Below are 111,878 nucleotides of genomic sequence, written 5' to 3'. Positions count from 1 at the left end.
GGTCTTCGACATACCAGCTGTTGACCGTGTCCTTGGGCAGTGCCGCATTCAGCGCTTCGATGATGTCACGGCGATAAGGGTGCATCCGGAATCGGTCGTCGCTTGTGACTGGCTGCGGCAGTCCCTCGAGCGTGAAGGAGGCAGTCTCGGATCGGGCGTAACGCTCAACCGGCACCGGATTGCGCGCAGGCCAGCTGGGCCAGAACGGATCGCTTCCGGTCATGATCGCCGCCCGCAAAACATATCGGCCGACTTCGCCGGCGTCGCACATCATGGGTCCGTCCGCAGGAGCGCAGTAGATGCTCCGACCGTCCCAGCTCACCCGCACATCGCCGCTCGCTTTGCCACCGAGCGTTTCGGGCGATACGGCACCATAGGCCCCCATGTATTTCCACCGCTCCCCCGCGGGCGCCGCATTGCGCGACCACACGCGGATGTACCCGCCTGCCGGAAGGTTTCGCCAGCGCACCCGGTATGTCACTGGCGTGCCGATCGTGATCGTCGGCGGCCCGACATATTCGATGCAGAGCTGCGGTGCCGTACCGACACCGAAGTCGGCACACGGCGTCGATCTGACCTGTTCCCAATCGGCTTCCGCGCGCAACTCGCCCGACCTTCGCTCCTCGGCTGACTGCGCATACCACTCGCGTTCGTCGCTGTGGGGGCCGACGAGATACTCGACCAATTTTGTGGCCTTCGACCTTGCGAGTTCTGCGTCCTGACCGATGAAGCCGGGGTAGGCGGAGCGTATCTCCTTCGTGAGATAAGCGTCGACCGGAGTCGCCGCGATATGTTCTCGTTTCGTAAGGGTGACAGTCGCGGCGACGCCGATTGCGCTCAGTGCGCCAATGGCCACAAAGATTGAGCGCGCCCGCATGTGTCTTCCCTGGCTCTCGATCGATGAGCCCGATCGATAATGCCCATACAGAACGAAAGCGTTAACTGACGCGTTTTTCCTAAAGTCATTCGGACCCGATAGCCTCAGTCTTTACCACAGTCTGTCACGCTTGTGTTGGAAGGGATTGACGGTGTCGCAAACGGGGTCGTTTGCAGAATGTCGGCTGCTGGCGCGAAACCCGTCGAAGCTGTCAGGCAGGTTGCGGGCTTTCGCATCGACGCCCCTACTGACCGTTCGTGGGTGGGAAGCGGTCATTGCGAAGGGATCGTCAGCAGGCCCTTTTGGATGAGAGTGGCTCGCCGCTTTTCCATGTATAAGTCAAACCCCTCCTCAGTCAGCCACGGCGAGGTCCGTTTGAGCCTTGCGGGACGAAGCACGACGTCGCCATCCTTGTAAGACAACCGCCCACTCACCTCGAATTGGGCAACTGCCAGGTGACCAGACCAATCTTCCACTGCTGAGTAGAGCTTCGGAACGGTGCCTGGGTCTAGTTCAATGTTCACGCCGCACCGGTAGTCCGTGAAGTATATACCGCCCCCGTGAGGCGGTGCCATCACGTCAATGATCTCGCCGCGCCACGTCACCTCTACTCCCTGCCAGAAATGCCGGTTCTGGGGCATTGCACAGATAGAGGAAGGTGGAGATGAGCATCCAACGCAAAACGCCAGTAGAAAAGCAAGCAAGGCGTGTTTGCTGAAATTCCTCACATGCCGAGCCTAGCGAACTGATGAATGTCCGCAATGGGGTCGTTAGCCGAAGGGCGGCTTTCCTCATTTGCGCGCGCGGCAGCGGACTGGCGGCTTACGGCCCAGAACGCGACATCGCCATCACTTCAATGCCAGCGATCATGTATGGAAATCTAGAACGTTCAAAGTTATCGCTTGGATCACCAATCCGGCTCGACGGAGAGGCTGCCGTCGATAACGGACCATCGGTTCCTATGAACCGGTCGGGGACAACGCTTCGGAACGCGCCATCGAAAGACAATTTGTGACTTCACCTTTTCGCAAACTGTTGGAACACTATCGATCGAATGCGCGGTCGCAGCGCGAAAAGGGCACCTATTTCGAGCGGCTGACCAAGCTCTGGCTCAAGCACGCTCCGACCCAGGCCGGGCGCTACACCCGCGTTCTGACCTATGCCGACTTTGCCCGTGAGCGCGGCGAGAGCGGTACCGACACCGGCATCGATCTGGTCGCGGAGCTTGCCGAGGATCCAGGCCGCTGGTGCGCGGTCCAGTGCAAGTTCTATGCGCAAGGCTACCGGATACAGCGCGCGGACATCGACGGTTTCCTCGCAGCATCAGCGCGCGCACCATTCGCGCGGCGGCTGTTCGTCGACACGACCGGCGTCAACTGGACCGATCACGCCGAGACCACCTTTCGCGACCAAGCAATCGAGACCCAGCGGGTCGGACTGACCGAACTCGAGGACAGCGGCATCGACTGGGCGGCGTTCGCGGCCGACGGCACCGTGCGGCTGATCGAGCGCAAGCAGCCGCGGCCCGACCAGGTCGAGGCGATCGAGTGCGTTACCGAGAAGCTGGCCACCGCGAACCGCGGCAAGCTCATCATGGCGTGCGGCACCGGCAAGACCTTTACCGGCCTCAAGATCGCCGAAGCGATGGCGGGCAGGGGAGGGCGCGTGCTGTTCCTCGTGCCGAGCTTGGCGCTTATGCAGCAGACGGTGCGCGAGTGGTCGATCGACAGCGAGGCGCCGCTGCGCTCGTTCGCGGTGTGCTCGGATACCCAGGTCGGCGTCCGGCGCGGCCGCGACGACACCACCGACATCGACGCGCACGACTTGGAGATCCCGGCCACCACCAATGCGTCGGTACTCGCGGCCAAGGCAAGTGCGCCCGACGCCGCGCGTATGACGGTGATCTTCTCTACCTACCAGTCGCTGCCGACGATAGCCGTGGCGCAGGAGAAGTTCGGGCTGCCGGCCTTCGACCTGATCATCTGCGACGAGGCCCACCGCACCACCGGCGTCACGCTGTCGGGCGAGGACGAGAGCAACTTCGTGCGCGTGCATGATGCGGATTACATCCACGGCGCCAAGCGGCTCTACATGACGGCGACACCGCGCGTGTACGGCGAAGCGGTGCGCCAGGTCGCGCGCGACGAGGATGCCGCGCTCGTCTCGATGGACGACCCTGAGCTTTACGGAGAGACGCTGTTCACCCGCAGCTTCGGGTGGGCGGTCCAGAACGACCTCCTTACCGACTACAAGGTGATCGTCCTTGCCATCAACGAGGCCGACGTCGCCGCAGGCCTTCAGGCGCGCCTCGCCGACGACGACAGCGCGCTCGTGCTCGACGATGCGACCAAGCTGGTTGGCTGCTACAAGGCTTTGACCAAGGCGGATTTCGCCGGGGAGGCGAATGGCTCCCCGAGGCCGATGCGGCGGGCGATAGCATTCGCCAAGAGCATCGCAGCCTCCAAGACAGTCGCGGCCGAGTTCGGGCGGGTGGCGGCAGACTGGCGCGCTTCGCTGGAGACGGCGGCGCCCGCGCTTGCAGAGGAAATGCCGCCGCTCGAGGTTGCGGTCGAGCATGTCGACGGCGGGTTCAACGCCAAGGCGCGCGATCATCTGCTGAGCTGGCTCAAGGCCGATACGGGACGCGACGACGAGTGCCGCATCCTTACCAACGCCCGATGCCTGTCGGAGGGCGTTGACGTGCCAGCACTCGATGCGGTCCTCTTCCTTCATCCGCGCAAGAGCCAGATCGACGTCGTCCAGGCGGTCGGGCGCGTTATGCGGCGCGCTCCGGGCAAGGAGCTGGGCTACGTCATCCTGCCGGTCGGCATTCCGGCGGGTGTCGCAGCCGAGGACGCGCTCAACAGCAACGAGAAATACCGCGTCGTCTGGCAGATCCTGAACGCGCTCCGCAGCCATGACGAGCGCCTCGACGCGACGATCAACAAGATCGACCTCGGCGTCGATCCGGGCGACCGCATCGAGATCGTCGCCGTCGCGAACGAGCTGCCGGCGCGGACGCAGAACGCAGGCGGCGGCATCGGGATCGGCGGCGAGGGCGGGGCGGGGGACACCGACCCCGGCGACGAACGCCCTGCCGCGCCAGGACCAGCTCAAAGCAAGCTTGCCTTCCAGTTCGACGAGGTCAGCCGCGCGATCATGGCGCGGATCGTCAAGAAATGCGGCACCCGTACCTATTGGGAGGAGTGGGCCAGGGACGTCGCCGGCATCGCCCAGGCGCAGGTCACGCGCATCACCGCGATCGTCGCGACGCCCAAGAGCGAGGAACGCGCCGCGTTCGAGCGGTTCCTCGCCGAGATCCGCGACGATCTCAACGACAGCATCACCGAGGCCGAGGCGATCGAGATGCTGGCCCAGCACCTCATCACGCGGCCCGTGTTCGAGGCCCTGTTCGAGGGCTACGACTTTGCTGCCTCCAATCCGGTCAGTCGAGCGCTCGAAAGCGTGCTGAGCGTTCTCGATCGCCACAATCTCGACCGCGAAGCCGAAGGCCTCGAGCGGTTTTACGCGAGCGTCCGGATGCGCGCCGCCGGCATCGACAGCGCGGCCGCCAAGCAGAAGATCGTGCTCGAGCTCTACGACAAGTTCTTCAAGACCGCCTTTCCGACGCTGTCGAAGAAGCTCGGCATCGTCTACACGCCGGTCGAGATCGTCGATTTCATCATCCGCTCGGTCGACGAGGCGCTGCGGGACAGCTTCGGGCAGACGCTGGCGTCGGAAGGTGTGCACATCATCGATCCGTTCACCGGGACCGGCACCTTCGTCACCCGGCTGCTTCAGTCGGGGCTGATTCCGCCGGACCAGCTAGCGCGCAAATACGCGCGCGAGATCCACGCCAACGAGATCGTGCTGCTCGCCTACTACATCGCAGCGATCAACATCGAAGCGACGTTCCACGAACTGTCGGGCGGCGACTACCAGCCTTTCCCGGGCATCTGCCTCACCGACACCTTCCAGCTCTACGAGAAGGACGACCTCGTAGCCGAGCAATTGCGCGACAATAGCGGGCGCCGCACCCGGCAGAAGGCGCTCGATATCCGGGTCATCATCGGCAATCCGCCGTATTCGGACGGACAGGACAGCGCGAACGACAACGCCGCCAACGTCGCCTACCCGCACCTCGATGGTCGCGTCCGCGATACCTATGCGGCGCGCTCGGGCGCGCGGAACAAGAACGGGCTCTATAACAGCTACATCCGCGCGATGCGCTGGGCATCCGACCGGATCGGCGACCGCGGCATCGTCTCGTTCGTCACCAACGGGGGCTGGGTCGACGGCAACTCGGCTGACGGCATCCGCCGCTGTCTCGAGGAGGAATTCGCCGAGCTCTACATCTTCCATCTCAAGGGTGATGCACGAACCTCTGGCGAGCAGCGCCGCCGCGAAAAGGATAATGTCTTTGGTGTTGGCACGCGCACACCGATCGCGGTGTGGCTCTTCGTCAAGAACCCGGACGCCGACCACCACGGTCGCATCCATTTCCACGCCGTCGACGACTACCTCACCCGCGAGCAAAAGCTGGCAGAGGTAACGCGCCTGGGCAGCATGAACGGCATCGGTGATCGTCAGGGGTGGCGGTTGTTCGAGCCCGACGAGCACGGCGACTGGCTGAACCAGCGCGACAGCGGCTTCGCCGAGCTGATGGCGATGGGCGACAAGGGGGGCAGGGAGAAGATCAAGCTCTTTGCCAGCTATTCCGCCGGCGTGAAGACGCAGCGCGACTGGTGGGCCTACAACCCGTCGCGCGCCGCGCTTGCTGTCAATATCGGCCGTATGATTGACACCTACAATGCCGAGCTTAAGCGGTTCGACACGGCCCATTCGAAGGCGACCCGCAAGGAGCGGGAGGACGCGATCGACCGGTTCGTTGACACCGACAGCCGTAAGATCAGTTGGACCCGCGCGTTGAAGGACATGGCGGTTAAAGGGCGGCCGCTAGCCTACAACGAAGCCGCAATCACGCGATCGCTGTATCGGCCCTTTACTCCTCAGTTTCTCTATTTCGACCGCGCACTGAACGAGATGGTCTACAAGATGCCGTCGATCTTTCCGGCGGCGGACTGCGACAACCGCGCCATCATGATTAAGATGCGGTCTGACGGCTCGGGCTCTTTCGCGCTAATGGTCGACCGAGTTCCCGATCTGCAGAGCGACGGCGGTTCGCAATGCTTCCCTCTCTGGCTGTATGAGCCCGCCGCCCCGGACGCCGACCTCGCTCCAGACGAGACGTTCGGGGAAGGGGAGCGTCGTTATCGCCGCCGTCCCGGCATCACGCCGGAAGCGCTTGACGCCTACCGCACCGTGCTAGGCGATCCGGCACTCGGCCACGAGGCGGTATTCTACTACGCCTACGGCCTGCTCCACGCCCCCGACTACCGCGCCCGCTTTGCCGATACGCTGGCCAAGGAGCTGCCGCGCCTCCCGGTGCCGACAGACCGGGCCGTGTTCGATGCGTTCGAGCGCGCGGGCCGAAAGCTCGCCGACCTGCACTGTGGGTTCGAAACGGTCGAGCCGTTCCCCGTCACGCTGGCCCAAGGCGATCTGCGGCTCATCAACATTCCTGACCCCGCCACCTTCTGGCGCGTCGACAAGATGCGTTTCGGCGGCAAGCAGGGCGCCTACGATCGCAGTACCATCCATTACAATCACAATCTGACTCTGACCGGCGTACCGCTCGAGGCCTACGACTATGTCGTGAACGGCAAATCGGCGATCGAATGGGTGATGGAGTGGCAGGGCGTCCGCACCGACACGGCGTCCGGCATTACCAAGGACGCCAATGCCTATGCGCGCGAAGAAGCGGGCGACCCGCGATACCCGTTCGACCTTCTGGCCCGGGTCATCGCGATAAGCCTGCGAACGCGCGAGATTGTGAGCTCCCTTCCGACATGGCAGGCCTGAGACAAGGTAATGAGCCGCTATCGCAGCCAGGTCCGCGAGGTAATCAATCGCAATTCGTTGGTCAGCCTCGCGTTGGCGAATGGCTACAACGCCTTCCTGCCAGTTTACGACGGCGGAATCGATTTCATCCTCTACAACGAAGCGACGGGGGACACGAAGCTCATCCAGCTGAAGGGGCGCTGGATGATCGATCGCAAATACTTCGGTCGAAGCATCTGGTTGGCGTTCCATGACGACGGCTGCTGGTACGTGGCCCCGCATGATGAGATGGTGAAGCATGCCGAGGTCTACGGCTATACCAAGAGCGCGAGCTGGACCGACGGCGGTGCCTACAGCGTCAAGGCTTTGACGAAGCAGATGCGCATCGATCTCCAGACCTATCGATTTGAGCCTCTCGAAGATGTGGCGGAAGAGGCTGCGGATGCCGAAACCGATTTGGAATTGCCCTGAGAGCTTAGATATGAGAGTTTCCGTTTTGTTCTGGAAGTAGGTATGGCTGACGGTAGCGCGATCGAATGGACCGATGCCACGTGGAACCCGGTGACGGGCTGCACGCAGATCACGCGCGGTTGCGACAACTGCTATGCGCTTCGCTTCGCCGAGCGTTTTAGGGGCGTACCCGGTCACCCGTTCGAGAATGGGTTCGATCTCACGCTGAGGCATTCACGTCTCGAGCAGCCCCTGAATTGGCGCCGGCCGCGGATGATTTTCGTGAACTCGATGAGTGACCTATTTCACAAGAGCGTTCCGCGTTCGTTCGTCGATCGCGTTTTCGACACGATGGAAGCGGCCGATTGGCATGTATTCCAGCTCCTCAGCAAGCGCTCGTCGCGGATGCGCGATTATCTGCGCACCAGATATGCTGACCGTTCTGCGCCGCTACATATCTGGCATGGAGTTTCGGTCGAAGAGGCCAAGGCGCGATCGAGGATCGACCATCTGCGCGCCGCGCCTGCCGGAGTGCGCTTTCTTTCCATCGAACCGTTGATCGCTCCCGTGGGTGAGCTCAACCTGTCCGGCATACATTGGGTAATTGTCGGCGGTGAAAGCGGACCCGGCGCGCGCGCAATGGATGTCGAATGGGTTCGTGAGATCCGCGAGCAATGCCAGGGCCAGGACGTCGCATTCTTCTTCAAGCAGTGGGGCGGGATCCGGCCGAAGACTGGAGGCCGAGAGCTCGATGGCAGAGAGTGGAACGAGTTACCGATTCAGGTTGCCGCGTGATCGAAATCGACGTTCCATCCCACTATGTTGGGCGAGAACAAGCGTTCGTAAAGCACCATTTCCTGCGCTCATATCTGGAGCGGCTCGTCCACAAAATCGCGAGCGTGTACGACGAGGTGGTCTATGTAGATGGCTATTCTGGCCCCTGGAAAAGCGAGGACGAAGCTTATGCCGACACATCGTTCGGCATAGCGCTCCAAAGTCTGACCGCCGCTCGGAAATCGTGGCTTGAGATGCCGCAGCGGCGCCGTGATGTTCGGATGACAGCTCACTTGGTCGAAAAGCAGATTGGCCCGTTTCGAGAACTCAGCGGAATTGGAGGGCAATTTTCACAGGTGACGGTGCATCCGCATCGGGGAGACTTTGTCGGCCTCGCCCCCACGATCGCGAATTCGCTCCCGTCGCGCGCCTTCACGTTTTCTCTGATCGACCCTAAGGGCTTCAAGATCGACCTCGAGGCTTTGCGGCCGCTTCTGTCTCGCCCACGGAGCGAAGTTGTCTTCAATTTCATGTTCGATTTCGCCAATCGATTCACGGTCCTGCCGTCGTTATCGAACACCTACGATCGGCTTTTTCCCGGGGTTGACTGGCGAGCGCGTCTTGCAGCCGTCTCGGACGATCCCAACGCCGGTCCTGCCGAACGCAAGGCGGCATTCTTGGAATGTTTCAAGGATGCCGTTCGGGAGGTGGGCGGCTTCACCTACGTCGCTGATGTCGACATCCGATATCCGGGTAAGGACCGAACCTACTACTTCCTCGTCTACGGCACCCGCGATGCCAGAGGTATTGAGGTTTTCAGAGACTGCCAGGTTAAAGCACTGGAAGCACAATCGACGATCGCCGGGCAGATGAGCATCGCGAAGCGCGAAACAGCGGGTCAGTCTTCATTATTCGGGACGGAATGGGAAAAGCCGGCAGTTTCACATCGGCAGTTTTTAGGCGAAGAGCGCGCCGCTGCCCGATCGACGCTTCTTGAAATAGCTACGAAAAGTCCGGGCGCTGCTTGGGGTTCGGTCTGGCCAAGGCTTCTTGCTGCCCACGCGATACGCAAAACCGATGCAGGGGCGATTGCTAACAGCCTCAGAAAAGAAGCCGCTATCGAATTCCCCGGATGGCCTTCCGGAAAACGCGTTCCGTCTGACGAATATCGCGTCTTTGCGGTCTAAGGTCGGATAACCCATTGATTTAACATAAGAAATATTATCAATCTGGAATAGGTAAGCGCAACTTCGAAAAGAGACGTCTCCGCAATCTCCAAACGAGACTCGTCTCATGCTGCCGGCGTCTGATGCCATCGGTTTGTTCTTAATCTCATGCCAGGCCGACCGCTACAGGCGGTCCTTTAGTCCTTTTGCAGCCGCAAACGACACCTTTCGCGATGCCTTGATGGTCATGGCTTCGCCGGTCGCAGGATTCCGTCCCTGACGCTCGGGGCGGCTCTTGACGGTGAATTTGCCAAAACCGGGAATAGCCACGTCATCGCCCTTCGCTGCTGAAGCGGCGATAGCGTCGAAGACCGCAGCAATCATTGCCTTTGTGGCGGTTTCGGTCGCGCCGGTGGAAGAGGCAACGGTCTTGGTCAGTTCGCTCAAATTCATGTAATCGACACCTTATGTAGTTCGACAGGGTGCATATCATGACCAAATCCGAAGCCAAGATGATCCTGGATCAGGAGAACGCTACGGCTGTGAGGCTGTTGGTCGAGCGCCTGCCGGATGATCAGGTCATCGAGATCTACAGCCTCACGGGCGGCACCGGGCCGGTGGCCGATCTCGCGGCCGACCAGATGGAGCGGCGAAACCTCGACTATTGATGGGCAGAGGCTCCAGGCGCTGCCATGCTGTCGGCATCCTGTCGCGTGTAAGCAACGCCGATCCGGGTGGCCGCGGACGCGCGGCGCGCGAGCACTCTGCGAACTACGGTGATCGCCTCGGCGGCTGACGGCGCCGATAGACGCTTCGTCTGACACGGCCCCGCAATCCGGCCCCATGACAGTTCGATCAGCTGGTGCCCGAAAAGATCCTCGGTGCGCTCGATACGATAGGCTCGACGGCAGTTGCGACCTTCATCAACGGCGGTGAGCTCGATCAGAGTAGCGCCGGCGAGATCGGTCAAAGACATAGTGGATAGCACTAAGGGCGTGCGCTTTGCAGGTGAAACGGGCTTTTTGCATCACCGGGCATCTTGTGATTCATGCACTCGATCATTCCTCGCCCCGGTACCCTTCGGGAAGGGCTGCGATCATCGCCTTGGCTGCATCCGCGATCGCCGACGTCTGGTTGTTCGACAGATGCTCGGCGATGCGGCCGCAGTTCAGGATGTGCGCGGTGATCTCTTCGCGCGTCGCGGCGCCGGCGTCGATCGACGTCGCATACTGCTCGCCAAGCAGGACGCGGGTGAAAACCATTTCCTCGCGCAGCGCCTGCAGCGTCAGGCGATCGTCCATATTATCTTCGGGGGCGGTCATGCCTTCACTACGGGCAAGTCGCTTATTCGTGTCGTCCATGCCGGCGATTTCATATCGGCGCGCATCTTCCATGGCCGTTTGAACCCCTGGCTGCCGGGCACAACCGTCATGCGGCCGAACTTGCCGTTGATGTCGTCGATCGCCGCCATGAGCCGCTCGCGCTGGGCGGACTGGTCCTGGTCTTCGAATAGCGTGCGCGGCCGTGCATCGGCCGCCGCCAGCTGCTCGAGCATGATGCCCGCCTTCGTGAACTCGAAGCCGCGGCGATACGCGCGCTCGACCAAGCGCCGGGCAAGGGATATCAGCTCGAAGCTGTCGGCGGTCATGGGATGCAGCGCCCCGCCCCGCGACGCGCCATATTGCGGCCGATCCGGCTTGTGGCGATTGGTGTGGAAGAACACCGCCATACGCCCTGCCACGAGGCCGTGCTGGCGCAGCTTCTCGCCGGCGCGCATTGCGAATTGCGAGACCGCCCCCATCAGCTGTTCGAGGTCGGCGATCGGCGTGCCGAACGAGCGCGTCACCGCCATGCCCTTGCGATCGGGAGCGACGAGTTCCACCGCATCTGCCTGGACGCCGTTGAGCTCGGCCACAAGGCGCTCAAGAACGACGGTGCCAAGTCCCCTCGCCTGCCGGAGTGGCATGTCGCGGAGCTGGCCAGCGGTTCGAATGCCGAGATCACCCAGCTTGCGCGCGGTTGCGCCCCCCACCCCCCACACGTCGGCGACGTCGAACCGGTCCATCACGTAGCGTCGGATATAGTCGTCGCGCAGGTCCGAGACACCGTCGAAGATCGGGTTCTTCTTGGCGGCCGCGTTGCCGAGCTTGGCGAGCGTCTTGGTTGGCCCTAAGCCGACACAGGTCGGGATCGTGGTCCACCGCAGGATCTGCGCGCGTAGCTTCTGGCAATGGTCGACCAGATCGAGGTGTTCGAAGCCGGTCAGATCGAGAAAATTTTCGTCTATGGAGTAGATCTCGATGTCGCGCGCGAACGGTTCGGTCGCTGCCAGCACGCGCCGCTGGATGTCGGCATACAATGTGTAGTTCGAACTGCGGACCGCCACCCCGTGCGCCTTGATAAGATCGCGGATCTTGAAGATGGGATCGCCCATCTTGATGCCGAGCGCCTTGGCCTCCGCAGATCTGGCAACCGCATTGCCGTCGTTGTTCGAGGCCACGATCGCCGGAACGCCGCGAAGGGACAAATCCATGACGCGCTCAGCGGAAACGTAGAAGGAATTACAGTCGCATAAGGCGATCGGACCGCTCATCGGCGATAGCGCCTGACCAGCCCCACGACGACGCCCCAGATCTCGGTGTATTCGTCGACCTCGAGGTGCGGGTAGCCTTCAGCTTCGGGAACGAGCCAGAACCGTCCATCCAGCTTCTTGAGGCGCTTCAGGGTGCGATCGCCATGCACCACGGCCACGACGACGTCGCCGGCGATTGCCTGCTTCGCACGGCTGACCGCGACCAGGTCACCGTCATTGATCCCTGCACCGGTCATCGACCAGCCTTCGACCCGCATCAGATAGGTCGCCGCGGGTTGCTCGATCAGCCATGCGTTGAGATCGATGGGGTCGTCTTCCTCGCCCTCGGCGGGGCTGGGAAACCCTGCAGGAACGCGCACCATAGCGAGCGCGATCGAGGACCGGGTGTCGGCCCATTGGAGTTCTGTCAGTCGAATCTGATGTTGCATCTGTGCCCGCTTTCGCGGGCTCTGGTAGCGCGAAACAGAACATGTAGGGAACAGCCAACCTGTGTTGGACGTCAAAAAGCCAGTCCGGCGATCACAGAAGGTGTTGTAAACGTGCCAAAAGCTCGGGTGCTGCAAGCCAAGCGCCATGAAGCGCCGACGCCAGGCCGGCGATAGTCATCGCAGCGATCGCCGCTATCTCGCATATGAACGCCACGCGTCGCAGCCGGTATCTCCAACGATCCAAAATAATCAGCGGTCTAATGCGTTCAGTTGGGGAATGTGGGCTTCCGCACAGGTTCTCGGAGTGCGACGACAAATTGAAAGAGCAAGGGCCCGATCTTCAACGTAAAAGCTCTGCCGTCAAAATCCTCGTGGATTTCCCCATGAGAGACGTGGCGGATGTCGCAATAAAACCAGCGTTTAGGCTCGTCTAAGGCCGAATTTGTCAGGTTGTTCGTCATTCTACCTCTTGTGTGAAAACCAGCACCGAACTGTGAGATCCGCGAACCGACATATGGTGGCCATTTTTCAATTCATCGGCTCGAGGAGCGCCGTAGCTTCCGCATCATGCAGGGCGAAGTCGAGCGGGCGAGCTGCGGGATGCCGGCGGAGCGCGTCGATCGCGTAGCAAAGGTGAAGGGAGGCGTCTGTCTGGCTTTCTCGATCAAACGAGCGCAACAACCAGAAGCACCCCTCAAGCATGGCCTCGAAGGACGCTCGGCTCTCGTCCACACGAGGCGACGAATAGACGCCGTTCATTTGCTGTTAATACCGTCGCTGGGAGTCCGGCGAAGATACGCGCGGCGGACGGTTTCACGATCGGGCGCAGCCTCGAGGCGGACAAGGCGGGATTCGATGCCACCCTCGTTGCGGCCCAGCTCGCCCATGATGGCGGCGATCGGCGTCGTCTCGCTGTTGAACCAGGCAAGGACGCGAGCGTCCTCTTCGGGCGACCAGCCTTGCCCACTCCTCGGCCCGCGAGGCTTGGGTGGTTTTGCCGGAGTTGCGCGAAGCGGCGGGCTAATCTTTGTTGGTTCGTCCGTGAGGCGGGCGACCGCTTCGACAAGGGCCAGCCATCCCTCCCGCGGCATTTCGATGACCTCGCCATCGGGCGAGCAGTACGTCCCATGAGATCCGTCGAACGTGAGCGAGTGAAGCCGACCGTCAACCTCCCAGGAAAGTTGCGGTTTGCTGAGTCTGGTCGTCACGGAGGTCTCGGGTTTCATGACACCATTGTAGCGATTTTCGCTCTCCCGATCATCTGTTTCAGCACGTAAAGTCAGACAGTTGCGCCTAGACTGGACCTAACGACGATGCCCATGATCGCGACCGTCAAGGTCAAGAAGCCGAACAGGATCTTCGCCAATCCAGCGCGGCGAGCCGATGCCCCCGTGCGCATTTTTCGCGCGGTGCGATCGATCCGGGTGCGGACCGAAAGCCATCCATCGAACACGTCGGTAAGCCCGTAGGTCATAAGCGCGAAGGCGATCAGCAGGACGAAGCCTTTCACCAGAGCGGGATCCACGACCATGAGAACCATGCCGCACAGCGCGAGGACCGTCCCGAGGATCTTGGTCACATCGAGCATCGGCATGATCCGATACAAGCGAACCGATCTGCTTACTCGGACGCGGCCCAGGGGGCGGTCGCAGACCGCGCAGCGGTGGACGAGCTGCGCGTCAGCCCAACGACCCAGCGGCTTGGTGCAGTAGGGGCAATTCGCCGCCGGGACGCCGGTGAGCATGTTCATGGCTTCGGACTTTCGGTCTGCGGTGCCGTCGCAGCTGCAGGCTTGGCCGGCAAGCGTGCCTGTACGTCGGCGACGAGCTTGCGGAACGCGTCGAGGACCGCCAGCGAAGTGATCTTGCCGATATCGGTCGACCCGTAGGTGCCGCCGAGCGCGCCCACGCCAAGCCCAAGCAGCAGACCACCGCCAACGACGCCGATGTCCTTCTTTCGGGCCGAGCCGGTCGCGACCGCCTCCTGCAACCCGGTGTCGACCGACACCAGCGACAGCATGACCTGGCTCTCGAGCGTCTTCGACTTGAGGCCGACCGCGCCGCCCAGCGCGCCGCCTAAGCCGCCGCCGCTTTCGCGGCTCTTGGCATCGGAATAAAGCACCTGCGCGCTGATGAGGTAGTCCGCTTTGGTCATCGCCGCGGACGGCGTTGCCCCCGCCATCGCGCGCTCACGCTCGAGCGCGGACATTGCGGCACCGCGGTCTGCTACCCGAAAGCAGTTCGAGCGTGCGGCCATGAGTTTGATGAGCGGCAAGGGGTCGACCCTGGCCGTTCCGCCTCCTTGCTGCGCCTCTGCCATTTTGAGCAGCGCTGCCAAACCGGGAGACAGGCTGTCGCGCATGTCGGGCGCCTTCTCCTCGACCAGGGCAACGACGCCGAGCGGGGCCGCGCATCGTGGCAGCTCGGTGTTCTCGTCGACACCGGTGCCACCCTGCCCCAGCTTTTGCGCGAGCGCGGGAGTGCTGGCGAGCGCGAGGCCCGCCAGCAACCCAGCGGCGATCATTCGCCTAGCCATGCTTCACCTTGCCCTGCGCGTGCTTGGTGGGATCGCAGATGCCCGCCTTTTCCTCGGCGACCTTGCGCGCGACCTTGGCTTCGTCGCAGTCCGCGCAATCGGGGCAATCAGGGCAGTCGGGGCAATCCCCGCAGTCCTTGAGGTCGCACTCGACGTGGTGCTTCCCGGCGTGCGCGTGGTAGGCCGCCTTCTTCTTCGCCACCCGCGCGGCGACATCCGTCCCGGCGGTCGAAGCGGCGTACTCGTTCATGGCCAGGAGGACCGGGCCCGGTTCGGCAGCGTGAGCTGCCGCGGGTACGGCGACGCTCGCGGCCATCAGGCCGAGCGCGGACGCCAACATGTATCGCTTCATCATTTCCATTCACTCCTTCTTGGTTGTCTTCACCACCCCGTGCGACGGCCGTCGCGCAGGTCATTATCCCGGCGACCGCTGTCGCCGAGCGCCGAGCGGCGGATCTCCAATCGAACCCCGTCGCCTCGTCTGCTGGTGCGGATATCGCGGAGGTCCACGTCGTTGCGTTTCGCCCAGCGTTCCGCAGCGGCTTCGTCGCCGAAGTCGCCCATTTCCTGGAAATCCCAATTGCTCATGCTTCCTCCTTTCCGCGTCATCACGCTGCTGTTCGGCGCATCGCGCGCGAATCCGGTTGTGGTGCCAAAGCCTCGGCAAGCGCGCTGCGCACGCTGAGGGCGGTCTGACGGCCCGCCGAGAGCCTGACGGTCGTGTAGCCCGCCCGCGCCGTCATCTGGTCGCGCTGGGCATCCTGCCGGGCGTTGTGGGTCCGATCGTCGAGCTCGACGATCGCGATGATGTCGCCGCTGGCCCGGTCCTCGAGGAGGAAGTCGACCCGCTTGGAGGAGAAGCGGTTGCGCACCGACGTCGCGCCGCTCCGGTCGAGCCCCCGGGCCGGCTGCAGGATCGCGCCCATCGACACCTGGGCATGAACCCGCGCGCTCGGAATTGCCTGCTCGATGAACCCGCAGACGATCCGCTCGCGCTTGGTCATCAGCTCGCGCGGCCGCACCGGCAAGCGACCAATGCCCGATCCCCCGCCTAGCAAGCGCAGCAAGGCGACAGCGAGGATCGCCAGGACCAGGAAGATGATGTGCTGCTGTGTCATAGCGGATCCGGTCCGGTCAGCATCTGACGCGTCGGCAGGTTGCCATCGAACCGGCGATGCAGGTTAATGCCGTTTCCGCCTCGCGCCGGGAAATCCATCAGCTTGGCGACGGTCTCGAATTGGGTGTTGGGCCCGAAAAAGTCCTTCGGGCCGTGCCAGTTCTGGCCCTCGATGATCCGCATGCGCCACCTGCCCGCCGGGGCGGGAACGTCGACGTCGTCGTTCGCTGCCACGAAGACGGAAAGAGCGTGTGCGCCGGTGTCGGCGTCGATCAGCTGGACGACGGCATTCGCCTCGGCCGCGCTCACGCGCAGGCGGCTCTGAACGAGACCCAACGGCAAAGTGCGCGCCACCGCGACACTTCCCGATTCCGGAAAGGTGATCGCTGGCTGGAAATCCGGAAGCCACCCCCGACGCTTCGCGTCGGCCAAGATGCCGATCGCCACCGGCACCAGGCAGAGGATGGGGATCAGACCGCGCAGAGCAGGCGTCCAACCGGCGCGACCTGTACGAGTACGCCGACGGCGACCGTAGCGCATCGCTATGCGATCGTACTCGTCGAACTCGGTGTTCTTTCCGACCCAGCTCGCGCTGCCCAAGGGAACGTCGTCGCGTTCGACCCGACCCTTCTTGTCCTTCCAGACAGGGATCGACGACGCCGCACCGCGCTTTCGGTATTGGTCGCGCATATAGTCGCGGTCGGAAAGGCCCATGTCAGGATCGCGCCTTCGCCGGCATGAACCGACGCGCGGGCAGGCGGATGGTGATTTCCCCCGGCTCGCTGCTTGTCAGCGCGCGCGCCAGCGGCCGCAGCAGCAACAGAAGGAGGACCGCGATCGCCGCGAACGAGAGAGCGTCCCCGGCCCATTTCATCGCATGTTCGTGATGCGCCTTGGCGATGCAGGTCTTGAGGCTGTTGGCTTCGAGATCGCACCAGTGAACGTGCTGCAGGTGCTTCACGGAATCCCAGGTCATCACGGGCGTCATTTCGGGGTTGGTCATGGTCACAGCTCCAGTCCAATGTCTTTTTCGGGGAACGGCAGATCCTTCGCAGGCGGGCCCAGTTCTGCGCCAAGGCCGAGTGGCCTGCCGTGCAGTGACGTAAGGTCAGGCGGCAGCGTCGGGTTGAAGCTGGCCTCGCGCGGCGTAGGCCCGTGAGCCGGAGCGCTCCGAGACGGGGCGTCGACGTCGATCTTGCCCACGGTCTCGAGCGCCGAGGTCTTGTTGCCTTCGTTGCGCTCGATCGCGCTGGTCAGCCTGTCCTTGTTGTCAGTGTAGAGCGTCAGATCGTCGCGCACGCGGGTCACGGTCACGTTGAACAGCCGCTGGTTGGAGAGATTGCTCTCGGTCGAGCTCATCACCGCGATGCCTTTGTCGGCCGTGATGCCTTGCGCCATGTGCATGTTGAGCGCGTAGGCGAGGCCCATGCGCTCAAGCATCGGATCGCCGGTCTTCAGTTCGTGCAGGGTCTTGTCGGCCGCCTCTACGGTGATCCCTTTGTCCGACACCGAGACCACGCTCGCGAGAGCGGCATTGAGCAGTCCGCGATCCTTGTCGTTCTGCGTCCAGCGGATCTGGTCGTTCTCGTGGAGCTTGATGCTCTCACGCTGGCTGAGGCCGAGCGCATCCCGCTTGTCCATCGGGTCGATCTTCTGCGGATCGAAGCGCAGGGTCTTGCTGCCCGAGCGCAGTTCCACCCTGCCCTTGGCATCGACGCCGATGACCTCGTAGGTGCCGCGACGAAGTCCGAGCTCGCTGACCGCGCGCGCGACCTCGAGCGTCTGCCCGGCGGCATAGGTCTTGGCGTAGCGCAATTCCTCCCTGGTCGTGTTGACCCGTTCGATCACGCTGAACGTCCGACCCTCGCCCGCCAGGGTGCCGTTGGCCTTCAGCCCCGCCTGCACGCGCTCGTTCAGCTCGGCGCGCGACGCGCGGCCAGAAGCGAACAGCGCGGTCGCGTCGCGTTCGTCCTTGGGCAGGGACAGCCAGTGGTTGGCGGCCGCCTCGACGTGGGCCGGGCTGGCCTTCAGCTTGTCGCCCAGGACACCGAGCGCCTCGCGCACGGCTCCGCGGTTGGCGAGCGCGGCGACGCTGCGCAGCTGATCCGTGCGCTGGCGCAGGTTCTCGTCCATGCGCTCCATGGCGATTCCGCCGGCTTGCGCCAGTGCGAACGACTTGCCCGCGTCGATCGCGGAGAGCTGCTGACGGTCGCCGATCATCACGAGGCGGTCGACCCCAAGCGCATTGGCGATCCCGACCAGATGTCGCATCGGGGTGCTGCCGACCATCGAGGCTTCGTCGAGCACGAGGACCGTGCCCTTGAGTTCGTTCCGAGCCCCTTCGTAGCCCTCTCCCCGCCCCGCGAGCGCATGGCGGGCATAGGTGTTGACGAACGACGACACCGTCTGCGCCTCGATCCCCGAGCCCTCGCGCAGATCGCCGACCATCTTGTTCTGAAAGGCGAGGCCCAGCACCTTGCGACCTTCGGCTTCGGCAACCCGGGCAACGCTGGCGATCATGGTCGACTTGCCGGCGCCGGCGACGCCTTGCACGGCAACGATCCGATCGGACGAGGACAGCGCCAGCGTGGCAGCGGCCATCTGCCCGGCGTTCAGTGTCTTGTCCCCGGACGCGTCGGTCAGCCGGATCACCACCTGGTCGGGCGCGACGATCGGCTTGGCAGCCCCCTTCCCCGCGTCGATCTCGGCCAGGATCTTCGCCTCAGTCGCGAGCGCTTCGGGCGTGGTGACATGCGTCACGACCCCGTCGATCCGGTTGGACTTTCCCGGGATCAGCTTTTCTTCGCGGACGAGCTCGCTGATGCGCGCGTCAACCTTCTCGGCCGTAACGCCGGCAAGCCCGAGATCGAGCGCGGTGCGGGTGACCTCGGGCACCGAAAACGCTGCCTCACGCTGCTCGAGGATGCGGACAGCCGAGGCGACCGCGTGCTGCGCGCGATATTCAGAGGCGGTAAGTCCGAGCCGGTCGAGGCCGCGATCGACCAGCGGGTCGCGCGGACTGAATATACTGCCGACCGCTTCCCGGACACCGGTCAGAACCTCGTTGAGGCCCCGCTCAGTCCGCAAACCATGTTCTGTCGCGCCGGGGCTCGATCGTCCGATCGCTCGGGCCAGCAGAGCCTTGCCATCGAAGCCCAGCGCCGCGGCGCGTTCGCGCCAGCTGTCCCGGAGCGCCGACCGATCCTCGACGTTGAGTTTCGGGTCGCGGGTGGTTCCTGTGACCTTCCGAAGTCCCTGTGTCGTGTTGTATCCGAGCTCTTCCGCTTTGGCCAAAATTTGCGCGCGACGCTGACTAAATTCTTCGAGCACCTCCTTGGGCACGTCCTTGATCTCGAACTGCCCGTGCTTGCCGGTCAGTTCGGTCTCGTAGCCGATCTTCGCCAACTCGGATCGGAACTGCGCGTGGTAGGCAGCGCCAAGCGTGGTGTTGTTCTTCCAGAGCTGACCGTTGTGCAGCGCCTGCCAGGCACCGTTGGCCATTCGCGTCATGTTGGCGATCACGACGTGGATATGCCCTTGTGGGTCGAGCGCGCGGCTCGTGTCGTGTTGGAACATCGCATAGACCAGGTTCCCGGTCCGCACCGGTTCGCCTGATTTGGTCCGCTCGTAGGTACGCCCTTCCGCGAACTGCTTCTCCGCCCAGGCCATCGTCGTGCGGACAGCGGTCCAATGTGCCTTCAGGACGCGTTCGTCGCCGGCGACATAGGCCATAACGCTCGCCGACTTGGGCATCGAGAAGGTGAGATCGATGCCAGACTGTCGATTCTGGACCTGTCCCACCTTCTCCCCATCGGGCAATTCCCCGTTGAGGATTTTCTCGAGAGTTTCTTTTGCGACCTCGCCGGTCAGTCCGAGCGCCTTCGCCCCCTCTCCCGCCCAGCCACTGGCTTCGGTGGCGTGTTCGCCGGCGTAGTATTCGGCCGCATGATAGTCGTCTTTCGCGAAGTAGTTCGCGGCGCCGGACGCGGATTTGACGGAGGCAACGCTCAGCACGTCACATCTCCATGTCGTCATCGAGCTCCGCCTCTACGGCGGGGTCTTCGCGGTGGTGATGGTGGTGCGGATCGTGCGGGGCAGCGCCGGCGCCCTCGCGCGTCTCGCGCAGGATCTGCTCTTCGCCCCGGTCTCTCGCGTCCGGGCCATGTCGACGTTCGGTCAGCGCCTGCGTTGCCTTGGTGCGAGCCATCTCAAGCTCATCCGTCTTGGCGGTAAGCGCGCCGACACTAAAGACCGATGCGCCCCCCACCGGTTTTGCGCCCGCAGTCACCTCTCTGCCTTCCGCTACGTGGGGTGACTGGTCCTGGGCGGGGGCGGGTGCGCGCCCGATGTCGTTGACGACTGCGCCAAGATCGCCGCGCACCACCATTGCCTCGGCCGCCAGCTCGGCTTCTGAGCGCGCGTCTTGCTGCTTGGCCTCCTCGCCGGGTTCCGTGCGCTCGATTTCCTGCTCGTCCTCCGGTCCGGTGAGCGGCGTATGCTCGCGACCACCCTCCCCTCCCTCTTCCGCGCGTTTCGGCGCCGCAGGCGCCTTGGCCCTGGGCGGCACGTAGGGCGTCGGTTCCATCTTGGTGACCCGGAGAAAGCCTTCGGCGACCTTCGGATAGTCCTGCCACTGCAGTTTGATCCTTGCCGCGGGGAAGCCGTCGGGAAACTTGATGAAGCCGTGCATCGACGGCAGGTTCGTGATGTCGTCGGGAATGACGAGTGGCTCGATCATCTTGCGCGGTGTGAGGGTCGAGGCGTCGCGGGTGTTGTTGTAGCCGTAGCTGTAGGCCTCATCCATCTGCCGGACCTCGCGGTTGCCGATGAATTCCGCGCAGCGCTCGGCGGATCGATAGTCGGCCGTGGCGAGGATCAGCTTGGTGCGCGCAAGGCCAGTCAAGCTGACCGCGCCCTGCTCGCCATAGGTCTCGACCAGCTTGTCGAACGAGTGGATGCCAAGCACGAACGCGCCGCCGAAGTTGCGTGCAGTCTGCAGGCCATGCTCGATCGCCGGTAGTGCGTGCAGCGCATGCACCTCGTCGAACAGGAACCAGGTGCGCAAGTCGCGGGTGCGGGGCAGGCGCATCAGGCTGTTGACGGCAAGGTCCATCCAGAGGGTCAGGAGCGGACGGGTGAGCGTCAGGTCGGTGTGGTTCGACGTGATGAACATGATCGACCCGGGGGCCTGCTCCTCCGTCATCCAGTCGGTGATCGAGAAGCCCTGCGCACCGCCCTCGACCGGGTCGGGCAGGAACCGCAGGACGTTGCCGTTGGTGTTGAAGACCGAGCGGATCGACTCCGCCATGCGCGCCGCTTTCTCGGTCGTCAGCGGCGCAGCAACTGTGTCCTCGAGCTTGGCGTGGATTCGCTTCAGCTCGGCCGTCATGAGGTGATGCGCGATCGCGGCGTTCGAGGTCTCGCCGTCCGCTTTCAGCTTGATGCAGATTTCAACAAAGAGGGTCCGCGCCGCGAGCTGCCAGAAGGGCTCCTTGTCACCGGGATCGGAGGGGATGAGCGCGGTCGCGGCCGACAGAAAATCAGCGTAGATGTCGCAGTCGTTGAAGATGGTCCAGGGCCGACAGCGCTGGTCCATGGGGTTGAGGATGACGTCGGTTTCCGGGTTGTAGAAACTCTCGACGAACGCGCCGGTGAGATCGAAGATAACCGCGCTGTGCCCGCGCTCGCGCAGCTGCTTGACGATGCTGCGAAGCTGCGTGGTTTTGCCTGCGCCGGTCGTGCCGATCAGCATCGTGTGCGACTGCTCGAGGCGCCACGGATAGGCGATCCCGGCGATCTTGTAGGGCTGGTGAATGCCCAGCGCTCTTTTCGACGCGCGATTCAGGACGACCACGTCTTTTGGGAGCATCGGCGGAGAGAGGTTCTGACACTCGTAGGCGAACCGGTTGTTGTTGTGCGCGCGCACCTCGTTTTGGAGGATGTCGCGCGTGACAAGCATGGCCCCGCGTTCATGGCGTTCCTGCAGGATCGCCTTGCCCCGCTTGCGCGAGAAATCGACGTACCACATGGTCAGCGGCGCGGTGATAAAGGCGCTCATCACGAGCGATGCGAACAGGATGCGCATCATTGTTTGCCAGGCCGCGTCGACGAACGGATTGAAGGGCACGTAGCCGATCGGCATCGCGCGGATCGTTCGACCCGGGAGGGTCAGGTGAACGATCTTCTGCGGGTCGAACCCGAGGTATGTCCAGAGCGTCGAATAGAGACGCATCAGGATCATCTGGAATTCGAACTCGGCGAGCCCGAACAGGATGAAGACGGTGAGGCAGATGGCGAGCACCAGACCGTAGATCTTGAGGGGGATGCTGATCCCTGCAAACCACATCCAGAACTCGTGCGTGACGAGCTGCGATCCGCGGGTGAAGTTGCCCGCGTTTCGGGTCACGCGTCCGCGTGCGGAATGGTGCTCGACGGTGGCCGCTTTGCCGTTGAAACGGATGTCGTCCCTACGCATGGAATTCGGCCATGCGTTGCTCGGCAATCGTGTTCAGTTGAGGGGCTGCGTCAGCGTGTTCCCGGTGGACAATAACGTCCAGTGCAGCCTGCATGCGTTCGAGGCACATGACGAGCCGCGGGGCATTTATGCCATGCGAAGCAACGGCGAATGGGACGCCTATGCGAAGCGCGGTCCGAATGACTTCAGCGCGGGTTGTTCCCAAACTCCGCGCAGCGCTGTCGAGCGCAGCAGTTTCTTGTTCGGTCAGCCTGAGGCTGATTACCTTGGACTTGTCGATCATCACCAGTCCCTGTCTTCAGGACTGGCTGGTGGGGGTTTCGCAGTGTCCTTTTAGCGCAAGGCTGTCAGGGCGTGAAGAGTGAAACTGTATTCCGATTGTCGTTTGCCGAAAATCGCGGAATATCAGTCGCGTAGCGGCAAACTGAGGCCGCGACTACACCTGTATGACGAGATTACAGACGTAGTATCGCAGTATTATCAACGAGTTAACAAGTGCGGTCGCCGCATACGGTGTGCAAATCTATAGGGACTGCTGACGTGGTTGCTGCTCCTGGGTTACTGGTCTTTCGATAGGGGTGCCAGATTCCGGTAGGGGCTGCGCTGTGCGCAACGGCCCCGGACCGTCCAAGGGGAAAGCGAAGCGATCCCGGACCTAAGCGTGCCCTAGCCGAAGGCCAGGCACGCGCCTCCTTTCGTTCGGACATAAGAGGGTCGCCCATGCCTCTTCCGGCATGGCCAGTTCCCGGCGCTTCCATGTGCGTAGGGAGGCGGCTAAAGTTTCGCTCGGAGGCACCCAGGAACGAAGCACGAAAGAGACGAGAATGGCGGGATCACTTGAGAGCGAACGCAAGGCAATCGAGGCCGAGGAATCGAGGCTGGCCGAGCGCCGGAAAAGGCTGCAGGAGCGCGAGCAATCCGAGCGTCAGAAGCTGATCGGAAAGAGCATCCTGATGAGGGCAAGCGAGGAGCAGCTGGACACGGTCCTGAAGCGCATCAAAGCGCTTGGTCTTGACGAGACGATCAAACGCCTCGCCTGATCGACAAAGGGACAGCGCCACGACACGGACGCGAGGGGTTCGATGCCCCTCGTGTCCGTTTCGCCCAGCAAGCAAAAAGAGAGGGGCGCGTGGCCCCTCCCTTGTCGTCTCAGAACTCGTCGTGCATGCCGCCCGGGATGGTGTGGATGACCCGGCTTGCGAGATGTGCCGGGAGAGCGTTGTAGTCGCCCTCGTCGATCGCGATGAAGCTGTTGTCTCGCTCGGCGATGATGTGTTGGTTGAAGTAGCTGTGTGGAGCGCGTCGTTCGGCAATTTCGAGAGCGTCGAGGTAAGCGGAATTGTTCGTGCCGGTGTAGTGAAGTTGCAGGGTCATGTTTGCCTCCATGATTGTCGAAATTGACAGGGTCATGAGGGACGTTCGGCAGCAGGCGGGGTCAGGGACGTGCGGGCGCAGCCCGTGCGCCGCGAAGCGGGCGGTGGGGGAGCCGATTTTGTCGGTTCGGGTCCGGAGCGTAGCGTAGCGTAGCGGAGTGGCCCGGGCCGTCAAAATTGGGGGTACCGCCGATCCTTGACGCCGCCTGCCTGGCGGATGTCAGAATGGGAAGTCATGTGTGAGAGCCCTTGGTTCCTTGGAGGGCGCAGCGGTGCCGCCAGAGCCTTGAGCCTTTCGGGCAAATGAAAGGGGGCGCCGGCACTGCCGACGCCCCCGGACGCCCGATCTGGGAGGAAGCTAGGCCCAGACCAGACGTTTGCCGTTTTGCGAACGCTGCGACGCCATGGCGTCCAGCTGTCCAAGGTAGGTGTCCATGCCCTCGCGCTCGAGGTAACGCCGTGTGGCGGGATCTGTGATCGCGGACGTCAGATCTGCAAGGTCGATCTCGCCCGTCGCGTCGCGCCCTGCGCCGATCGCCGCAAGCAGTGCGTAAGCGTTGGCGTTCGACAATTGCATTTCGGTGGTGCCGTCCGGTGTGGTGGACACGCCCATCATGATCGATGCCGATTCCTCGTCCTTCCAGAAGCGCACGTTGAGCCCTTCGAACTGGGCTTCTTCGACGACGGCGATGACGGCTTCGCTGTCGCCGAAGAGCCCGGCGATCGTCGCGCAGGACCACGGGCAGACGCGGGCTTCGAAGCCGTAGGCGAGATAGTCGAAGTCATCGTCATCATAGACGCCGACGAGCTGGCCATGCTGACGTGCGAACGCGCGGAAGGCGGCCAGCTGCCGAGCGGTCACGACTGCCGGTTTGGCGCGCAATTCGGCATCGGATCGAACGGTGAAGGTGATCATCTCGGAACTCCCGAATGGTTCACTCTTCCGATCCCCCCTCACCTCTCTCCCCGGGCCGTCGCCGGAGGCGGCAGGCACCGGGGGACGCATGGGGACGTTGCGCTCTGCAGGTTCACCGGGAGCGGCGAGGCGCAGGCCCGCGCAGCCCGTCAGGGCTGCGTGCAGGCAAGCGAGCCGGGACGGTGTGAGCGATCGCAATCGTGCCGAGCAGGCACGCGGCGGGCGAAGCCGGAGACGCCCGCAGGGGCGTCCTGGCGAGCCGTGAGCGGCGTCTTTGGCGCGGACGCTGCTGGCGATGCCGAGACGGCCGCAGGGCCGTCCGGCGAGCCGTGCAGCGGGCGTAGCGTCATCCCGATCGCTGTGCGATCAGTCCCCGGTGCGACCCGGGGGTTCGATGCCCCCGGGGCGCACGTCGAGCGAGGCAAAAAAAGGGAGGAAGCTCCGGTTTCCCGGAGCCTCCTCCCGAGGGCGTCACGCTGCGGCGGCAGAGCGCTGCTGGGCGCGGCGGAAGACGTGAAGCGGAACGCCCGCGGCGCGCAGCTTCTGGGCGAAGTTCAACTGCACGCCCGATCCTTCGCAGACGATCGCTTCGACCGGCTTGAGGTTCACGATGCGGTCGTTGCGGACCCAGGCGGCTTTGGCCCCCTGGCTGCGGTCCAGCTTGAACTGCACCACCTTGATGCCGCGCGATGCTGCCCACGCGGTTGCGATGGCGTCGCAACCCTTGGCCTGTGCGGTCGTTGCTAGGATCATCGACGGGATGCGCTTGGCGATCTGGTCGAGGCGGTCCCAGAGCAGTTCGTGGTCGTGCCACTCCTGACCTCCGGAGAATGCGACGACGGGGCCTTCGGGCGCGAACTGTTCGCGGCGGGTCCGTGCGCGGCTTGCGAGGTAATCACGCGCGTCGATCATCGAAGCGCTGAGCTTGGTGGAGACCCGGCTGCCCTTCACGGTGGAGAACGGCTGACCCGTTTCGACGCGGTAGATCTCGGCGGCGTGGTCGCGCATGCACTCCATCGCGGCCCGGCATCCCTCGAGGGTCTGGCAGAGCAGCTGCGTGTCCTCGAGTTCGTTCGCGTAGATCTCCGAGGTGTCGAAGGTGCGCGCGAGTTCGCCCAGCTTGCGGGCGGCGTCATCCTCGCGTCCTTCGAGACGTTTCGCCACCATGTGGAAGCTGTTGCAGAAGCCCCACGCGAGATCCTTTGCGAATTCTTCCATCCGGGTGTCGCGCAGCACGTCGAACATCGTGCGCATCATCAGGTCGACGGCTGCTTCGACCTGGAACGGGTCGGGCATGTCCGCCTTCTCGGGTTCGGAGACGACGCTGAGCTTGGCCATCTCGGATTCTTCGATGAAGCTGCTGGCGTACTCGTTCGAGGTGTCGATGCCGTGGTCGCGAGCCTCTTCGAGGAAAGCGGCGAGAGCGGTGAAATCGGTGAACTTGTTCATGGTAGCCTCCAAGGTTGATGTCCTCATCGTCATCGATGAGGTGTCCTTGTCGGCACGCCGCTGATCAGGGGGTCAGGGACGTTAACCGGGAAGCCGGCCCTTGGGCCGGACCCCGGTTAACGCCGCGAAGCGGGCGGTGGGGGAGCCGATTTTCTCGTGGTCGGCCCGCAGGGTCGGCCGCGTGAAAATTGGGGGAACCACCGATCCTTGAGGCCCGCCAATCCGGCGTGCCATGCTTCCAAATCAGAGAGAGAGAGATAATTGTTTTATGGCGGGTGCGCCGGGTGGACCGAGCGCAGTCCGGCAGGCGCAAAGCGCCTGCTATGGACCAGCTAGGACGCCCGGCGTCGCGCAAGTCGATCGTTACCCGAAGGGCCGAGACCCGCAGGGGCTCGGTGGAGCTTGGTGAGGAGGTCCAGGCGAAGCCAGGGCACGACGAACCTAGCGCAATAGAGCGCAGTCCCGCCCCAAGGCGGGATGCGTAACCAATCTCTTACTTCGTCAGGCTATTTTGCCGATCATGCCGGCGTCGACCCAGCAACACCCCTGCCTTCTCGTGCTGAACGGGCAAGCAGCTGCTCGCGCGGAATTGCGCGCGCCCGCCGCGGAAAATCGGCCGGCGAAGCTGGCCAGTCAGTTCCTGGGCGCGCTGGGCGAGGTGCATGCCGCGAAGATCCTTGGGGCCAGCCATGTCAGTCACAAGGTCGACGAGTGCGATCTGGAGTTGAACCAGGTCGCGATCGAGGTGAAGTCGACCGCGCTAAGCCGGATCGACAACGTCAATCTGGCCGGGAAGGAATGTGACGTGGTGTGCTTTGTGCGCTTCGAGGCGTCGGGCGAGGAGCTGTGGCTGGTAGAGGTCTTCACCCGTCTGCGAGGGAATGGTAGCCGGAGAGTTACGAATAAGCACCGAACGTATTATGTGGAGCCGAAGGACCGTTATCGCGTGATCTGGTGAGCCGCGCGGCGCTTCGCAGAAGCGCGGCGCGGCTCAGCGAACGGTCGGCGCCCGCAGGAGCCCGGGGCATTGGCGGCGACTGTCGCGGGCCGAGACGCCGGCATCTGTCGGCGGCCGTGCCCGCGGCCGAGCCGCGCCCCGAGGCGGGACCGAGCGCCCGCGGGGCGAGCCAACACGCCGAGCCTCGGCTGAAGGCCGCCAGGCCGTAGGCCGAAGCGAGACCGCAGCGCCCCGCTCATTAGACGGCGCAGCGCGAAGCGCGATGCGCGCCGAGGTTACCCGTTTGATTGCAGGTTAACGCATTCCAGCATGAATCCGTTAATGATGCCTCCTGATCCGTCGGCGGCTTCGTAGCCGTAAACGGTCGCTGCGATCGGAAGGTGAGCTGCGAACAGTTGAGCCATACGGAAGATTGCCTCCTGCGAAGATCGTAGGATCGCGTAGCGGCCGTCAGGCTCGGTGCGGGAGAATGTACCCAGGAAGTTGTCGCCATCGACGCCTAACTCGTGCCCGTTTGCGAGACGGATATTGTCACCGCCCATGGATATGAACATTGGGTTTGGGACGATGTGCGCCGAGTGAATTGTGTCAGGGCGCTGCCCCTTGATTTCAAAACCAAAGACGAGGGTCGATAAGTCGCCGTTAGCGTCCAGAGAATGCTGAAGAAGAGCGGAGTCGATTATCCAGGTCTGCTGAATATGGGTCATTGTCATCGTAGTCATGGTGTCGCTGGATGATGGCGTCGATCATTGTCGTAAATCCGGAAAAAAATTCCGGTGCGGCCGCGTTCTTTGAGGCCTTGCAGCAAAAAAAGGGGACGGCGCCGAAGCGCCGCCCCCGGGCATCAGTCGGCCGTATCTTCGAAGAAGATCGTGTCGACGATTGCGTTGTCTTGTTCGGGCGTCAAGTCGAATTCGTCGACGACGGCGAACGTCTCGTTCGCGGCGGCGACGATGTGCATGTCGCTTTCCCAGGCGACAGCTTCGGCTTCGGCATGAGCAACCGCGCGATCGTATGATTTGAAGACTGACATAGGTTAACCTCCGTTGTGTCGGGATCGACAGCTCGGAGGGGCGCGCGCGGAACGCGGGTCAAGGACGCCGGCGTGCCGGCGCCGCGAAGCGGGCCGCAGGATCCTTGACGCATAGCGGGCCGCGCGTGGCACGATGGGATTTGTGGGAAGAGGCACCCCTGCCCGCCAGTCGATCGTGACCCGGCAGGGCCGAGACCCGCAGGGGCTCGGTGGAGCTTGGCGACGAAGCCGGCCCTAACGCAGCCAGGGCCGCGAGGAGCCTAGCGGAGTAGAGCGCGGTACCGCCCGCGACGCGGGCGGTAGGCGGTATCATCGCCGCTCGGCCGCAGGAGCGAGAGTACGGCTGTGTGGCAGCTCGGCCCGAGTGCGTCGAGATCTTCGCCGATCGTCCGCATTTCGGACCAGCCCCGGGTGGAGTGACGGTAAAGGGTCACCATCCAGCTGACCCGCATGGTTGTACCGTCGGTGTGGATCGTCGAGCAAACGTCAACGTGCCCGGCAGGCAGTTGGTAACGAAAGCCTGGCATACCGTCGATCTTGGCCGGAGAGAATCCGAGAAGCGTCAGCTGTTCGCGGGCGCGATCCATCAGGTCGCGCCGTTGCTGTGTGAACGGGAAACCGTTATGGGCCGGGGTCTTACGCAGGAGCGCGAGCATGCGCCCAGGATAAGTGGCGACCGGTGCGATTTGGTTGAGGGCGTGGGTTAACACGCGCCTGACGCGGGAGGCGATCATGCCGCCAGCGGGATGCTGGCGGCGATCGCGGCGCGCTGCGCCTCGAGCGTCTCGAGATGGTAGAGGTAGATCGGCCCGAAGCTGATCTGCTCCGCGAGGTGGTGATCCTCCATGCAGATTTCGCGCTGCGTTTGCGGATCGAGTGCGTCGAAGTCGAGCGCGTCGAGAAACCGATCGCGCCGTTCCGCGTGGCGCTGCAGGGCAGCGAGCTTGCGGGTCGCGCGGGCAATGTCGCGATCGTCGAAGAGGTCGGTATGCGGCATGTGCGGTGCTCCTGAAACGAAGCGGGCGGCGCCGAAGCGCCGCCCGTCGGGGGTCAGTAGAAGTCGATGCGGTCCGCGATGATCTCGCAGCCGTAGCGGTCGTTGCCGTCGGCGTCCTGCCAGCGGGTGTAGTGGAGGCGGCCTTCGACCGCGACCAGGTCGCCCTTGCTGCGGTTGTTGGCGACGGCGGTGGCGAGACCGTTGAAGCAGGTGACCTTGTGGAACTCGGTTTCCTTGGCGGTGTAGCCGCTCTCGTCCTTGTAGGTCTTGCCGTCCCGCAGCTTCGGCCGATCGGTGGCGACGAAGATGGTGGTGACGGTGGTGTTGCCGTTGCGGGTCTCGGGGTCGCGGCTCAGACGGCCGACCAGGTTGACGTTGTTCATCGGGTGCCTCCTTGGCTGTCCAGCGGGTCGTCCGCCGGGTGTCACCGATGAGCGGGGCACCGCGGGCAGCGGCACCGGAGCGAAGCGCAGGGAAACCCCTTTCGCTGGGGTGGTGCGGGCAGCCGCGAAGCGGCAACACGGCCCTGCTAAAGGGGTTGCAGCTGTTCGCGGTGGTCCGCAGGTGACAGTGAACCCGAGCGAGCGAACCCGCTGACGCCGAGGAGATCGGCACCGAATAACGGGCAGCCGACTGTCTCGGCCGCGCCGCGGCCCCGAGATCTGCATCGGCGCCAACGGGGCCGCAGCGCGCCTCGGATCGGATAATGCTGGGCGCAGACTATGGCGGAGCGGCCCGCCTGGGGGTCGGTCCACGGAGCCTGCTGGTCGCGCCCTGCTGGCGTAACCGCTTCAGGCGGCCGGCGCGGTCGAAACTGCGTCCCCGCCCGTGCGGAGCGCAGGCAATGTCAGCGTCCTGAGTTCACGTTCCGGAAGATTGCGTCGAAGTCGGGATCAACGACGTGGTGGCCGCTGGCGCTAATCGTGTTGGTCCAGTGATAGAATTTCATACGAAGCGGAAGCCAATGGTTCAGCGCAGCCTCGAGCTTGCGAGCAAATGACGCCGAAGGGGCTATTTCCTCGTACTCCCAGCGTAAGTGACGGTTGAAGCGCTCCAAGGATGGGAAGACGAGCGAGCGCCGAGCGAAGCTGATAGGGGCGTCGTCAAGTGTCGTGGTGCACAGGCACAGCCAATGCTTGGCGATCGTGGCTGCCGCAAAATGGGCCAGGATTACCGAATCGACATCGAGGAGGGTAAAGGCACCCTGATCGGGATAGCGTAGCTCAAGCAGATCCGCAGCGGGCCGGAGCATATCGATCTGGAGTGCAACGCTGTACCCATCCTCATCGCCAAAGAAGTCGTACATGGTCGCCGCCCCCTCGGTATCCCAAATGTCGAAGTTGACCTGTTCAGGGTCATACTCGTCCGATGCGCGATACCAGCGAAAATCGGGATAACGGTCAGAATTTAGTCTCTTTTCGACCTCTTTCCGATTCAAAGTCTGCCATGAAACCGCGATAGCCTGCGAATATGCGGATTGGAGGTTTTTTGTCATGTCGTGCCCCTCAATCGCGATCGACCGGGGTTGCGCCGATCAGCGCATCGATCAGGGTGTTGGTGAATCCAGGTGGCAGGCGCCCGGCGATGTAGCCGGCATCCTTCGAGAGGGGCCGGATGTCGAACCCGGGCCAGGTGAACCGGTTGAACTCGCTCACCACGATGCTGCTACCGACGGTGACGCCCGCGGCGGTTGCGACAGGCGCGGGAAGAAGAAGGGTGCCTTCCCTGCCCTCGCCCTTGGTGGTGATCGCGGCGACGCGATAGCGGCGACCGAGGACACCGCCGACGACCACGAAGCGTTCCTTCACGCCTTCGTCACGACCGCGCGCAGCCTCTTCGGCAAAGAGGTAGACGTAGCGCAGGACATGTCCGGGCTTGGGTAGCTCAGTCGTCCCACTGGTCATTTGCGAGCTCGTCGGCGGTCGGACGGGCGGCGTTGAACGCAGCGCGGTCCTCGTCGGTCATGTCGGCGGTGCGGACGGCTTCGATGCCCATGGCATCGAGCAATCGACCGGCGGCAACGTCCTCGAGGTGACGGAAATAGGCAACGTCGGTGATGACGTGTCGCTCGCGCCCATGACTGGTCAGGATGACCGGTGTGCGTGTCGACAGGTCGAGGAACTCGCCTGTGTTATTGTGGAAGCGCGTGAGCGGGATACGCTCATGCTGCTCGAGAGGGCGCGCTGCGGTCATGGCTGACTCCTTTCGAGTGAAAATAGCAATTATTCCCATAATCGCAAGGCCACTTACGCGGGGTCGATGGCAATCGCCGTCTCGAGCGTCGGCTGAAAGCCGAGCGCGAGCAGATCATCGTGATCGAGCTCACGGTGGTTCTCGCCGGCGTCCTCGATCTCCCAAGTGATCCAGGGTCGGACGAGCCGGCCACCGGTCAGACGAAGCCCGCAGATGTTGCCGCTCGGCGAATGTGCGATCGTCGCGGTAGTGGGAATGCCGATCACGTCGGTGACGCTGACGGAGTGCGAGTTGTCGACCATGGGATTGTCCTTTCGCGGGACGGCGTCATGCCGTGCGGGCAAAAAAATGGAGCCCGTCTCCGGAGGGGGAGAGACGGGCCCCGAAGGGGGTGCAGGCGGGTGGGGAGCGGTCCCGCCCACACCCGGGGGAGGTCAGCTGGCGAATTCGGCGGTGGATTCGCCGAGGCCGTCGGCGGGAGCGCCGCTGGTGTCACCGGCGTCGCCGGCGTCGTCGCCGAAGGGCGGCAGCTCGTCCGTCTTCGCGGCCAGCTGCTGCGAGACGTCGCGGCGACGGGTCGGGCGCGACCAGACCACGTTGTAGCTGCCGTCTTCCTGGCGGAAGCACGAGACCTGCAGCGGCGCAGCCAGCGACGGGTCGTCGATGCGGCCGTTGAGGAACGCTTCGCCGGTGTTGTTCGAGTGGAGCTCGAAGAGCGCGCCGACCTGCACCCAGTTGCGGTTGGGGCCGAGCGCGTGGACCTCGAAGCGCGGCGCCTTCGGGTTCGGGCTGTTCACCGGGCGGAGCGCGATCGTCATCGCCACGGCGAGCGTCGAGATGCGGCCCATGTAGATGCCGTTGTCGTTCTGCTTGATGGAACCGATGTTCATGGTAGTTCTCCTGGTTGGCGTCTCGGACACCCTGTCTTCGACACCTCTCTCAATCCCACTCCTCTCCTCGGCCTCTTCAGGCCGAGCAGGGCGCGCCTCGCGCGCCCGTCCGGCGTCCGCGCGTCTCGCGCGGCGACGTGTCCGCCTTGGGGCAGTTCAGGAGTTCTCAGGGCTGATCGAAGAGGACGAACAAAAAAGGGGGCCGAAGCCCCCTTGGATCACTTGATGATCGCGGCGGCGTAGCCCCCGATGGTTCCAGCAATGACGCTGAGTGAGATCGCGGTAACCTGCAGCCACCGAAGTGTGCCCATGTCCTTGCGCATGGATTTCAGTTCGCCGACGAGGCTGGCATTGGCTTCGCTGATCTTCACGGCGATGTGTCCTTCGAGACTTTCGACCACCTTCTGGGCTTCGTCGGCACTGATCCTAGCAGAACGCAGCGCGCGGAAGAAGTCGATTGGCATGTTCGTCATGGTAACCTCCTTGATCTGACGAGGGTTCCGGCAGGACGCGCGGGACCAGGAGGTCAGGGACGCGATCGGGCGCAGCCCGTCGCGCCGCATGGCGGACGGTGGGGGAACCGATTTTCTAAGGCGGCGGGCTCGCGAGAGATCGCGACGTGAAAATTGGGGGGACCGCCGATCCTTGACCGACGCCGGGTCCGCGCGTCACGCTGGGAGGACCGGTGAGCCCTCCCCCGCTCCTGGGCCGAAGCTGCCCTCGAGCAGTTTGTGGCGTGCCGTCTCTAGCTGGGCGATGCTGGCGATCCAGACCGACCGTGCGACATGGTCATCCGGAGCCTGCGCGAGTTTCTCCGCAAACCTGCGGGCCCGATGGTTGATCGCTTCGGCGACCAGCAGGATCTCGTCGAAGGTTAAGCTGTGCGCGAGCGCGCAATCCGATGACCGCAGCGGAAGCGTTGCGTAAGGCACGAACGGATCGGCGAGCGGCATGTAATGCCGAACGGCTTCGTCGACGGCCTTGACGACGGTGTCGATCGGTACCCCGGCGATCAGCCCGTTCTTGTCGGCCGCAGCATCGTCGAGGACGGCGAAGCTCCCGGCCTCGACAGTCACGGCAAAGGGTGTAGGCCCCGCCGTTGCCACGACGCACTCGTCTGTGACGAGAAGCACGTCTTGGGGTTCAACCTGATTGTCGCGGAGCGCGGACAGCGCCGCCGCGGAAGAAGCGAAGTGGTGGACCCGGTGCATTGCCGTATCCTTTCGATCGATATGTTGAGTCCAAACCCGGAATTGACAAGAGTCTCTGTGCACCTGCGAATAGCTTGTCTCGAAGCGAGCCAATCCAGTCGCTTGCGGCGGTTTTACTTGTCGCTTGCGAGCTATTGCATCCGTTCCGGAGCAATCTGTCGTTCCCCCTTGCCTTTCGCTTGCGTCAGTTGGGGTTGCGAATGATGAATACTCGGATCGCCGCCTGCTGGCGGTCCAGCTTCGCGGTGAGCGCTCCTATGTCCGACCGATGGGCGTGCTGCAGGCGTGCCAGGGAGTCCTGGTATGCGGCCTCATCGATCTTGCGCCATCCGCTGTCACCGCGATGCGCTGCTGGCGAATTGACCGAGTGCGCGGCATCGCGGCGAAGACGGTCCTGCAAGCCGTTAAGGCGCGCGCGGACAGCGTCGCGGGCGGTGATCATCCGGTGAAACTCTGGTTCCTTCACGACCGCGCTCCGAGGCGCTCAAGGAGCATCACGAGGATCGAGGGCTTCTTGCCCTCTTCGAGCTTGCGGCTGTCGACGACGTGGGTGCCGCCCCGGGTGATGGCAAAGCAGTCGAAGGTGGGCGATTGCCCGCCGTTCGCGTTGGAAATCGTCGAGCCGCGATCGTGGTACTGGATGTCGATGAACGCTGGCGGGCCTCCGGTCTCGTAGGGTCCGAAGTAGAAGGTGACGCGATTGCCGTCGCTCGTCTTGGTGGTCAGGGTGAATCCCCCGTCGGGAATGTCGATCACCTTGTGCGGAACGTCGTTGAACTGTGCGAAGCCGATCGCGGTGGCGTCGGCCGCCCGCATGACGGGCAGTTCGGTGATATCGGGCATGGGACTTCTCCGTGTCGAGAGGATCAGGCGGCCTTGGCGAGCATCAGCTGCTCGAAGCGGCCGCGCACGGCGCGGGCATCGCTGAAGCGATTCTCGAGGCGGTGGCGTGCCAGGATCGATGCGCGGGACGCCGCGATCCGGGCTGCCTCGTCGAGCGTTGGCAGGCGGGGTGGCCAGCCTTTGCAGAACCGCAGACCGGCGGGCATCGCAGCCTCCAGCGCGCGGCGCTCGGCCGCGTCGCGCTTCGCGCGCTCGATATCCGCCCGCAGCGTCGCCGGGAGCAAATGCGGTGCGGTGTCGGCCAGCCATCGCGCGGGCTGAAACGAAAAGGTCGAGCGTGCCTCGAGGTCGACCAGCTGCAAGAGCGCGTCGCGATTGGATGGCGCGGAAGCCGATGCCTTGGCGTCTGCCAGCGACTGCAGCACGCAGTAGCGGCATGATAGGCGCGTGGATCCGTAGCAGGTGTAGGCTTCGTGGAGCGGGATGCTGAGGGCGTCGTGCAGCGCGAAGACCTGGTCGGTCGCCCAATGGACGATCGGGTGCCACACCATCATGGCGGTGCCGTTGGCGTTCCCCGGCTTCGCGAAGCGGTCGTCGGGCTTCCATTCTGGCGCTTTGCTGCGAGCGGCGCTCTCGTCGCGTCGGATGCCGATGATCTGGACGATCGTTTCGCCGGCGAATTCGCGCGCGAGGAAGGGCCCAAGCACCTGCGCCTTCTGCTCTGACGTGCAGAATCGGAGTGAGGCCGAGGACCACGGACCGATGAGGTTGTAGATCTCGAGGTTCTCGTAACGGACCTTCCCGTTGGCGAAGCGCTGTTCCCAGCGATCGATCAGGTCGCCTCCTCGGCGGCGGCGAACGTGCAGCGGGATTTCTGCGCGCACGGCCAGCGCTTCGACTATATCAGGGGTGCTATCCCATTCGGCGCGGCCGAGGTCGGCATGGACCGCTATCCGTCGGGAGCGCGGATGCCCGATGGCATCCAGCGCCAACATGGTCGCGAACAGCGCGGCCGACGAATCCTTGCCGCCTGAGAGGTTGAATACGGCCCAGGCACTGTCTCGCAGTGCCCGCTCGATCTCCGGCGGTAGCGCGATCGGGGGGATGGCGCTGGCCGCGGGAAGGGCGATACGGCCGACGGCGGTCACGGCGACCCTGCCGGGCATGCGAGCCATTCGGGTTCGTCGTCGGCAATCGGCTTGTCGAACGCGGCGGCCTCGGGCTCTGAAAAGACGGTCGCTTCAGCCAATCGTCCGAAACCGGTTTCGTTGTTCCAGAACGACAAGCCATGCTCGGGGTCGCGCGTGGCGAGCACGAAGCCCGAACGGCCTTCCTCGGCAGGTGTGTCGTCGAGGCCGGCGCGCAGGATATCGGATGTGCTGTGGTAACGGATTCCGGCTTGGGTGATCACGACGGCCCCACCGCCGAATTCGTCGTGGCGAAGTCGATCGCAGGTGTAGGCGTACTGGAATCCGAACGGCAACGCGGACTTGGCGCACGCGAACAGCAGGTTTGCGACCTGTTCGACGCCGAACTGGTCACCGGTGAAGCTCACGATCTTGGTGTCGGCCTCGGGTCCGTCCTCGATGGTGACGTCGGCGTCGAGACAGGGAAAATCCGCGTCGGGAAAGATCGTCATGACGCCGGCGAACGGCTCGGCATCACCGCCCGGGAAAGCGGTCGCGAACTCGGGGCCGAGGTCCGCCACGAAGGCGGTGGCTTCGTCGCCTTCGACGCCGCTGTCGATGGCCTCGATCGCGCGCTGGACCGCGGCGATCAGGCGGGCTTCGGACGCGGTAACGGTGACCGCGAATGCGGCCTGAAGATAATTGTTTGCCACGGTGGGTCTCCGGTTGCCGTCAGGCCAGAATGGGGGCGACTGTGGGGTCGATCTCGAAACCGAGCTGCCGCGCGAGCTCGGCCGCACGGCGGATGGCGTCAGGCTCGACGTTCAGCGATCCGGCGACGATCTCCAGCGTGTCGCCGTCCTTGAGCGGCGCCATGCTGTGCAGATGGCCGTGCGCGGTGGTGATGGCGAACGGCCAGGTCATGGCGACCGCGACGACGCCTTCGGCGTGTACGAGCAGCGTGTCGCCGGTCTCGATCGCCTCGTCGGTCTGCGTCGCATCGTAGGCGTCGCCGGTCGTCTCGAAGGCGTGGATGCGGTGCGCGGTGAACGCGAAGCGCTCAGAGTCGGTTAGCATCGGGCTCTCCCTTCACGGTGACGGTAATGATGTCGGGGTCGAGCCCCGGCGAGCCTTGCGGATTGGCGCGGAGCATCCAGCTGGCGGGCCGTATCTCGCGGGCCCAATCGGCGAAGGAGGGGACGCGGCCGAGATCTTCGATGACGTGCTGTTCGCCGATTAGGCGGACCGGTACGACGCGGCCGTCGCCGTTGACGATCGTCTGGCCGAAGATCGTCTCGAGCATGAAGATGCCTTCGGCGTGGTGACGCAGGGCACGGTGCCGGGGGTCGGCGATGATTGCCTTGGACTGGTCGAACCAGTCGTGAAGCGCCCGATAATTCTCGACCCGTCCGCCCCAGCGGCGAACCGACGACAGGCAATGGTAGTAGCAGTGCGACATCGCTCAGCCCTCCCACTCGTGGGTGAAGCATTCGGTCTCGATGATCCGAACGCTGTGTTCGAGGACGGCCTTGCGCGCGGTGATGTCGATGGTCAGCTCGCCGAAGGCGCCCTCGCCGTCCTCCCAACCGTTGTGCTTCTGGGCCAGCATCTCGATGCCGAGATCGTCAATCGCTTGGGCGAAGGTTGTGTCGACCTCGAATGCGTCGCCGCGGAAGGGAACCGACCAGGACGTGCATGGCATTGCGGGCATCGGCAGTTCCGGTGCGGTGCCGTACTCATCCGCTGGCCCCTGCAGCACGACGCTGTGGATTTGCCCTTCGTCGCCGTATCCGTCGTAGGTTACGACGATCGTGTTGATCCCGTTCCGGACCGCGACCGCGCAGATCGCCGCCAGCATCAGTGAGGGTGCGTCGTCGCGCGGAGCGGTGCGAAGACGCGCTGTAGGCTGGGTGTCGGTCGTCATGCGGGTTCTCCGATAAGAGCGGCAAAGCGGGCGGCCTCGTCCGGGTAAGCGGCGGAGAGGTTGCGGTGGATGGCGGCGAACGCCGGCAGCGGGAAATTCCCGCGCGCATCGGGTCGCGTGGTCTGCAGGGCGCCGAGCACGACGTCCGCAATGCTCGCCTTGTGGCAGACGGCCTCGGCGTCGTCGTAAGTGACGGGCGGTGCCATTCCGGCTTCGAGCCAGGAGCCGATTCCGTCTTCGACGGCCTCGGCATACGCTCTTGCCGGACCAAGGTCGGCGTCGTCCCCGATCACGAGGGCGAGCGTGGTGTAGGTTCCGAAATCGTGATGATTGGGCTGCGCCGTTAGCGCGCAGCCTTCGGGCGGCGTGCCGAACAGGCCAATCAGGGCGACGCGGTAGGCGTCGACCTCCAAGCGGTTGATGGCGGCGAAGTCGGGTGTGTGGCCGAGCTGGGCACAGTCTTCGTTGGCGGGGGCGCCGCCAAGGTCGATCGTGATGGGCATGGGGGGTCTCCTGCGATCCTCCTCTGGATCGTCGGGACCAATCCCCCTCCCCTTCAGTCCTTCGGTTCGTTCGGCCGTGGCTGCGCAGATTCGCCGCGGATCAGGAGGCGTTTCGCTTCGGCCTGGCCGGGCGAATCCTGTTGGGCGAGCGTCTTGAGCTGGTCGGTCTCGAGCGCGGCAGCGAGGTCTGCAGGAACGTCACAGAAAGGCTCGATGAGGGCGATCGCGGAGCGGGGCGTCGGGAGTTCGCCCGGGAAAGTGCCCTGCCAAAGGAAAGCGTCTTCCTCGCCATCGGCATCAGTCTCGAATACCTGGGCGAAGTAGGTTTCGAGCGGACGGTCGTATCCGACGACGGCGCGCACGGCGCGACGCTCGCCGACTTTGATCGGGATTTCGCGGCGGCTCATCGTGGTCTGTCCTCCTGGGCGGGTGTTGTAGCTTGCGGGCGGGACGTCTGCCAGCGGCGGTGCAGCTGTCCGATGGAGACGATGGGCAACGTGCCGCTGCGCACCCTCGGCGCTTTTGAGAGCGCGCAGAATGAGGTCGAGCGTGCGGGGGGAGCCGGCCTTTCGGGCGTAGTCTCGAGCGACGCGCAGCGCGGTGATCGTCGCGGCCGCTGCGTCGGCCTCGGCTTGTGTGGCGGGGCGGAGCGGGCGCATCAGTAGTCGCTCGGAAGCATGATCGTGATGACCCGGCGCGTGATGCTAGCATCAGCCGGATCCTCGCTGCCGTATTCGAGATCGAGGTCGTAATAGTCGATCTTGAACCACACGGGCGTGTCGCGGAACGTCATCTGCCCGAAGTCGCGCTCGCCATGGGCATCGTTGATGAAATCGTGCTGACGCATGGCCTTCATCATTTCGGCCTGGGCGAGCAGCCCGCTGGGCGTGTCGTCCGAGCAGAACTCGGCGAGGCATGCCCGGGTGAAGTTGACGACTGCGGTTCGATCGAGCCCTTGGCGAGCGCGGTCGTTGAGGCGCGCGATCTGTTCGGCGCGGGTCAGTGTTTCGCTGATCATGCGGCCAGCTCCAGCTGTGCGTTGAATTGGGAGATCCAGTCCGCCAGGTGCGGGCGTTCCGGAAGCGGGATGTCGGCCGCGGCGTCCTGAAACAGCCGCAGCGCAGTCGGCGCTTCGTGCGCGATGCGATCGATCTCTCCTGCAGGGAGCAGTTGCTCCGTGCGGATGAAGTCGGTCATTCGGCCTGGGCGCTTCTTGGTCGTGGTCCGCCAGAGGCCTTCCACGGTGCGGAGCCTCGGCGCGGCCCGGGCCTCGATCAGGACGATGAGCCGCAGGCACCATGCAGGGAGGTCGCGGATCTCGTCAGGCTGCGAGCCGCAGCACATGAAGCAAGCCGATTTCGGCGGGACCGGGAGTCCTTCGGCCTCGATCCGAGCGATGCAATCGTCGCGCGTCCAGCCCCATTCCCGTAACGGGTAACGGCATTCGAAGCGGTCGTTGGGGATGGTGAGCGCATGCGCGTGACGCCGCGTGTCCGCCGGCGACGCGTCGTAGCCGATCAGGCGGATGACCTTCTGGCCGCGCGCCCATGCGTCGATGGCCGGTTGCCATGTTTCGACGAACTTGTCCTGGGGCGCGATCTTCCATTTGAGGCTGCAGCTGTGTCGGCCGAGGCTGATCGACGGCAGCGTGGCGTTGGTCAGCACGTTCTCGAGCAGGCTCATGTAGGGCGGCCAGTGCTTGAAGCGCTGCGGGACGTAGCGGCAGACCCGAAAGTCGATGCCGTGCGCGGCCATCCATGGCCGGATGACGTCGAGGTAGGCATAAGTGGCTGGCTTTTCGCTCCCCGTATCGGCGGTGAGCACCAGATCAGGCGTTCGACCTTGTGCGACGAGCTCGATGAGCATCGCGGTCGAGTCGACTCCGATACCGTAGGCGAGCACCACGGGCGGGTCGCGCAGGTCGAGCACGTCCACCGCGCGCCGCGGCCTCGTCGTGAGGAACGCCGGCGCGTTCATGCCGCGATCGGCAGCGACGCCGTCCAATCGTATTCGGGGAGCTCCGCGACGAGAGGCCCGTCGTAGTCCCACATAATCCACTGGCAGCCTTCGCGCTTGGCGACGTGGATCGCGGAGCGGATTTCCAGGGGCACAGCGTGCGCTTCGGTGATGCCGACGTCGTCGCAGACGTGCATGAACCACCCGTAGTCGCCCTTTTCGAAGCACGCCCAGGGGCATCGTGGCATCCAGTCGCGCGCGGTCGCGGGGTGCATGTGGGCCGTGCTGAGGACGAGCGAGCGCGCGATCTCGAGGCCGGTGCCGATGCCGCCGGTCACAGCGCGACTTCCTTGGTCGCAGGGGCATCGCCATCGATGCGCACAGCGCCGATCGCGTCGAACCCGTTGATCGCCGAACTGTTGTAGGCGTCCTTGTCGACGAGGCCCTGGATCGTCTCTCCGTCGGCGTAGCGGGCGAAACCGAGCGCATCGACGCCGGTCACGCGGCGGGCGACAACCCCGACCTTGCCATTCGGAACCCAGTCGGCCCAATCGCCGCTGGCGCTTGTGACGACGAATTCACCGATCAGCGCGGTGTAGGCGGCGCGCCGTTGGAGGACCGGGCTCGCGGTTTCTGGCACCGCTTCGCCGGTGAAGGCAGCGAACCGGTCGGGATGCCATGCGCGGAGGCTCGATCGCGCATTGTCAGCGAGAAGCGCTGCGCATCGACGTCCCGACGCGCGGTATTCAGCTTCGAACGCAACGAGGGCGAGGCACCAGTCGACGTCCTCTTCGTAGAACGGTTCCGCCAGTCGCAGCGCAGCGGGCATCGCGGCCTGACGCTCGTCCGACAGGACGATGCCGCCATGGCTGGTGGTGTGAACCTCCCACACTCCAGGAAGGATCTGCTCGGACTGTTGCGGGGAGCCCCACAGGGTCTCGACAGGCGCTGGAACGGATTGAAACTTGGGCATTGCTCGTCTCCTCAACCGGATCGGGCACCCCCCTCCCCCTTCCCTTTCATCCCAGGGCGTCGAGCCGAAACGCGGACTGATCGTTGTCGATCGCCAGAGCCATCGCGCCGGGTTTGACCCAGATCTCCCGGGTGCTGAGGAAGAAGGTCTCCCCCTGCTCGGCCAGGAGGATCGTCTCACCGATCGTCTCGGCCATTCCGGTGGCGGCTGCGCCGGGGACCATGTTTCCGATCCATTCGCGCTTGGTGACGTCGCTTCCGTCGATGAGGTCGAACGCCTCCCGGCAGTGCCATTCGATGCCCTGCTCGCCCTCGACTGCGGTGAAGATCTCCTCGGGGTCGAACAGCGCCTGCAGCGCGGCAAGATCGAGTGTCGTGAACGGCCGATGCCATGTGCCGTCGGTCGCGATGATCCGGCAGACGAGGCGGTCGTTGGCGGCGGGCAACTCGAAGCGCTCGGCCTCGATATCCGTCGGGCGCGGGTCCGCCACCGAATTGAAGCCGTTGTCGTGGCAGGCCGATCCGCTCACGGAGTACGAGGACTGATGCCAGTCGACGACACCGTAATGCCCGCCGGTCTGGTAGTGCTCGCGGCGTTCGTCGGCGACGCACGGTTGCCCTCCGGTGACGCTGTGGCCGCCCGCGATGGTTCCCGACGGGTCGCTGTAGGGTGTGATTCGCAGGATGTTGCGATGCCGCTGGTTTCCCCAGCTCGGGCGGGGATCGGCAACGGCAAAGGCGCCCTCGCCCGTCGAGCTCGCACCGATCACGGCGCGGCTGCTCTCCGAGAACGGCGTAACCTTGTATTTCCGGCTGCTGTAGGTCTCGCTGGTAGCGCCGCGCGGATCCGCGACAGCAATCCCGCCTGCTGCCCCGCCCGGTCCGGCAACCGCTGGTGACGGGGTGTCGAACGGCACGATGCGGAAGACGTTGTTGTACCGGGGGCGATCGCCGGTCAGACGCGGGTCGCTGACCGCATAGGGGCCGGTTCCGACGCTGACGTCGCCTTTGACGCAGGCCGCGGGCTTGTCCCACGGGCGCACGCCGAGCTGGACGCTGCGGGCATGGCCATTCACGCGAGGGTCCGCGACCGAGAGCGCTCCTCCTGCTGGGTGACGAGCACCCGTGACGGCCTTGGCCGGTTGGACGAAGTCGGCGACGGCCAGGATGTTCTGGTGGGTGCCCGCGCCGTAACCCGGTCGGGGGTCGGCAACGCTGTGCGCTCCGTTGTGCGGGCGGCTCGCGCCGGCGACGACGCGGCTGCTGTCCGCCCACGTCCGAACCCCCAGGGCCTCGTTGTGCCAGGCCTCCCCGGGGCGGGGATCCGCGACGGCAAATCGGCCCTGCCCCGGAGCACGCTGCCCGGTGATGACGGGCGCGCTGTCGGTCCAAGCGTTCACGCCAAGGGCGTTGTTCCGCAGGTGGGCTTCGGGCACGATCCCGTAATCGCGCAGCTGCCCGTCGACGACGGCGAGATCGTTGAGCGCGCGCCAATCCTTTCCTGCCGGCACGAGCGCGAGGCGCAGCCAAGTCTTCCACTGCAGCGCCGGGATGCGGTGCATCGGCCCCGCGATCGGGTCACCCGGCAGCGGGAGCTTGCCGATCACTTCGCCGACGCCGCGAAGGCGATGGTGGCGGGGCTGATAGACGAACGGCGGGATTTTCTTCGTGTGGCGGGCGATCAACAGCGCACGTTTGCGGCTCTGCGCCAGATTTCCGATGATGCCGCAGTCGTGAACGTCGATGTTGACGCTGTAACCGTAGCAGCGGAACAGCGCGGTTATCTGGTCAAGGAGCCAGCGGCCGCGATTGAGGATGCGCGGCACGTTCTCGAACAGGATGATCGGGATGGGGTCATCCTGATATGCCTCGAGCGTCAGCCAGACACCGCGCAGCGCGAGGCGGTTCAGCGCTTGGTACTTGTCCGTTTTCGACTGCTTGGCGGACAGCAGGCCGGAGAAGCCCTTGCATGGGCTGGACTGGAAGAGGACGTCGACGTTTTCGCCGAAGACTCGCCGAATGTCTGCCGGCGCGGCCTCGCGCCAGTCCGACGGGGGTTCGGCGCCGTGGAAGGCGCGATACTGCTCGCGATCGAACAGATCGAGGACGGTGCCCGGAGTGCCGGTGATCCGCTCGAAATTGCGGATGGCACCGGGGTCGACGTCGATTCCGCCGGCGCAGACGAACCGACCCTGCATCGGGCCGACGCGCACCCTCGCCTTCTGGAAGCCGATGGCCCCGCCACCGATCCCGCAGAACAGGTGGGCGTGGCGGATGTCGCGGACGATCGTCGGCGATGAAGCGAAGGGAACCATGGCTCGTCTCCTGTTGGATTCGAGCCGCTCTTCCCCCTCCCCTTTCAGCCGATGCCCAGGTTCGCCTTCAGGATGGCCTCGATGCCGTGGTCGCGAAGCGTCGCGGTGCGCGCAAAGACGGTTGGGCCCAGCTCAGCCAGCGCGGAGATCTTGCGCTGCTTGGCGTCGATGTAGTCGGGTTCGTCGTTGGAGATGACTTCGAGCGCCGCCTCGATCAGTTCGCCGGTACTGTTGTCACGGATGTCGAGGACGAGATCCGGCCTTAGCGGACCTGCCTTGGTGGTGAGATCGAAGAGAGGGCGCTTGAAGCCTATATCGATCTGCCGCCGACGCCAGCGGTACTGAAGGTCGAGAAGGCCGATGACGGCGTCACGCTCGGCCTGGTTGTGCACCGCGATGAAGCTGGATGGGCGGGCGATCGGCTGCGCATAGCCGCGGAGCGCGGCAAAGCCGTCACGCGGGTTGTGTTCGCCTACGACGACGAGGACGAGGTAAGGCGGTCCGACCCGCGCTCCGGCATATTGGACCTGCGTCTTGACCTCGAGCTCGCGGCCTTCGGCGAGTGTGATGGTCGTTCCTGAAATGTCGAGAGCGTAGAGCGCAAGGAAGGCTTGCGGTGCCAAGCCCGAAGGCCATTTCGCCGCGGCTTTGCGCAGGCGGGCGAACACCACATTCCGATCGTAGGGGTCGACATGGGTGTAGAAGTGCTTCGCGAGGGGAATACCTGGCGCGATGTCCAATCGCTCCGCAGCGCGGCGTAGGCGAGCGAATTCCTTCGCCATCGAAGTGTCCCGTCCTTGATCCGAAGGGAGGGGTTCGACGACGTTGACGTGCGCCATTTCCATGAGGAGCCACAGCAGGCGCGCGAGACGCGGTATCGCAACGCCCCGGGTTCGGTCGTCGGGCTCGCTGTCGTCCGGCATGGCCGCCAGCTTCTCCGGCGCCAAGCGGTGCGCGTTGAACAGGCCGTGCGGCTCATCGATCGTCGAAGGGATTGCGCTGCGCTTTTCGCGGAATCGCTGTGGGGCCTGCTCGCGGTAGAACGGACAGTCTGTCAGATGCTCGGGGCGCTTCTGCCGGGTGCTGGTCAGCCGCCGAAGATAGTAGGTCTCTGCCTCGGACAGGTAGGACGGCGACATCAATGGCGGCGGCGTTTCGCCGCCCAGGCAGTCGCAGGCGATCCACTGGCCGTGTGTCCGCGCTTTGACGACCATCGTGACGCTGGCCCGATGATCGGCGTCAGTGCCCTCCCCTTCGTACCAGCGCACGAGCGCGTCGCGGACGACAACAGGCACGTCCGTGCGGAGAGACAGGCCTCTCGAATGGCGAGGCACCAACCACATGTGTGACATCTACCGCATTGACCGTTGACGGTCTAGTCTGTTCACCGTATGTTCATGGACGAGGAGACCCTTGTCATGAAGCGTTCGGTATTCATCAATCGGTTCGATCTCGACATCACGCTGCGCGATGCCAGCGTCGACCTGGGCAATCGCCCGACCCGGCGCATGCTTGCGGCGGCGGCGATCGGTATGGATGTCGAGGACAGCTATTTTTCGACGGTCGAACTGCGCGAAGCGGTCGAGTGGGTTCACGAGGGTGTGGCGGGCGCCAAGCTGAAGCTGTCGATGATCCTCGGTAACGAGTGCGATGATTTCCAGCGCTGTCTCTACTACATTCTGGCGGGCCGGGGCGTCGTGCAGATGCTCGACGACCTCATGTGGCTGGAAGAGTTGCTCAAGGCGCGCGGGAAGGTCGCTGGCAAGCTGGCCAAGCGCCGCGTCGCCACGATGCCGCTGGTCAAGCCTTACGTCGCGAGTGAGCCGGACGGGCCGGTGGTAAAACCTGACCGGGATTTCCGGCAGGGTGCCTCCTGGTACCTCGATCCGACTCTGGCCGAGTAAGCGGTCAATCGATTGAGGATGGTCGGGGCGCGTTACGAGCGCACCTCGACCACCACCCTTCCCGAGGTCTCTGACGGATCGCCGACCCGAAAGGGCTGCAACGGGTTGTCGGTGTGAATGACGGCCATCGGCTTGCCGAGGACATACAGCAATCGACCCGCAATCCTCTGGGCATGGGTCCGACTGCAGAGATCCTGTCGCTTTCTGCTGAGCTGGCCGTTGGTTGATGCGGCGGGCATGATCGAACTCGCTTCCTGACGTGAGGGTGATCGTGTTAGGTAACGGTCAGAAGACCGTCCGGTGGACCTTCGTTTGCGGCACGACCGAAAAGGCCATGCGCGCCATGTTTGTGACCCGGTAGCGGGCCGAGCCATGTTCGCTGATCGCCAGCGCCGTCTTGCGCCCGCGCTTCCGGACAAAGAATTCCTGTCCTTCGTAGCCGTCGGTGAACTTGATCGGCGAAGCGAAGCGTATTCGCATGCCGTCCTCGAGTTTCGTCGTCGGCCGTGCGAGATAGCGGATGCAGCGCCGGCGCCATTGCAGGGCAGAATGGTTCTCGGTGGGCGAGAGGAGCGCCAGGATACGCTCCGGGCATTCAGCCTCGTTCGGCCCGGCGGTCTCGTCCATGTCCTTGTACGAAAAGACGTAGCCGTCCTTGGCGCGCGGGTTCCACCGCACGAGGCACACGACCGCGAACACCGGTCCATCGACGCCGTCGGTCGTCGGTGCGACTGCGGCGTAATAGACCTTGTTGCGCAAGCACGACGATGCGATGACCCGCAGGCCCTTACGGGTTGGAGGCGGACCGCCCTCCCCTTCGGCCTTGGCCGGCTCGTCGATCACGCGCTCGTAAGTCAGCTGCGCATCGAGATAGGCCTTGGGGGTCGAATGCGGGTACATGCTCGAGAGGGGCATGGATAGCCATCCCATGGTATTATCCTTTCGTCAGAGAATGACCGGCTGCACGGCAACCGGTAGGTGGAGTGTCCGGCGAAGCGTTCGCGCGAATTGACCGATATCCGCGAGAAGGCCGATCTCGCCGGTGGTTGCCGAACCCTCCCACCCTCCCCTGCGGGTCGCGGTCCTGAGCCAGCGGACTTCGCGGCCCGGCATCAACCGTTCGGGCGCGATCGTGACGCGAAAGTGATCCGCCTGGAGATCCAGGATCGGTACGGGCCCCTGATCAGAGCGTGTTCTCAGTTCGTAATCGGCTGCTCCCAGATCCAGCGCGTGCGCCACTGCGCGCAGACGATCGCGCGCGGCGCTTCGATAGACCTTCGTCAGATGAGCATCATGAGCAAAGCCGCGACGCACCAGGGGAATCAGGACATCGGTCGATCGCAACGACGCGATCCGGCTTCGGCATAGGGTTCGCAGATCCCGGTCCTCATCGTACATCGCTTCGGGGTCGTGACCAGCGGCAACTCGGCCCAAATGGCGCGCAAGGAGAAGGACGGCGGGATCGCGCTCCGGATCGAGACCCGCGTTCACCGCGTCGGCTATGGCGTCGTTGACGGCTATCGTGCAGGTTGCGACCACGCGCAGAGCGTCAGGCTGCAGAGCGCGCTCGAAGCGGAACGGCAGGTCGTATCTGGTGAAGGGTGGCACCGGCGATCTCCCAAAGCTGATCGCCTTTCCCACCCCCCTCCCCTCTCCTGGCGTTCCGGTGTTCTGCAGGCAAACGTGCAAGCAGATGTGCAAGCATTGCGATTGCGTATGCGCAGGCAATTTTGCAATCTATTGCGCAAGCCAAATCGCAAGCAATGGCGCAAGGGCTTGCAAATGCGCATGCGCAAGGTAAAGCGCATGCGCAAGGTAAAGCGCAGGCGCGATCTAAAGCAATTGCGCCTGCATGGTTGCAAGCTGAAATGCTTGCGGGATAAGGAGCGCGTATGTCGGTGATCTCGGTCAGCAACTCGAAGGGCGGTGCGGGGAAAACCACCCTGACAATGATCCTTGCCGATCAATTGGTCGAAAACGGGCTCAGCGTTGCGGTGATCGACGCCGATCCCAACGGGATCATCACGAAGTGGGCGGCGAAGCGTGCCGAAGCGGGGCGCGAAATGCCGTATTCCGTGACGTCTCAGCCAAGGGAAGCCGCGATGATCGAGACGATCGCGCAGCTCGCCAACGAAAATGACATGGTCATCATCGATCTCGAGGGTACGGCGTCTCGGATGATGTCGCGCGCGTTGATCCGATCGCACCTGGTGCTGGTTCCCTTCAATCAGTCGCCAGTCGATGCCGAACTGGCCGCTGCCGCTGTGTCCCTCATTCAGGAGGAGGAAGAGGCGGTGGAGCGCAAAATCCCGTTCCGGTTGGTACGAAGCCGCGACAGCGCCGCCTTCGCCACGAAGACGTCGAAGCGCATCACCAACGCGATCGAGCAAGCCGGTCTGCCGATGCTTCCGATCGGCGTGGTCGAGCGTGCGGCGTACCGCGACATTTATGAATTCGGTCTTCGGTTGAGCGAGCTCGATCCATCGCAAACCTCGGGTGTGCCCAAGGCCATCGAGAACGCACAGGACTTGGCGCAGGCCGTCGTCGATAGCCTGAAGGAGGACCACCGCGAATGAGCAGCTTCGGTTTCGGAAAGCCCGCGGAGAAGCCGGAAAAATCCATCGACAAGGCTGGGCTCCCTCGGGGGCCGGTCGCAGTCGATCCAATCCGTGAAAGGGACGCCGTGGCGCGCGGCGAACAGCTCGGTTATGTCGATCGCGGTCAGACCGATCCGCAGCCGAGTGCTACGGCGGGAAGGGGAGGGCGCAAGCGTCCGCCTGCGCCTCCGTCTCAGACTCTGTATATCAGGGCTCCCCAGGAATTGGCCGAGTGGTTCGAGCGTTATACGGAGCAACGCGGCCACCGCGCGTTGTGGAATTCTATCGAGGATTTCAGGAAGCTCGTGGAGCAGGCGGCGAGCGCCGATGCGGAGCGACCGGCGTCCTGACGAGTTGGCGTTAAGCCGGCTCTTCGATCTCCGCTGCGCGATGATTTTCCGCGTCGCGTGGCTCCTCCGGCAGGCGGAAGGCCTTGAGGTAGTTGAACGCCTGTTCCGCCTTCGAAGCGGCGTGGATGATCGCGCTCGCGTCGCCTTTAAGGATGCGCAGCCAGTGTTCGATATAGCTCGCATGGTTGTCGTGGAGTTCGCCCGGTAGGCCGAGGTCGGCGCAGACCAGGCACTGGCCGATCGACGCGACGAGTTCCTCGAACGCATAAGCGTTGTCGCCGAACCGCTTACCGAACTTGCGTTCGAGGCGGCCAGTCCCGCCGGACCAATGGATGGATTCGTGGGCGCGGGTGCTCGCGTAGAGATCGTCCGAATGGAAGGCGCCCCGGGGCGGCATCTGGATGTAGTCGCCAACGGGTGAGAAGAACGCCGCGTTTCCGCCGTGACGGACCTCCACGGGGATTGCGTCGAAGAACGCGTTGATAGCGTCGCGGTGAGCGCTTTCCTCACGAGGTTCGGGCGGCGCCGGGGTGGGGTAGTAATGCGCGGGAAGCCCGTCGATCTGGTCGGCGTTAAAGACGTTGTACGCCTTGAGAAAACGGATCGCGCGGTTCTGCTCCTCGCCAGTGATCCTGTTGGTGTCAGTCTTGCTGATCTGCGAATAATACACGCTCAGCGATGAGGCTTCGCCCTTGCGGACCTGACCGCCGAGTTCTTGGGCCTGGCGATAGGTCATCCAGTACCGGCTGTTATACCCGTTTGCGTCGGCCATGGCCCACAAGAACAGCGTGTTGATGCCGGTGTAGGTGGTGCCGCAATGTCGGAGCGGGCGGCCGCCGCCGCCGGTGCGGTCCCACGGCCTCGCCCACGGCAAGACGCCGGCTTCGAGCTTTGACAGAATGAGGGCCGTGATCTCGCTGGCGATGTCGCGGCGCGGGCGGGAAATGCGTGAAGGCTTGCGCATAGGAGAACCTTTCAGCGGGGAAGGGCTCGCGCTGCGCACGAGCGGATGGGAAAGCGTTAAAAAAATGGCGGCAGCCGGGGTGTCGCGGCTGCCGCCAAGTCGCCCAGGAGAGAGGCGAAGGGGCTATTCGGCGGGCTCGAGCGCGTCGTCGGGATGCTCGACGTCGAAGTCGTTGATGTCATCGCCGAAGTCGTCGGCGGGATCGTCTTCCGGATCTTCGTTGCCATCGGCATCGGGATCGAGATCCGTGTCGTCGGCCGAAATCTCGCCAATGTCGTCGGCCTCGTCGTCGTCATCCGAGAGGCCGTCGATGGTCGGACGGTCGATGTCGAAGCGCATGGCGTCGGGCACCCAGGCAAGGGCCGCTTCCTTGGTCTCGGTCTCGGTGATCGCTTCGCCGGCGAAGATCTTCTCGCAGGCGGAGGAGACCTCGCCCTTCTTGGAGGCGCTGTAGCGTGCGGCCAGGACCGTCCCGCCGACCTCGGTCAGAAGCGCGAGCAGCGTGCCCTTCGCGACGCGGTCGAAGAAGTTGGCCGACGTCGGCCGCCACCACTGCGCAACGTCGATCTCGAGGATCGTGGCGAGGCGGGCGTGGAGCGGATTGGTCGTCGCCGAATACTCGGGCTTCGCCTCGAGCGACCCTGCGACCATGACCGCGAGCCAGGCCGCCTTCGCGTCGTCGTCGAGTGCTCGGAAGGCTTCGAAACGCGCGACGACGTCGCCAGCCTCGATCCAGCTGCTGTCCAGCGCCTCGCGGGCCTGCTCGATGGCGATGCGAGCCTGCGTCGGCTCCATCTCGCCGCCGATGACCGGATCCTGCGGCCGCGACGCCTTCATGGTCGTGCCATAACGATCGTATCCGCGATTGCCGTCGATCATGGCGAACAGTGCGTAATCGAGGGCGAGGGCAGGGTTGGCGAGGATCGACGCGGCGAGAATGTCGCGCCGCTGCATGGCCAGTTCGTCCGACAGGCGGGCGCTGAGCGGCTTTCCGCCGGGTGCCACGGCCTCTGGGGCAGGTGCTGCCGCGGTCCCGCGCTGCCGGCTCGATCCGGCGTTCTCGTCGTCGCCAGTGCGGATCGGCGTCTCGCTGAAGTAGCTGGTTTCCAGCTTCATCGTGCCGTCGGGCGCGAGGGTGAGGAAGGTGCCGACCTGTGCCTTGAGGTCATCGGTCAGGATCGAAGGACGGTCCTGCAGCTCGTCGTATTCACGGTCGAGCTTCTGATACTCTTCCTCGAGGGTGGCGGCCGCAGTGTCTTCGAGCCCGCCCGCCTCGATCTGCTCGGCGATGTCGTCCATGCGCGCCGCGATCTCTTCGACGCGCGCCTCTTCGGCCTCGGTCATCGGCGTCGTCGGCAGCGTGACGCGGTGAAGGTCCGCGGTCGCGTTGTAGATGTGCGAGCTGGCGATCGGGCGGATCCAGGCCAGGCCGGATTCCGCCCCGAGCCGTTCGGCCTCGGCCTCCATGATCTTGCCGGCCAGTTCGCGCGCGATATCCGGGTCCGACCAGCGGTCACCGTCTTCGCTGAACAGCTCGCGTTCGACGGTGCCGCCCGCAGCGACGTAAGCGTCTTCGCCTACGAGGACCGCGATCGGATCGCTGGCCTTCAGGGCATCGCCGGCGATGGCGCGACGGATCTGGTCGGGCGTGGTGTAGCCGTAGCGGGCGTACTGCTCGTAGATGCGGACCTGCTTGGCCTGGTCGTCGGTTGACGCGTAGGCCTTCGCCATGTCGAGCGTCATCTCACCCTTGGCGAGCGCCTCGAACACCGGGTCAGCAAGCCCAGCGAGCCGCAGGCGACCTTCAACGAAGCGGCGGGTTACGCCGAAGCGCTTCGCGACGCCATCAACGTCGCCGTCCATGCCGAGGAAGTGCTGGAACGCGCGGCATTCGTCTGCGGGCGTCATCGCCATGCGCTGGAAATTTTCGGCCAGCGAGGTTTCGCTGAGCATGGCTTCGTCGCCTTCGAGCACCTTGCAGGCGATCTCGGTGTTGGGATCGATGCGGGCGCCCTCGACGAGCAGCTGCAGGGCGGCAAGCCGACGGCCGCCGGCAAAGACGGCGTAGTGGCCGCGCGGCTTCTTCAGCGGGGTGACTAGCAGGTTCTGCAGCACGCCGCGCGCTTCGATGTCGGCCGCAATCTGCTCGATGGAGGTGGCGCCGGACTTGCGGACATTGCTGTCCGAAAGCCGCAGCTTCGAAAGGGGGATCAGTTGGGTCATCGGTCTTCTCCTGGTGGATGGCCCGGCGAAACCTTCACCGGACACCTTTCCCGATCCCCCTCGTCTTTCCTCTTCAGGCCGCCTCCGGATTGGTGGAGGCGACCAACCGCTCGATGATCTCCGAAGCGCGTTCCGCGGGGACGAAGACCCGCGTGCGGTACGAGATGATCTCGCTGAAACACCCGAGCGACTTCAGCCAGGGGAGCTGGCTCGCCGGCGCGCCGACGATCTCGATGCGGGGCGAACCGTTCACGCGCGAGCGTTTCAACTCGCAGGGGAAGGGCCTCTGGATGGGCATCGCGCTGCCGCCGACTACCGCTGCCGTGATCTGCGCAGGCGTGAGTGACGAGGTCTGCTCGACGCCCAGCGTCGTCAGCAGCTTCGCGGCGTCCTTCGGGAACACGATGCGGCCGAGCCACGAACGACCTTCGGCGTCAACGATCCGGTTCACCTCAAGGTGGTCAGAGGGCAGGGCGGACCAGATGGGCAGGAGGAGGCCGGTCGCCAGCTGGACGGTTTCATGGTCGAGCCGTGTGGCTGCCTCCTCGGCTTCGGCGGTCCACCCCTCTTCGAAGGTCTTTCGCGAGCAGGGTTCCCACGCGGATTCGAACATATCGAACTCGCGGAGATATTCGCGCCGGGTCGGCCGCATGAGCTCGATGCGCGGGACCGATGTGCCGTCGTCGGTCATGCCCGAGCGAGCCTTGGTGCTCAAGGCGACCTTGCCCGAACGTCCATTCCTGACGAATCGCGCTGTGCTGTCGCTGTCGGCGATGCGGATCGCTCGTTCGAGGCTGACCGGATGCCGGCGCCGTGCGACTTCGATCGTCAGGAGGTGCGAGGTGGCTCCGCTCACCGGATCGGTGCGCAACACTGTGTCCTCGAGGACGGTGGCGGTTTCCACGGGCATGGTCTCGACACCCACGTCGAGCGTGCCTGCCTCGCGGGCGGCCGCCACGCGTGTTTCGACCAGGGCCAGGAACTCGTCGAAGATCAGGTTCTGCAGGCCGATGGGGAGCGCCAGCAGACGGTTGAGCCAGCGCTGGATGGGCGGCAGATCCTCCTTCAGGATGCCGTCACTGTCGGTGAGCTCCAGACCGGTCCGCTCGGTGAATTCGGCGAAGTTGATGCTGGTCAGCTTGCCCCCGACAAGGAGATGGAACCAGGTGATAAGCGCCGACTTCGCGTAATCGCTCTCGAGATTGTCTGCCGGATCGAACAGGTTCTGTCCGCCGGTCTGGCGCTGGCCGCGCGTCAGCGCACCGAGGCTGTCGAGGCGCCGCGCGATCGTCGATGTGAAGCGCAGCTCGCCCTTGCAGGACGTCGTAACGGGCCGGAACAGGGGTGAGCAGGCCTGATGTGTCCGGTGGGTCCGCCCGAGGCCCTGGATGGCCCTGTCGGCTCTCCAGCCCGGTTCCAGGAGCAGATGGACGCGCTGCTGCTGGTTCGGCACGTCGAGACTGGCGTGATAAGACCGGCCAGTGCCGCCCGCATCCGAGAAGATCAGGATGCGCTTCGTGCCCTCCATGAACGCCGCTGCGTCGGCCTGGGTCGACCGGGTGGTGCGTGTTTCCAGCTTCTGGCCGCCGTGGCCGGTGGGCACGAGACGCTTGGTCCTGCCGGTGACCTCGGCGACGTTGTCGTGACCGAACCGCTCGAGGATCGCGTCGAGCGCCGCCTTGATCGGGGGGAGGGCGCACAGATGCTCGATCAGTTCGGCGCGCTTCGCCTCCGCCTCGGGATTGACGACGGGATTGCCGGCGGCGTCGAACATTGGCCGCGAGCGGACCTCGCCCGTGTCATCCGTATAGGTTTCCATCTGGCGGGTCGGGAAGGCGCGCGTGAGGTAGTCGATGACGTATTCGATCGGGCTGAGCTCAAGCTCCGGATCGGCGCGTTCTTCCGGAGACAGTTCGTTCAAGTGCCGTGTCAGGATCGACTCCGCTGTGGTGACAAGCTGCAGGACGACCGAGGTGCCGTCGGCGATATGCTGTTCGACAGCGGCGATCACGGTCGGCAGCTTCATGGCCAGAAGCACCTGCCCGAAGAAGCGCTGCTTCGTGCTTTCGAAGCGGGAACGTGCCGCCGCCTTCGCGCCCGAGTTGAGCGTCGACTTGTCGAGTTCGTCGACCACGCCGGTCAGTTCGAGCGCCGCTTCCATGTTGCGGTGGATGATGCTCCATGCGTCGGCGTAAGTGTCGTAGATCGCGATTTGCTCCTCGGTGAGCTCGTGCCGCAGGATCTCGTACTCGACGCCGGCAAAGGACAGGGCGCGCGCCATGTAGAGGCCGGTTGCCTTCAGGTCGCGGGCAACCAGTTCCATGGCCGCGATCCCGCCCTGACGGATCGACGAGATGAACGCCTCGCGATTCGCGAAGGCCGTTTCCGGACCCCACAGTCCGAGACGGACGGCGTAGGCGAGGTTGTTGACTTCGGATGCGCCGGTGGCCGAGGCGTAAAGCACGCGCGCGGCGGGGAGTCTGTTCTGCAGGAGAACGCCGGCGATGCCCTGCTGCGAACCCTTCTTGGTTCCCATAGCACCTTCGCCGCCGGCAACACCGCCCATCTCGTGGGCTTCGTCGAAGGCGATGACGCCCTCGAAATCGTCTCCCGCCCACTGGATGATCTGCTCCAAGCGGCTCGCGTCACCGCGCATCGACCGCAGCGTCGGATAGCTGACGAACAGCACGCCCTCGTCGAGAGTGATCGGCTGATCGATCTTCCAGCGCGAGAGCGATTGCACGTCGGCCGCGATCCCGCCCAGCGCGGTCCAGTCGCGACGGGCGTCGTCGAGCAGAGGTTCGTTCTTCGAGATCCAGATCGCGCGGCGGCGACCTTGCAGCCAATTGTCGAGAACGACCGCAGCGACCTGGCGTCCCTTGCCGGCGCCGGTGCCATCGCCGAGGAAGAAGCCCTTGCGATACCGTGCGCCATTCTCGTCGAGCAGCAGCCCAACGCCTTCCTTATCGGGTCGGAAGCTGCCGGGGATCCATTGCGTCCACGCGCTCCCGGCGTACACGACGGTTTCCAGCTGGGAAGCCGACAGCAAGCGTTCGCTGACCGTCCGCTCGGGCAGGTGCGGAACGTGGTTGGGGATGGGGGCGGGGATGGAGCCCATCGCCACCGACTCGACAAGCGCCGTCGGGTGTTCGCCAGCGGCGGTGAACACGATCCGGCTCGGCCGATAGGGCAGATAGACCCCGGTCTGTTCCAACAACGCGGCGGGAGTCTCGAGCGCCTCGTAGGCGACCGGCAGGACGTTGTTGCGCACGGGTGCGCGGAAGGTGCGCGGCTCGGCAGGCTTTGCCCTGCGGGCGCTGCCGAACAAGGACACCGCCTTGGGCGCAGCGGGGGAGGGGGCTCGTTCGGGGATGAGGGCACAGCGCGGGGTCGGCTCGACAGTGTCGAGCAGCGCGGCCGTGGTCTGGCGCTGGATGGTGGACGGAAGACGATCGCCGGGGATCTTGTCCATCACGTAGAGACGGACGGCGATGCCCGTGCCGTGCTTCGTGTAGGCGCGTTCCAGTCGGAGCGACGTGCGGACCGTCATCGGTGCCAGCGTCGTCTTGAGAATGTCGCCCATTTTCGCGGAGGTGGTGAACCAGTCGGGCATGATCGCGACCAGACGGCCTCCGCCCCGCAGATGCCGGATCGCTGCGGCGAGGTGGCGGACCGCTGCAAGATGGTCGGCACCGCGCCCGAGCGAACGTGAGAACGGCGGGTTCATGAGGATGAGGGAAGGGCGCGCCGATTTTGCCAGCAGCGTCGGAATAGCAGCGCCGTCGTGCCCGGTGATGACGGTGCCCGGAAAGCTGTCGGCAAGCCGCGACCGGCGTGCGGGATCGAGCTCGTTGAGCTGCAGTTCCTTCACGCGCGGAAGATGAGCGACCAAAAGGCCGTTGCCGGCGCTCGGTTCGAGGACAATGTCGTCAGGCAGGGGCTGCGCGAGATAGACAGCCATCGCGGCGAGATCGGCGGGCGTCGAGAATTGCTGCCAGTCCAGCTGATCCTCGCTGCGAACTGTCTGGGTCGGCATGCGGGAGGCGAGGGCGATTGCCGTTTTGATCGTGGTGCGGTCGGGCGCTCCACAAGTCCGTTCGCGGAGTGCGAGCACCTGAGCGTGTTCGAGGATTTCGAAGCTGTCTCGCTGGCTCCACTTGCCGTCGGCATCGGATCCGCCGTGGGTGGACTTCATCGCATCGTTCAGCGCCGCGCGGGTGATGGCCTGGCCGGCAAGGATCAGCTCGGCCAAGGTGCGGGCGGCGGCAAGTGGCGGCGAGCGGCGCTGTTCGGCCGCGTCGAAGAGATCGGACATGGGACGGGACTCCTGGGCTGGCCCGATGCAGATCACACCAGGCTCAAGTCTCCCGTTCCCTCTCCCCTTTCACTGATCCGCCAGGACTTCGGCCCAATCGCCGTATCGTCTTGGCGGCGGCATTCGCCGGACTGTCAGGCCCTGATCGCGATATGCGCGAAATGCGATTCCGCCAGCCTTGCGGCCTTCGCGCCCGTTGTCTTCGGCGAGGATCACGCACGACACAGTCGCGGGAACGCTGAGGAGACCGAGGCGCTTGGCTCCGAGGGCGGCCCAGCAGGGAACGCCGTGCAGCTGCATGAAGGCCGACGCGTCCTCGTAGCCCTCCGCGATCGCGAGCGTGTCGGTGACCGGCATGCCGCGCCAGCTTCCCGTCCCGGTCTCGCCGATGAGCATTTTGTCGAGATAGCCGCCGCGCTCGAGGTCCAGAAAAATGCGCTGGATCGCTGTGATCCCGACGTCGTTGCGAACACCGACAAGCAGCGCGGGCAGGAAGACCGTGAGCGGCTTGGCGCCTTTCGGACACCGGGGATGATAGCGCAGGTCGGCAAAGCGTGGGTCGAGGCGCCGCCCCAGCAGATAGCGTTCGGCCGCGGTACCGGCGATCGGGCGACCTTCGCTCCACATTCGCGTGATGAGCAGTCCTGGATCGCGCAGCTCGGTGATCTCGGGGCGGGAATAGGTCTGCCCCGGTCGAACCCTGCGCAATTCGCGAAGCACATCGTCCGAGGCACAGCCGGCGAAACAGTGGACGAGGATCCCGCGGTCACCCTGTCGAAGCGATAGGCTGGCTTCCCCGTCGGCATGGCTCGGGCAGCGGCACATGGCCGTCGCGCCGTGCCACTTCCCGCCGAGCGCGCCGACAAGGTTGACCAGTTCCTGGGTGGGCGGTCGAGCAGTGATCGGCATCGTCGCCTCCTTTCGCCCGCTCAGACCCCTCTCTGTCTTTGGCCTCGGTGCGATCCTCGGACTGGGAAGGGGGGCGGAATTTTTTTCCGGATTGACCAGGAAGCCAAGAACCGGCCTTTTCTATCACGGAGGGCGGGATGATGAAGATCTCATTCGCAACTGTTCTGTTGGCGTCAGCGGTTATCGCAGCGCCGGTCAGTGCTCAGCAAGTTCAGCTCATGAACTTCGACGGGGCCGAGTCCGGAGTGGTCCTCAATGTGGGGCCCTCGTCGCGTACCGAAGTGCCACCTGCATCAGTCCAATCGCTGGAGAATGCGCTCGCGACCGATTTCGGTGCGATTGGCGCGCCGGTTCTTCAGGATACCAATTACGTCGTCGAGCCCTCGCGGATCGATGTTCCGCTGTGGATGCGGAGCGGCGTTCCGACTGGGCGCATGACGATCCCGTCGGTGGGTTCGCTTGGAAGCGTCGCGGGCAACTGCGCGCAGCCGGTCTATCGGCCGCGAGGCGATCTCGCCGCCACCACGGAGCAACGACGGGCCGCCCTGTTCCCGTTGATCGCCGCGATCGCGTGCGAGCAGAACATTCCCGTCGGTCTGTTCGACGCGTTGGTAGCCCAGGAAAGCCGGTACAATCGCACGGCGCTTTCGCCGGTCGGCGCGATGGGGCTGGCACAGCTCATGCCAGGCACGGCCCGTTATCTCGGGGTGACCAACCCCTGGGACGTCGTCCAGAACCTGCGCGGCGGTGCAAAGTACCTGCGGGAGCAGCTCGACGAATTCGGCCGCGTCGACCTCGCACTGGCTGCCTACAACGCAGGACCGGGACGTGTTCGCCAGCGGCGCGCGGTGCCGCGCATCCTTGAGACGTTGAACTACGTGGCGACCATCACTAGCGCGTGGAGCGGGGCGACCCGGCAGGTCGAACTCGTTCGTGCCGATCAACCGTCAGTCGTGCGAAACCCATTCAGGCAAGCCGCTGTCCTGGCCTACACATCGCCGAGCACCGCGAACCCTATGTGATGAGCGTATAGGCCGGCGATCAGCAGAATGACCGGAGCCCCGGTCAGGTAATTGACCTGCCATCGCCACCATAGTTTGGGTGCCGCCAAGACTCGATCGCGCCATGTCGAGAAGGGCAACTGCAACGTGCCGGTCCGGAGATCGTAACCAGTCTTTGCGACAGCACAAACGGCGCACATCGCCACGACCAAACCGACGCCCGCGTAGAGCGAAAGCCATGCCTGAGAGGTAGCTATGGGCATTGCCGTTGATGAGCCTCGCGGTTGTTGTACCGTTAACCGTCATATCGCCCAACGGTTTCTGGCTGGTTGACAGGCGGCTCACAGGCTCGAGCCCTTTTTACTCTTCACGCGATGCAAACCCAACGATTCGCGGCGGCCAAAGAGCGTGTGCCCGATGTTGAGGTCATCCTCGCGCGCGCGTTTCAGCATGCCGCGGAAGTAGATTTCGGTGGTCCGGCGGATGTCGCCTTGGACGAAATGCTGTCCCGCGATGAGGAGGCACAGGGCGGTTGCATCAGCCCCGATCGCCTTCACGGCTCGGTCGACCGTGTTGGCCTCGACGTTGATCATCGCGCCGATCGCAAAGGCGGTGCGGCGCATGTCGCGCTCTTTGATCTGCACCAGACCGTCGATGAAGGGGAAGAGGTGAGGGACTTCGGTCCATTCGAACCCGCTTCTCTTGATCCCGAACCGGTCGTCCTGTTCCGACGCTTGAGACGACGGACCACGATCGCCGCTACGCCCTTCTGCCAAGCCATCTACAGTGACTGACGTTGAGTGATCGTTTGTATAGGCGGGAACAGACTCGTCTCGTTGGACCAGACCATTTTCGTCCCGTGGCACTTTGCGATCGCCAGGGATCGCCTGTGAGAGAAGGCCGTGGAGAAGCGCTTCGGCGTGTGCGGCGGCGGCCTGAAGGCGCTCCAGACGCCCTTTGCGCGCGTTGTCGCGCTCCTTCGCGAGGTCGGCCGCCTTGCCCTCGGCTAGTACGGCATCCTCGGCGCCAATGGCGCCCGACAGGAGTATGCGCCTGATCGCCTCGAGGGCCACTGTGATCCGCTGGGGCAGCTCGCAGCGCAGTCGCAGCCGTTCGTGTTCTTCGTCGACGAGCAGCTCGATCGCATCGACCAGAAAGATGAGAGGGGCGAGGGACCAGCCCGAGGCATCGACCGTGCCGTCGAATCTGCGGCGCCAATGCCGTCGGCCGTTGCGTTTGCTGTTCCAGCGCATGACCAGGCCGTGCTTCTCCAGCTGGCGGAACATCCGGCCCGGGTTCTGCAGGCCGGTGCGTTCCTGCAGCTGCGCGTCGTCAATCCCCACGACAGGCCCGGTCGGAGACCAGAAGTCCGCATCGCAAGCTGTGAGCTTCAGGAGCGAGACGATATTGCGCCATTGGCTGCGCGTTGACGGGTGCGAGACTGTGCCATGCCGTTCGAGAAACAGCGCGGCTCGAAGGACGCGATCGCGGACGGCCTTCCCGCGCGCGGCGTCTGGGATTGCCGGGAGCATGGCAAGTCGCGCGGCGACGAGGCCCTCCCACTCAGATCTGTCGCCGCCAGTTTTCATCGGCGCCGGAAGCTCCAGCCCGAGAGGTTCACAGTCGAACATCGGGAGGATCGGCAACAGGCTCCCGATTCCCCCTGATACGCCCCTGCGGGCATCGTTTTCGGCAATACTCATCCCTTCGCTCCCTCGCGATCAAGGAGCGGCCGCAGACACAGGCCATCGCCGTGGGAATCACGGTTCGGGCTTGCCATTTTTCGGGCGGGAGCCTAGGTAGGCGATGCGTATTTCAGCTGGGGACGACCCAACCGGTCGCTCTCCCAAGCGTCACCCTCACAAAGCCCGGCCATTGGCCGGGTTTTTTTGGTCTGTGGCCGTTCCCTCCTTCCTTCGACATGCCGACCAGGTTCCGGTCGGCGGCTCATTCGGCGGTTCGCGAGCAGGCACAGCTCAGCTGTGCGCAAAATCGCTTGCGCCAAATCCGGTCTGTCTCTAAGAGGGGCGTCGACAGGACGATCCTCCAGACAGGATTTGAAAAAAGGCCCGGCGGCAACCGGGCCTTTTTTATTGCATCAAGAGCTCCAGCTGGGATGCGTCCGCCGGCAAGCGGGTGTCGCCCAGTGTGCCCTGGATCAGCCGAAGCAGAACCTCATTGCGAGATTCGGCGCCAAGCTGATCTTTGATCTCATCGATGCGCTCTACCGTCGCGCGCGGGAGCCAGACCTCAAGCTGCTTGAAACCGTTATCACGAAGGCGCCTGCGCAGTTCGTGCTTGCGATCGATAGCAGCCATAGTGGTTTCTCCGCTCCTTGGTGTCCTCCGCGCGTGTCGAATCCACACGCAGAGTCTCCTGGAGCCACACCGTGGCTAGGAACGCTGACTTTGGCAAGTAAGGATGTGTTAACCTGCGGCCTGCTGACGGGCGGGCGAGTGCAGGTGCACCGAAAACTGCTCGACGACGCTGTGCCCAGCCTCGCGCGCGACGCGCTCGATTGTCGGCTTCGAGAAGGCGGCGAATATGGCGCGCTTGTCCGCGTCCTCATCGGCGTCGAGCGTGGTCACCAGATCCTGCAGGAACACGACCGCGGCGTGCGAAGCGTTCTTGAAGGCGGGATCAAAATAAAGATCGCCGTTGCCGGCAATCTCGATCGCCAGGAACAACCGCGCGCGGTCGAGGGCGAAGAGTTCGATCAGAAGATTCGCGATTTTGGAGCAGATCGGCGCACGTCCGTTGCGGATCTTGCTGACGAGACTGGTCCCGCGCCCAATAAAGGCAGCGACCTCGGCGTTGGTGATATTCTGGCGGTGCCAAGCCTCGAGAATCACATGCTTATAGGCCTCGAGCAGCGCGACGTTGTGTGGCGAGACTAGGAAAGCGTGACCGGGCATAAAGCGACCCCCTAACGCTCTTAAAATGACGAACGGGGGGCGTGGCTGTCAACCAAAAAGGCGACGCGAATCACGATTCACGGTGCCCTTCTACGCAATACAATTGCAATAGAAAGCACGTTCTGGCTTGTCGAGGAATTTTCTTCCTAGGGGGTCGGAAACGGACTGCTCGGCCTAAGAACAAAGCTCCTCAAAGTGCGAACCCAACTGCTCTCCTTGAGAGCCAATTTCCCATGGTGGGGAAGGGGGCTGCCAAGGTGCGACGAGTCGAGTCGCCCGACCCCTCAATACGATTGAACCGCGAGAAGGTTTCCCGTTCCCTAACGACGGCTTCGCAATCCTGCGCGAGCTCAAACCTGGGGAACTGCAAATGACTGCACTCTCGATGAAGAAGGAGCTGCCGATCAACGGCATCCTCCTTGGCTTCGCCGTACTGGTGCTGGCCATGATCCTCGGCGCCGGCGCCGCTTATGCCGGTGCCGACACCACCTTCGATACCGCCCTGACGATGTTCACCGACTTCCTCGAGGGCTCCGGCGGCAAGATCATCACCGTGATGAGCCTGGCCGGCGGCATCGTCGCGCTTGCTTCGGGCCGCTTCAGCCTGGGCCAGGTCGCCGTTCCGGTGGCCGTCGGCGTCGGTGCCGGCACCGGCGTGCCGATCGTCACCTCGACCGTCACCGCGACGATCTGAGACGCAGGCGCAATCTGGAAGGCGGCTTAGCCAATGGACCGGTACACCATCCACTCGCATCTCGATGATCCGGAGCTGATCGGCTTCTGGACGCTGGATGAATTCCTCGCGATGGCGATCCCATTCGTCTGGGGCATTCTCAGCCAGCACATCATGATCGGGTTGATGGTGTCCGTTCTTGGCTGGTGGGGGTTTCGCAAGCTCAAAGCCGGCAAGGCCACGTCGTGGGTTCTCCACATGGCCTACTGGTACCTGCCAGCAAGCTTCACCGGGCTAAAGGCAACGCCGCCTTCCCACCTTCGACTGATGGTGGGCTGACATGGACTATTCTATCGGACTTGCGCAGAACCAGCGCGTCCTCAAGCAGCGCAACGCGCTCGGCATTACGGCCATCGTCCTCGCGGGCCTCGTCGTGATCCTCTTCATGGTCGGCGCGACCCGCGATCGCGAGGTGGTCCTCCAGCCCATCCTGCGCAGCCCGCTGACGATCTCGTCGACAGGCGTGAGCCCCGAATATCTGGAAATGGTGACGCGTGACACGGCGCTTATCGCGCTGAACCGGTCACCTGAAAATCTCAATTACTGGATGGAATCGCTGCTCAAGATCGCGGCGCCCGAATCCCACGGAGCGCTGAAGCGCGACCTCATGAAGGTCGTGCAGGAACAGGGCGGTTCGAGCATCAGCCAGTATTACACGATCAGCAGCATGAAGGTGGACCCCGAGCGCCTGACCTCGGAGGTTTCCGGCACGCTGCACACCGTCGTCGGCTCGAAGGCCGTCACCGCCGAAATCAAGCGCTTCCGCTTCATCTGGAAATATTCCGGCCTGTCTCTGCAGCTGCAGGGCTTCGGGATGGTGAAGCCTGCCGAGCGCAACGCGCTGGGGAGTGAGGAATGATGACCGCGATCGCCATCGGGTGCCTTGGCACGGGCACCGTCTTCGCCTCGAGGCACCTGTGCATCGCCTCGCGCGGGATCGGCGCAACGCTGATCGCGGTCGGCCTGTTTGCCCTGGCCACTCCGGCTTATGCCGACGAAACACTGCTCGCCAAGGACAACAGCGAGGTCGCGTGCACGATCTCCAAGAGCGGTCTGACGCGGGTCAGCCTCAAGGATGACCGGTTCGCCTCGGTATCGAAACTGACGACAGGGGTGGAAACCGAAGACTTCTCGGTCGTCAACGAGCCGACCCGCGGCGATATCTACATCTCGGTCCCCGAAGGCTACAACAACGCCGGGGTTTCGTTCTTCGGTACGACGGCCAAGGGCTACGTTTACAAGTTCGCGTGCCGCCTGAGCGGCGAAGGCGCCCAGCAGGTCTTCGTCGAGAACCGCGAAATTCTCGGCGAGCAGCCGACGGAGCTGGCACGCGCCGCCAGTCCGCGCGACACCTCGGCCGCGCTCGTTCAGGCGATGTATCAAAGCCAGTCGCTCGACGGGTTCGAGATCCGTCAGCCGTCGATGAACGCGGTGATGGTCGGCGACCTCAAGGTCCAGATGATCACCGAGTATCGCGGTCTCAATCTGGCCGGACGCGCGCTCAGGATCGAGAACACCGGCAAGAAGCCGGTCAAGCTCGACGAACAGGTGCTGGCACCGACCAATGCCATCGCCGTCAGCGTCGCCGAGCCCGACCTCGCCGCAGGCGCGGTCACGACCGCGTACATCGTCACCCCAACAGGACAGATCGCCGCCAGCACGACGGAAGGACGGCCATGAACCTTTCCAATCCCTTCAAGCGCAAGCCCAAGCAGCTCGATGGCGACGATACCGTCGATGTCGAGGATTTCGGAACGAACGACGAGGTCCGCAAGAAGCAGATGATGCTCATGGGCGGCGTCGGTGCGGTCGCCCTGGTTCTCGGGTCGATGTATATCTTCGACGACGGCGAGGATGACCCGGCGAAGGTCGACGAGAACGGCCAAGAGATCCAGATCGCGACCGACGACATGGTCAATCGGAACATGTCGCAGCGCGAATGGCAGGCCGCGTCGGAAGCCCAGATGCAGGGCATGCAGAACCAGCTGAAGTCGGTCGACGGGCAGGCCCGCCAGATGGATGCGCTGCAAGCGCAGATCGCCGCGCTGCAAGCCGAGAACCAAGGCATGGCGTCCGACGGCCAGCGGGTCATGGGTGCCTACGAGCAGGAGAACGCCCAGCTTCGCCAACAGCTCGCGCAGCGCCAATCCGCGCCGCCGCCCGCCGCGATGCCCTACTACGGCGTTCCGCCTCAGGCGCGTGGCGCGGCGGCTCCGCCGCAGGCGCAAAACGCAGCCGGGGCGGCCGCCGCCGCCGCAGTGTCGGCCTACAGCCCGCGCAACATCAAGATGGTGTCCTTCGAAACGGGGTCCGGCGGGAATGCGACACGGATTTCGGGCGGGAGCACCAGCTACACCGACAGCCCGAACTATCTTCCTCCGAACTCCATCGCCAAGGCGCGCGTCATCGTCGGGGTCGACGCCTCGGCGGGTGTCAATTCCCAGACGGACCCGCTGCCGGTCGTCCTGCGCATCACCGGTCCCGCGCGGTCGGTCTATCGGAACGGCAAGCTCCTGACGACGCGCATCGAAGGCTGCCTGGTCAACGGCGCGGCGCGCGGCGATCTTTCCAGCGAGAAGGTCTATGTGAAGCTTCAGCGGATGACCTGTCCGCAGGCGAACGGTCGGTTCGCGGTGTCGGACGTCAAGGGCTTCATCAGCTTCGCCGGCAAGACGGGTGTCCGGGGCAGGGTGGTGAGCCGGGAAGGCTCGCTCGCGACCCAGGCCTTCTTCGCCGGGCTTATCGGCGGCATCGGCAATGCCTTCCAGAATGCGCAACGCGTGCCCGTGTTCGGTGGCGGTGAGCCAGAGCTGCCTTCCGCGAAGAGCGTCGGTGTCAACGCGATTGCGGGTGGTGCGCAGGAGGCCGGCAAGAACGTCTCGCAATATCTGATCGAGCGCGCCGAGCAGTATCAGCCCGTCATCGAGATGCCGACCGGCATCGATGTCGAGATCGTCTTCCTCGACGGCGTCTTCATCCAGAACTGAAAGGGCCGAAACGCATGCTCAATTCAACCCAGGCCGGTCTCGCTGCCCTCTCCATGATGGTCGGCGTTACGGCTACCACATCGGCCCCCGACGTCGCCGACCTGCTGAAGGCCCGGCTTCCCAAGACGCAGGTAACTGCGGTCGATTGCAAGAAGATCGGCTCGCTCTGCGAGGTCGTCGCCGGCGACAACCTGTTCTACGTCGACCCCTCCGCACGGTATCTGGTCATCGGCCGCGTGTACGACATGCAGACGCGCCAGGATCTGACCGCGGCCCGGCTGCTCGACCTGAACCCCGACATGCTCGTCGGTGGCGCCGCCAAGGCGGCAGCGGGCGGTGCCGGCGGCGACGCGGCCAGTCTGGCTAAGGGCGGGGCGCGCCGCGAAGTCGAGGCGGGGCCGGCGCAGAAGGTCGATCTGTCCAAGCTGTCGGACAAGGGCGCGATCGTGTGGAAGCGCGGCGGTCCGACGCTGACGGTCTTCTCGGACTTTCATTGCGGCTATTGCCGCGCCCTTTCGCAGCAGCTCGAGGGCATGAACGTCACCGTCGTCGAGCGTCCGATATCGATCCTCGGCACGCGCGACGTGGCCGATCGCGTCCTGTGCGCCAAGGATCAGCCGCGCGCGGTTCGGGCGGCATACGCTCAGGAGCCGGTGCAGGGCAGCGGCCAATGCGACACGACGGGCCTCGATGAGAACGAGGCCTTCGCGAAGAAGCATGGTTTCACGGGCACGCCCGTCCTCGTCCGCGCCGACGGCGCTGTCCTCGAGGGCTACCGACCCCGCGCGGCCCTGATTGCCTGGCTCAAGGGAGACGCATCATGAGGCGCAGCGTTCGTCCGTCCGTAATCCGCCTTCCCGCCTGTCCGGTCAGCGAGTGGCGTCGTCGTCCAAGCGCGCGGGCTGTCGCCGGCCTTTGCGGCGCGATCGCCGCGTTGGCGGGCTGCACGACGCTGGGGACCAACATCAACGGCAGCTTCGCGTGCGGAGCGGTCGGACAGGAGACGTGCGCTCCGGCCACGGTGATCGACGATCGGGCCCTCGCCGAGATCACCGGCGATGCCAGCTACATACCCGCCGGCCCTTTTCGCCCGGCCCCCGAGGGCCGTCCCGCGGTCGTCGCCGCGAACGCCTCTCAGCAAGTCGCGGGCGCCGGCTCGCCGGTGCCCGTGGGCCAGAAGGTGCTTCGGATCGTGTTTCCCGGCCACGTCGATGGCGGTGGGCGCTACCACGAAACCAGCGTGGTGCGCGCAGTCGTCGACAATGGATCGTGGATGCAGGCGAGCGCGACGCACGGCGTTCCTCTCGCCAGCACGGTCAACCTGACGGTCAGCCCCGACGTCCTCGCGCAGCTCGACCAGGCGGCGTTGGACGACGCACCCAAGCAGGTGAGCGCGCTCGATCCGAACATGCCGAGCCCTGCTGCTGTCGCTGAGGCGCGGGCGCGCGGCGCGGCCAAGGGCGGACGCCCGTCCGTTGGCGGCGGCCCTGCCCCCGTTGCGGCAACCGAACCGAAGGTCGCCGAGGTCGGAGTGGTCAACCAGCCCGCGGCCTTCAATCCCAAAGTGGAGGACTGACGCATGGCCGCCAAACGAGGGTTCATCGCCCGCCTGCTTGGCGACGATCGTGCGCCCGACGAAGGAACGCCCGGCCACGGCGCACCGATGCTGGCGCAGTGGCTGCCGTATCGGAGCTACGACCGGAAGAACGAGATCTTCTACCAGACCAACTCGATCGGCTTCACGCTCGAGATCGCGCCGCTGGTCGGAGCAGACGAGCGCACCGGCGAGATCCTCGCGCAATTCTTGTCCGAGGGGCTGCCGCCGGCATCGCGCGTCCAGATCCTCGCGTTTCAGAGCCCGCGCGTCGGACAGACGATCGCCCGCTACGCGCTGCCGCGCTTCGCCGCCGGCGGCGTTCATCGCAAGATCGCCGAGCATCGCTCCAAGTTTCTCGCGGAAGCGGCATGGACCTCGCTGTCGGCCGACGGACCCTTCCACGTCCGGCAGCACCGGGTGCTCCTCTCGGTATCGTTCAAGCTCGGCAAGGGCACCCTCGAGGAGCTGATCACGGTCCGCGACAGCATCACCTCGCTCCTGCAGTCGATCGACATCTCGGTCGCGCGGTTCTCGCCAATCGAACTCATGGCACTGATCGACGATCTCACCGCGCCGGCGTTCGACGTGTCCGATCATCAGGTGGAGTATTCCGACCTCGACCCGATCGCCGACCAGTGTGTTCGCCGCGACGTCCAGACCGCCGTAGGCCCCGATCGCATCCTGGTATCGGTGGAGCCGCTGCGCGCCGTCACAACGCTCGCCGGCGATACCGAGTACGAGGAGATTCGCCCCGATACGTTCGATTACCGCTTCTTCTCGGTCCGCAATTTCCCGAAGCGGTGGGCGCCGTGGGACTCGCAGAAGCTCATTGGCGACATGTTCTCGGACAAGCTCCGTCCGGGTTGCCCGACCGTGACCAGCCTGTGCCTGCGTTACCAGGACGAAGAATCCGCTTCATCAAAAGCGGGCTACAAGTTCATGCGGACCTCGTCCCTCGCCGACAGCAAGTCGGCACGGTTGCTTCCACAGCTCAAGGACCAGAGCCGGGAATGGGAGGAAGTGACCCAGCAGCTGCGCCTCGGCCGCAAACTGGTCCAGGCCTATTACACGGTCGGCATTATGAGCCCGAAAGGGCGCGGCGACGCGAACGAGCGCACGATCAAGTCGATGTATAAGGCAGCAGGCTGGGATCTCCTCGACGAGCGCTTTCTCCAGATGATGTCGTTCATGAGCATCATGCCCATGAGCCTCGCCAATAATTTGGACGACGACCTTGGTCGCATGAAGCGCTGGCGCACCATGCTCACCACCACGGCGGCGAACATCGCGCCGTTGCAGGGCGAGTTCCTGGGCGGCAACATGCCGCATCTGATGTTCATTGGCCGCCGCGGTCAGCCGTTCTTCTGGTCGCCGTTCGAGAACAAGGCGGGCAACCACAACGTCGCGGTGTTCGGCAAGTCGGGCTCGGGCAAGTCGGTCGCGCTGCAGGAGCTGTGCGCGGCCCTCGCCGGCATCGGCGCTCGCGTCATCGTCATCGACGACGGACGTTCGTTCGAACACATGGGCAAGATGCTCGGCGGCAATTTCGTCGAGTTTCGCCTGCGCGACGGCTTCAGCCTCAATCCCTTCTCGATGATCGACGTCTCGATGATCGCCGAGGACGAGGACTATCTCGTTGATGCACTGGCGATGCTCAAGTCGATCATCGGCCAGATGGGTCGCCACATCGATCGCCTGAACGACACCGAGCGGGGCCTGATCGACAATGCCGTGAACAGGGAATGGGAACAGCACGGTCGCAACGGATCGATTGACGGCGTGATCGCCATTCTTAACGAGATCGGGACGCCCCAGGCCGAGGATCTCGCCACGGCCATGTTCCCGTTCTCGTCGCGCGGGACATACGGCCGCTTCTTCATCGGCGAGGCAACGGTCGACATGTCGGCCGCCATGACGGTCTTCGAGCTATCGGACCTGTCGAGTCGCGAGGAGCTGCGATCGGTGGTGCTGACCGCGATCATGTTCCTCTCGTCGCAGACGATGCGGCGGATCGATCGCCAGATTCCGAAAGCACTGCTGATCGACGAAGCGTGGCAAATGCTCCGCGGCGGCTCGATGGCCGATTTCGTTGAAACCTACAGCCGCACCTGCCGGAAGTACGGCGCATCGCTCATCACCGCCACACAGTCGCTGAACGACTATTACAAGTCGGAAGGGTCGCTCGCCGCGCTCGAAAACTCCGACTGGTCAGTCATTCTGCAGCAGAAGGCCGAGACGATCTCGGACTTCCAGAAGCACGACCGGTTCGACATGGATCCCTATACCGAATCGTTGCTTCGCTCGCTGAAGCGCAACGGCGTCGAGTATTCCGACATCATGATCAAGGGGCCGGACACGCTCGCTGTCGGCCGCCTCGTCCTCGATCCCTTCTCGGCCACGCTGTATTCGTCGTCGCCGGTAACCTTCGGCCAGATCGAGCAGCTGATCGAGGACGGCTTCACCATGGACGAAGCGATCGAGAGGGTCGCCTTCCCCGAAGCGCAGCATGACTACGCGCTGGAGGCGGCCGAATGAACGCCCCGGCCTTCATCCTCTCCCGCACCAACAGAGCTGCGCCGGCGCCGAGGATCCTTCCAATGGAGGAACCCCTGCCGTCGTCGCGTCCGGCCTCTCTACGCTCGCACGCGGCGGGGCTGTTGTTTGCGGACGCCTGCTACATCGCGCTGCGCATCACTGGGTGGCTGACGGTAACGTCGCTGGCGGCGATGGGGCTCTATGTCCTGTTCTTCCTCGCTCTGGGCAACATGAGCGCGGAAGGGTTCTTCGCGCAGATCGCCAATCTCGGTAACCGTTTCACGGCCGCCGACACACTTCGCCGCGACTCCTTTCTCTCGATCGTCGGAACGGTTTCGACCGTCCTGTTCCTGATCGTTGCCGCCGCGCGCTTCCGCTCGCTGTTGGCCATTTTCGTCACCCCAGCCCCGGCCCGAAAGGACAGGCCATGACCGACACGATGACCCTTTCCCGCGACACGACGATGCCGATCGCGCCCCGTCAGCCCGAGCTCGACCTGCCCTCGACGCCCGCCGCACCTGTCCTTCCTTCCGCGCCTAAGCCCCGCCGCGACAAGGGTGCCAAGGGACTGCCCCCGTCGGCGTTCGCGATCGCGGCGGCGGTCATTGTTGCCCTGCTCTGGGGTGCGTGGGTGACGAAAACGATCATGGCCCCGCCCGAAGCGGTCCCTATGGCGAGCGTCCGCTTGCAGCAGCTCGTCGGAGAGTATGTGCAGGCTCAGGCACGCAGCGCAGCGCCGCCGGAAGCCGTCACGCAGCAGACGCAGGCGTTCATGGCGGCGCTCGGTGGCGAGCTCAAGCGCCGCGGTGAGGACGGCACGACGGTCCTGGTGGGCGAGGCGGTCCTGTCGTCGAACGTGCCGGACATTACCGATCAGGTGCGCAAGGCCATCTATGCCAAGGTGCCCATGCCTGCGGCGGCCGCGATGCCGGCGCCCAGCCCGGCAGCTCCAGCCCCGATGGGCTTCGGTCAGTAAGCGGGCCAGGGGAGGGGCAAGATGGCCACCGCCGCCGTTTCCGTCGCACCTGCGGGACGCCGGGAGAAGCGCATCCGTCAGTGGGGCGCGGTCGCCTTGGCGGCTGTCCTTATGGCCAGCTACAACAGCCTGACCGCGTGGCAGGAGAGCCATGCGTTCATGGTCAACGCGAGCGAGAGCCTGCCGAATTGGGCATTCTTCGTGAGCGAGAACAAAGTCCCGGCCAAAGGCGAATATGTGTTCTTCACGCCGCCGCAGGGTGAGCTGGTCCGCCGGCATTTCGGGCCTGATCAAGGCCCCTTCGGGAAGCAGGTGATCGGGATGCCTGGCGCGGTGGTCGAGCATCGGGGCGAATGGGTCTATGTCGACGGCAAGCGCGTGGCGCACATGAAGCCACGCTCGCGGTTCGGCGAGATCCTGCACCGCGGCCCGACCGGGGTAGTCCCCGAAGGGTGCTATTACGTCGGCACGCCACACCCCGACGGGTTCGACAGCCGCTACGCCGAAATCGGCTTCGCCTGCCGCAAGGCGATCCTCGGCACTGGGACACCCATCCTGTGAGAACGGCAGCGATCCTCGCAACGGGAGTGACCTTGCTCAGCCTCTCCACCGTACCGCCATTCGTCATGAGCGCTATGGCGCGCGACCATGGCGTGATGGGGCAGACCTGGCCGGTGATCGAGCCCGACCTTCTGACCACGATCGACGCCAAGTTGAAGTCGCTCGAAGCGAGCGGCGGCATTGCGCGCATGCAAAAGGAGCTCGCGGCCAGGACAGAATATCGCGTGCGCAACCCGCAGCCGGTGGCAGGACTTGGCGCAACGCAGGAGCCGCGCGCGTGGCTGTTCGACCCGTCGATCGTCGTCGCCGACGATATCCGGGATGCGAAGGGCAACCTGATTGCGGCGCGTGGAACGAAGGTCAATCCGCTCGGGCTCGTCCAGCTGAAGACCGATCTGGTCTTTGTCGACGGTCGGGATCCGGCACAGATTGCCTGGGCGACCTCCAAATGGGAGTCGACCAAGGCAAAGATCATCTTCGTGGCCGGATCGCCGTTCGACCGCATGGGCGAATACAAGCGCCGCTTCTTCTTCGATCAGCAGGGCAAGCTGACCCAGCACTTCGGCATCTCGCATGTTCCCGCTGTGGTCAGCCAGGAGGGCGAAGCGCTCCGCATCCAAGAGCTTCTCGCTCCGAAACCGAAGGGCGGTGCCTGATGCCGCTCTGGCTTGACCTGCTTCGCACACCGATGGCCGCGCCGGAAACCCGCGTGCTGAAGTCGATGCGCATGACCATTTTGGTGGCCTGCGGGCTGCTCGTCGGCTCGATCGCGGCGCTTGCCCCCCTACGTGCCGCGATCGGGAACGTGGCTGGGGGGATGATCGCGGCCGAGCTGCTCGTCATCGCGGTGCTGGTGCCGATCTATGTCGTCACAAAGAACCGGGCCGATAATCGCTATCTCGATGAACTCGGGGAGGCTTCCGACCGCCCCGCGGAGACGGCGTCATGATCCGGCGGCTCCTGGCGTCCATTCTCGCCGCGCTCGCGCTTGCCCTGTTGCCGGCACCGGCGCAGGCCGCAGGCAATTGCGAAGGCAAGTTCGTCAACCCGGTCACCGACATCTGCTGGAGTTGCCTGTTTCCGATTTCTCTGGGCGGAGCGAAGCTGTGGCCTGGCCGTCCCGATACGAACAACCCCGACTTGCCTGTCTGTGCTTGCGGTTCGCCGGTGCCCCGCATCGGACTGGCAATCGGATTCTGGGAGCCGGCCCGGCTCGTCGACGTCACGACCAAGCCGTGGTGCTTCCCCAATCTCGGTGGAATGAAGCTCGATCCCGGTCTTGATATTGGACACGGCCAATACACCGGCCCGGAGCTCGGGGGCGGACGGACGGCGAACACCGCCAACTGGCAGGCGCACTACTACGTCTATCCGCTGCTCTACTGGATGGAGATCCTGACGGACTTCCTGTGCTTCGAGAGCGCCAGTTTCGACATCGCCTACATGACCGAGATCGATCCCCTGTGGAACGATGACACGCTCACCACTCTCATCAACCCGGAAGTCGCTCTGTTCGCCAATCCGCTCGCGGTCGCGGCCTGCGCCGGCGATTGCGCTGCGGCGACCGCCAAGCTGCCCGTCGACGAGATGTTCTGGTGCTCGGGGTGCAACGGACCGATGTTCCCGATGAATGGCAATATCGCGGCGCACAATTCGCCCGTGCAGTCCTCGCGCCTTGCGGCCGAACGCCTGCTCTTCAAGATGCACCGGCAAGGGCTGGCCTGGGGAACCGCGGGCTCGAAGGCCCTGTGCGGGAAATACATCCAGCCCATCCTCAAGAAGTCGCAATACCGCATCCAGATGACGAACCCGATCTCGACGGTCAGCGGGAAATATGCCTGCTCGTCGATCGGCGCCTCGACGCTGCCGCCTGACGCCGGACGCAGCTACCCCGTAAAGGGCGAGGACTTCGGTTACCTGCTGTGGCGCAAGCGCAACTGCTGCATGCTGTGAGGGGACGGACGATGCGCAAGGCTCTCCTGACACTGGGCATCATCGCCGCCGGCACCGGGGTCGGGGCCGCGCTCGCACAAACCGTGGACGGTCTGGATCTGGGTGCGATCCAACGCCGCGCCGACGCGCAAGCCGCCGACGCCGCCATCCTCTCGGACGAAGTCGCCCGTCGGGCGAAGGACTACCGGGAAGACGCGGAAACGATCCAGTCGGCCGCGATGGAAAAGGTGAAGGGGCTCGAGCCGGCAACCCTCGCGAAGGGCCCGAAGGGCGTGGTGGACTTCGACGAGCTGGTCGCTTCGGCCGCGAGCAACCTGAAGGACAATCGGGGTACGGCACCCCAGTTCATGGTGTTCGTCAGCCTCTCCATGCCGGAGCAGGCGCTCCGCCAGATCATCACCGAGACGTCGGCCGCCGGGGGCTTCGTCGTGTTCCGGGGCTTCCCGAACAACTCGGGCAAGCAGTTCATCGCCGCGATGTCCAAGGTGGTTGAGAAGGACGATCAGTTCGCTTCGATCGGCATCGACCCTCGCCTGTTCCGTGCGTTCAATATCACTTCGGTCCCGACCTATGTCGCCGTTTCGAGTGATTTCAGCCCCTGCGACGGGCTCGCCTGCAAGACCACGCCGCCGCCCTTCGACTCCATCTCCGGCAACGTGACGACGAGCTACGTCCTGCAGACATTCTCCGACGATAATGGGCCTGGCGCTCTCGTTGCGCGCGCTGCGCTTAAAAACCTGCGGGGGGCCAAGTGACGAAGTGGCACCGCCTTCTCGCAGCAGGGATATCGGTCGCGGCGCTGGTTCCGATCGCGACCGCTGGCGCGCAACAGAGCCAGCAGACCCAAGCCGGTGGCGGCTACTATGATCTGAAGAACTACTCGTACTTCGAGCCGCAGCAACCGCTCGAGCCTCGGCTCCCCGTCGATCCTGTGCCCGTCGATCCCGTTCCGACCGACCCGACGCCTGCGCCCACCCCGACACCGCCGCAGACGCCCACCCCGTCACCCATCCCTTCCGCGCCTTCCCCGACGCCGGCACCGGCGCCGTCGGGACCGAGCGGCGGCGGGCGCGTCCCGACCGCTCCCTACACCCCGAGCGGTCCGATGACCTTCCCGCAAGGCGACGTCGCCGCAGCGCGCGCCGAGGCGAATGCGTTCGGCAAGACGAAGCGCGGTGAAAACGGCGGGCTTGCGACGTCGACCGATCTCGCCGCGACCGTACCCGGCTATACGGGCGCCAAGCTCCCGCAGGAAAGCCTGGCGGACGATCCCGACGCGCTGACAGCGCAGGGGACGACAGCGGCCGTGTCGAGTGACACCTGGCAGACCGTCACCAACCCGGCACGAACGAAGGTGATCGTCGATCCCGACGAGCTGGTGCGCAGCAAGGCGATCGCCGCCGACCCTGACGCCTATCTGCAGGGGCAAACGCTGGGGGGCAGTACCGGAAGCTGCACCCCGCTGCCCCCCGGGGATGCGGGCACCGCCTACTACGAGGCGATGTGCGAAGAGGGCGCTCAGCCCTATGACGAGCCGCGCTCCTGCCGCATTCCGCTGGTGATCCAGACCGAGGGCTCGGTCTACTGGGAGTACCAGTGCCACACCGACAAGCTGACCCGGGGCGACGGGGCATTGCTGTGTGCTGCGCTTGATCCGGGTCTTACCAACGGCGGCTGCTCGCTCATCGACCAGACCCAGATCGGCGCGACCTGCCTGCAATGGGCCGGCACGCCCACCAACCCCTGGTGCGCGGAACCCGGCGAGCCGGTCTACCGCAACACGTATTCTTGCCCCGCACAGCTGCCCACGGGCGGCGGGATCGAGCGTAACACCCTGCGCATCGCCAGCGAGGGGAGGGACGAGAGCCAGTGCGGCATCGCGACGGCGCAGGCAAGCTGCAGCCCGAGCGCGGAAGTGTGCACAAGCGCCGAGCCGCAGACCCGGATGGTCAACGGGCTACCCGTCACGCGCCCCTGCTGGGAATGGGAGCGCACCTATCAATGCGCCGGCACGCGCGCGGCGACCGATTGCGGCGAGCTGGCCGCCAACACCCAATGCACGTATCTGCGCGAAGAGTGCCTCGACGATCCGCAGGTCGGTGCCTGCAAGGTGGCGACCAAGGTCTACCGCTGCCCGCTGCCTGAGCAAGCGCCCGCGGACCTGCCGCAGTACATCTGCGGCGACGACGTCTACTGCATCAACGGCGATTGCGAGCCGATCGAGCGCGAGGCCTCGACGGAGTTCAAGGACGCACTGGTTGGCCTCCATACGCTCGGCCAAGCCAACGCGGAGTTCGACGAGGCAACCCTGACGCTCTTCTCCGGGACGCGCGAGACGTGCCACAAGAAGGTGTTCGGTCTGTCGAACTGCTGTTCGGGTAAGGGCGTCCCGCTGCTGACCCCGTTCCTGTGCGATGCGGCGGAGCGCGAGCTCGACAAGAAGGACGATGCCGGGCTCTGCCACCGGGTCGGCTCCTACTGCTCGGACAAGGTGCTCGGGATCTGCGTCACCCGCAAGGACGCCTACTGCTGCTTTGAATCCAAGCTTAGCCGCATCCTGCAGGAGCAGGGGCGCACCCAGATCCGCAAGCCGTGGGGAGAGCCGAAGAAGGAGACCTGCAAGGGGTTCAGCATCGCCGAATTCCAGCTGCTAGACCTGTCGGTCATGGACTTCAGCGAGGTCTATGCGGAGTTCATCGACGCGGCGAAACTTCCCAACGAGCTTGAAACGACAACCCAAATACAAGAGCGCATCGAGGCGTACCTCCAAGCAAATGGGAAAAAGTGATGGCCTCGATAACCCCGCTCGCAAGCGGACACGGATTGCCCGACCTGTCGGTCGTGGAATTCGCCATAATGATTGCGCTGCTGCGCCTCGGGCCGCAGCCTGCTCCGCTGCTGCTCGGCACCCTGTCCGAATGGTTCGGTCACGATGTCACGCTCAGCGATATCCAGCCTGGGGTGCGGCGCCTCGTGCATCAGCATTTTCTGCGTTTGGAAGCGGGCGGAACACTGCGTCCGCAGGCTCGGTCGGTCTCTCCCGTCGCGACGTCGTTTTCGGCGATGATCCGCATAGTCGGGACCGAGTTCCGTCGCGCTCTGGAGAGGAGCGAAGCCCCGATCCTCGATCTCATATTGAAGCAGGTCGCGGAGGATCGACGCCGCGAGGAAGAAGCCGGCAAGCACGGCACATCACACAAGGAACCGGACAAGGATTAGGACAATGAAACAGGCTATCGGAACTCTTCTGGCGGCAACCATGGTCGCCACCTCGTTCGTCCCCGCGATCGCCACTGCACAGGAGCTGGCGACGGGCAGCGACGATGGCCTGGTGCGCGTCCAGCAGGGCGACGATTTCTATTGCCGCGAGCGCAAGCTCGGCACCTGGTTCTATTGCGAGAAGCCGAAGGAAGCGCCGGACCAGGCGAAGCCCGATGCGGCGCCGGTGGTTCCCGCCGCGGCGCAGCTGAAGGCGATAGGCGAGCACCTCGAGGAGCTGAAGGCGCGGGCCATCCTGCAGCCGACCACGGAGAACGTCTCCGAATACATCTCCTTCCAGCGGGCGCAGCTCGATCGCGCGTCCAACTTCGCAGACGTGTGGCGTCGAGCGATCTGGCAGAACCCGGAGCTCGATTATACGCTGCAGCGCCCGATCAATTCGGTCGGAAAGCGGACGTGGGAAGCGTCCCGAACCGCATCGCGTGATGCTGCGCTCGCGGCCGTCAACCAGCGGTACGGGGTGTTCTATTTCTTCTCGTCCAGCTGCGCCGCGTGCGAGGTCTTCTCGCCCATCATGAAAGGGGTCGCCGACCGCTACGGCATGACCGTGATGGCGGTTTCGGTGGATGGCGGGCCCAGCGCGGTGTTCCCGCGATACCTCGTCGATACCGGGCAGTTCCAGGCCATGGGCATGGGCGGCAAGCAGGTGCCGGCGCTGGTCCTGTACGACACCGTCACCAAGCAGCCGATGCCCATCGGGTACGGGGTCATGGCGGCCGATGAGGTCATGGACCGCATCTTCACCCTCACCAACGTCGAGCCGGGGAAGGACTTCTGATGGCTGATCCTGCATCCTTGCCCGCGCCCGGGCGCGCTTCCCGTCTCGCTCGGCGTCTCGGGCGCCGGTGCGCGACATCGATCACCGTGCTTGCGGCGATGAGCTGGGCGGCGACGCCCGCTCTCGCCGACGTCAACAGCGAGATGAACTCGTTCTTCAACTCCGCCGGCGCCGCCGCGAACGTCACAGGTCCGACCGCGTTCGATGGCCAATCCGCGGGTTACTATTCGGGAGGCAGCCTGTGGACGCGCTTCCCGACCAAGACGATCAATCCGATCAACATCCAGTTGCCCAAGGCAAGCGGCGGGTGCGGTGGTATCGACCTTTTCGGAGGATCGTTCAGCTTCATCAACACCGATGAAATCGTCGCCACCCTGAAGGCGACCGCCAACAACGCGATCGGCTTTGCCTTCCAGCTCGCGATCGATTCCATCTCCGCGCAGATCGGCGGCGTCATGAAAGACATGAGCCACAAGATCCAGCAGATGAACGAGTTCAACATGTCGAGTTGCCAGGCGGCGCAGGCCGCCGTCGGTGCGCTCTGGCCGAAGATGGACGGTGCGAGCCAGACCATCTGCCAGAACCTCGGCCGCAGTTCGGGTCTGTTTTCCGACGAAGCGAAGGCACGACACGAGTGTCAGGGTCAGAACACGCGATCGAGTGTCACGGCGTCGTCGACGGACGCGCAGGCCGAACTGCTCAAATCGAAGAACCTAACCTGGAATGCGCTCATGAGCCGCTCCACCACCGCACCCAGCGTCGAATATGCTGAGTGGCTGATGACGATGGTCGGAACGATCATACAGATCGCTCCGGCGTCCGAGGCAGAGCCGGGCAAGTTCCGTTTCATCGGTCCGGCCAGCTGGGACACCTACACAGCGCTTCTGGATGGCACAGCGTCCCACCCCGCGCAGGTCTATACCTGCGGTGGCGAAACCGGGCCCGACCAGTGCCTCAATCCGCAACCCCGCAGCCTCACCGTCACGAGCGCGATGGCCTACAAAAATCGGGTCAAGGCGATGATGGAGAGCATGACGACGAAGATCCGGACGAACGGCGTATTGTCGGGCGACGAGGTCAACCTGCTCGGTATGAGCAGCATTCCGCTCTACAAGATTCTCGTCGTCAACGAGGCGTCGCATTTCGGGCTTGGCCGCGGCGACGTCGACAGTCTCGCCGAGATCGTCGCCGTCGATGTGCTCATGGCGCAAATCGACCGGATGCTCGACGATGTGAACCGAGCCCAGGTCGGTTACGATGCGCCGGATCAGGCCAACTTCAATGCCTGGCGGGCACAGGTCGAGGACGTCCGAAAGAAGCTGTCCGACAAGAGCCAGCAGCTCGCCTCGAAACTGTCGAACACATACCGGATCGTCGAACGCACGCAGATGCTCGAGGCGACCTTGAAGAACACCATGAGCCCGCAGCTGTCGGCATCCCTCCGGTTCGGCCGTGGATTGTCGGCGCAGGGTCTGAGGTAGGCGCCGGCATAGCCGGCAGAGGGGAAGGGTAGGCCATGCTCGAGATCTTCACGGTCGGCGGCGGCGAATATCTGGTCAACACGTTCAACGCCGTTGCGGCGTGGAGCGGGGGCGGGGGCTTCCGATCCATGCTGCAGGTCGTCTTCGTGATGGGCCTTGCCTACTCGCTTTTCGTGGTCGCCTTCTCGATGGACTGGCGCGCGTGGCTGAACTGGTTCGTCCAAGCCACCGCGATCTACATGATGCTGCTGGTCCCGACCGTCACCGTGAAGGTCACCGATCGGATCGATCCCAGCCTTGCGCCCTCGGTGGTAGCCAACGTGCCACTAGGGCTCGGCGTGATGGCTTCATTCACAAGCCAGCTCGGCGACTGGATGACCGAGACGGCCGAAACGGTCTTCGTCATGCCCGCCGCGCTCAAGATGAACGCCGGCGGCATGATCTACGGTGCGCGCCTCCTCGAAAAGGCGCAGAACTCCTTCCAGATCACCGATCCCGTATTCCGCGCGAACATGGATGAGCATTTCAAACAGTGCGTCTTTTACGACGTCCTGCTCGGCTTCACGCCAATGGAGAAGCTGACGAACTCGGCGAACCTGTGGAGCGACATCGGGCCCGGAAGTGGCGCTCGAGCACAGAAGTGGCTGGAGAAGACCGCCGGCGGAACCGTCGATTCATACATCATCCGCTGCAACGACGCCTACGGTCGCATGTCCGCGCAGTGGAACGCGTTGCTCGACATCGACGCGACGAAGCTGGCGAAGGTGACCTATCCCAAGATGGTCGACTCTGCGGCTCTCGCGCGCCTCAAAGCCGATATTCCGCAGGTCGCGGCGGCGATGCACGGGACGAGCGGCGACGCATATCAGTATCTGCAGCAGGTCTCGACGATCGATGCTTTCCTTGCCGCGCGGGAGAGCTTTTCGGACGCTGGATGGGACGCCTACGCTTCGCAGCGCGCTGACGCCCAGGCCCGGAATACCTACACGTCGATCGCTCAGCAGGCGATGACGTGGGTGCCGCTGCTCGGCATCGTCCTGCAGGTCGTGTTCTACGCGATGTTCCCGGTGATCTTCCCGCTGTTCCTTTTCCCGCGGACTGGCATCTCGACGCTGAAGGGCTACGCGACAGGCTTCTTCTATCTCGCCAGCTGGGGCCCGCTCTACGTCATCCTGCACATGTTCGTGATGAACAGGGCGGCCAGCTCCTATGCGGCTATTTCGCCCACCGGACCAACGCTATTGGTGGTCGACGGCATCACGGCCGTGAACAACGATATCGCGACGGTCGCCGGGTTCCTGATGATGAGCGTGCCGTTCTTGGCCGCCGGCATGGCGCGTGGCGCGATGGCGATCGCCGGGCATGCGACGTCGATGCTGGCGCCTGCGCAGAGCGCCGCCGAGGCGGCCGCGTCGGAGCGGACCACCGGCAATTACAGCTATGGCAACATGTCCTATCAGAACCTGACGTCGAACATGCGTCAGGCGAACAAGTGGGATGAGCGGCCATACATTACTGGCGGGTTCGCGAGCAGCAGCTTCACCAATGCCGACGGCGGGGTCGAACATGGCTTCGCGAACGGGGATTACGCTTATGACACCCGGCAAGGTATCTCCAACCTTGCGTTCACCCCGACGCGGACCAGCGGCTTTGATGCGGCGGTCTCGCGGACGCTTTCGGAAGGGCAGTCGCTCGTTGACTCCCGGCGGCAAGCGGCATCCGAATCCTGGCAGGCGACGGTGCAAACCGGCACGGATCTGTTGCGGACGGCCGAGCAGCGCGCATCGAGCGGGACGGAAACGGGATCTGGCTTCAACAACAGTTTGAGCCGGATGCACGATGTGTCCCGTGGGATCTCGAGTGGGCTGCAATCTCGGTTCGGCCTTACGGAGGCCGAAGCTGATCGGATTGCTCGTACCTCTCAGGTGATCGGGGAAGGCAACGCCGCCCTATCAGGCGGTGTTGGGAAAGGGCAGCTGCCCGGTCTTAGCGCGCAAGCTACGGCCGGATTGGCCGCACGAATCGTTACGAGCACCCAAAGGGAAACGGGCCGGACAATCACCGCCGATCAAGCGCTGTCGGAAATCCAAGATTATCTGTTCCGCGAGACCAATACGAGTCAGGCGCGCACTGCGCGGGACGACTTCCAACGGGAGACCAGCAGCAGCTCCGACAGCAGCGTGCGGTCCCTGTCGGAACGGCTGTCGGCGGGCGTCACCGAGTCGCGCGGTCTCACGCGAGAGGCGGCCCAGAGCGAGGAGACGTTCAAGCGAGTGTCGGACGATCTGCGCGAGTCTTCCTCGAACGGGTACAGCCTCAATCAGAACGACACGCAGGAATTCGTCACGTACGCGCAAGAACGCCTTCGCGCCGATCCCCTCCTGTCCTCGCAGGGGTGGACGCCGGGCATGGTTATGCCTCGCACAGAGGGACAGCGCCAAGTCCGCGACATTCTGCTCAACGACTTCGTCAACAGGCAGATCAACAATGCCCGCGAAGAGATGGGGCTGCGAATTCCCGATCGGTTGGACACCGGCTTGACCGGACCGTCGATCACGTCGGCCGAGGGTGTCCGTGGCTGGGGTGGTCGGCAACAAGCCGCCGTGCGCGGACAAGGGCCCGATGTCGATGTGCGCGCCAGCTCTCGTGATCAGGAACTTGCCGATGATGTGCACGATCAGATTCTTGGTGGCTCGGCTCGCGTGATGCGCGAAGGGTTCGACCTAGACGGACGTCTGAGCGACGCACGCAGCCGCGGCGAGAATCTCAGTGCCGAGGTCGATCAGCGCAACGTCTCGTCGTTGATTGGCACGATGCCCTATGTTTCGCCGCTCATAGAAGGCGCGCGCGAGCGGATCGGCGAAGCGTCTGACTGGGTACAGGACCAGCTCGGCATCGGGGGCGGGAATGTCTCGCCAGGACCAGTCCAGACGGCCCTGCCGCGATCCGGTGCGGGGTTCAGGAGCTATTCGCCACAGAGCCAGCAGTACGGCACAGCGTCGCTCGTGGGCGAGCTGGCACAATCGTCGGCCGCATGGTCCGCTCGTGGCGGTTCGCCAGTTAACATTGGCGATATCAGCCGGCGGGGTGGGGGAGACCTTCCAGGCCATGACACGCATGAGGTCGGACGTCAGGTCGACGTTCGACCGTTCCGACACGACGGTTCGAACCAGCCCACCAACTGGCAGAGCCGGTCCTATGATCGCGAACAGACGCGCAACTACATCGAGTTCATGAAGGAGCGTAACCCTGGAATGACGGTGCTCTTCAACGACCCGGTCCTCGTCCGCGAAGGTCTGACCAAGCCGTACAGGGGACACGACAACCACCTGCACCTGAATTTCGGCAATCGAGGATAAGCAAACGGCGCGGCAACGATGCCGCGCCGTTCGTTATGGCTGGCAAGCCATCTTCAGAAAATCAGGCTGAGGGCCACCGCGCCAACAAGACCAAGAGCGACCATCAAGCCGAACTGCTTCCAAGACAGCTCTTGTTCGGGAACCGGGAGATTCGCCCCCGAAACCGGGGAGCCGTCCATCAGGTGGCGGCCCAATCCCGTAGTCAAATCGTAAGGGTTTGAAGGGTCGGAGGCGAAAGACCTGAACTCTGGCGCGGCCGATTCAAACCGACGGCTCGGAGCGTCGCCGAACGACGAGGTCGCATTTGGCCAGTTATCGAACGACGACATGGTGATATCCTTCCGGCAAAAGGATATCACATTCGGAAGCTCGAGGACAAGAGTTCTCTGTCCGTTCTTCGGATTGGCGCCGGATCGAAGCTGTGTCTATCGCCAAGGAACAACGGTGCCGGTGGCCAGCATGGCCGCACCAAGATCGCGGCCGTTGGGCAGGCGACAGGTCGCAACAACCCGCTCGTAGCTGCCGCCGGTAGCCTGACACTGCATGGCGGGCGCGCGCACGCGGACATGGCCGGTACTTAAAGTTCCTCGAGGTCCGCCCAAGAGAGCGACCATTGCGTCGCGCGCGGCCGCGCCGCTTGCCGCAGGGCAGGGGTGCCTTGGTCGGCAGGTCTCGTCCATCTCCCGCGCTGCTATATTGGCGACGCGAATTTTCGGACCCTCGGCACACCAAATTGGCCCGTCTCCGTCCCAGACCGCGATCGGGGTGCAAACAAAGGCAGCAGCGGCGGCAAGAATGGTGGCGGGCATGATCTCTTCTTCTATCATACTGCGATGACAGTTGAAGATTCCTGAAGGCTAGGAGGTGTGTATTTGTAACCTGTATCGCATGACCAAGAGCTCGACCGAGGTCGCTGGGTTGTTCAACGCCGCGCCCGCTGCAGCGAGCAACGCGCCGGGAGAGATCTATCCAGGCTACCCCGGTCTGGTTGTAGTCGATGGATCGATCCGATCGATGGTGTGGGGCTTTCCGCTGTCGCTGAAGAGCAAGAAGACGGGTCAGCCTTTGAAACCGAAACCGGTCAACAACGCTCGCACCGATAAGTTGAGCCAGTTTTTCTGGCGGGACAGCTTCGAGAAGCGACGCTGCCTTATCCCCCTTACCGAATGGGCAGAGGCCGAGGGCGCCCGAGGGTCCATGACGCGCACCTGGCTGTCGCTGCTGGACGCGGAGCTGTTTGCCGTCGCCGGCGTATGGCGGTCTTCGGATGAATGGGGTGATTGCTATTCGATGGTGATGAAGGACGGGACCGGTGCTGCGGCCGAAGTCCATTCCCGAATGCCGGTTATCTTGCGAGGCGATCAGTGTCGCGTCTGGGAAGAAGGGTCGGCGGAGGCAGCTTTGCAGTTATGCAAGCAACCATACGCAGGCGAGATCGCCATCGACCAAACGGCAACGCCGTGGGCGCGAAGACCCTAATCGTGTGAAAACGGACACCAAAACCGAGAATCAGAGACATTTCGTGAGACTGTCTCAAGCCGGAAGGTAAGTCTCGGACCGAAACAAACCCTACTACCAAAGGCTTACGCCGATAGCACGCAAAGCATCCCACAATGGTTTACTGCCCAGTTTTGCAGCTTTGACGGGGTCAGCTGACCTGCCTCGCTCAAGTATTTAGCAATCGACACTCCGCGAGGCTTCCCTCATTTCGGTGTGGCTTGTCCCAATAGTTCATAGGAGTGATCCGCTGCCGCGCGTCGGCTGCGCAAGCGCAAGCGGTGGCGGATCGTTGGGAGGTGCCTGTGAGCCCACCAAGTCAAGCCGGCTTCCGCTTTGCCAGTGTGAACCTTCTAAGCTTTACTCTACTTCGTCTGAAATTGGTAGAAAGGTGGCGCTGCCAATCTGGGCGAGGCGTCGCACATCATCCTTAGTTGCTTTTCGAATTCGCCAATCCAAATCTAATCCCCTTGCAACGCTATAAGCTTGATCGTCTCGCTGTAGTCCTGCCGGAGGAGGCACCGACTCCGCACGCGATGGCGGCGAGCTTTGACGTGACCCCCTTTTCTCCTCCAGTCATAAGTAGAGTCCGGGGTTATCATCGTGCCCTTGCGGGCGGGGTTGCACAACCCGCCTGGCAGCATCGGCGGGCGTCAGCCCGCCTATCCCGCTATGCGGCCGCACATGGTTGTAGTCGTCACGCCAGCTGCTTAGTACCGAGCGGGCATGGCTCAACGACGCGAACAGCGTCTCGTTCAGGCATTCGTCGCGCAAGCGACCATTGAAGCTCTCGACATAACCGTTTTGCTGCGGTTTGCCGGGAGCGATGTAATGCCACTCGATCTGCCGGTCCTGCGCCCAACGCAGGATCGCCAGGCTGGTCAGCTCGGTCCCATTGTCGCTCACGATCATCAGCGGCTTGCCGCGAACCGCGATGATCGCATCGAGCTCGCGCGCAACACGAGCGCCCGATAGCGACGTATCGACCACCAGCGCCAGGTTCTCCCGCGTGAAGTCATCGACAACGGCAAGGATGCGGATACGTCGGCTGCAGACCAGCGTGTCGCTGACGAAGTCCAGGCTCCAGCGCTGGTTCGGACCCTGCGGCAACGTCATCGGCGCCCGCGTGCCCATCGCTCGCTTGCGGCCCCGGCGACGCCGCACGCGCAGGTTCTCCTCGCGATACAGTCGCAGCAGCTTCTTGTGGTTCATGACGATGCCCTCACGCGCCAGCATGATCCCCAGCCGTCGGTAGCCGAACCGACGACGTTCAAGCGCGATCTCGCGAAGACGCGACCGCAGGTCGCCATCATCATCACGCCGATGCGCATAGCGCATCGACGATCGATCCACGCCAAGGATGCGACAGGCCCGACGCTCGCTGATGCCGAAGAGCTGCCGAACATCCTCGACAGCCCTCCGACGAACGGCAGGCCTCACCAGTTTTTTGAGGCAACCTCCTTCAGCACCGCATTGTCGAGCATCGCATCGGCCAGCAGCCGCTTCAGTCGTGCGTTCTCGTCCTCAAGCACCTTCAGCTTGCGCGCCTGCGACACGTCCATGCCGCCATAGGTCGCCTTCCACTTGTAGAACGTCGCACTGCTCACACCGTGCTTGCGGCACACATCCGCCGTCGATGATCCCGCTTCCTGCTCCCGCAGAATCGCTATGATCTGCTCCTCGGTAAATCTGCTGCGCTTCATCGTCGTCCTCCTTCATGAAGGACTCTAGCTCAGACTGGCAGAGTTCCCGGGGAGCACGTCACCATTGGCCCGTAACCTTGCTGCGCTGTTAGGAGCACGAAGCGCAGGACAGAGCGCGTTCACCGGACACTGCCGCTCAATCTACAACGCTTCCGATCATCACCCCCCTATAGGCCGGGACTAGGCCCGGTGCGGGCTGCCCCATAGAACGGGTCGCCCATCGGGTAGTCGCCAAACTAAGGTAGCAAAACTGCAAAATTGCTCAACTTGACAGATCAGTTTCCGTCCATTTCGCTACTCGGTGGCGAAATCAAATGACGAAATGATTGCCTCGCAACTAATTTCCTGCAAACAAAAACCTTCGATAAACAATTGAGTTCGCGGTCCTAAAGTGGATAATGATCGTATCGCTATTGGAAACCTAGCGTCGCTGTGCGTGGGGTGCATGATATCTTCACCACTGCGGGGGCGTTCCAAACGCTCAAGATAGAAAGAAACTTCCCCGATGGAATTTTCGGTCTTCACTTCCTTGCAGTCGCGGTTCGGGAGGCACGAAACCGATCCATTCTCCGACCCAATGGCGACACGAACAAGTGCGTTTCCATCAAAGAACATTATGCCGGAAGATTCAAAACCCTGTGCGGGCGCTATCGTCATTTTCCCAGGAACATTAAATGTGAGTTTTCGACCGTCAGTCAAATCTATCGACTGCCTCATCTCCATTGCATTGGCTGAACTCCGTTCATTTGCTTCGGGTTGGCCAATTGCCGTGGTCTGACAGCCTGACATAGCAAACGGGATGAGAATGATGCCAAGCTGGAAAATACCTCTCATTTAGCGAGTCCCGTATAGCCTCTGCGCGCTAGATAAATCATTAGCTGACGGTGTCAGCGGCCGCGGACCCTTGAAATTCCAACCGTTCATAACGTCCGCCGCAACTTGGTCTTGGAGCTTGTGTGCCATGCCCATTGCGTGGCCCAGCTCATGGGCGACAAGATTCTGAATGTGGATTTTATCAGAAGGTACGGCCCCTGTCCCGCAATACGCGCTGGCGATTGTCGCAGGCGCGATCATCATATCACCATCGCGAATATACCATCGGCGCCTTTCTGGATCGGTTGTCTCTTGAAAGCGACTAGGTCGTGTTGACAAAAGACTTTAGCCATAGGCGGGCGGCGGCGAGGTTGAGGAAGCTCTCGAAGGACAGGATGGTCTTGTCGTAGCGGGTGGCGATCCGGCGCTGTTGCTTGAGCTTGCCGAACATGCGCTCAACGCGGTTGCGATCCCGGTAGCGGCGATAGTCGGGATGCTCGGGCGCCTTGCGGTTCGAGCGGGGTGGGATGATCGGCAGGATGCCCCGGATCAGCAGGCTCTCGCGGAAGCGCTCACCGTCGTAGCCTTTGTCCGCCAGCAGCCCCTTGGGTGTGGCGACCGGGATCGCCATCAGCGGCTCGGCAGCGGTGTAATCGGAGGCCTCGCCGCCGGTCAGGATGAAGCCGAGAGGCAGTCCCTGATTGTCACAACGGGCGTGGATCTTGCTCGTAAAGCCGCCGCGTGATCGACCAAGAGCGTTCGCACAAGCCCCCCTTTTCCGCCCGCTGCCGAGACATGGCCGCGAACGCTGGTGCTGTCGATCATGTGCTGCCAGTCGTCGGTCAGACCAAGATCGACCAGCGTTTGCAGCAGCGCATCCCACACGCCCTGTTCGGCCCAGCGCCGGAACCGGACATAGACCGAATTCCACTTGCCGTAGCGCTCGTGCATGTCGCGCCAGGGGCAGCCGACCCTCAACACGTGGAGCATGCCGTTGAGGAAGCGTCGGTTATCGCCAGCGGGACGCGCCCAGCGACCACGCTCAGGCGGCAGCAGCGGCCCGATCAGCTCCCACTCCGCATCCGACAAGTCTCCGCGACCCATGACTGCTCCTCAAAAAGCAGTCTTGAATTAGAACACGGGGCCTTTGGGAATCCCTTTTGTCAACACGGCCTAGAATGATCTCTGAAATTGGCGCGGTACCAATCCCGAAAAAGCTTGTGGGTGTACCCATAATTGGAAAATCGTCGTCTGTGACGAACCTAGTCAGTTTAATACCGCACAAACTTGGCATTCGCCTGAATACCGGCAAACAAATCCTTGGAAGTGGCAGAGTATTTGGAGTACTTGGAAGAGCCAATGCAGTTGTCGGAGGAGCGTTGATATTGTGGGATGGCGCTAGCATAGCTATTTGCACAGCGAGGTGAAGATGTTCTTTCGAAAGCCAAAGTTATCGGTGAGTTCATCAAGTTCATCGTATGATCTGCTGCAAGATGCTTTTATGCAGTACCATATAAAGCTCCATGATGGAGAGATGAGCCGGCGGCTTTCTTCGCTTAAGATGGATGACATCGATTTTTTAGAGTCGCTTCAAATGATTGAGAAGGCAATTGGCTCAGACATAGACAAAGCGGGCATTACTCCTTCAACAACGATCAGCGAATTAATCCGGAGGATTGATCGGGCACGTGTATCTTGAGCAACTCGAATTCTTTTTTAAGCATAAACCACTACTTACCTCTTGACTCTCCTCACAGCTAGGCAGACACTTCGCTCGTCAAACAGGGGAAGACGTCATGAAAACAGCGTCCGCACTCGTTGTAACCGGCCTCGCGCTCCTGAGCCTCAGTGCTCCGCCGGCCCAAGCCAGCCAGACCACCACCTACACCTATGACGCGCGCGGCCGCCTCGTAAAGGTTGAGCGCACCGGTAATCCGAACAGCAATGCCCGAACCGAGTACCGGCACGACCGGGCACATAATCGCACGCGGGTGACCACCACCGGGGCACCGCGCTAACAGCTCAGTACCGCCTTACAGGGGAGGTGGATATGACGGGTAGTTCTCGCCGCATGGTCCGGGCCGCCATGCTGGCCTCCACCGTGCTGTGGGCGGGGCTCGCCCTGCCGGCTGCCGCCCAGCGCGCCGCCGCGCCCGCCGATGCGTTCGTTGCGACCGACGAGCACGGCGTGGACCTTGTCACAGGCCGCTTCTACCTCGACATCGTGGAAGGCTCCATCGGCCCCGCCGCGGGCGGGGTGAGCCTTATCCGCTACTACGGGCACTCGGGCCTGCAGGACAACTGGTCGGGCACGGTGGAGGTGGTCGGCACGAGCGCCAAGGTTACGCTCGGCAAGACCTCCGACAGCTTTACCCAGCAGGGCTCTGTGTGGGTGTCGCGCAAGGCCAATGGCGCGATCCTGACCGACACGGGCGTAGGCTGGCTCTACCGGGCCGCAGATGGAACGGTCATCGAGTATACCAAGCCGCGTTATCTGGCTGGCGGGTATGACGACGTGCCGACCGACTACAGCGGCCCTGGCTGCGGCGGAAATGGGGAGAACTGCGGCCTGCCGGTCAAGATCACCCGTCCCGGCGGGCTCTCCTACGATCTTGCCTGGGAGGCAAGCCTCCAATGCTTCCGCTATGGCCAGCCCTGGTTTCCTGGAGGGTGGGAGGAGGATGGCGGCAGCTGCTTCGTGCCGATCCGGCTACAATCTGTCACCAGCAATTCAAGCTACGCGATGGAGTTCGCCTATGTGACCAATCGCCCGAGCTTCAACGGCGGATGGCCGCCGCCCACCTATTGGGAGCGGGCATCGGTCACCTTCAGCGACAACTCGCGCGTGCCCGGCACCTACACGAAGCCGGTGGTCACCTATGCACGGCCTGCCGCAGGCGTGCTCGAGATCAACAATTCGGTGGCGGGCAATTGGCGGATCACCCAGAGCGGCTCTACCCTGTCGGTCAGAAAGCCCGGGCGCACGAGCGACACGCTCATCGTCCAGCGCGATGCCAATGCGCGGGTTACCTCCGTCACCGACGATGGGGAGACCAAGGCCTATAGCTGGAGCGTCGGGGCAAGCACCAGCGTCTCCATGACCGATGCCTCGGGCTCCGACGGGCAGGTTGTGACCAATCCTGCCATCGGCCGGCCGGGTACGGTGACGGACGCAAGCGGCCACACCACGGTCAACCAGTACGACACTGCCGGCCGCCTGCTGCGCACCACCTTTCCCGAAGGCGATGCGGTGGTCTACGAGCGCGACCCGCGCGGCAACATCTTCCGCGTGACGCGCATCGGCAAGGATGGAGCAAGCTTCGTCGCAGGTGAGGCGAACTTCGATGCCGCTTGCGCAGAGCCCCTCAAGTGCAACAAGCCGAACTGGACGGTGGATGCGCGCGGCCAGCGGACCGACTACGCCTACGGGCCGGCGCACGGCCTCGTGACCCAGATCCAGCGCCCCGCGCCTGCTTCCGGACAGCCGCGCCCGACCACACAATACGAGTACACGCAGCTCTACGCCCAGACCCGCCGCTATGACGGGGTGATGGTCAACCAGGGCACGCCGCAGTGGAAGCTGACCCGCATGCGCCAGTGCGCTACAGCGGCGACTTGCCCAGGCAGCGCGGCCGAGCAGGTGACCACCATCGCTTACAACAATCCCAACCTCCTGCCCACTAGCGTGACGGTGGCATCGGGCGACGGGGCGCTGAGCGCCACCACGCTCATGGCCTATGATGCGCGCGGCAACCTTATCGCCGAGGACGGCCCGCTTCCCGGCTCGGGCGATACCACCACCTATATCTACGACGCGCGTGACCGGCGGCGCGGGATCATCGGCCCCGATCCCGATGGAGCAGGTTCGCGTCCCCGCCAGGCGGTGCGCTACACCTTTGACGATGCTGGCAAGGTGTTGCGCGCGGAGATCGGCACAGCGACAGATGCCAGCGAGGCAGCGCTCAACGCCATGAGCGTTTATCAATCAGCCGAGCTCCTCTACGATACGCGCGGCAACCTCGCGGTCGAGAAGCTCGTTGCGGGCGGCCAGGTCCACCAGCTCCTCCAGCACGAGCACGACGCGCAGAACCGGCTCGCCTGCACCGCCGTGCGCATGAACCCGGCGGCTTGGGGCGCGCTGCCCGCTTCGGCCTGCGTGCAAGGAACAGCCGGCACCGCCGGACCCGACCGGATCACCCGCTACCACCACGATGCCGAGGACCGGGTCGTGCGGGTGGAGAGCGGGGTCGGCACGGACGCTGTCGCCAACGACTACCAAGCGACGTTCACCCGCAACGGGCAGCTTGCCAGTCTCACCGATGCGGAGGCAAACCGGACCGCTTACGAGTACGATCGGTTCGACCGGCTGTGGCGCACCTTCTATCCTCATCCGGTCACCAAGAACACTGCCAACGGTGCCGATTTCGAGGAGCTCGCCTACGACAACGCCGGCAATGTGACGGCGCGCCGCCTGCGCGACGGACAGCAGATCGGATACGCCTATGACCCGCTCGGCCGTCTCGCCTTCAAGGACGTGCCAAACGGCGTCATCCATGAATACGACATCACCTACAGCTACGATCTCCTGGGCCGCCTCACCCGCGCGCAGGATGCCAACGGCCACGTCTCCGCATTCGGCTACGACGGGTTTGACCGTAAGACAAGCGAGGGGAGTAACTGGACCAACCGGCAGTTCGCCTATGACACCGCCGGCAGGCGCACACGCACCACCTGGGGCGACGGGTTCTTCGTCACCTACGAGTACGACCTGACCGGCGCGATGACCGCCATGCGCGAGAACGGCGGGTTCGTGCTGGCAAGCTTTAGCTACGATGCGCTCGGCCGCCGCACTAGCTTGACCAGAGGCAACGGCACGGAAACGAGCTACAGCTACGATCCGGTCTCGCGGCTCGCTTCGCTCACCCATAACCTCGCCGGCAGCGCGCATGATGTCAGCTTGCAGTTCGGCTACAACCCTGCCGGGCAGATCGCGAGCCAGAACCTGTCGAATACTGCCTATGCGTTTGCTGATCACGTTAACACCGACCGCCCCTATAGCGCCAACGGCCTCAACCAGTACACACAGGCCGGATCGGTCGCGTTCGGCTACGACCCCCGCGGCAATCTCACGCAGTCGAGCGCGGACAGCTACACCTACACCAGCGAAAACCGCTTGGCCACACGCAGCGGCGGGCATGTGGTCGCCTGGGATCCGCTCGGCCGCCTGCACTGGGTCGGCACCGGAGGTGTAGTGAACACCTGGCTGCAATATGACGGGGCCGACCTCATCGAGGAGCGCGGCAGCGCGGGCGTGCAGCGCCGCTATGTGCACGGGCCGGGCACGGACGAAGTCTTGGTGTGGTACGAGGGCGCGGGCACAGCCGACCGCCGCTGGCTCCATGCCGACGAGCGCGGCTCGGTGGTGGCGGTCTCCAATGGCAGCGGCGCAGCGATCGCCCTCAACACCTATGACGAGTACGGCATTCCCGGCGCAGGCAATCAGGGCCGGTTCCAGTACACCGGCCAGACCTGGCTTCCCGAGCTCGGCCTCTACCACTACAAGGCCCGGATGTACTCGCCCACACTTGGCCGGTTCATGCAGACCGATCCCATCGGCTATGGCGATGGGATGAACCTGTATGGGTATGTGGGCGGGGATCCGGTCAACATGACGGATCCCACCGGTCTTTGTGGGGAAGGCGAGATCGACATTCGCAACACTGCGCAGACCAGAATACCGAATTGCGTGGCAGACCCGCGCTTGAATGGAGGAGGCGGAGGAGGAGGTGCAGGAGGCGGCAGCGGCGGCAGTGGTCACGGCGTCGTTGGGGGCAGCGGTGCTCCCGGAGGCGGCAGCGGGCTCGGTGCAGGAGCGAGCAATGGCAACGAAATAGTTGTGACTGGCTCTCGTAATCCTATTCCTCTCTCCGGATATGATGCGGGATTTCGTCTTGGGGTCATAAGTAGCCCAGGTTCAGCGCCAGGTGCTACTGACATCCTACGGGAGCTCTGGGAGGCGCTCGGCGGCCCAACGGAAGAAGAAGAACAAGCGGAAAGAGAGCGACGAGAACGTGAAAGAGCTGAACGCGAAGCAAGGGCCCGAGAGCAGTTGGCGCGCTATTGCGCGGCTAATCCACCAACTCCTGCCGATGGTGCCGAAGCTGCGGGTTCAGCAAGAGAAATAGGTGATCGCCGCGCGCCTCGGATGGGAAGAGCGGCGGCAGGGCTTGAGTTGCTGACCCAAGCGTGGCGTTGGTACACATGCAGATAGTTAAGAAAGCAAAAAAACTTGCTTTAATAACAATAATTCCGGTTTCTTTTATTGTTGTAAACTCGCTCTCCGCTGGATTTGCAGATTACCTTCTGTTCTATTATGGACTTCCACAAGCATTACTATGGGTAATTTACTTTCCAATGTCAGAAGAGGTTTTTAAGTTCTTAAGTCTGAAGGCGTTCGGACGATTCTGTTTTCCCATTATCGTGATTTTTGGTATCTTAGAGATATGCACAAAGTTGATCAACAATACTATGTTTTATTCCGACAAATTCGTCTTCGAAGTTTTGAGTGCAGACTTATTTGTATTTCTTAATGCTTTTCTTTTTCATCTTGGTAGCGCTTACGTGTATTTCTCAGCGTATCGGCTACTGTTCAGTCCGCTAGTGACTGTTATTTTTATGATTTTTGTTCACTCAACGCTGAACTTGTTATACGAAACAGATTTAAAGATTTTCCACGTTATCATCGCATCAGCTATTTGTTCCGCAGTTCCCTTTGCATATGCACACCGGATAAGATTAAAGAAAGTTGCTTTTTCTAAGTTGTTGTTAGAACCATTCAGCAGCAAGTAGATGCGTAAACGTTTAGACGAGACGAACCACTTCTTTATTCACCCACTCCGCCCCCGACAGCTACACCTACACCAGCGAAAACCGCTTGGCCACACGCAGCGGCGGGCATGTGGTCGCCTGGGATCCGCTCGGCCGCCTGCACTGGGTCGGCACCGGAGGTGTAGTGAACACCTGGCTGCAATATGACGGGGCCGACCTCATCGAGGAGCGCGGCAGCGCGGGCGTGCAGCGCCGCTATGTGCACGGGCCGGGCACGGACGAAGTCTTGGTGTGGTACGAGGGCGCGGGCACAGCCGACCGCCGCTGGCTCCATGCCGACGAGCGCGGCTCGGTGGTGGCGGTCTCCAATGGCAGCGGCGCAGCGATCGCCCTCAACACCTATGACGAGTACGGCATTCCCGGCGCAGGCAATCAGGGCCGGTTCCAGTACACCGGCCAGACCTGGCTTCCCGAGCTCGGCCTCTACCACTACAAGGCCCGGATGTACTCGCCCACACTTGGCCGGTTCATGCAGACCGATCCCATCGGCTATGGCGATGGGATGAACCTGTATGGGTATGTGGGCGGGGATCCGGTCAACATGACTGATCCGACGGGGCTATGTGGTGTTGAGCAGACGTTAGATCTTGAGACTGGGCTTTGCCAGAATAATATCACTGTTACTGGAACGAGATCCGAAATTAGTGTCTCTAATCCGAGCGGCGACATCTGGAGTATCGGAAGCTTTAATTTTGATTTGGGTTCTCTCCCCGGTGCTTATAGCTCTAACGAGATAATCGTAACAGGTACGCCGCCTCCAAAACAGGGTCCTGAACTTGAGCCGCAAAATAATCCCTGTAATCCAGGTGTAGCCGACGAGTTCTTCGAAGACGCCTTAGAGGTTACCGGGATTATCGGAGACGGACTTACCATGGCTGGGGTTCTGACCGGTAATCCCGTGCTGGCTGGGGTCGGTCTAAGTCTAAGCTATGGGAGTACGGCCCTCTCCGGGGCTTTGAACTACTCACAAGGCGATTATGCCGGACTAGCCGGTGACGTTGCAGGCGCAGGCGCGGGGCTAGTGCCTGGCGGTCGTCTCATCCGCCGAGTTGGCGGTGCGGCGGCCGACCCAGGCCGAAACGCCGCAGGTAGATTTGTTTCCAATTGGCGAGGTCGCCAAGCTGCACAGGACATTGCGACAGAGGGCCTTCAAGAGCGGACAGTTGGGGCGGCTGTTTCGAGCGTGGGATGCCCGCGATGAGCCAGGCGATACTAATACCATTGTTTGCTTTAGCTACTTGGATGCTGGCTCTGTATGCGGACAATAAGTTCCGCTACTTTTACGAAGGCAAAGATGCTGACGCTCTCGCTCGACGGACGACCGGTCTGAAACGTTTTTTGATATCCCACAACCGCGCCTTGAAATTAGTGGGTCTTGGTCTGTTATGGGCTGGATTTAGCTTAGGAACCGTTCTGGCAAACGGGACTGGCAATACGATATCCTTTTCAGCCTACGCGATCGGCATCGTTGGACTTCTAATCTATGTAGTGTCCCGAATGTGGCCGTTTCTAGCGCGTTAGAATCTTCACCTTCGCCAGAAACTGAGAAGACTTGTGGTTTAGGTACTATAAGCTTAGGAGCCGGCTTCACATTCTTTATCGGCACAAGAGGTATAACAATCAACGTCGATTTTGGAGTAGCTCATGGAAGTTCTTCCAACGGCCAGATATTCGCCAGAGGAAGTGCTGCGGGATTATCTGGGCTCGGTTTATACGGTGGCGTGGGATTAAACGGTTCGCTCGGTTACACCTCACAGCATCTGATAACTGGTTTTAGTAGCGACAAAGTACTCGCCGCCGCCGCTGCTGCGGGAACAGGAGGAGAAATAATCACTTCAACCGGCGACTCCCATGGCGGCTTTCCCCGCGATCCTTCCATTACTGGAAGTGCTGAAGGCGGTTTAGGAGGTTACATAGGCGCAGGTGAACGACAAACATTTTCATTTATATTTGCAGACGTTGGCTGCTAAAATGAGAAAGCTAAATGAAAGATACATTAAGATACTTCTAGGTATTAAAGTAGTAGCTTTTCTTATAAGTTCTTCTACCATTATATACCTATTATTTAGTTTGGCAAGCGAAGAGAAGACTATAACAGAAGATACACTTATCTTAATATTATTAGTCTTAGGTAGTTGGGGCATTTTTGGATTGGCTAAAGTATGGTTCCGCTTTCTCACGAAAATCGGGTTTTAGCTACCAACTGAAATTAGAAACATCTTGCTTTTGCTGATCATTTATGTCCTCATCCCTCCTATGACCGGCGCCCCCGCCCATGCCCGCTGACCTGCGCCAAGACACCCTCTTCGTCGGCCTCACCCGCCCGCAGATGTTCGCCGGCGTCACCTACTCCTTCTTCGTCATCAACGCCGTCATAGCCGTCGAGCTGTTCCTCCTGTTCGGCAGCTGGTGGGTGTTGCTCGTTGCGCTTGGCGTGCATGGCCTGGGCGTCCTCCTTCACCTCGAGGAGCCGCGCATCGTCGATCTGTGGCTGACCCGCGTGCGCCAGTGCCCGCGCATCAAGAACCACCGCTTGTGGCGATGCAACTCCTACCGCCCCTGACCAGCGATCCGCGCACCATCGCCCGCGAGACCTCGGCGGGCGCGCACCTGCCCTATGCCCGGCATCTTGACCCTCACACCGTGCAGCTGCGCGACGGGCGATTGTTGCAAACCATCCGTTTTGGGGGCTTCCTGTTCGAGACCGCCGACAGCGCCGAGCTCAATTACCGCACGGAGCTGCGCGACGCGATGCTGCGCGCCGTCGGCTCGCCGCGCTACGCCCTGTGGCACCACGTAGTGCGGCGCCGCGCGGAAGGCGCGCTGCCCGCAACCTTCCCCGACGACTTCTCCCACCGCCTGGACGCGCGCTGGCGGGAGCGCCTCCTGTCCAAGCAGCTGTTCGTCAACGACCTGTTCCTCACATTGGTGCGCCGCCCGCTGGAGGGCCGCATAGGCTTGGCCGACCGGCTGCGCCGCGGCTTCGCCCGCTCAGGGAGCGGCGCAGCTCATGGTGAGACCTTGGCAGGCGAACGCCGCGCGCTCGATAACGCAACAGAAGCGCTGCTCGCCGCATTGGGCGCCTATGCCCCGCGCCGCCTGTCGCTCTACGAGGAAAGCGGCGCGCTCCACTCCGAACCGGCGGAGTTCCTCGCCTGGCTCTTGAACGGCACGATGCACCCCATCGCGCTGCCGCATGGCGATCTCGGCCACCACCTGGCGGCGCGGCGCGCCTCCTTCGGCCGCAACGCGGTGGAGCTCGCGCCCGCTGGGAATGAGCCGCGTCGGTTCCAGGCGCTCGTCTCGATCAAGGATTACCCCAACCGCACCATGCCGGGCATGTTCGACGAGCTCTACCGCCTGCCCTTCGAGCTCACCGTCACCCAGTCCTTCGCGTTCGTCGAGCGCGCCCGCGCCCTATCCTCCATGAACCTCTCCCTGCGCCGCATGCGGGCGGCCGAGGACGAGGCGGTGTCCTTGCGCGACGAGCTCAGCGTCGCCAAGGACGAGGTGGCCGCGGGGCGCGCTGGCTTTGGCGAGCACCACACCACCATCGCGCTCCATGCCGAGAGCCTGGAGGCGCTCGACACTGGCACCGCCGAGGTGACAGCGCTGCTGGCAGATCTCGGCATCACGGCGGTCAGGGAAGACATCGCCTTGGAGCCGGCGTTCTGGGCGCAGTTCCCCGGCAACTTCCGCTATATCGCCAGGCGTGGGCTTGTCTCGACCACCAACTTCGCCGGGCTCGCCTCCCTGCACAACTTCCCTGTAGGACGGGCGAGCGGCAATCACTGGGGCGCGGCGGTGAGCCTCCTGGAGACCACAGCCGCCGGACCCTACTTCTTCAACTTCCACGCGCGCGATCTGGGCAACTTCACCGTTATCGGACCCTCTGGGTCGGGCAAGACGGTGATCCTGAACTTCCTCTTGGCGCAGGCGCGGCGCTTTCAACCGCGCATCGTGTTCTTCGACAAGGACCGGGGCGCCGAGCTCTTCATCCGCGCGATCGGCGGCTCGTACGACCGCTTGCGCCCCGGCAGCCCGGCAGGGCTCAACCCCTTGCAGCTGGAGGACACGCCGGCGAACCGCCAGTTCCTCCACGAGTGGCTGGGGCTGCTCGCGGGCGGGCTCGATGCGGGCGAAGCGGAGCTGGTGGCCGATGCGCTCGAGGCCAATTTCCTCAGCCCCCCGCCGCGCCGGCGCCTCCGCCACCTCGCCGAGCTCTTCCGCGGCCATGATCGGCCTAAAGCGGGCGACCTCTACCAGCGCCTCCGCCCCTGGTGGGGCTCTGGCGAGCGGGCCTGGCTGTTCGACAATGCGGAGGACACGACCGACCTTGCCGCGCAGACGGTCGGGTTCGACATGACCGCGCTGCTCGACGATCCGCAGCTCAGAACCCCGGCGCTCCTCTACTTCTTCCACCGGGTGGAGGAGCGGCTCGACGGCTCACCTGCCATCATCGTGGTCGACGAGGGCTGGAAGGCATTGGACGATCCTGTCTTCGTGCGCCGGATCAAGGACTGGGAAAAGACCATCCGCAAGAGGAACGGCATCGTCGGGTTCGCGACCCAGTCGGCGCAGGATGCGCTCGACTCGCAGATCGCCTCGGCCATCATCGAGCAGGCGGCAACCCAGATCTTTACCGTCAACTCCAAGGCGCGCGCGGAGGACTACATCAACGGCTTTGGCCTGTCGCCGCACGAGTTCGAGCTGGTCAGGACATTGCCGGACAGCGCGCACTGCTTCCTCATCCGGCACGGGAACGACTCCGTGGTCGCCCGGCTCGACCTCACCGGCGAGCGCGAGCTCCTCACCATCCTGTCGGGCCGCGAGAGCACCGTGCGCCTGTTCGACGAGCTGGTGGCGGAGACGGGCGATGCGGCGCCCGCTGCCTGGCTCGGACCCTTGCTGGAGCGCGCCGCCTGATGGCCTGTCCCGCGGTCCTTACCGGCGAGGCCTTTCTTACCCGCGTGGTGGCGAACATCGACTGCCAGGCGCGGACCGTGGGCAGCCTGGGCTGGGAAGCGCTGGCGCAGCCCGGCGCGCTTGCCACAGCCGTGCTGGCGAGCCTCCTCACCATCTTCGTGGCGCTCTTCGGCATCCGCCTCCTCTTCGGGCCGGCGCCCGGCGCGCGCGAGATCGTCACCGAGGTGCTCAAGATCGGCATTGTCTTGACACTCGCGCTCTCCTGGCCCGCGTTCCGCACGCTGCTGCACGACGTCGTGCTTGACGGTCCCGGCGAGCTCGCCACCGCGCTCAGCGCGCCGGTCACAGGCGAGGCGCGCGGCAGCCTCTTGGCGCAGCTGCAATATGCCGACGATGCCATGCTGCGGCTGACGGAGGCCGGCACCGGACGGCAGACGGGCGCGTTCGTGAACGCCGAGGATCCCGGCGGCACGTTCCGCGCCAGCGCGCTTGAAGACGAGAGCACGTTCGGCTCCGCGCGGCTCGTGTGGCTGGCCGGTATCGTCGGTTCGCTCGCGCTGCTGCGCCTCACCGGCGGGCTGCTCCTGGCGCTCGCGCCGCTCGCCGCCGGGCTCCTGCTGTTCGAGGCCACTCGCGGGCTGTTTGCAGGATGGCTCAGAGGTCTGGTGCTCGCGCTCATCGGCACGGTGGGGGTGAGCCTGGTGCTGGCGGTCGAAGCCGCCGTGCTGATCCCCTGGCTGGAGGATGCGCTGCGGGTCCGGAGCCTCGGCTATGCGACCCCGGCCGCGCCGACCGAGCTGTTCGCGCTGACGCTCGCATTCGCGCTGGCGAAGTTCGGGACGGTGGCGTGGCTTGCCCGCGTGGCGTTCACCAGGGGGTGGGTGACCGTCCCGCGGTGGGAGCGCGAGAGCCGCAGCGTCATCGACCAGCGCGGCGCGCCGAGCCCTGCGCCTGCGCAGGTGATCGAGCTGCCCACGCGGGCCGCGCGCATCGTGCAGAGCGTCGAAACTCAGCTGCGCTATGAAGAGGGCGCTGGCGGGCGCACCAGCTACGCCTATCGGCTTGGGCAGCCGAGCGGAGGCAGCAGCGGCAGCGCGCCCGGCAGCACCATGCCCGCCAGCCTTGCCGCCGGTCCCGAACCTCTGGGCCGTTCCTGGCGGCGCTCGGCGATCCGCGGCTCGCAGACCGCCAGGGCGCGGGACGCGCGGCCATGAACGCGAAGGCGGAGTTCAACGTGGCTGATTACGGGATGGAGGATGGCACTGCCATCGCCGACAGCTGGACCCGCTCGGTCACCCACGATCTCGAGCGCTCGCGCCGCATCGCCTGGATCGTCGCGAGCGTCGCGGCGGCGGTGGCGCTGCTGCTCGCGATCGCGCTGGTCATCCTGCTACCCTTGAAGGCGACCGTGCCCTACACCCTCCTGGTCGACCGGCAGACCGGCTATGTGGAAGCACTGGAGCCCTTGGAGCCGCAGGTGGTGGATGCCGACGCCGCGCTCACCCGCTCGTTCCTCGTCCAATATGTGATCGCGCGCGAGGGGTTCGACGCCGACGACCTGGCCGCCGACTACCGCAAGGTGGCGCTGTTCTCGGCCGACGAAGCGCGCACGCGCTACCTTCAGCAGATGCGCCCCAACGCGCCCGGCAATCCGTTCGCCGTGCTGGCGCCCGGCTCCACCGTCTCGGTGGAGGTGAGGAGTGTCTCCTCGCTGGCGCCGGGCCGCTCGCTGGTGCGCTACACCACCACGCGCGCCGACCGCTCCGGCGTGCCGACCCTCATTGAGAACTGGGCGGCGGTGATCGACTGGCGCTATTCGGACGCGCAGATGAGCGCGGCCGACCGGCTCCTCAATCCCCTGGGGTTCCAGGTGACCCGCTACCGCACCGATCCCGAGACGCTGCCGGAAGTGCCGGTGGCACAGGTGCCCGGCGACCCGGTGGTGGCTGCGCCTGACACATTGGGTTCTCCTGCCGCAGCGCCGCAGACGGCGGTGCCGCCGCAGGGTGCGCAGTGACCGGGCGAGCGGGCAGGGGAGGGCGCGCGCTCTGGCCAGAGGCCGCAACACCGGTGCTGCTGGCGCTTGGCTTGCTACTGGCGGGCTGCGCGGGCCGTCCGGCAGGCGGGCCAGCACAGCCAGAGCTCACCGGCTATCCCGCGCCGCAACCCGGCATGCCGCCGCTCGGGCCACCCCTGCCGCTCCCCGGCCTGCCGGGCGAGCCGCGCTGGCTCTATCGCATCGGCGGCGACCGCGCGGTGCGGCCCGCGCAAGTGACTGACAACGGCCGCCAGACCGCCATCCTGTTCCCGCCAGATCAGGCGCTCCCCGCCGTGTTCGCCATCGGCCCCACCGGCGATGAGGAGGTGGTGAACGGCTATATGCGGGGCGAGGCTTACGTGATCGACAGGGTGTACGAGCGCCTCGTGTTCCGCATCGACGAGGCGCGCGCGACCGCCCGGCGCGCCGACGAGCCGGTAGAGCCATGAGCACCGCTGCGCCGCCCGCGCCGCAGCCCGATGACGGCCTGCCGCTGGTCGCCCCGCCGCCGGGCCGCGATGTGGGGCTTTACGTCTTCCTCGCCATCCTGCTTGCCGGCGGCATCGGCCTGTTCGCGGCGCTCGCCAGCAGCCGCGAGGAGGCAAGCGTGCCGGCGACCAGCGGCATCGGCGGGGGAGGCGCGCGGATCGCCTCCCCGCCGCCGCTCCAGGTGCCGGGCGAGTTCACGGGCGCGGGCGCCCGCGGGTTTTTGCCACCGGCGCCCGCCGACCAGCGGTTCCTGCCCGCACCCGCTGCAGTGCCGGTGCGCACTGTCCCATCAGCGCCGCTCCCGCCGCAGCCGGTGCGCGATGCCGGCCCGTCAGCTCCGGCCTATGTTCCGCCCCAGGCGCGCTACGACCCGCCGCCGTTCAGGCCCGGGCTCATCGAGGAGGGGAACCGCCCGCCGCTGCCGCAGCAGCAGGCGACAGAAGCGGACGGCGAGCGCGTGCTGGCACGGCCGTTCGCCAACCCGGCGCTGACCATCCCCAAGGGCACGGTGATCCCCGCCGTGCTCGAGACCGCGATCGACAGCACGCAGGCGGGCGGGGTGCGCGCGCTGGTCCAGCGCGACGTCCATGGGTTCGACGGCAGCCGCGTGCTCTTGCCGCGCGGCTCGCGCCTCTACGGCGAATACGAAGCGATCGGCCAGGGCCAGCGCCGGGCGCTGGTCACCTGGACCCGCGCCATGCGCCCCGACGGCGTGGTGATCGCGCTCGACTCGCCTGCTTCCGATCCGCTGGGCAGGGCGGGCATCCCCGGCAGGGTAGACAGCAAGTTCCTCGCCCGGTTCGGCAACGCCATCCTCCAGTCCGCGCTCGATCTCGGCGTAGGGGTGGCGACCGCCGCGGCAACCGACGGCGTGGTGGTGCTGCCGGGCGCGGTGCGGCCCCAAGCGCCGCAGGTCGCCGACAACCAGCAGATCCAGCCTACGCTGAAAGTGCGCCACGGCACCAGCGTGTCGGTGTTCGTCGCGCGCGACCTCGACTTCTCGGCCGTGGGCGGGTGACACGCATGGAGGCGGGCTACTACCTCGACAGCTTCCTCGCGCCGCTCGCCCCCTGGCTCGGGCAGCCGAACATCACGGATCTCTGGATCAACCGCCCGGGCGAGGTGTGGGTGGAGCGGCTCGGCGGCGGCATCGAGTGCTACCAGGAGCCAAGCCTCACCGAAGCGCTGCTGGCGCGGCTCGCGCGGCAGATCGCGGCGCTGTCCGCGCAAGGCATTAGCCGCGAAGCGCCGCTGCTCGCCGCCTCCCTCCCCGATGGCGCGCGGGTGCAGGTGGTGGCGCCGCCCGCGACGAGAAGTGGCCACGCGTTCGCCATCCGCCGCCATGTGGCCTCAGAGCTGAGCCTGGCAGACTGGGAAGACAGCGACGCCTTTGCGGGGCTGGAGGCGGGCGGGCAGGGGCTGGAGGAGGAGCGCCCCCTGCGCTCACTTGGCGCACGCGAAGCGGGCGCGGCGCTGCGGGCAGCGGTCAGAGGCCGCGCCAACATCCTGGTGGCGGGCGGCACCTCGACCGGCAAGACGACGTTCCTCAACGCGCTGCTCGCCGAGATCCCGCAAGACGAGCGGCTCATCTGCATCGAGGATACCGAAGAGCTGCGCCTCCGCCATCCCAACGCGGTCGGGCTGATCGCGGCGCGGGGGCAACTCGCCGAAGCGCAGGTCACGGCCGAGGACCTGCTGATCGCAAGCCTACGGATGCGGCCCGACCGGATCATCCTGGGCGAGCTAAGGGGCCAGGAAGCGCTCACGTTCCTGCGCGCCATTAACACCGGCCATCCCGGCTCCATGACCACCGTGCATGCCGACAGCCCCGCGCGCGCCATCGAGCAGCTTGCCCTTCTCGTGTTGCAGGCGGGCTCCAGGCTCTCGCGCGAGGACGTGCGGCATTATGTGCGGCAAAGCATCGACGTGTTCGTGCAGCTGGAACGCCGCGACGGCAGGCGGCGCGTCACCCAGATGCTGGTGCGGGGCTGAGAAGGGGCAGGAGGCAAGCCCATGCGCAGCGCCCCGCCCGATACGCTGTTCGCGCCGGCAGCCGCGGCTCCGCTGCAGGAGGCTGCCTCATGGCTGGCTGCGCTGCTCACCGGGAGCCTTGCCAGCGGCCTGTGCGTGCTGGCGGTGGCGGTGGTGGGCCTGCTGCTGCTTACCGGCAGGCTGGCGGTGCGTGAAGGGATGCGGGTGGTGCTGGGCTGTTTTGTGCTGCTGGGCGCGCCGGTGATTGCGGGGGCGTTTGTGACTGCTGGCGTGGGAGTAGCGGAGCGGCCAAGCATGGCGGAGCTGCCGCGCACGCTGCCGGAGTCCAGGCAAGAGCTGCCGCCTTCGGCATTCGATCCTTACGCGGGAGCTTCGGTGCGGGACGATCGGTAAACAACTTGCAAATTCTAGTTCTATGGAATTTAATTAGCAAATATATCCTCGAACCAAATCTTTTCACCATCCTTAAGATAAAGCACGTCATCCTCGCGCATAAGCATTAGGAAATCTTGAAGAATCTTACAATTTAAACAGTATCTTTTTAACAGTGCATAAATAGACAGAAAACTTTCCAAATCTAAATTACCTTCGTTTATCTGAACTTCAATGCTTTCACCTACTCCTTTAAAGCCGGTTACAACCGGATTTTGAGCTAAGCTCCAGAAAAACATCTTTTCATCTAAATCGGAAAAGAAGGTTGGACTTGCTACTACAATATTCATCATCTTGTCCGACCGCCTGGGTAAACGTTCCGGTACCCGCCTCGTTTCCCCTGAACATCCCAGTGAGCGCCGCCATGAGCATCAGGGTATCCAGCCGGACCAGTCGGAACCCACACATTTCCATCAGCATCTATCCACCCACGCTTTCCTTTTGGTCCTTTCACAGTTCGTGGCCCACCTTTGGGAGCTTTGTAGCCATCTTCTGGTCCAGGCTGTCCTGGTGCTTTAGCTTCCGCATCCGCTTCTGAGTTGTTGAGCACGTAATCAACACACGCAGCGCCGGCTAGTGCTAAAGCATACCCTGCTAGCTTTGGTAGAGGAGCTACATCGAACGGATCAGGTGTTACAATGTCAGCCGCTAATATCCTGCCGACAACTCCCACTGCCGACAACCCCAGCGGATCAATCGCCCCTACCGGATTCCCTCCCGCATAAAGGTACAGGTTGCTCCCACCCGCCAGCCCGATGGGATCGGCCTGGATGTAGCGTCCGGTGGTAGGATCGAAGTCGCGGTGCCGATTGTGGTAGAGGTCGGAGAGCACCCGGCTTTGTCCAGGGAATCCGGGTACGAGGTATTCGAGTTCAGCCGTGAGCGAATTGCCTTGCGCATCGGTGTGCACCAGCGGCACACCTAGGTGGTTGCCGTGGGTCCAGGCGAGTTCGGTGACCCCGCTCTGTGCACCGATGGCAGCAACCGCGAGGGGCTGGTAGCCGCCAAGCCCGTCGTCCCCGCCGAACGTCCCCGCCGCGCTCACCTCCGGCAGCGTCCAGATGAACTCGGCCTTGGGATCGGCCGCGCCCGCCGGACCGTATTCGCCGATGACCCGCCCTGAGGGATCGTAGACGAACACGCTGCGCACGGTGTCGCGGGTCATGGCGACGCGGTCGTCGCGGCCATTGTAGGTGAACTGGAGGCTTGTATCGCTGCGCTGGTAGCCCGTGAGCCGGCCAAAGCCGTCATAGCTGGTCGTAACAGCAACGCCATCGGGCCGCAGCTCGCCCGCCGTGTTGCCGCGCCCGTCATAGGTTATGGTGCGGGCGCCGGCAGGTCCGACGATCTCGCTCAGCCGGTTGGTGCCGGCGTTATAGCTGTAGCTGTCGGTCGCAAGCGGCGCGGCATCGCCGGGCAGCGCGCGGCTTTCCTGGGCGAGGCGGTTGCCATTCGCGTCGTAGCGGTAGTCGACCCGGCGCACCGCGCCCAAGCCGGTGTCTAGGCGGGTGATGCGTCCTGCCTCGTCATAAGCATAAACCTGGCTGCGGGCAGGATCGAGGAGGTCGCGGATGCGGACGATGTTGTCGTCGGCATCAAAGTCGTAGGCAAGGCGCGACAGGTTGACGTTGTCGCTCGCACGGAACAGCCGCCGAACGGCGAGCCGCCCGTCATTTCCCCAATCATTGGCAACGCGCAGCCCGTTGCCAAGGCTTGCCGCGGCAAGCGGGCCGAACGGCTCGTAACGCATGTTGGAGGCAAGCGTTGTCCAGCTATCGGCTGTGCTGGCGCGGGTGAGGACGCTCTGCACCCGCCCCTTGGAGCCTGATCCGAAATTAAGTTGAGTGGTGCCAGTGGGTTAGCTTGACGCGAGCCCAAGTCGTTGATTCAGCGGTTTTGCAACGAACCAAGGGAAATCAACGATGTGGACCGACACCACTCGGGCTCAGTATGCCCGTGCCGACCTGGCTTTGCCAAGCGATTTGACCGATGCGGAATGGGCCGTGCTGGAGCCGTTTTTCCCATCACCATCGCATGTGGGGCGTCCGCGCAAATGGCCACTGCGGCGTATCGTCGAGGCGATCCTGTATCTGCTGCGCGGCGGGCTGCCCTGGCGAATGCTGCCGCCCTGCTTTCCACCTGTTTCCACGGTGCGCCGCTGGTTCTACCTGTGGCGCGACAATGGTCTTTGGCTTTCACTCAATCACGCCCTGCTGCTGATCGGCCGGGAAGCTGTCGGGCGCGAAGCTTCTCCCAGCGCTGGGGTTATCGATAGCCAGAGCGTCAGGACCACCGAGAGCGGCGGACCGCGGGGCTACGATGCGGGCAAAAAGATCAAGGGCCGCAAGCGGCACATCGTGACCGATACCGATGGCAATCTGGTTCATGCCGTGGTCCACACCGCTGACGTGCAGGATCGCGATGGCGCACCGCTCGTCCTCGCTGAGATCATCCGCCGCCATCCTTGGCTCAGGCACATCTTCGCCGATGGTGGCTATGCCGGCGACAAGCTGCGCGAGGCGCTGCGCAAGATCGGGAAATGGACGGTCGAGATCATTAAGCGGTCCGACCACGCCAAGGGCTTCGAGGTCTTGCCCAGACGCTGGGTTGTTGAGCGGACCTTTGCATGGCTCGGTCGCAACCGCCGCCTCGCCAAGGACTTCGAGGAGACTATCGCCTCGGCAACCGCCTGGCTGTTCATCGCCTCAATCCAGCTCTTCGCACGCCGCATTGCAAGAGCATGAAATCCAGCGCGATGGTTTTGAATCAGACTCTAAGCCGACATTCCCCAAGTGGCCTGCCGCTTGACTTCAAGATCGCCTGATTTTGCTCGCTGGGCAAGCGTTTTTCGCCCCGAGCGGTGTCTGTCGTCGCGCAAACGGCCGAAGTCGGGTGGATCAAGCCTCGAACCCGCAGCATTCTGGCCCGGCAGAGCCGCTTTTCCGCGCGGCAGACGGACCTGTCCTGCCGCTTTCGTTCAGCTTGGGCATGGATCGTGGTCATGCGCATGACGGAGGCGTTCGAAGACGGCGGATGGCGGCAAGGACGGCCCGCACCATCGGGCCGGTGACGGCGACCTCGGCCAACTGGAAGGTAATGGCGCGGGCGTGGCGGACGACGCGGGCGCCGATCTTGATCAGCTTGAGTTGCAGGCTGGTCAACGACCAGTCCGCCATGGCCTCGGGCAGTTCGATGCAGCGCAGGAAGGTTGCCAGGTTGTAGGCCAGCGCGTGCAGTTGCAGCCGCACCTCGTTGTGCCGGAACTTCCGGCATGACAGCCGCGTCCAGCGAAAGGCATATTTGCCTTCCTTGATGTGCTGCTCTGCGGTGCCGCGCTGGTTGTAGAACCTCACCACCCAGTCTGGCTCCATCGGCAGGTTGGTGACGATGAAGCCGACTTTGGGGAACAGCTCGCCCGGATGCCATTCGATCTTGGCGATGACGCGGCGCGGCTTGTCCCAGGACGCCGCCTGATACTCGAAGTCCTCGAAGAACCGTTTGACCTTGGTCAGCGAAGGCCGTCCCACGGGCCGTGTCAGCCGATGCGCGATCTTCTCGCGCAAGACGGCGTTGGCGGGCAGACGGATGGCGTAGAAGAACCTGGCTTCTTCCAGCCGCATATAGATCGCGGGGATCGCGTAGGCAGCGTCGGCCCGGAAGAAGCGTCCACCAAGGTCGCGGCCAGCATATCGGGCAATGACGGGATCAAGGACATCCCGCCAGCCATCGGCGCTGTGGACATTGCCGTTACGCAGGGCGCAGCGCTCCAGCATGCCAAACTGGTTGAACAAGAAGATGGGGTGATAGCAGGTGCAGTCGAAATGCCCGTTCCAGGCAGCACCTTCCTGATCGCCGTGGGTGGGGCTGACCGAGCTGTCCATGTCCAGCACGATGTATTTCAACCCGTTGCGGTCATGAAACCGGTCGATCCATTGGCCGTTCAGATCGGCCAGCGCCGCCCGGTTCGCGGCCAGAGCCAGCGTCTCGGTCTCGAACCGTCCCATCTGCGATGCCGAAGCAGCTTGCGCCTCGACGGCCCTGCCGCCAACGACCTGACGCATCACGGGATCGAGGGCCAAGCGGTCGGCATCGTTCACATCCTCGTATCCGGCCAGTCGTCCGAACACCGATTGCCGGAACAATCCGTCAAGCCGATGGAGCGTGTTCTTCCCGGTGCGGCTGTCTCGCAGCGCCTCCGACGCCAGATTGGACAGGCCGAGCACGTCATCAAGCTCGCGCATCACCAGCAGGCCACCGTCTGAACTGATCTGCGCACCACGGAACTCCAGACGCACACGGCGGTCGAAATCAACCCGATCTCCCCGCGCCAAGCCCGCACCCTCCAGGTGATCCATGAAACGCGCCCCTCGCAGCCGTTAACGCCATGATTTATATGCGAAATATCACGATTACGACAGCGAAATCAGCGACTTACTTGGAGAATGTGGGACCAAGGTGGCAACGAAGACGATGCGGGCAGTTGTCAGCCCGCTCGACCGACTGGCCTTGGCGGCACCGGATAACGAGGTGCCGAGCGGCTGAGAGCCGGTGCGCACCTCGCTCGAGGTTGCCGACGTCTTCCGTGCTGCCGGGCCTGCTTATCGGGCCGCCCATGCCGGGCACCTGAGCCTGCATCAGCTCAAGGTCATGTCGGCGATCGAGCACTGTCGCACCGCCGCGCTGGGCGGGCACGTCGAGGCCTGCACCGACTGCGGCCATTGGCGGATCGCCTACAACTCCTGCCGCAACCGCCACTGCCCCAAGTGCCAGGGCGCCGCCGCGCGGACCTGGCTCGCCGCGCGCGAGGCCGACCTGCTGCCGGTCGGCTATTTCCACCTCGTGTTCACGCTGCCCGCCGAGATCGCCGCCATCGCGTTCCACAACAAGGCTCTGCTCTACGACCTGCTGTTCAAGACCGCCTCGCAGACCATGCTGACCATCGCTGCCGATCCCAAGCATCTGGGTGCGCGCATCGGCATCACCGCCGTGCTCCACACCTGGGGCTCGGCCATGACCCATCATCCGCACATCCACATGATCGTGCCGGGCGGCGGTATCGCGCTGGACGGGGACCGATGGATATCGTCCCGCCCGGCCTTCCTCCTGCCGGTGCGCGTGCTGGGCGCTTTGTTCCGCCGTCTGTTCCTGACCCGGCTGCTGGCGCTTCACGATGCCGGCAAGCTCGCCTTCTTCGGTAAGCTGGCGGAGTTGGCCGACCGCCGTGCGTTGCTGCGCCATCTGTCACCGGTGAGGAAGAAGCGCTGGGTGGTATATGCCAAGCCGCCGTTCGCCGGGCCCGAGGCCGTGCTCGCCTATCTCTCGCGCTACACCCACCGGGTCGCGATCTCGAACAGTCGGCTCATCTCCTTCGACGAGGATGGCGTAACGTTCCGCTACAAGGATTATCGTCGCTCTGCCCCAGACCGGCAGCAGATCATGACGCTCGGCGCCGACGAGTTCATCCGCCGCTTCCTGCTGCACTGCCTGCCTCGTGGCTTCCACCGCATCCGCCACTACGGCCTGCTCGCCGCCAGCACCCGCAAAGCCCATTTCGAACGCGCCCGTCAGCTGCTAGCGATCGCACCGCCGGCGACGGACGAGCCCTCCATCGAACCGCCCGATCCGCGTCCGGCATGCCCTTGCTGCGGCGGGCACATGGTCATCATCGAGACCTTCCAGCGCTGCCATCCGCCACGCGGTCCGCCGAGCGCAGCCGCTCCATCCGGGCAACCTGCGCCGTGACCCGGCTCGGCATGACACTGTTCCACCCCGCCGCAGCCACGCTTCCGGCGGCGATGACGTCCGCATATTACCCGCCCAAAAGCAGTAGTCGCATCACCAAAATCGGACGAACCGGCATCCTACGGCTGCTTTGTCATCGCAAAATCGGACCGGCTGCTATCGGACCCTTCCGCTTATCGGCACCGTCAGCAGCCGTCGGGATCAGTGCAAAGTCGAAATCCCCATAGCGCACCGCGTGCGGCCCGCGGGTTCGGGCACCGTCGACTTTCCGACGCCTCGCGGCGTCCGAAACTCTAAACGTAAGCCGAACGTCCGCTTGACCAGGTCCGGCGCTCGATAGCAGACTGTCCGGAAACGGCCAATTTCGGCGTTCATCCTAGCTACCCCCGGATACCCGCTCATGGGGTGGGAAGCGGACCTGCCTTCTCTAGCAAACGACGTCACTGGCCGGGATAACGCGCGTCATCCATCTAGCATCTGTGCCGTATCCGAGGACTTTCGCACGAAGTTTGCCTGCAACTTGTGCCTCCGCGAAACCGAGGCCGCGCCAGTATGGAGCCGCGCCCTTAACGGCGACCAGTTGGGCGATTGTAAAACCATCGTCGCGCGCAAAATCGAACGCGCGCTCCACCAGCTGCTTGCCGATACCTCCTCCTCGCCCCGAGCCTGAGACAGCAAGGTCGTGAATGAACAGCACATCGCTTTGCTTTTCTATCGCGGCCACAGTCCCCAGAGGTGGGGGATCATCGGCCTGCCAGCCATAGGCTATGATGTAGCCCAAAAGTCGCTCGCCTTCCCTTGCTGCGAAACAGCAGGAATTCTTCAGCGAGAGACGGCTGAGGAAGACTTCACTACTTTCGACAAGGTATTCCGGATAAACCTCGGACTGGATCGCAAGGACAGACGGCAGGTCCCTTACCTGCAAATCCTCTATCAAGAAATTCCCGCTCATCTTGAGGCGTTGTTAGCGGTTACCGTCAAACGGCCGCAATGGGGTCGGAAGCAGACTGTCTGCTTCGGGTGGCAGGCGGACATTGCGGCTTACGGCTTGGCTATGCCCATTGCCGACGCGTGACGTTCAGGATTGATCGGCGAGGCGCCAATGCTGAGCAACCACCAATCAGGCGGAGCGCCCAGCCGGATCAGCCGCTGAAGCGTTGACCCTTTGCGAGCTGCCATACCAGAGAGATATCAAAGTCGATCGAACGACGGTGCCCTGGGTGCGGACAAGCCGCTAGAATGCACTACTGTCCGGAAGCGAGTTTGGATGCCATGCGCTGGATGGTCCGATAGACGGTCGGGCGTGACACCGAGAAAAGTTCGCTCAGCTCACTGATCGAGTGCTCGCCTCCCTCGTGCAGCTGGTGCAGGTGGCGCTGCTGGCGATCGGTCAGCTTGGGGGGCTTGCCCTTCAGCTTTCCCTTCGCCTTGGCGACCTTCATACCTTCCCGCGTCCGCATCCGGATCAGGTCAGCTTCAAATTCAGCGAAGGTGGCGAGGATGTTGAAGAACATCTTGCCCATAGGATCGCTCGGATCGTGGATCTGTCGGCCAAGGGCGAGGGCAACACCGCGCTTCTCGAGCTCCTCAGCGATCGCGCGCGCATCGGGGACTGATCGGGCCAGGCGGTCGAGTTTCGGTGCGACCAAGGTATCGCCGGCGCGGACGGCGGCGAGGGCCTGCGCAAGCCCTGGCCGATCGCGCGAAGTGCCAGTGAGGCCGTGATCGGTATAGATCCGGTCGGCCGACACTCCGAGCTCGGCGAGAGCATGGCGCTGGGCCGTCAAATCCTGCTTGTCGGTTGAACACCGTGCGTATCCGATCAAAGTCCCGGTCATCTGTAACGCTTAGCGCCCCATCAATGAGAATCTAGTCGTACTACCTAAATGAGATGGACTGGTCGACCCCGATTTCGGAGGACGGAAGCCAACATCTGTTGATTGGCGATCGGGCCAAACTTCGCGTCCGTTGAGCGATCCCCTTGCGGACAGAACACCTACGGTTTGAGGGCGGGGCCCCTGCACGATCGAAATGACAGGACCACAATCAGGTGACATCTTTTTACAGCGCTGTTACCGTCCACGTCGCACAAACGCAGCGGGTAGGAGTGGCATCGATTGGGTATAGCAGTAAAGGTGATGGAAAACGGGCGGATGGTGCTGCCGATCGCCATCCGGCGTCAGCTGGGACTCGAGAAAGGTGGCACGCTCATCATCGAGGGGGGTGACACGGAAGTGACCCTGCGGACACTCGATCAGACCCTCGACAAGGTGCGTACGGCCTTTGCCGCATATGCCGATCTGCCGGGAACCTCGGTTGACGATTTCTTGGCGAACCGGCGCGCGGACAGCGGCGAGTGAGCGGAGTGGTGCTTGATGCCTCGGCGTTGCTGGCGTTCCTCAAGGGTGAGGCCGGCGGAACCATGGTCAAACGCCAATTGGTGGGCGCCCATATGTCGTCGGTCAATCTTGCCGAGGTGGCGAGCACCTTCGTTCATGCCGGCATGCCGCCGGACGAGGTCGAAACGGGCCTGCGCGACCTGCCGCTCACCATAGTCCCCCTCGATGCCGCGCTGGCCTACCGTGCCAGCGCCCTGCGCGCGATGACGGCGGCACACGGACTGTCGCTAGGCGACCGGTGTTGTCTGGCGCTGGCTCATCATCTCGGCTTGCCGGCACTGACCTGCGACCGCGCATGGATGGACGTTGCCGAGGCCGCCGGGGTCAAGGTCAAACTGGCACGGTAGCGGGGAAGGGCTGGGCCGCTTTGCGCCCCAATACTGGCCGATGGAAGAGTCTCGCACGCTACCCAGAAGCCGACGTTCGGCCCGCTTTCCCTTGACGGCAAAGGCCGTTGCCTAGCATGCAGGCTATTCTAGCGAACCCGTGGCGGGCAACGCGCTTTTCTTTATACTCAAGGGGATAGAAGGTGGGCGTTTTCGACCATGACGGCGCGAACGCAAGAGTGAGGCGAGCTCCAGCTTTTGCATATCGCACCGCCCATAGATCGAGCTTAGGCAGCGTAGCTAGTTTCCGGTGGTTTGTCCTTTGAAGCGGCCAAAAACACCGCAGGTGGCTCGTCCAATAAACCTAGTGGCGGCAGGTGCGATCCACCGTTTCTCAAGCGGTCGGCGCAATGCCGTGCGCGGGGCGGTTGCCGATGCGAGGCGCGGCGCACTGGGGAGCAACGAAGTGGACAGCATCCGCGCTAACCAGACCGAGAGTGACATGGTCGCGGCTGCAGCCATGCTTGAAGCGCCAGGCGGCCTTCGCGAGCGAAAGGTGATGAGGTTGCTGCAGTCCGAAATTGAGCCCGTCCACGGACTGAAAGCACACTCGGGACCGCTTGAGGCGGCCTATGCCTGCGGATTCCTCAACAGCTGGAAGAAGCAGGCCATGCTCGCGATAGAGACTATCGCCATAATGAGTCGCCTGGCTGCAGTCCCTTCTGCAGATGCGGTGTCTGCGCTGCAAAGGACTGCCGAAACATGGGGCGCCTCGGGCTATCTCGCTTATAAGATCGTCTATGCTAGCGAATTCTTCGGACTTGCCGAGGAGCAAAAGCAGAGACTTACTGCGATAAACCGCCTGATCGGCCATCCGGATGACCCGACACTCCAGTATGTGATACTGGAGAACCTCAAGACTACGCTCTCCGTTTTCATGGTTGCACGGCGGCGCGTCAACATCTTCAACGACCATGTAGACGGCGACTTTCGCCGTTTTTACGGTATCAACGAATTAGTTGCGACTCCAATCAGTGAGCAGGACTGCGGACCATTTTTGCTTCGCGCGGTCTATTCGAGCCTTATCGATGCCGTTCGGGCCTTGTGGATCATCGTCAACCTTAAGGATCGCCTCCCTGCTGTATATTCGGCGCTCGAGAACCATCTCGACAGCGAGATCCTCGACCTTTTGTTATCCTGCCACCACCAAGTCGAGGCGCTATCGGCACCGAACCTGTTATCGACCGCCGAGCCCTTTGTTAGTGAAGATCCTTCGTCCGAGGAGGGTCGCTCGCTATTGTTATGGAAGCGAAGCGCTGCCTTTCTCGAGATTCCGTCGCTATGCCGTTATAGAAACGATATCGACCTCGTCGTCGGATACCGTCTCGTCGCGCCCCTTCTTCCTGAGATCACTTCTTGGACCGGGGAGGGGTTCGACAACCTAGACGTTCTTAAAAAGTCCGATGGCTGCTTCGAGCTTGTCGATCACGGCAGCAGGGATGTCGGGCTCGACCCCTTTTATAGGACATATTTGTTCCTCCGTTTTATTCAGGATCCGATGAATCTCAGTCTCTTGTCGAGCGAGGATGTGCAGTGCATCTTCGATAATACGATGCGGCTTGAGACCTTGCTTCTTGAGCGCGAGCTCAAGACTATGCACCTGAATGCCTCCGATGAGGCTCGTGCCTTAATCGCGGTTTTGGCTTTGTCTCTTTACCGTAGCAAGTCGTCTGATCCAGACATCGACTTTGACTTCCGCGAAACCCTGGTCGAGTTTATCACCGCAAAGTTTGGCGGGAGCATTCCGGGGTTCATCGACAGCCTGGCCCCCTCCAGCCCGGAGGTCGCGAACTACATTCTCTCCTCGCTTGATGAGGTAACGCTTCAGAAAATGTACCAGCTCGTCAAGTCGCCGGTCGAGGCGGAGAATGCCCGACGCGACATTTTGACTTCTGTCGGTCGCCATCTGAACAAGATAGAGTATATCGTCGAGGCCCAAGCCATCGAGACGCGGGCTAAAGTCGCCAAGCTGAAAAGCTATTTCGATGCCAGCAGGATGTTCGTCGACTCGATCGCGATGAAAAAGTGGCTGAGCTCGAACCCCTCCGCGTACACCGAGCGTGACGTGACCCCCTTTTCTCCTCCAGTCATAAGTAGAGTCCGGGGTTATCATCGTGCCCTTGCGGGCGGGGTTGCACAACCCGCCTGGCAGCATCGGCGGGCGTCAGCCCGCCTATCCC

At 63.8% G+C, this 111,878-nt stretch carries 116 protein-coding genes and 1 pseudogene (1 of these 117 running past the window's edge); 50 read left to right on the top strand and 67 right to left on the bottom strand.

All coding sequences use genetic code 11. The annotated features are described in order from the left end of the window. A protein-coding gene (locus LHJ54_RS12600; protein ID WP_228244231.1) for a hypothetical protein crosses the window boundary here: on the bottom strand, positions 1-877 show its 5' portion. It extends 632 nt beyond the left edge of the window; 877 of the gene's 1,509 nt are visible here — the first part of the coding sequence; its start codon is at positions 875-877; its stop codon lies off the left edge, out of view. A 1,035-nt stretch (positions 878-1,912) separates the two neighbouring features. On the opposite strand from LHJ54_RS12600, the gene LHJ54_RS12595 reads away from it, so the two are divergent. From LHJ54_RS12595 to tcmP, 4 genes are read left to right on the top strand one after another with little or no spacing between them, the layout of a single operon-like run. Further along, positions 1,913-6,799, top strand: coding sequence for a type ISP restriction/modification enzyme (locus LHJ54_RS12595; protein WP_228244230.1), 4,887 nt, complete (start codon positions 1,913-1,915; stop codon positions 6,797-6,799). A 9-nt stretch (positions 6,800-6,808) separates the two neighbouring features. Further along, positions 6,809-7,249: a hypothetical protein gene (locus tag LHJ54_RS12590; protein WP_228244229.1), complete on the top strand. Its 441-nt coding sequence runs from the start codon at positions 6,809-6,811 to the stop codon at positions 7,247-7,249. A 42-nt stretch (positions 7,250-7,291) separates the two neighbouring features. Continuing rightward, the gene (locus tag LHJ54_RS12585; protein ID WP_228244228.1) at positions 7,292-8,023 is read left to right on the top strand and encodes a DUF5131 family protein; all 732 of its coding nucleotides are present in this window, start codon (positions 7,292-7,294) and stop codon (positions 8,021-8,023) included. Next, positions 8,020-9,189: a three-Cys-motif partner protein TcmP gene (tcmP, locus tag LHJ54_RS12580; RefSeq protein ID WP_228244227.1), complete on the top strand. Its 1,170-nt coding sequence runs from the start codon at positions 8,020-8,022 to the stop codon at positions 9,187-9,189. Before LHJ54_RS12585 ends, tcmP begins: the two co-directional genes overlap by 4 nt. A 162-nt stretch (positions 9,190-9,351) precedes the next feature. On the opposite strand, the gene LHJ54_RS12575 is transcribed toward tcmP, so the two are convergent. Then, the gene (locus LHJ54_RS12575) at positions 9,352-9,621 is read right to left on the bottom strand and encodes an HU family DNA-binding protein (protein WP_228244226.1); all 270 of its coding nucleotides are present in this window, start codon (positions 9,619-9,621) and stop codon (positions 9,352-9,354) included. Positions 9,622-9,659: 38 nt separating this feature from the next. On the opposite strand from LHJ54_RS12575, the gene LHJ54_RS12570 reads away from it, so the two are divergent. Next, a complete protein-coding gene (locus LHJ54_RS12570) occupies positions 9,660-9,836 on the top strand; it encodes a hypothetical protein (protein WP_228244225.1) in 177 nt (58 codons plus the stop codon). Here LHJ54_RS12570 and LHJ54_RS12565 read toward each other — a convergent pair. The 15 genes from LHJ54_RS12565 to LHJ54_RS12495 all read right to left on the bottom strand — a co-directional run bounded on the left by LHJ54_RS12565 (position 9,830) and on the right by LHJ54_RS12495 (position 22,599). Further along, complete coding sequence (locus LHJ54_RS12565) at positions 9,830-10,138, bottom strand: WGR domain-containing protein (protein WP_228244224.1); 309 nt, start codon at positions 10,136-10,138, stop codon at positions 9,830-9,832. The genes LHJ54_RS12570 and LHJ54_RS12565 overlap by 7 nt on opposite strands. Positions 10,139-10,226: 88 nt before the next feature. Further along, the gene (locus LHJ54_RS12560; protein ID WP_228244223.1) at positions 10,227-10,469 is read right to left on the bottom strand and encodes a hypothetical protein; all 243 of its coding nucleotides are present in this window, start codon (positions 10,467-10,469) and stop codon (positions 10,227-10,229) included. 17 nt (positions 10,470-10,486) lie between these two features. Continuing rightward, a complete protein-coding gene (locus LHJ54_RS12555; protein WP_228244222.1) occupies positions 10,487-11,761 on the bottom strand; it encodes a Y-family DNA polymerase in 1,275 nt (424 codons plus the stop codon). Next, positions 11,758-12,189 (bottom strand): LexA family transcriptional regulator, encoded by a 432-nt coding sequence (locus tag LHJ54_RS12550; protein WP_228244221.1) that lies wholly within the window; start codon positions 12,187-12,189, stop codon positions 11,758-11,760. The genes LHJ54_RS12555 and LHJ54_RS12550 overlap by 4 nt, the downstream gene beginning before the upstream one ends. A gap of 755 nt (positions 12,190-12,944) precedes the next feature. After that, positions 12,945-13,415, bottom strand: a complete 471-nt coding sequence (locus LHJ54_RS12545; RefSeq protein WP_228244219.1) for a hypothetical protein — start codon at positions 13,413-13,415, stop codon at positions 12,945-12,947. Positions 13,416-13,468: 53 nt separating this feature from the next. Next, positions 13,469-13,939, bottom strand: a complete 471-nt coding sequence (locus tag LHJ54_RS12540) for a hypothetical protein (protein WP_228244218.1) — start codon at positions 13,937-13,939, stop codon at positions 13,469-13,471. Then, positions 13,936-14,712 (bottom strand): CsgG/HfaB family protein, encoded by a 777-nt coding sequence (locus tag LHJ54_RS12535; protein ID WP_228244217.1) that lies wholly within the window; start codon positions 14,710-14,712, stop codon positions 13,936-13,938. The genes LHJ54_RS12540 and LHJ54_RS12535 overlap by 4 nt, the downstream gene beginning before the upstream one ends. 4 nt (positions 14,713-14,716) lie before the next feature. After that, positions 14,717-15,079, bottom strand: a complete 363-nt coding sequence (locus LHJ54_RS12530; RefSeq protein WP_228244216.1) for a hypothetical protein — start codon at positions 15,077-15,079, stop codon at positions 14,717-14,719. A gap of 26 nt (positions 15,080-15,105) precedes the next feature. After that, on the bottom strand, positions 15,106-15,312 hold the full coding sequence (locus LHJ54_RS12525; protein WP_228244215.1) for a hypothetical protein: 207 nt from the start codon (positions 15,310-15,312) through the stop codon (positions 15,106-15,108). Positions 15,313-15,332: 20 nt separating this feature from the next. After that, a complete protein-coding gene (locus LHJ54_RS12520; RefSeq protein ID WP_228244214.1) occupies positions 15,333-15,842 on the bottom strand; it encodes a DUF2726 domain-containing protein in 510 nt (169 codons plus the stop codon). Further along, a complete protein-coding gene (locus LHJ54_RS12515) occupies positions 15,839-16,555 on the bottom strand; it encodes a hypothetical protein (RefSeq protein ID WP_228244213.1) in 717 nt (238 codons plus the stop codon). Before LHJ54_RS12515 ends, LHJ54_RS12520 begins: the two co-directional genes overlap by 4 nt. Position 16,556: 1 nt before the next feature. Continuing rightward, entirely contained in the window at positions 16,557-16,844 is a 288-nt protein-coding gene (locus LHJ54_RS12510; RefSeq protein ID WP_228244212.1) for a hypothetical protein, read from the bottom strand. A 2-nt stretch (positions 16,845-16,846) separates the two neighbouring features. Further along, positions 16,847-19,855 (bottom strand): MobF family relaxase, encoded by a 3,009-nt coding sequence (mobF, locus tag LHJ54_RS12505; protein ID WP_228244211.1) that lies wholly within the window; start codon positions 19,853-19,855, stop codon positions 16,847-16,849. A gap of 1 nt (position 19,856) precedes the next feature. Continuing rightward, positions 19,857-22,316, bottom strand: coding sequence for a type IV secretion system DNA-binding domain-containing protein (locus tag LHJ54_RS12500; protein ID WP_228244210.1), 2,460 nt, complete (start codon positions 22,314-22,316; stop codon positions 19,857-19,859). Next, positions 22,309-22,599, bottom strand: coding sequence for a ribbon-helix-helix protein, CopG family (locus LHJ54_RS12495; RefSeq protein WP_053556512.1), 291 nt, complete (start codon positions 22,597-22,599; stop codon positions 22,309-22,311). Before LHJ54_RS12495 ends, LHJ54_RS12500 begins: the two co-directional genes overlap by 8 nt. Positions 22,600-23,140: 541 nt before the next feature. Between LHJ54_RS12495 and LHJ54_RS12490 the strand changes: the two genes are divergently transcribed. After that, positions 23,141-23,356: a hypothetical protein gene (locus LHJ54_RS12490; protein WP_228244209.1), complete on the top strand. Its 216-nt coding sequence runs from the start codon at positions 23,141-23,143 to the stop codon at positions 23,354-23,356. A 109-nt stretch (positions 23,357-23,465) separates the two neighbouring features. Here the strand turns inward: LHJ54_RS12490 and LHJ54_RS12485 are convergent, their stop codons facing one another. From LHJ54_RS12485 to LHJ54_RS12475, 3 genes are all read right to left on the bottom strand, one after another. Continuing rightward, on the bottom strand, positions 23,466-23,690 hold the full coding sequence (locus LHJ54_RS12485; protein WP_228244208.1) for a hypothetical protein: 225 nt from the start codon (positions 23,688-23,690) through the stop codon (positions 23,466-23,468). Positions 23,691-24,047: 357 nt separating this feature from the next. Next, positions 24,048-24,605, bottom strand: a complete 558-nt coding sequence (locus LHJ54_RS12480; RefSeq protein ID WP_228244207.1) for a hypothetical protein — start codon at positions 24,603-24,605, stop codon at positions 24,048-24,050. Between the two features lie 471 nt (positions 24,606-25,076). Continuing rightward, positions 25,077-26,054: a DUF2493 domain-containing protein gene (locus tag LHJ54_RS12475; protein WP_228244206.1), complete on the bottom strand. Its 978-nt coding sequence runs from the start codon at positions 26,052-26,054 to the stop codon at positions 25,077-25,079. Between the two features lie 520 nt (positions 26,055-26,574). Here LHJ54_RS12475 and LHJ54_RS12470 point away from each other — a divergent pair. Then, the gene (locus LHJ54_RS12470; RefSeq protein WP_228244205.1) at positions 26,575-27,012 is read left to right on the top strand and encodes a hypothetical protein; all 438 of its coding nucleotides are present in this window, start codon (positions 26,575-26,577) and stop codon (positions 27,010-27,012) included. 275 nt (positions 27,013-27,287) lie between these two features. Here the strand turns inward: LHJ54_RS12470 and LHJ54_RS12465 are convergent, their stop codons facing one another. The 27 genes from LHJ54_RS12465 to LHJ54_RS12335 all read right to left on the bottom strand — a co-directional run bounded on the left by LHJ54_RS12465 (position 27,288) and on the right by LHJ54_RS12335 (position 44,244). Then, on the bottom strand, positions 27,288-27,725 hold the full coding sequence (locus LHJ54_RS12465; RefSeq protein WP_241721455.1) for a hypothetical protein: 438 nt from the start codon (positions 27,723-27,725) through the stop codon (positions 27,288-27,290). A 131-nt stretch (positions 27,726-27,856) separates the two neighbouring features. Then, entirely contained in the window at positions 27,857-28,045 is a 189-nt protein-coding gene (locus LHJ54_RS12460) for a hypothetical protein (protein WP_228244203.1), read from the bottom strand. A gap of 260 nt (positions 28,046-28,305) precedes the next feature. Next, the gene (locus LHJ54_RS12455) at positions 28,306-28,779 is read right to left on the bottom strand and encodes a hypothetical protein (RefSeq protein ID WP_228244202.1); all 474 of its coding nucleotides are present in this window, start codon (positions 28,777-28,779) and stop codon (positions 28,306-28,308) included. After that, a complete protein-coding gene (locus LHJ54_RS12450; RefSeq protein ID WP_053556504.1) occupies positions 28,776-29,042 on the bottom strand; it encodes a hypothetical protein in 267 nt (88 codons plus the stop codon). Before LHJ54_RS12450 ends, LHJ54_RS12455 begins: the two co-directional genes overlap by 4 nt. A 53-nt stretch (positions 29,043-29,095) precedes the next feature. After that, positions 29,096-29,425, bottom strand: a complete 330-nt coding sequence (locus LHJ54_RS12445) for a single-stranded DNA-binding protein (protein WP_228244201.1) — start codon at positions 29,423-29,425, stop codon at positions 29,096-29,098. Between the two features lie 464 nt (positions 29,426-29,889). Next, on the bottom strand, positions 29,890-30,537 hold the full coding sequence (locus LHJ54_RS12440) for a hypothetical protein (RefSeq protein WP_228244200.1): 648 nt from the start codon (positions 30,535-30,537) through the stop codon (positions 29,890-29,892). 10 nt (positions 30,538-30,547) lie between these two features. Next, on the bottom strand, positions 30,548-30,946 hold the full coding sequence (locus LHJ54_RS12435; RefSeq protein ID WP_228244199.1) for a hypothetical protein: 399 nt from the start codon (positions 30,944-30,946) through the stop codon (positions 30,548-30,550). After that, positions 30,927-31,235 (bottom strand): type II toxin-antitoxin system prevent-host-death family antitoxin, encoded by a 309-nt coding sequence (locus tag LHJ54_RS12430; protein ID WP_066119358.1) that lies wholly within the window; start codon positions 31,233-31,235, stop codon positions 30,927-30,929. The genes LHJ54_RS12435 and LHJ54_RS12430 overlap by 20 nt, the downstream gene beginning before the upstream one ends. 53 nt (positions 31,236-31,288) lie before the next feature. Then, the gene (locus LHJ54_RS12425) at positions 31,289-31,537 is read right to left on the bottom strand and encodes a hypothetical protein (RefSeq protein ID WP_228244198.1); all 249 of its coding nucleotides are present in this window, start codon (positions 31,535-31,537) and stop codon (positions 31,289-31,291) included. 132 nt (positions 31,538-31,669) lie between these two features. Further along, positions 31,670-32,125, bottom strand: a complete 456-nt coding sequence (locus tag LHJ54_RS12420; RefSeq protein WP_228244197.1) for a DUF736 domain-containing protein — start codon at positions 32,123-32,125, stop codon at positions 31,670-31,672. Positions 32,126-32,343: 218 nt separating this feature from the next. Further along, positions 32,344-32,598 carry a hypothetical protein gene (locus LHJ54_RS12415; RefSeq protein WP_228244196.1) on the bottom strand — a complete coding sequence of 85 codons (255 nt, stop codon included), beginning with the start codon at positions 32,596-32,598 and terminating at the stop codon, positions 32,344-32,346. Positions 32,599-32,793: 195 nt separating this feature from the next. Beyond that, positions 32,794-33,336, bottom strand: a complete 543-nt coding sequence (locus LHJ54_RS12410; RefSeq protein WP_228244195.1) for a hypothetical protein — start codon at positions 33,334-33,336, stop codon at positions 32,794-32,796. 184 nt (positions 33,337-33,520) lie between these two features. Further along, entirely contained in the window at positions 33,521-33,802 is a 282-nt protein-coding gene (locus tag LHJ54_RS12405) for a hypothetical protein (protein WP_228244194.1), read from the bottom strand. Further along, positions 33,799-34,179, bottom strand: a complete 381-nt coding sequence (locus tag LHJ54_RS12400) for a hypothetical protein (RefSeq protein WP_228244193.1) — start codon at positions 34,177-34,179, stop codon at positions 33,799-33,801. Before LHJ54_RS12400 ends, LHJ54_RS12405 begins: the two co-directional genes overlap by 4 nt. A gap of 23 nt (positions 34,180-34,202) precedes the next feature. Beyond that, the gene (locus LHJ54_RS12395) at positions 34,203-35,354 is read right to left on the bottom strand and encodes a phosphoadenosine phosphosulfate reductase family protein (RefSeq protein WP_306437079.1); all 1,152 of its coding nucleotides are present in this window, start codon (positions 35,352-35,354) and stop codon (positions 34,203-34,205) included. Further along, positions 35,324-36,019 carry a hypothetical protein gene (locus LHJ54_RS12390; RefSeq protein ID WP_228244192.1) on the bottom strand — a complete coding sequence of 232 codons (696 nt, stop codon included), beginning with the start codon at positions 36,017-36,019 and terminating at the stop codon, positions 35,324-35,326. Before LHJ54_RS12390 ends, LHJ54_RS12395 begins: the two co-directional genes overlap by 31 nt. A gap of 19 nt (positions 36,020-36,038) precedes the next feature. Further along, on the bottom strand, positions 36,039-36,383 hold the full coding sequence (locus tag LHJ54_RS12385; protein WP_228244191.1) for a hypothetical protein: 345 nt from the start codon (positions 36,381-36,383) through the stop codon (positions 36,039-36,041). After that, positions 36,367-36,765, bottom strand: a complete 399-nt coding sequence (locus LHJ54_RS12380; RefSeq protein ID WP_228244190.1) for a hypothetical protein — start codon at positions 36,763-36,765, stop codon at positions 36,367-36,369. Before LHJ54_RS12380 ends, LHJ54_RS12385 begins: the two co-directional genes overlap by 17 nt. A gap of 3 nt (positions 36,766-36,768) precedes the next feature. Then, positions 36,769-37,230 (bottom strand): DUF6878 family protein, encoded by a 462-nt coding sequence (locus LHJ54_RS12375; RefSeq protein WP_228244189.1) that lies wholly within the window; start codon positions 37,228-37,230, stop codon positions 36,769-36,771. Beyond that, positions 37,227-37,733 carry a hypothetical protein gene (locus tag LHJ54_RS12370; protein WP_228244188.1) on the bottom strand — a complete coding sequence of 169 codons (507 nt, stop codon included), beginning with the start codon at positions 37,731-37,733 and terminating at the stop codon, positions 37,227-37,229. Before LHJ54_RS12370 ends, LHJ54_RS12375 begins: the two co-directional genes overlap by 4 nt. A gap of 53 nt (positions 37,734-37,786) precedes the next feature. Then, positions 37,787-38,392 carry a hypothetical protein gene (locus LHJ54_RS12365; RefSeq protein ID WP_228244187.1) on the bottom strand — a complete coding sequence of 202 codons (606 nt, stop codon included), beginning with the start codon at positions 38,390-38,392 and terminating at the stop codon, positions 37,787-37,789. Beyond that, entirely contained in the window at positions 38,392-38,751 is a 360-nt protein-coding gene (locus tag LHJ54_RS12360; protein ID WP_228244186.1) for a DUF3768 domain-containing protein, read from the bottom strand. The genes LHJ54_RS12365 and LHJ54_RS12360 overlap by 1 nt, the downstream gene beginning before the upstream one ends. Continuing rightward, the gene (locus LHJ54_RS12355) at positions 38,748-39,710 is read right to left on the bottom strand and encodes a hypothetical protein (protein WP_228244371.1); all 963 of its coding nucleotides are present in this window, start codon (positions 39,708-39,710) and stop codon (positions 38,748-38,750) included. The genes LHJ54_RS12360 and LHJ54_RS12355 overlap by 4 nt, the downstream gene beginning before the upstream one ends. Then, positions 39,707-40,027 carry a hypothetical protein gene (locus LHJ54_RS12350; protein WP_228244185.1) on the bottom strand — a complete coding sequence of 107 codons (321 nt, stop codon included), beginning with the start codon at positions 40,025-40,027 and terminating at the stop codon, positions 39,707-39,709. The genes LHJ54_RS12355 and LHJ54_RS12350 overlap by 4 nt, the downstream gene beginning before the upstream one ends. Next, entirely contained in the window at positions 40,024-40,662 is a 639-nt protein-coding gene (locus tag LHJ54_RS12345; RefSeq protein WP_228244184.1) for a hypothetical protein, read from the bottom strand. The genes LHJ54_RS12350 and LHJ54_RS12345 overlap by 4 nt, the downstream gene beginning before the upstream one ends. Before the next feature lie 46 nt (positions 40,663-40,708). Next, complete coding sequence (locus LHJ54_RS12340; RefSeq protein ID WP_228244183.1) at positions 40,709-42,976, bottom strand: DNA cytosine methyltransferase; 2,268 nt, start codon at positions 42,974-42,976, stop codon at positions 40,709-40,711. A 44-nt stretch (positions 42,977-43,020) separates the two neighbouring features. Next, positions 43,021-44,244, bottom strand: coding sequence for a hypothetical protein (locus LHJ54_RS12335; RefSeq protein ID WP_241721454.1), 1,224 nt, complete (start codon positions 44,242-44,244; stop codon positions 43,021-43,023). 129 nt (positions 44,245-44,373) lie between these two features. Between LHJ54_RS12335 and LHJ54_RS12330 the strand changes: the two genes are divergently transcribed. Then, a complete protein-coding gene (locus LHJ54_RS12330) occupies positions 44,374-44,880 on the top strand; it encodes a hypothetical protein (RefSeq protein WP_228244181.1) in 507 nt (168 codons plus the stop codon). 285 nt (positions 44,881-45,165) lie between these two features. Here LHJ54_RS12330 and LHJ54_RS12325 read toward each other — a convergent pair whose 3' ends face one another. After that, entirely contained in the window at positions 45,166-45,810 is a 645-nt protein-coding gene (locus LHJ54_RS12325; RefSeq protein ID WP_228244180.1) for a hypothetical protein, read from the bottom strand. Positions 45,811-45,825: 15 nt separating this feature from the next. After that, positions 45,826-46,488 (bottom strand): hypothetical protein, encoded by a 663-nt coding sequence (locus LHJ54_RS12320; RefSeq protein ID WP_228244179.1) that lies wholly within the window; start codon positions 46,486-46,488, stop codon positions 45,826-45,828. 284 nt (positions 46,489-46,772) lie between these two features. Between LHJ54_RS12320 and LHJ54_RS12315 the strand changes: the two genes are divergently transcribed. Then, the gene (locus LHJ54_RS12315; protein ID WP_228244178.1) at positions 46,773-47,456 is read left to right on the top strand and encodes a ParA family protein; all 684 of its coding nucleotides are present in this window, start codon (positions 46,773-46,775) and stop codon (positions 47,454-47,456) included. Further along, positions 47,453-47,827, top strand: coding sequence for a hypothetical protein (locus LHJ54_RS12310; RefSeq protein ID WP_228244177.1), 375 nt, complete (start codon positions 47,453-47,455; stop codon positions 47,825-47,827). The genes LHJ54_RS12315 and LHJ54_RS12310 overlap by 4 nt, the downstream gene beginning before the upstream one ends. Before the next feature lie 10 nt (positions 47,828-47,837). Here LHJ54_RS12310 and LHJ54_RS12305 read toward each other — a convergent pair whose 3' ends face one another. The 4 genes from LHJ54_RS12305 to LHJ54_RS12290 all read right to left on the bottom strand — a co-directional run bounded on the left by LHJ54_RS12305 (position 47,838) and on the right by LHJ54_RS12290 (position 56,238). Next, positions 47,838-48,791 (bottom strand): ArdC family protein, encoded by a 954-nt coding sequence (locus LHJ54_RS12305; RefSeq protein ID WP_228244176.1) that lies wholly within the window; start codon positions 48,789-48,791, stop codon positions 47,838-47,840. A gap of 123 nt (positions 48,792-48,914) precedes the next feature. Further along, on the bottom strand, positions 48,915-51,014 hold the full coding sequence (locus LHJ54_RS12300; RefSeq protein ID WP_228244175.1) for a ParB/RepB/Spo0J family partition protein: 2,100 nt from the start codon (positions 51,012-51,014) through the stop codon (positions 48,915-48,917). A 73-nt stretch (positions 51,015-51,087) separates the two neighbouring features. Then, complete coding sequence (locus LHJ54_RS12295; protein ID WP_228244174.1) at positions 51,088-55,329, bottom strand: strawberry notch family protein; 4,242 nt, start codon at positions 55,327-55,329, stop codon at positions 51,088-51,090. 69 nt (positions 55,330-55,398) lie between these two features. Then, a complete protein-coding gene (locus LHJ54_RS12290) occupies positions 55,399-56,238 on the bottom strand; it encodes a toprim domain-containing protein (protein WP_228244173.1) in 840 nt (279 codons plus the stop codon). Between the two features lie 137 nt (positions 56,239-56,375). Between LHJ54_RS12290 and LHJ54_RS12285 the strand changes: the two genes are divergently transcribed. After that, positions 56,376-57,260, top strand: coding sequence for a lytic transglycosylase domain-containing protein (locus LHJ54_RS12285; RefSeq protein ID WP_228244172.1), 885 nt, complete (start codon positions 56,376-56,378; stop codon positions 57,258-57,260). A gap of 320 nt (positions 57,261-57,580) precedes the next feature. Here LHJ54_RS12285 and repC read toward each other — a convergent pair whose 3' ends face one another. The 3 genes from repC to LHJ54_RS12270 form a co-directional block, all read right to left on the bottom strand. Next, positions 57,581-58,942 (bottom strand): replication initiation protein RepC, encoded by a 1,362-nt coding sequence (gene repC, locus LHJ54_RS12280; protein ID WP_228244171.1) that lies wholly within the window; start codon positions 58,940-58,942, stop codon positions 57,581-57,583. Between the two features lie 387 nt (positions 58,943-59,329). Continuing rightward, positions 59,330-59,557, bottom strand: a complete 228-nt coding sequence (locus tag LHJ54_RS12275; protein WP_228244170.1) for a hypothetical protein — start codon at positions 59,555-59,557, stop codon at positions 59,330-59,332. A gap of 108 nt (positions 59,558-59,665) precedes the next feature. Next, positions 59,666-60,154 (bottom strand): hypothetical protein, encoded by a 489-nt coding sequence (locus LHJ54_RS12270; RefSeq protein ID WP_228244169.1) that lies wholly within the window; start codon positions 60,152-60,154, stop codon positions 59,666-59,668. A gap of 445 nt (positions 60,155-60,599) precedes the next feature. Here LHJ54_RS12270 and LHJ54_RS12265 point away from each other — a divergent pair, with 445 nt between their 5' ends. The 20 genes from LHJ54_RS12265 (at position 60,600) to LHJ54_RS12170 (ending at position 80,393) form a co-directional block, all read left to right on the top strand. Further along, entirely contained in the window at positions 60,600-60,848 is a 249-nt protein-coding gene (locus tag LHJ54_RS12265) for a hypothetical protein (RefSeq protein WP_228244370.1), read from the top strand. A 33-nt stretch (positions 60,849-60,881) separates the two neighbouring features. Beyond that, on the top strand, positions 60,882-61,166 hold the full coding sequence (traL, locus tag LHJ54_RS12260) for a type IV conjugative transfer system protein TraL (protein WP_228244168.1): 285 nt from the start codon (positions 60,882-60,884) through the stop codon (positions 61,164-61,166). Between the two features lies 1 nt (position 61,167). Continuing rightward, on the top strand, positions 61,168-61,746 hold the full coding sequence (locus LHJ54_RS12255) for a type IV conjugative transfer system protein TraE (RefSeq protein ID WP_066119189.1): 579 nt from the start codon (positions 61,168-61,170) through the stop codon (positions 61,744-61,746). After that, positions 61,743-62,567 (top strand): type-F conjugative transfer system secretin TraK, encoded by an 825-nt coding sequence (locus LHJ54_RS12250; RefSeq protein ID WP_306437078.1) that lies wholly within the window; start codon positions 61,743-61,745, stop codon positions 62,565-62,567. Before LHJ54_RS12255 ends, LHJ54_RS12250 begins: the two co-directional genes overlap by 4 nt. Continuing rightward, complete coding sequence (locus LHJ54_RS12245) at positions 62,564-63,874, top strand: TraB/VirB10 family protein (protein WP_228244167.1); 1,311 nt, start codon at positions 62,564-62,566, stop codon at positions 63,872-63,874. Before LHJ54_RS12250 ends, LHJ54_RS12245 begins: the two co-directional genes overlap by 4 nt. Positions 63,875-63,888: 14 nt before the next feature. After that, entirely contained in the window at positions 63,889-64,698 is an 810-nt protein-coding gene (locus tag LHJ54_RS12240) for a DsbC family protein (protein WP_228244166.1), read from the top strand. After that, on the top strand, positions 64,695-65,450 hold the full coding sequence (locus LHJ54_RS12235) for a conjugal transfer protein (RefSeq protein WP_228244165.1): 756 nt from the start codon (positions 64,695-64,697) through the stop codon (positions 65,448-65,450). Before LHJ54_RS12240 ends, LHJ54_RS12235 begins: the two co-directional genes overlap by 4 nt. 3 nt (positions 65,451-65,453) lie before the next feature. Continuing rightward, positions 65,454-68,006 carry a type IV secretion system protein TraC gene (gene traC / locus LHJ54_RS12230; protein WP_228244164.1) on the top strand — a complete coding sequence of 851 codons (2,553 nt, stop codon included), beginning with the start codon at positions 65,454-65,456 and terminating at the stop codon, positions 68,004-68,006. A gap of 62 nt (positions 68,007-68,068) precedes the next feature. Then, entirely contained in the window at positions 68,069-68,437 is a 369-nt protein-coding gene (locus tag LHJ54_RS12225; RefSeq protein ID WP_228244163.1) for a hypothetical protein, read from the top strand. Next, positions 68,434-68,982: a TrbI F-type domain-containing protein gene (locus LHJ54_RS12220; RefSeq protein WP_228244162.1), complete on the top strand. Its 549-nt coding sequence runs from the start codon at positions 68,434-68,436 to the stop codon at positions 68,980-68,982. Before LHJ54_RS12225 ends, LHJ54_RS12220 begins: the two co-directional genes overlap by 4 nt. A gap of 21 nt (positions 68,983-69,003) precedes the next feature. Beyond that, complete coding sequence (locus LHJ54_RS12215; protein WP_066119212.1) at positions 69,004-69,543, top strand: S26 family signal peptidase; 540 nt, start codon at positions 69,004-69,006, stop codon at positions 69,541-69,543. Continuing rightward, a complete protein-coding gene (traW, locus tag LHJ54_RS12210; protein WP_228244161.1) occupies positions 69,540-70,199 on the top strand; it encodes a type-F conjugative transfer system protein TraW in 660 nt (219 codons plus the stop codon). The genes LHJ54_RS12215 and traW overlap by 4 nt, the downstream gene beginning before the upstream one ends. Beyond that, complete coding sequence (locus LHJ54_RS12205) at positions 70,199-70,492, top strand: hypothetical protein (RefSeq protein WP_228244160.1); 294 nt, start codon at positions 70,199-70,201, stop codon at positions 70,490-70,492. The genes traW and LHJ54_RS12205 overlap by 1 nt, the downstream gene beginning before the upstream one ends. Continuing rightward, entirely contained in the window at positions 70,489-71,496 is a 1,008-nt protein-coding gene (traU, locus tag LHJ54_RS12200) for a conjugal transfer pilus assembly protein TraU (RefSeq protein ID WP_228244159.1), read from the top strand. Before LHJ54_RS12205 ends, traU begins: the two co-directional genes overlap by 4 nt. Positions 71,497-71,507: 11 nt before the next feature. Next, entirely contained in the window at positions 71,508-72,251 is a 744-nt protein-coding gene (trbC, locus tag LHJ54_RS12195; RefSeq protein WP_228244158.1) for a type-F conjugative transfer system pilin assembly protein TrbC, read from the top strand. Continuing rightward, complete coding sequence (locus tag LHJ54_RS12190; protein ID WP_228244157.1) at positions 72,248-74,284, top strand: conjugal transfer protein TraN; 2,037 nt, start codon at positions 72,248-72,250, stop codon at positions 74,282-74,284. Before trbC ends, LHJ54_RS12190 begins: the two co-directional genes overlap by 4 nt. Then, positions 74,284-74,715, top strand: a complete 432-nt coding sequence (locus LHJ54_RS12185) for a hypothetical protein (RefSeq protein WP_228244156.1) — start codon at positions 74,284-74,286, stop codon at positions 74,713-74,715. The genes LHJ54_RS12190 and LHJ54_RS12185 overlap by 1 nt, the downstream gene beginning before the upstream one ends. A gap of 4 nt (positions 74,716-74,719) precedes the next feature. Next, entirely contained in the window at positions 74,720-75,553 is an 834-nt protein-coding gene (gene traF, locus LHJ54_RS12180; RefSeq protein WP_228244155.1) for a conjugal transfer protein TraF, read from the top strand. Beyond that, positions 75,553-77,034, top strand: coding sequence for a conjugal transfer protein TraH (locus tag LHJ54_RS12175; protein WP_228244154.1), 1,482 nt, complete (start codon positions 75,553-75,555; stop codon positions 77,032-77,034). The genes traF and LHJ54_RS12175 overlap by 1 nt, the downstream gene beginning before the upstream one ends. Positions 77,035-77,069: 35 nt before the next feature. Next, the gene (locus LHJ54_RS12170; protein ID WP_228244153.1) at positions 77,070-80,393 is read left to right on the top strand and encodes a conjugal transfer protein TraG N-terminal domain-containing protein; all 3,324 of its coding nucleotides are present in this window, start codon (positions 77,070-77,072) and stop codon (positions 80,391-80,393) included. 53 nt (positions 80,394-80,446) lie between these two features. Here the strand turns inward: LHJ54_RS12170 and LHJ54_RS12165 are convergent, their stop codons facing one another. Both LHJ54_RS12165 and LHJ54_RS12160 read right to left on the bottom strand, forming a co-directional pair. Then, the gene (locus tag LHJ54_RS12165; RefSeq protein WP_228244152.1) at positions 80,447-80,722 is read right to left on the bottom strand and encodes a hypothetical protein; all 276 of its coding nucleotides are present in this window, start codon (positions 80,720-80,722) and stop codon (positions 80,447-80,449) included. Positions 80,723-80,818: 96 nt separating this feature from the next. Beyond that, positions 80,819-81,202 carry a hypothetical protein gene (locus LHJ54_RS12160; protein WP_373457081.1) on the bottom strand — a complete coding sequence of 128 codons (384 nt, stop codon included), beginning with the start codon at positions 81,200-81,202 and terminating at the stop codon, positions 80,819-80,821. Between the two features lie 61 nt (positions 81,203-81,263). On the opposite strand from LHJ54_RS12160, the gene LHJ54_RS12155 reads away from it, so the two are divergent. Beyond that, the gene (locus LHJ54_RS12155; RefSeq protein WP_373457083.1) at positions 81,264-81,872 is read left to right on the top strand and encodes an SOS response-associated peptidase family protein; all 609 of its coding nucleotides are present in this window, start codon (positions 81,264-81,266) and stop codon (positions 81,870-81,872) included. A gap of 594 nt (positions 81,873-82,466) precedes the next feature. Here the strand turns inward: LHJ54_RS12155 and LHJ54_RS12150 are convergent. From LHJ54_RS12150 to LHJ54_RS12140, 4 genes and pseudogenes are all read right to left on the bottom strand, one after another. After that, a protein-coding gene (locus tag LHJ54_RS12150) for an IS3 family transposase (RefSeq protein ID WP_373457080.1) occupies positions 82,467-83,593 on the bottom strand; the annotation gives its coding sequence in 2 pieces (ribosomal slippage) (positions 82,467-83,344 and positions 83,344-83,593; 1,128 coding nt in all). Between the two features lie 294 nt (positions 83,594-83,887). Beyond that, positions 83,888-84,427, bottom strand: coding sequence for a hypothetical protein (locus tag LHJ54_RS12145; RefSeq protein WP_228244148.1), 540 nt, complete (start codon positions 84,425-84,427; stop codon positions 83,888-83,890). Beyond that, the gene (locus tag LHJ54_RS12790) at positions 84,428-84,667 is read right to left on the bottom strand and encodes a matrixin family metalloprotease (protein ID WP_373457082.1); all 240 of its coding nucleotides are present in this window, start codon (positions 84,665-84,667) and stop codon (positions 84,428-84,430) included. 61 nt (positions 84,668-84,728) lie between these two features. Next, a pseudogene (locus tag LHJ54_RS12140) lies at positions 84,729-85,510 on the bottom strand (IS5 family transposase). A gap of 319 nt (positions 85,511-85,829) precedes the next feature. Between LHJ54_RS12140 and LHJ54_RS12135 the strand changes: the two are divergent. From LHJ54_RS12135 to LHJ54_RS12075, 13 genes are all read left to right on the top strand, one after another. Continuing rightward, the gene (locus tag LHJ54_RS12135; RefSeq protein WP_228244147.1) at positions 85,830-86,105 is read left to right on the top strand and encodes a hypothetical protein; all 276 of its coding nucleotides are present in this window, start codon (positions 85,830-85,832) and stop codon (positions 86,103-86,105) included. A gap of 97 nt (positions 86,106-86,202) precedes the next feature. Further along, complete coding sequence (locus LHJ54_RS12130) at positions 86,203-86,424, top strand: hypothetical protein (RefSeq protein WP_228244146.1); 222 nt, start codon at positions 86,203-86,205, stop codon at positions 86,422-86,424. 32 nt (positions 86,425-86,456) lie between these two features. Beyond that, positions 86,457-90,677: an RHS repeat domain-containing protein gene (locus tag LHJ54_RS12125; RefSeq protein ID WP_228244145.1), complete on the top strand. Its 4,221-nt coding sequence runs from the start codon at positions 86,457-86,459 to the stop codon at positions 90,675-90,677. Between the two features lie 741 nt (positions 90,678-91,418). Further along, positions 91,419-92,495, top strand: a complete 1,077-nt coding sequence (locus LHJ54_RS12120; protein WP_228244144.1) for an RHS repeat-associated core domain-containing protein — start codon at positions 91,419-91,421, stop codon at positions 92,493-92,495. 298 nt (positions 92,496-92,793) lie between these two features. Next, positions 92,794-93,264 (top strand): hypothetical protein, encoded by a 471-nt coding sequence (locus LHJ54_RS12115; RefSeq protein WP_228244143.1) that lies wholly within the window; start codon positions 92,794-92,796, stop codon positions 93,262-93,264. A gap of 305 nt (positions 93,265-93,569) precedes the next feature. Continuing rightward, the gene (locus tag LHJ54_RS12110) at positions 93,570-93,857 is read left to right on the top strand and encodes a type IV secretion system protein VirB3 (protein ID WP_228244142.1); all 288 of its coding nucleotides are present in this window, start codon (positions 93,570-93,572) and stop codon (positions 93,855-93,857) included. Then, on the top strand, positions 93,836-96,220 hold the full coding sequence (locus tag LHJ54_RS12105; protein WP_228244368.1) for a VirB4 family type IV secretion system protein: 2,385 nt from the start codon (positions 93,836-93,838) through the stop codon (positions 96,218-96,220). Before LHJ54_RS12110 ends, LHJ54_RS12105 begins: the two co-directional genes overlap by 22 nt. Further along, complete coding sequence (locus tag LHJ54_RS12100) at positions 96,220-97,434, top strand: type IV secretion system protein (protein ID WP_228244141.1); 1,215 nt, start codon at positions 96,220-96,222, stop codon at positions 97,432-97,434. Before LHJ54_RS12105 ends, LHJ54_RS12100 begins: the two co-directional genes overlap by 1 nt. Then, on the top strand, positions 97,431-98,237 hold the full coding sequence (locus LHJ54_RS12095; protein WP_228244140.1) for a virB8 family protein: 807 nt from the start codon (positions 97,431-97,433) through the stop codon (positions 98,235-98,237). Before LHJ54_RS12100 ends, LHJ54_RS12095 begins: the two co-directional genes overlap by 4 nt. Then, positions 98,234-98,707, top strand: a complete 474-nt coding sequence (locus LHJ54_RS12090) for a TrbG/VirB9 family P-type conjugative transfer protein (protein ID WP_228244139.1) — start codon at positions 98,234-98,236, stop codon at positions 98,705-98,707. The genes LHJ54_RS12095 and LHJ54_RS12090 overlap by 4 nt, the downstream gene beginning before the upstream one ends. Continuing rightward, the gene (locus tag LHJ54_RS12085; protein ID WP_228244138.1) at positions 98,704-99,765 is read left to right on the top strand and encodes a TrbI/VirB10 family protein; all 1,062 of its coding nucleotides are present in this window, start codon (positions 98,704-98,706) and stop codon (positions 99,763-99,765) included. Before LHJ54_RS12090 ends, LHJ54_RS12085 begins: the two co-directional genes overlap by 4 nt. Before the next feature lie 5 nt (positions 99,766-99,770). Continuing rightward, positions 99,771-100,739, top strand: coding sequence for a P-type DNA transfer ATPase VirB11 (gene virB11, locus LHJ54_RS12080; RefSeq protein WP_228244137.1), 969 nt, complete (start codon positions 99,771-99,773; stop codon positions 100,737-100,739). A gap of 21 nt (positions 100,740-100,760) precedes the next feature. After that, complete coding sequence (locus LHJ54_RS12075) at positions 100,761-101,132, top strand: TrbC/VirB2 family protein (RefSeq protein ID WP_228244136.1); 372 nt, start codon at positions 100,761-100,763, stop codon at positions 101,130-101,132. 29 nt (positions 101,133-101,161) lie between these two features. On the opposite strand, the gene LHJ54_RS12070 is transcribed toward LHJ54_RS12075, so the two are convergent. Together LHJ54_RS12070 and LHJ54_RS12065 are read right to left on the bottom strand one after the other, a co-directional pair. Continuing rightward, positions 101,162-101,464 carry a hypothetical protein gene (locus LHJ54_RS12070; RefSeq protein WP_228244135.1) on the bottom strand — a complete coding sequence of 101 codons (303 nt, stop codon included), beginning with the start codon at positions 101,462-101,464 and terminating at the stop codon, positions 101,162-101,164. Continuing rightward, the gene (locus tag LHJ54_RS12065; RefSeq protein WP_277754243.1) at positions 101,461-102,921 is read right to left on the bottom strand and encodes a polymorphic toxin type 37 domain-containing protein; all 1,461 of its coding nucleotides are present in this window, start codon (positions 102,919-102,921) and stop codon (positions 101,461-101,463) included. The genes LHJ54_RS12070 and LHJ54_RS12065 overlap by 4 nt, the downstream gene beginning before the upstream one ends. 172 nt (positions 102,922-103,093) lie before the next feature. Here LHJ54_RS12065 and LHJ54_RS12060 point away from each other — a divergent pair, with 172 nt between their 5' ends. Beyond that, positions 103,094-103,915: an IS5 family transposase gene (locus LHJ54_RS12060; RefSeq protein ID WP_101795125.1), complete on the top strand. Its 822-nt coding sequence runs from the start codon at positions 103,094-103,096 to the stop codon at positions 103,913-103,915. A 255-nt stretch (positions 103,916-104,170) separates the two neighbouring features. Here LHJ54_RS12060 and LHJ54_RS12055 read toward each other — a convergent pair whose 3' ends face one another. After that, positions 104,171-105,526: an IS1380-like element ISPme1 family transposase gene (locus LHJ54_RS12055; protein WP_012112698.1), complete on the bottom strand. Its 1,356-nt coding sequence runs from the start codon at positions 105,524-105,526 to the stop codon at positions 104,171-104,173. Positions 105,527-105,719: 193 nt separating this feature from the next. Between LHJ54_RS12055 and LHJ54_RS12050 the strand changes: the two genes are divergently transcribed. Continuing rightward, the gene (locus LHJ54_RS12050) at positions 105,720-106,913 is read left to right on the top strand and encodes an IS91 family transposase (protein WP_228244134.1); all 1,194 of its coding nucleotides are present in this window, start codon (positions 105,720-105,722) and stop codon (positions 106,911-106,913) included. A 427-nt stretch (positions 106,914-107,340) separates the two neighbouring features. Here the strand turns inward: LHJ54_RS12050 and LHJ54_RS12045 are convergent, their stop codons facing one another. Together LHJ54_RS12045 and LHJ54_RS12040 are read right to left on the bottom strand one after the other, a co-directional pair. Next, complete coding sequence (locus LHJ54_RS12045) at positions 107,341-107,865, bottom strand: GNAT family N-acetyltransferase (RefSeq protein ID WP_228244133.1); 525 nt, start codon at positions 107,863-107,865, stop codon at positions 107,341-107,343. Between the two features lie 292 nt (positions 107,866-108,157). Beyond that, positions 108,158-108,751, bottom strand: a complete 594-nt coding sequence (locus LHJ54_RS12040) for a recombinase family protein (RefSeq protein ID WP_053556549.1) — start codon at positions 108,749-108,751, stop codon at positions 108,158-108,160. A gap of 279 nt (positions 108,752-109,030) precedes the next feature. On the opposite strand from LHJ54_RS12040, the gene LHJ54_RS12035 reads away from it, so the two are divergent. From LHJ54_RS12035 to LHJ54_RS12025, 3 genes are all read left to right on the top strand, one after another. After that, positions 109,031-109,273 (top strand): AbrB/MazE/SpoVT family DNA-binding domain-containing protein, encoded by a 243-nt coding sequence (locus tag LHJ54_RS12035; protein WP_228244132.1) that lies wholly within the window; start codon positions 109,031-109,033, stop codon positions 109,271-109,273. Further along, positions 109,270-109,659 (top strand): type II toxin-antitoxin system VapC family toxin, encoded by a 390-nt coding sequence (locus LHJ54_RS12030; RefSeq protein ID WP_228244131.1) that lies wholly within the window; start codon positions 109,270-109,272, stop codon positions 109,657-109,659. Before LHJ54_RS12035 ends, LHJ54_RS12030 begins: the two co-directional genes overlap by 4 nt. A 325-nt stretch (positions 109,660-109,984) precedes the next feature. After that, positions 109,985-111,878 (top strand): hypothetical protein (locus LHJ54_RS12025; protein ID WP_241721453.1); only part of this gene is annotated, 1,894 nt, incomplete at its 3' end.

The sequence above is a fragment of the Porphyrobacter sp. GA68 genome (assembly GCF_022605525.1).
Classification (GTDB): domain Bacteria; phylum Pseudomonadota; class Alphaproteobacteria; order Sphingomonadales; family Sphingomonadaceae; genus Qipengyuania_B.
The sequence above is the reverse complement of the archived record's forward strand: the minus strand, read 5'-3'. Positions and strand labels throughout refer to the sequence as shown.

Bases quoted from the DNA above. Each gene is read 5' to 3' on its own strand.
- LHJ54_RS12560 (WP_228244223.1), bottom strand. From the start codon at position 10,469: ATGGACGATCGCCTGACGCTGCAGGCGCTGCGCGAGGAAATGGTTTTC.
- LHJ54_RS12365 (WP_228244187.1), bottom strand. From the start codon at position 38,392: ATGCGCCCGCTCCGCCCCGCCACACAAGCCGAGGCCGACGCAGCGGCC.
- LHJ54_RS12290 (WP_228244173.1), bottom strand. From the start codon at position 56,238: ATGCCGATCACTGCTCGACCGCCCACCCAGGAACTGGTCAACCTTGTC.
- LHJ54_RS12165 (WP_228244152.1), bottom strand. From the start codon at position 80,722: ATGTCGTCGTTCGATAACTGGCCAAATGCGACCTCGTCGTTCGGCGAC.
- LHJ54_RS12065 (WP_277754243.1), bottom strand. From the start codon at position 102,921: ATGCGTTACGAGCCGTTCGGCCCGCTTGCCGCGGCAAGCCTTGGCAAC.
- LHJ54_RS12145 (WP_228244148.1), bottom strand. From the start codon at position 84,427: ATGAGAGGTATTTTCCAGCTTGGCATCATTCTCATCCCGTTTGCTATG.
- LHJ54_RS12460 (WP_228244203.1), bottom strand. From the start codon at position 28,045: ATGTCAGTCTTCAAATCATACGATCGCGCGGTTGCTCATGCCGAAGCC.
- LHJ54_RS12420 (WP_228244197.1), bottom strand. From the start codon at position 32,125: ATGAACATCGGTTCCATCAAGCAGAACGACAACGGCATCTACATGGGC.
- LHJ54_RS12465 (WP_241721455.1), bottom strand. From the start codon at position 27,725: ATGACAATGACCCATATTCAGCAGACCTGGATAATCGACTCCGCTCTT.
- LHJ54_RS12370 (WP_228244188.1), bottom strand. From the start codon at position 37,733: ATGCCCATCACGATCGACCTTGGCGGCGCCCCCGCCAACGAAGACTGT.
- LHJ54_RS12095 (WP_228244140.1), top strand. From the start codon at position 97,431: ATGAACGCGAAGGCGGAGTTCAACGTGGCTGATTACGGGATGGAGGAT.
- LHJ54_RS12255 (WP_066119189.1), top strand. From the start codon at position 61,168: ATGGACTATTCTATCGGACTTGCGCAGAACCAGCGCGTCCTCAAGCAG.
- LHJ54_RS12315 (WP_228244178.1), top strand. From the start codon at position 46,773: ATGTCGGTGATCTCGGTCAGCAACTCGAAGGGCGGTGCGGGGAAAACC.
- LHJ54_RS12470 (WP_228244205.1), top strand. From the start codon at position 26,575: ATGCCGGCGTCGACCCAGCAACACCCCTGCCTTCTCGTGCTGAACGGG.
- LHJ54_RS12475 (WP_228244206.1), bottom strand. From the start codon at position 26,054: ATGAACAAGTTCACCGATTTCACCGCTCTCGCCGCTTTCCTCGAAGAG.
- LHJ54_RS12220 (WP_228244162.1), top strand. From the start codon at position 68,434: ATGACCGACACGATGACCCTTTCCCGCGACACGACGATGCCGATCGCG.
- LHJ54_RS12185 (WP_228244156.1), top strand. From the start codon at position 74,284: ATGGCCTCGATAACCCCGCTCGCAAGCGGACACGGATTGCCCGACCTG.
- LHJ54_RS12100 (WP_228244141.1), top strand. From the start codon at position 96,220: ATGGCCTGTCCCGCGGTCCTTACCGGCGAGGCCTTTCTTACCCGCGTG.
- LHJ54_RS12215 (WP_066119212.1), top strand. From the start codon at position 69,004: ATGGCCACCGCCGCCGTTTCCGTCGCACCTGCGGGACGCCGGGAGAAG.
- LHJ54_RS12300 (WP_228244175.1), bottom strand. From the start codon at position 51,014: ATGACCCAACTGATCCCCCTTTCGAAGCTGCGGCTTTCGGACAGCAAT.
- LHJ54_RS12590 (WP_228244229.1), top strand. From the start codon at position 6,809: ATGAGCCGCTATCGCAGCCAGGTCCGCGAGGTAATCAATCGCAATTCG.
- LHJ54_RS12395 (WP_306437079.1), bottom strand. From the start codon at position 35,354: ATGGCTCGCATGCCCGGCAGGGTCGCCGTGACCGCCGTCGGCCGTATC.
- LHJ54_RS12040 (WP_053556549.1), bottom strand. From the start codon at position 108,751: ATGACCGGGACTTTGATCGGATACGCACGGTGTTCAACCGACAAGCAG.
- LHJ54_RS12240 (WP_228244166.1), top strand. From the start codon at position 63,889: ATGCTCAATTCAACCCAGGCCGGTCTCGCTGCCCTCTCCATGATGGTC.
- LHJ54_RS12170 (WP_228244153.1), top strand. From the start codon at position 77,070: ATGCTCGAGATCTTCACGGTCGGCGGCGGCGAATATCTGGTCAACACG.
- LHJ54_RS12570 (WP_228244225.1), top strand. From the start codon at position 9,660: ATGACCAAATCCGAAGCCAAGATGATCCTGGATCAGGAGAACGCTACG.
- LHJ54_RS12375 (WP_228244189.1), bottom strand. From the start codon at position 37,230: ATGACGACCGACACCCAGCCTACAGCGCGTCTTCGCACCGCTCCGCGC.
- LHJ54_RS12060 (WP_101795125.1), top strand. From the start codon at position 103,094: ATGTGGACCGACACCACTCGGGCTCAGTATGCCCGTGCCGACCTGGCT.
- LHJ54_RS12130 (WP_228244146.1), top strand. From the start codon at position 86,203: ATGAAAACAGCGTCCGCACTCGTTGTAACCGGCCTCGCGCTCCTGAGC.
- LHJ54_RS12410 (WP_228244195.1), bottom strand. From the start codon at position 33,336: ATGCACCGGGTCCACCACTTCGCTTCTTCCGCGGCGGCGCTGTCCGCG.
- LHJ54_RS12265 (WP_228244370.1), top strand. From the start codon at position 60,600: ATGATCCTCGGCGCCGGCGCCGCTTATGCCGGTGCCGACACCACCTTC.
- LHJ54_RS12380 (WP_228244190.1), bottom strand. From the start codon at position 36,765: ATGTCGCACTGCTACTACCATTGCCTGTCGTCGGTTCGCCGCTGGGGC.
- LHJ54_RS12385 (WP_228244191.1), bottom strand. From the start codon at position 36,383: ATGCTAACCGACTCTGAGCGCTTCGCGTTCACCGCGCACCGCATCCAC.
- LHJ54_RS12085 (WP_228244138.1), top strand. From the start codon at position 98,704: ATGAGCACCGCTGCGCCGCCCGCGCCGCAGCCCGATGACGGCCTGCCG.
- LHJ54_RS12125 (WP_228244145.1), top strand. From the start codon at position 86,457: ATGACGGGTAGTTCTCGCCGCATGGTCCGGGCCGCCATGCTGGCCTCC.
- traL (WP_228244168.1), top strand. From the start codon at position 60,882: ATGGACCGGTACACCATCCACTCGCATCTCGATGATCCGGAGCTGATC.
- LHJ54_RS12545 (WP_228244219.1), bottom strand. From the start codon at position 13,415: ATGAAACCCGAGACCTCCGTGACGACCAGACTCAGCAAACCGCAACTT.
- LHJ54_RS12585 (WP_228244228.1), top strand. From the start codon at position 7,292: ATGGCTGACGGTAGCGCGATCGAATGGACCGATGCCACGTGGAACCCG.
- LHJ54_RS12360 (WP_228244186.1), bottom strand. From the start codon at position 38,751: ATGATCAGCGAAACACTGACCCGCGCCGAACAGATCGCGCGCCTCAAC.
- traC (WP_228244164.1), top strand. From the start codon at position 65,454: ATGGCCGCCAAACGAGGGTTCATCGCCCGCCTGCTTGGCGACGATCGT.
- LHJ54_RS12425 (WP_228244198.1), bottom strand. From the start codon at position 31,537: ATGGTCGACAACTCGCACTCCGTCAGCGTCACCGACGTGATCGGCATT.
- LHJ54_RS12355 (WP_228244371.1), bottom strand. From the start codon at position 39,710: ATGAACGCGCCGGCGTTCCTCACGACGAGGCCGCGGCGCGCGGTGGAC.
- LHJ54_RS12575 (WP_228244226.1), bottom strand. From the start codon at position 9,621: ATGAATTTGAGCGAACTGACCAAGACCGTTGCCTCTTCCACCGGCGCG.
- LHJ54_RS12235 (WP_228244165.1), top strand. From the start codon at position 64,695: ATGAGGCGCAGCGTTCGTCCGTCCGTAATCCGCCTTCCCGCCTGTCCG.
- LHJ54_RS12480 (WP_228244207.1), bottom strand. From the start codon at position 24,605: ATGATCACCTTCACCGTTCGATCCGATGCCGAATTGCGCGCCAAACCG.
- LHJ54_RS12330 (WP_228244181.1), top strand. From the start codon at position 44,374: ATGGACGAGGAGACCCTTGTCATGAAGCGTTCGGTATTCATCAATCGG.
- LHJ54_RS12205 (WP_228244160.1), top strand. From the start codon at position 70,199: ATGCCGCTCTGGCTTGACCTGCTTCGCACACCGATGGCCGCGCCGGAA.
- LHJ54_RS12270 (WP_228244169.1), bottom strand. From the start codon at position 60,154: ATGCCCGGTCACGCTTTCCTAGTCTCGCCACACAACGTCGCGCTGCTC.
- LHJ54_RS12225 (WP_228244163.1), top strand. From the start codon at position 68,069: ATGGAGGAACCCCTGCCGTCGTCGCGTCCGGCCTCTCTACGCTCGCAC.
- LHJ54_RS12340 (WP_228244183.1), bottom strand. From the start codon at position 42,976: ATGGTTCCCTTCGCTTCATCGCCGACGATCGTCCGCGACATCCGCCAC.
- LHJ54_RS12550 (WP_228244221.1), bottom strand. From the start codon at position 12,189: ATGCAACATCAGATTCGACTGACAGAACTCCAATGGGCCGACACCCGG.
- LHJ54_RS12345 (WP_228244184.1), bottom strand. From the start codon at position 40,662: ATGCCCAAGTTTCAATCCGTTCCAGCGCCTGTCGAGACCCTGTGGGGC.
- LHJ54_RS12310 (WP_228244177.1), top strand. From the start codon at position 47,453: ATGAGCAGCTTCGGTTTCGGAAAGCCCGCGGAGAAGCCGGAAAAATCC.
- LHJ54_RS12530 (WP_228244216.1), bottom strand. From the start codon at position 15,079: ATGATGAAGCGATACATGTTGGCGTCCGCGCTCGGCCTGATGGCCGCG.
- LHJ54_RS12055 (WP_012112698.1), bottom strand. From the start codon at position 105,526: ATGGATCACCTGGAGGGTGCGGGCTTGGCGCGGGGAGATCGGGTTGAT.
- LHJ54_RS12305 (WP_228244176.1), bottom strand. From the start codon at position 48,791: ATGCGCAAGCCTTCACGCATTTCCCGCCCGCGCCGCGACATCGCCAGC.
- traF (WP_228244155.1), top strand. From the start codon at position 74,720: ATGAAACAGGCTATCGGAACTCTTCTGGCGGCAACCATGGTCGCCACC.
- LHJ54_RS12515 (WP_228244213.1), bottom strand. From the start codon at position 16,555: ATGGGCCTTTCCGACCGCGACTATATGCGCGACCAATACCGAAAGCGC.
- LHJ54_RS12105 (WP_228244368.1), top strand. From the start codon at position 93,836: ATGCAACTCCTACCGCCCCTGACCAGCGATCCGCGCACCATCGCCCGC.
- LHJ54_RS12525 (WP_228244215.1), bottom strand. From the start codon at position 15,312: ATGAGCAATTGGGATTTCCAGGAAATGGGCGACTTCGGCGACGAAGCC.
- LHJ54_RS12440 (WP_228244200.1), bottom strand. From the start codon at position 30,537: ATGACAAAAAACCTCCAATCCGCATATTCGCAGGCTATCGCGGTTTCA.
- LHJ54_RS12455 (WP_228244202.1), bottom strand. From the start codon at position 28,779: ATGATCGCCTCCCGCGTCAGGCGCGTGTTAACCCACGCCCTCAACCAA.
- traU (WP_228244159.1), top strand. From the start codon at position 70,489: ATGATCCGGCGGCTCCTGGCGTCCATTCTCGCCGCGCTCGCGCTTGCC.
- LHJ54_RS12490 (WP_228244209.1), top strand. From the start codon at position 23,141: ATGGCGGGATCACTTGAGAGCGAACGCAAGGCAATCGAGGCCGAGGAA.
- LHJ54_RS12045 (WP_228244133.1), bottom strand. From the start codon at position 107,865: ATGAGCGGGAATTTCTTGATAGAGGATTTGCAGGTAAGGGACCTGCCG.
- LHJ54_RS12295 (WP_228244174.1), bottom strand. From the start codon at position 55,329: ATGTCCGATCTCTTCGACGCGGCCGAACAGCGCCGCTCGCCGCCACTT.
- LHJ54_RS12500 (WP_228244210.1), bottom strand. From the start codon at position 22,316: ATGCGTAGGGACGACATCCGTTTCAACGGCAAAGCGGCCACCGTCGAG.
- LHJ54_RS12285 (WP_228244172.1), top strand. From the start codon at position 56,376: ATGATGAAGATCTCATTCGCAACTGTTCTGTTGGCGTCAGCGGTTATC.
- LHJ54_RS12485 (WP_228244208.1), bottom strand. From the start codon at position 23,690: ATGACCCTGCAACTTCACTACACCGGCACGAACAATTCCGCTTACCTC.
- LHJ54_RS12555 (WP_228244222.1), bottom strand. From the start codon at position 11,761: ATGAGCGGTCCGATCGCCTTATGCGACTGTAATTCCTTCTACGTTTCC.
- LHJ54_RS12435 (WP_228244199.1), bottom strand. From the start codon at position 30,946: ATGACCAGTGGGACGACTGAGCTACCCAAGCCCGGACATGTCCTGCGC.
- LHJ54_RS12430 (WP_066119358.1), bottom strand. From the start codon at position 31,235: ATGACCGCAGCGCGCCCTCTCGAGCAGCATGAGCGTATCCCGCTCACG.
- trbC (WP_228244158.1), top strand. From the start codon at position 71,508: ATGCGCAAGGCTCTCCTGACACTGGGCATCATCGCCGCCGGCACCGGG.
- LHJ54_RS12070 (WP_228244135.1), bottom strand. From the start codon at position 101,464: ATGATGAATATTGTAGTAGCAAGTCCAACCTTCTTTTCCGATTTAGAT.
- LHJ54_RS12275 (WP_228244170.1), bottom strand. From the start codon at position 59,557: ATGGCTGCTATCGATCGCAAGCACGAACTGCGCAGGCGCCTTCGTGAT.
- LHJ54_RS12400 (WP_228244193.1), bottom strand. From the start codon at position 34,179: ATGCCCGATATCACCGAACTGCCCGTCATGCGGGCGGCCGACGCCACC.
- LHJ54_RS12245 (WP_228244167.1), top strand. From the start codon at position 62,564: ATGAACCTTTCCAATCCCTTCAAGCGCAAGCCCAAGCAGCTCGATGGC.
- virB11 (WP_228244137.1), top strand. From the start codon at position 99,771: ATGGAGGCGGGCTACTACCTCGACAGCTTCCTCGCGCCGCTCGCCCCC.
- LHJ54_RS12790 (WP_373457082.1), bottom strand. From the start codon at position 84,667: ATGATCGCGCCTGCGACAATCGCCAGCGCGTATTGCGGGACAGGGGCC.
- LHJ54_RS12415 (WP_228244196.1), bottom strand. From the start codon at position 32,598: ATGACGAACATGCCAATCGACTTCTTCCGCGCGCTGCGTTCTGCTAGG.
- LHJ54_RS12535 (WP_228244217.1), bottom strand. From the start codon at position 14,712: ATGATCGCCGCTGGGTTGCTGGCGGGCCTCGCGCTCGCCAGCACTCCC.
- LHJ54_RS12445 (WP_228244201.1), bottom strand. From the start codon at position 29,425: ATGAACAACGTCAACCTGGTCGGCCGTCTGAGCCGCGACCCCGAGACC.
- LHJ54_RS12175 (WP_228244154.1), top strand. From the start codon at position 75,553: ATGGCTGATCCTGCATCCTTGCCCGCGCCCGGGCGCGCTTCCCGTCTC.
- LHJ54_RS12160 (WP_373457081.1), bottom strand. From the start codon at position 81,202: ATGCCCGCCACCATTCTTGCCGCCGCTGCTGCCTTTGTTTGCACCCCG.
- LHJ54_RS12110 (WP_228244142.1), top strand. From the start codon at position 93,570: ATGCCCGCTGACCTGCGCCAAGACACCCTCTTCGTCGGCCTCACCCGC.
- LHJ54_RS12325 (WP_228244180.1), bottom strand. From the start codon at position 45,810: ATGGGATGGCTATCCATGCCCCTCTCGAGCATGTACCCGCATTCGACC.
- LHJ54_RS12075 (WP_228244136.1), top strand. From the start codon at position 100,761: ATGCGCAGCGCCCCGCCCGATACGCTGTTCGCGCCGGCAGCCGCGGCT.
- LHJ54_RS12510 (WP_228244212.1), bottom strand. From the start codon at position 16,844: ATGACCAACCCCGAAATGACGCCCGTGATGACCTGGGATTCCGTGAAG.
- LHJ54_RS12450 (WP_053556504.1), bottom strand. From the start codon at position 29,042: ATGCCGCATACCGACCTCTTCGACGATCGCGACATTGCCCGCGCGACC.
- LHJ54_RS12250 (WP_306437078.1), top strand. From the start codon at position 61,743: ATGATGACCGCGATCGCCATCGGGTGCCTTGGCACGGGCACCGTCTTC.
- LHJ54_RS12520 (WP_228244214.1), bottom strand. From the start codon at position 15,842: ATGACACAGCAGCACATCATCTTCCTGGTCCTGGCGATCCTCGCTGTC.
- repC (WP_228244171.1), bottom strand. From the start codon at position 58,942: ATGAGTATTGCCGAAAACGATGCCCGCAGGGGCGTATCAGGGGGAATC.
- LHJ54_RS12495 (WP_053556512.1), bottom strand. From the start codon at position 22,599: ATGATCGACAAGTCCAAGGTAATCAGCCTCAGGCTGACCGAACAAGAA.
- LHJ54_RS12540 (WP_228244218.1), bottom strand. From the start codon at position 13,939: ATGAACATGCTCACCGGCGTCCCGGCGGCGAATTGCCCCTACTGCACC.